A 112184-nucleotide genomic window follows, 5' to 3' on the forward strand; every position below is an offset into this window, starting at 1 on the left:
GCCTTCTCGGAGCGCTGAGCGCCGTCCGTCGAAGAGGCCTGACCGTTGGCCGCGATTTCCACATCGTCGTTCGTGATAACACGCATATGTGTCGCTACCTGTCCGCCCCTCTCATTGCCCATGCAGTCGACATGGTCACCGTCGGGCGCAGCCTCGTCGAGGGGCTGGTGCGCCAGATCGAGCAGCCGGACGCCCCCCGCATGCAGTTGGTCGTGGATGGAGAAGTCGAGTTCATCGCAAACGCGTGACGCACGTGCTTATCGCTCCGCGACGTGGATGCGAAAGCACTTGTACAAACGGGCCAGGCTTTCCCGGCGGCCTGCTCGGTGCTTTGCTTTAGACCGCGAACGGCCGCTGCTCAGCCGAGGGCGGCGGTCAGCGGGTCGTAGGCATAGACCCAGGCGGGATCTTCCGGCTGCTTCAGCCAAGTGTTGGCGTTGGATATGGTCTGCACCCTGGTGGCCCGTTCACGCCGTGTGGCCTCATAAAGCGAGAAGGCGTCACTGTAGTCGGCCATGCCGCTCTCTTCGAGGCAACGTGTGAGGATCGCTGCGTCCTCGATGGCCATACAAGCGCCCTGCGCCATATGCGGACGCATGGGGTGGCACGCGTCGCCCAACATGACGAGACGGCCACGGCTCCAAAGGTTTAAGGGATCGCGGTTCCAGAAGGGCCATTTTGTCACGGTTTCGGTAGCATCGACCAGTGCCTGCACCATCGGATGGGAGCCTCCGAATATGGCTTCCATCTCCTCTCGGGAACTGTCGACGAAACTTGTATCATGCTCCCAGCTGTCCACCGGCACGCCCGTAACATAGTAGTATTCGCTGCCGTCGCCCTTGGTGGCATAGGCCATGATGTGGCGGGAGGCTTCCCACCACCACTTGACGCAGGTCTCGAACGCGAGGCCGGAACCATGCAGCTTGTTCATGTTGACGAGGGCGCGATGGCCGACCCAGCCGGAGAAGCGGGGCTTTTCCGGCCCGAGCAGCATGTCGCGGATCATGGAATTGATGCCGTCGGCGCCGACGACAAGACCGGCAGCAACGCGCCGTCCATTCTCGAATGTGAGCAGCACGTCGGTCTCGCGCTCCTCAATGTTGTTCAGGCGGTGGCCGAAATGAACCCGGTCCTGCGGCAGCGCGTCTATCTGCACGGCATGCATGTCGCCACGATGGATGGTGATGTAGGAGGCGCCGTATTCCCTGCGGCCATAATCGCCGAGGGGAATGCGGGAGAGATAGTCGCCGGTCATGCCGTCACGGGAGAACCAGAAATCCGGATGGGAGCCAATCTGCTCCAGCTTCTTCTCAATGCCGATGCGGCGGAAGATTTTCATCACGTTCGGGCCAATGTGAATGCCGGCGCCCAAACGCGCGAAGGCCGGGGCCTGTTCGAAGCTGTGCACGGAAAAACCGGCGCCGGCGAGCAGGGCCGCTGCCGCAGCACCGCCAAGGCCCGCACCAATAACGGCGATTTCGATCCTATCAATGTTCACGCTCATGGGTTGTCCTCTTTCTATCAGGCGGATTGTTTCAATGCGGATACATGCCGGCCTTGCCGTGGCTGGAATGGACGATCGTCTGGTCGAGGCACAGCGCGGGGGCCGGGCTCCGGCACTACCAGGGTGGCAGATCGGGAGCGAAGCGCTGCCGCAGATAACCGGCGAGAGCCTGCCGTTCAGTGTCTGTGAATTCGCCGTGGAAGGACGGCATGTCGCGCAGGTCGAGCCCCTCCGGCGCCTTCAGGCCCTCGTCCAGAACGGAGAAGAGGGCATCGGGCACCGGCGCGCGCAGTGCGGCAGACCGGCTGATCGGCGCAAGAGCTGCCGTGACCGTTCCGGCAAGCGCGGGCTCATGGCACACGGCGCAGGCGCTTTCGTAGACCCGGCTCGCCCGTGAGGGTGCAAGTTTGGGCTCTGGAACTGACACAGCGACTGCGGGAGCCTCGGGGTCCGTCAATGAGGCCAGATACGTGGCCATGGCGCGGATGTCGACATCGGGCAGGGCAGTAAGGCTGGCGACGACCTCGGCCATCGGGCCGGATGCCGTTGCTGCTTCAGAATGGCCGTGCCGCAGATAGGAAAAGAACGTGTCTTCGTTCCAGCCGCGGGCGGCGGCCTGCGCCCCGGCAAGGGCCGGGGCATACCAGCCCTTGATCATGGTACCGGTCAACTCGGGCATTTCTGCGCCAGCGGTATTGCGCGGGGCATGGCAGGCGGAACAGTGGCCTGCCGCCTCGACCAGATATTTGCCGCGGTTCCATGTCTTGCTGCGGACCGCGTCAGGCGTGAAAGGCCTGGCGTCATGATAAAGCCAGTTCCAGGCGGTGAGGGCCGGGCGCAGGTTGATCGGCGCGACCATCTGTGACCGCAGCGCTTCCTGGCGCACGGGCGTCAGCGTCTGCATGTAGGCGTAAAGCGAGAGCATGTCCTCGCTGCTGATCCGGGCAAAGGAGGTGTAGGGGAAGGCCGGGTAAAGGTTATGGCCATCGCGGCTGATACCATGACGCATCGCACGCTCGAACGCCTCGAAACTCCAGCGGCCAAGACCCGTTTCCGGGTCGGGGGTAATATTGGTCGAATAGACCGTGCCGAAGGGGGTGACCATTGGGCGCCCGCCCGCATTGGGCAGCCCACGGTCGGCGGTGTGACATGTGGCGCAGTTACCGAGGGCAAACACCTGCCGACCACGTTCGAGTGTCGCCTCGGAGAACGTGCCGGGCGCAGGCGTGGTAGAAGGAGCAACGGGCCGATTGAGCGGCAAGGCGACGGTACCAATCACGAGCATGCCGCCAATGACGGTGCCAAGCCCGAGCAGTTTTTTGCGCAGCACGCTCCGGCTCCTGAGAGGGCGAGCGTCCGCGACGGAAAGGGCGGGCCCGGTCCCTGAAGCGGCCAGCGCGGCGCGCATCTTCTCAGGTGTAAATGGTACTTCGCGCATGCGCACGCCCGTTGCGTCGAAAATAGCATTGGCGATGGCCGCCGCACTTGGCACCGCCGCGCTTTCGCCGACCCCGAGCGGAGGATGCTCCGGCCGCGCGATCAGCATGGTCTCGATCTCGGGCACGGCCGGAAAAGTCTGGATCGGATAGGCCGCCCAGCTTTGCGGTGTGGGAGAGATTTCGTTGAAGGTGACTTCCTCAAGCAGCACCCGGCTTGCCGTCTGGATGGCATTGCCATGGATCTGCTGGCGCACGCCGTTCGGATTGATGACGAGGCCCTGATCCTGGCCGATGAAGATACGGGTGAGCGCGACCTCACCGGTTTCCGTGTCCACCGCGACATCGACCACCCAGGCGGCGGAGGCCGCCGCCGTGCCGGGGAAGGTGCCATGCACATAGGTGGCGAAGGCAAAGCCCTGGCCGAAGGCCATGCGGCCTTCGCGGCGCAGGCGCGGGCCGGTGCGCTCGGCCCATCCGGCCTGTTCGGCCGTGCGACGGACAAGGTCGGCCTCCTGCGGATCGTCAAGATGACGCAGCCGGAAGGCAACCGGATCCTCGCCCGCCTCGTAGGCCATTTCATCCACGAAGCTCTCATGGGCAAAGGTGTTGGGCAGGGCGGAGACACCGCGCATCCATGCAGCCCGCACGATTGGCGCCATATCATGCACGGTGATGCGCTTGTTGGGTACACGATAAGGCGGGATAATGGTGCGGTCGCCCATCTCTGAGGGGCGTGTCTCCGGGCTGATACGGCCCGTCAGCAGCAGGGACAGGTTCGGTCCCCGGTTGGACGGATACCAGGTGTCGATAGCATAGGCGTGCAGCGCGCCGGCCTTTAGGCCGCCGTGGACTTCCATGAGCTGCGCCGCCCCTTTGGGCTCCCAAAGGTGCTCCTGCGCGCGGGTGAGCTGGACCCTGACTGGCCGCCCGGTAGCTCGCGACAGAAGCAGTGCGTCGCCGCACACATCATCGGCGCAATTGCGCCCGTAGCAGCCGGCGGCCTGATAACGGCGAATTTCGATCCGCTCGGGCGGCACCCCCACAAGGACAGCCAGATCACCGCGAAGCATGTGCGGGTTTTGCGTGCCAGACCATACGAGCGGCGCACCGCCGTTCCAGTCGGAGACGGCGCAGGAGGGGCCGATGGAGCCGTGTTCGTGATAAGGCCAGACGTAGGTGCGCTGGCGGGCCACGTCGCATTCCGCAACAGCCCGGCCAAAATCGCCGGAACGATCGAGGCTGCGCGGGGTGGAGGGATGATCCTTTAGCGTCTGGCGCAGGTTGGCCATGTCAGGGATTTCAGGCGGCCGGTGCCAATGCGCCGGCAAAGCCTCCGCGATTAGCTGGGCCTGATCGGCCCGTTCTGCCACCACGCCAAGGAAATCGCCGTGGCGAACGACCGCGATGAAACCGGGAAGGCACCGCACGGCGGCCTCGTCGTAACGGATGAGGCTGTGCCCGACGAAGGCTCCGCTGTCGCGTCCGGCATAGGGCGGCCGGATGACGTGGCCATGCACCATACCCGCAATGGCCACATCATGAATGTAGGGATGTGTGCCACGCAGCTTGTCCGAAAGGTCGCGGCGGCCGGTCCTGTGGCCGACGATGCGGTAGTCCGTCGGAAGCTTGACTGGAGTTGTTCGGTCGAGCCTGAGCGAAATCTCCTGTCCGGCAATCAGGTCATCATAACAACAGGACTTGTCTTGCCAGCTGAGGCGACCTTGCTCGATCACGATGCCATCTACCGGAGCATTGAAGCGGCGGGCGGCCTCCGCCACCAGGAAGAGGCGGGCCTGCGCGGCGGCAAGGCGCAGCGGAATGGCAGCGACCTGGATCGTTTCGGACGCGATGGTCGGGCCCTGGTCCGGGGTTGAAGCCGTATCGCCAAGCACCATACGCACCGCGCTCAACGGCACGTCCAGTTCCTCCGCGACAATCTGGGACAGTGCAGTCTCGATACCGGTACCAAGGTCCACGTGGCCGTTGTAACCAGTGGCACCATGCTCGCCCATTCTCAAAAAGACGACCGGACCGGAAGGCAATTCGTCATAGATCGACAGGCTGCCGGGTCGAAGGCTTTCAGTCATGCAGGGCTCCACGCATCAACTCGGCGGCGCGTTCGACAGAAGCGATGATCTCCACATGCGCCCCGCAACGACAGAGGTTGTGACGCAAAGCCAAACGAATATCTTCCCGCGTCGGCGACGGGTTGTTTCGCAGGAGGGCGCTCGCGGTCATCACCATTCCGTTCAGGCAGTATCCGCATTGCGCCCCCTCACATTCGAGAAAGGCCTTCTGGACGACGCAAAGAGCTCCCGTCGGGCGATCGGCAAGGCCTTCGAGCGTGGTAATGTCGTGTCCTGCGGCACGTTTTGCCCGCAGCACGCAGGCCCGTGCCGGCGCACCGTCGATGAGCACCGTGCACGCGCCGCATTGCCCCTTGCCGCAGCCGTATTTTGCCCCCTTGAGGCCGAGCTCATCTCTCAGAACATCGAGAAGTGTACGATCCCCGGGATGCTGAAGCAGGCGTGCTGTCCCGTTTACGGTCAGTTCGAACGTATTCGTCATGGTTCCCTCGGGCTTTCTTTTTGACCCTTGTCAGGAACACAGCACAAAACTTGTTTGTATGCAAATGAGTTTACCCGATGTTGGGTGATTTTTTGCATAATTGGCAGGCAATAAATATCTTTGTAGGATTTTTAAGCAGTTTTGTCCGTCGCCCATCTGTCGCGCGCCAGGCGCCGTTTTATCGCAGAGTCGCGTGCGGATCGGGATTCCGCCTTGACGCTAGACCGCCGGATGTTGCAGTTCGACATTTGTTTCATCAGAAGCTGGAAATCGCCGATGACTGACCGAAGCGAACGTTACGTGCTTGACGACCAGGTCGGCTTCTTGCTGCGTCTCGCCTATCAGAGACATATGGCTCTCTTCATGGAGCGCATGACGGGCGGATTGACACCGACTCAATTCTCGACGCTCTACCGTCTGCGTGAGGCGTCGGAGCCGCTTTCGCAAAATGCCCTCGGCCGTCTCGTCGGGATGGATGCCGCGACCACCAAGGGCGTCGTGTCGCGCCTCCTGGCGAGAGACCTGATCCGTGTGGAGAAGGACGGCGAAGACCGAAGACGCTACACGCTCTTCATCACCGACACCGGCTGTCGGCTGCTCGATGCAGTGCTGCCGGACGTGAAACACAGCAGCGAGGCCACGCTTGCTCCGTTAGCATCCTCGGAAAGAGACCAGCTTCTGCAGTTGCTGAAACGTCTGATATAAAATTATACATATAGATAATAAACAACCCAACCCGTGCCTATAAAAAAGGGGCGCAGGCGCCTGACGAGGACGATCGCGTGGTCGAGCAGAAGCTCAAATCAAAAAGCCGTGGCCCGGGGCGGCCCCCGAAGGCCGGTATTTTGGGGAAGGCCTCGGATCTGCGCGACGGCATTCTGGATCATGCCGAACTGGTGTTTGCGGACGCCGGCTTCGAAGGTGCCAATCTGCGGGAAATCGCTTCCCTTGCGGGCGTCAACCAAGCGCTGATCCGATATTATTTCGGCTCGAAGGCCGATCTCTTCGACGAGTGCTTCAGGAGGCGCGGCGGACTTCTGGCGGGACACAGACATGTCAATCTGGATCGACTCTTAGAGATCACCGAAAATCCGTCGGTCGAGGATCTCATTTATGCCTACCTGAAACCACAGTGGGACATGAAGTACGCGAGCGCCAACGGGGCAGCTTTCGTCGCGATGCAGGCGCGACTGCATGCCGAGCCTGAAGAGCATTCGCTGCGCCTGCGAAGAGAAGTCTACGACGCGTCGGTCAAGCGCTATATTTCGGTCCTCTCACGGGTGTTGCCGCAGGTACCCAAGGACATCGTAAGCGTGCGCATGGCTTTTCTCGTCGGTGCATATCTTTTCATGCTCAATGATTTGGGGCGCATCGGTGATCTTACCGAGGGTCATCTGACGTCCTTCGGAAAGGACGAAATGCTCGACCAGCTCGTCCGTTTTCTCGCAGCCGGGATGCGCGCACCCGTCTAGACAAGACAGAAACCGGCTCGCCGCTGCCTAATCAGTGGGCTCGCCGAAAATTTGTGCTTGTTATTATTCAGATGAATAATTAATGTCCCTCCATCAGATCGGGGGAGCCTAGCATGAAAACCTACCGGATCGGCCAGATCGTCCCGAGCTCCAACGTCACGATGGAGACCGAAATCCCGGCGCTGCTGCGCGCACGGGAGATGGTCGCGCCTGAGCGCTTCACTTTTCATTCCTCACGCATGAGGATGAAGCACGTGACGAAGGAAGAGCTTGCCGCCATGGATGCGGACAGCGACCGCTGTGCACTGGAACTTTCCGACGCGCGGGTCGATGTGATGGGTTATGCCTGTCTGGTCGCGATCATGGCGATGGGGCTCGGATATCATTGCCAAAGCCAGGTGCGCCTGCATGGCATCACAGTCACGAACGGCAATCCGGCGCCGGTCGTGACGTCTGCCGGAGCGCTGGTCGAGGGCCTAAAGGCGATCGGCGCCAAGCGGATCGCACTTGTGGCGCCCTACATGAAGCCGCTCACCGAGTTGGTCGTTTCCTACATTCGCAACGAAGAGATCGAAGTCGCAGACTGGCGCGCGCTGGAGATCCCAGACAACCTGGCCGTGGCCGCCCATGATCCGTTGAACCTGCCGGAGATCGTCAAGGGCATGAGAACCGACGACGTCGATGCGGTGGTACTCTCTGCTTGTGTCCAGATGCCGTCACTGCCGGCCGTTTCCATGGCCGAGGCGATCGCGGGCAAGCCGGTTCTGACGGCGGCCATCGCCACCACTTGGCAGATGCTGCGGGCTCTTGATCTCAATACGCGCGTACCGGGCGGCGGCACGCTGCTGTCGGGCGCATATTAAGGAGGGCGGGCACACATGGCAAAGGGATATCATGTTCGCGCAAATGGAATCCGCCAGCACCTCCTCCATTTCCCGGGGCAGGGGCCGACGATGTTGCTGGTTCCCGGCATCACCTCGCCCGCCGTTACCTGGGGTTTTGTGGCCGAGAGGTTGGCCGCCGCCTTCGACGTCCATGTACTCGACGTACGCGGTCGTGGACTGAGTGAGGCAGGTAACCTTGACTATTCGCTGGATGCCATGGCGGCGGATGTCGTGGCATTGGCGACAACGGCAGGGATCGGCAGACCGATCGTGCTTGGTCATTCAATGGGCGCGCGCACGGCTATCCGCGCGGCCCGTCAGGCTCCCGATGCATTGTCGGGGCTGATCCTTCTTGATCCTCCCGTTTCAGGCCCGGGACGGCGTGCCTATCCGTCCGCCTGGAACTGGTACGAGGATTCCATCCTAATGGCGCAGAAGGGCTGCTCGGGGCAAGACATGCGCCGTTTTTGTCCCAGTTGGACGGATGAGCAGAATGCCCTGCGTGCCGAGTGGCTGCACACGTGCCAGCTCGATGCGATCCGCACGGCCTATGATGGCTTCCATACCGACGATGTCCATGCCGATTTGCCGCATCTGAATCTGCCCATGCGCCTCGTTGTCGCCGGCGGCGCAGCCGTAATCGGCAAGGAGGATATCGATGAAATCAGGGCCCTGGCTCCGACCATCGAGGTCCGGATTGTCGAAAAGGCGGGCCACATGATCCCCTGGGACGATCTCGAGGGATTTCTTGCCGCCACCATGAATTTCCTCCCCTAACGCGACCCGAACCGAAAGGGCCTTGAAATGGACCACGCGAGCTTCACCGAGATTTGCCTGCACCAGCTGAAGATGTCTGGCGTGCGTGAAGGCGAAAAACTCATTGTCCTCACCCAGGGCAGTGACCGTCTGGATTATGCCGACGCTTTCATGGCCGCCGGTCAGCGCCTCGGCGCAAGCATGTATCACATGCGCCTGCCCGGCCCCCTTCCGGTCGGCGGCTGGAATGTCGGCGTCACCGGCCTTGCCGCCATGCCCGATGCGGTCGAAGCGCTGAAGGCCTGCGATATGCTGATCGACTGCATTTTCCTGTTGTTTTCGCCGGAGCAGATGGCAATCCAGGCGGCCGGTACGCGCATCCTGACCGCCGTGGAGCCGCCGGAGCTCTTGGCTCGCATGTTGCCGACGAAGGAGATCCGCGAGAAGGTCGAAATTGCCGGTGCGACGCTCGCCAAGGCCAAGGTCATGCGCATCACGTCGCCGCACGGAACGGACGTCACCTACAAGCTCAATACCTATCCGACGATCACCGAATATGCTTGCACCGACGAACCCGGCCGTTGGGACCACTGGCCGTCCGGCTTCGTCTTTACGGGTGGTGACGACGACGGCGTGGACGGTCAGATTGTCGTGGCACCCGGCGACATTCTCCTGCCGCAGAACATCTATGTACGCGAACCGATCATCTATACCATCGAAAAGGGCTGGGTCACCGACATCCGCGGCGGGCTCGACGCACAACTCGTCAAGTCCTACATGGAAGATTTCAACGATCCGCGCGGCTTGGGCATGAGCCATGTCGGCTGGGGCATGAACCCGCATGCAAAATGGCACAACCTGGTCCCCGGAGCCTTCCCGGGCGGCATGGGCATGGAACCGCGCAGCTTCTATGGCAACGTCATGTTCTCAACAGGTCCCAACAACGAGCTAGGCGGTCCCAACGATACGGCCTGCCACCTCGATATTCCCATGCGCGGGTGCTCGCTTTTCCTCGACGACGAACCGGTCGTCATCGACGGGGACATTGTTGTGAAGGAAATTCAGATGAAGCGGGCCTGACGGCACTCTTTCCAGCGTGAGGGATAGCATATGTCGCAGCAAGAAACCTACAGGACCGCGGGGTTCGGGCAGCCCGTCCCGCGGGGCATCCGCCCGGGGATCGTCGTCGTTGATTTCACCTACGGGTTCACCGACACGACCTACCCCACGGCGGCGGACATGAAGGCCGAGATCGCGGCAACGCGGCGTCTCACCGATCTTGCCAGGGTAAGAGACATTCCGGTGATATACACCACCATAGCCTATCATCGCGGAGAAGTGACGATGCTGCCATGGCTTCGCAAGGCCACCGGGATGGCGGCTCTTATAGAGGGCAGTCGTCTCGTGGAGATCGACGCGGCCACCGGCATCCAGCCCGATGATCCTGTGATCACCAAGAAGGGCGCGTCCGCATTCCATGGGACGGCTCTAGCCGGGCTTCTTACCGGTGCCCGAGTCGATACGTTGGTGGTCGCCGGCGCGACGACTTCTGGCTGCGTGCGAGCAACCGTCGTGGATGCAGTCCAGTCGGGCTTCAATGTTCTGGTACCAGCCGACTGCTGCGCGGATCGGGCTCAGACGCCGCATGAGTCCAATCTTTACGACATGCATCAGAAGTACGCGGACGTTACCGATGCCGACGATATAGAGCGGTGGTTGGTCTCTCTCTGATCATTTCGGGGTGGTTCCCCAGCCTTTTGACAAAGCCTGCCCACTGCGACTTCTACTGCCGGTTTCGCAGTTCGAACCGCTTCAAGGCGGAGGACTAAGCCAGACCAATCGCGCATCGGCGGCTGCGGGCCCGGTCCCGCAACCGGTGAATCCCCGTTTCGCTCCGATCGATCTTTATCGAGGTGACAGTTTCCCGCCGCTATCCTGAGCCATTCGTCGCTTCGCCGGCGCGGACGCTTCGACAGAAACTTGCACGAGCGTTTGGAAGCGACAGAATTTCAAGAGCGAGATCGATCAGGCCATTGTGGTGATTTTGAACTTATTCCTCAATCAGGTAAGGCTAAACGCACAAAAGCAATAAGAACCTTCAAGCGCTTTAACAGCCGCTCCCGAAAGGACAGCACTCGAGTTGGGGACAGAAGGCGGGTCAACGTTCGGGATCAGTAAGGCGAACCGAGGCGTCCCTTTGCAGATCTTCGTGCTCGAGGCTTGAAAGCCTGAGGTCAGCCAATTCGCAACAGTTCAGCCAGCCGCTGACGTCTTGCGGCGCGATGCCAGGATTTCTGCCAATTCGACCGGCCGCAGGCCATGGGCATCGACACCGACGTCATATTGGTACGGAAGCGGTTTGAGCTTGCCATGCGAATGGCCATGAAGGTTGAATGATTTCCTGCCCATCTTGTTCCAGGTCCTGAAGGGATAATGGCAGAGGATCAACAACTGATCGCCGATCGTAAGTTCGACATAGTGCTGCGTGCTTGCCCAGCCGGACGCTTTGATCACTTCCGCCGGATCGCTGTTGCCGATAATCAGATGTTTTTTTCCGTTGAGCACTGACAGCAACTGATCGGCATTCCCTGCGCGTGACGACATGAAATCGCCAAGGTGCCATACCTCGTCGTCTGGCCCGACCGTCGCGTTCCAGTAGCGGATCAGGGTGACGTCGTGGTCGGCCAGGTCAGGGAAAGGCCGCCTGTCGATGCGAAGGATACGCGGATCACCAAAGTGGGTATCGCTGGTAAAGTAGATCATAAGCTGCACCGAAAGATGTGCGGCGAATTCATCGGTTTGTGTATAAATTGCCGAGGATGAAGCCGGCTATGGCCGCAGCCATGACCGACGATGTGTTTCCTTCCTGCGATTTTGTCGAGATCTCCTGCAGGCTGGCCACATGCCTGTTGCCTTCGGACGTCGTTGTTTGCCATCGAACCTCCGCGTGTGAATTCGGCTATTGCATCCTCCAGGACCTAATTGATGCCACGGCGTAAAAGTTCCAGGTCCTGACCGCAGAAGAGCCCCAAGTTGGCAGGCTTTGTCTTACAGTTTGGCGAGCCTGCCATATATTCCATAGGATGAATATCCGGTGGATGCTACCTTGGTACTTAAGGGTTCGGCGGCGCATGCTGCCAATCATCACCTTGCTGTTGATCCTGATTTCCGCTTCGAGTCTCACAGTTTCCGCATTTGCAGCAGAGCGCGTGGCCATTGTTCTGAAGTTAAACGGGGCCGTCGGGCCGGCGACGGCCGACTATGTGAAAAGTGGCCTTCAGCATGCCAGTGAACGGAATGCGAGCCTGATCGTCCTGCAGATGGACACGCCGGGCGGTCTCGACACCTCGATGCGGGACATCATACGCGCGATCATAGCCTCGCCCGTACCCGTGGCTGGTTTCGTGGCGCCGAGCGGCGCACGCGCGGCAAGTGCCGGTACCTATATTCTTTACGCCAGCCACATTGCAGCGATGGCGCCAGGCACCAATCTCGGAGCAGCGACACCGATCGCACTTGGAGGTGGCACTTTCGATGAAGACAGGGAACCCGACAAAGACAATCCGGATGAACCGGGCGGCACGCAACGGCAGTCGCCCCGCAATGCCAGCGAGGCAAAAGCCGTCAATGATGCGGTGGCCTACATCCGCGGCCTTGCGGAATTGCGCAATCGCAATGCGGATTGGGCCGAAAAAGCCGTGCGCGAGGCCGCCAGTCTTTCATCGGCCGCCGCTGCACGCGAGCACGTCATCGATTTCACGGCAGTCACCATCGAGGATCTCCTGAGGCAGGTCCAAGGGCGTACGGTGCGGGTCGGCCAAACCGATGTCCGGCTCGATAGCTCCGGTCTTGTCGTTCAGGAATTCGAACCGGATTGGCGCACGCGCCTGCTTTCGGTGATTACCGATCCGAACATTGCACTCATTCTCCTGATGGTCGGTATATACGGCCTGATCTTCGAATTTCTCGCCCCAGGCACATTGGTTCCCGGCACGATCGGGGGTATCTGCCTGCTGCTCGGACTCTATGCCCTGGCATTGCTGCCTGTGAGTTATGCAGGCGTCGGACTGATCGCCCTTGGCGCGGGGCTGACAGTAGCCGAGGCGCATGCACCTTCTTTTGGCGCCCTCGGCATCAGCGGAGGGATCGCGTTGGTGCTTGGTGCAGCTCTTCTGTTCGATACTGACATCCCGGACCTTGAGGTTTCCTCGTCCATGCTTGCCGCCATCGCCATCGCCTGTCTCGCGCTCAGTCTCATCGTTGCCCGGCTCGCTATCGTTTCGCACCGGCGTAAAGTCAGCACTGGCACCGAGCAGATGGTCGGTATTTCGGGCAAAGTCGAAAGTTGGACGGGCACTTCAGGCTATGTCATCGCACATGGCGAACGCTGGAAGGCAGTTTCGACTGAGCCGCTCGTCGTCGGTGATGGCGTTAAGGTAACCGGCCGAAACGGGTTGACGTTGGAAGTCGCCCGCTATGCGCAGGAGACTTAGTGGGTTTTCAGAAAGCAGGAGGAAACGTCATGGGCATGTTTGCAGAGTTCGCCTTCTATCTTGTGATCATCCTTATTTTGCTGCTCGTGATCGCATCCGCGATCAAAATCCTACGGGAATACGAGCGGGGTGTCGTTTTCACGCTTGGCCGCTTCACCGGCGTCAAGGGTCCTGGATTGATCCTGCTCATCCCCTATGTCCAGCAAATGGTACGCGTCGATCTGCGCACGCGGGTGCTCGATGTGCCGGGTCAGGACGTCATTTCGCATGACAACGTCTCTGTCCGCGTCAGCGCCGTCATCTATTTCAGGGTCATCGACCCAGAGAGATCGACGATACAGGTCGAGGACTTCATGATGGCGACGAGCCAGCTCGCTCAGACGACACTGCGCTCGGTTCTCGGCAAGCACGATCTTGACGAGATGCTGGCGGAACGCGACAAGCTCAACAGCGACATTCAGGAAATCCTGGACGCCCAGACCGATGCATGGGGCATCAAGGTTGCCAATGTCGAGATCAAGCATGTCGACATCAACGAATCCATGATCCGCGCGATCGCCCGGCAGGCGGAAGCCGAGCGCGAGCGGCGCGCCAAGGTCATCAATGCGGAAGGCGAGCAGCAGGCCGCAGCAAAGCTGCTTGAAGCAGCCGAAATACTCGCCAGGCAGCCGGAGGCGATGCAGCTTCGTTATTTGAGCACGTTGAACGTGATCGCCAGCGAGAAGACATCGACAATCATATTTCCTTTTCCGATGGAAATAGGCAATCTGATGCCGTCCAAATCGGACCAATCTTCGCAACGCGGAAGGGGATGAGCAATGGGTTGGTCCTTCAAAATCGGGACGATCGCCGGTACGGCTCTACGCGTGCACGTTACCTTCGCGCTCCTGCTCGTCTGGATCTGGCTGATACATTACCGCGTCGGCGGCACATCGGCGGCGTGGGAGGGCATTGCCTTCATCATGGCCGTGTTTGCCTGCGTCGTGCTGCACGAATTCGGCCATATTGCCGTTGCGCGCTATTTCGGGATCAAGACACCCGATATCACGTTATTGCCGATCGGTGGCGTCGCCCGCCTTGAACGCATGCCAGACGAGCCTCATCAGGAATTACTGATTGCCATCGCCGGTCCGCTGGTCAACGTGGCGATCGCGGGGCTGATCGTTCTCCTGCTCGGCGCGTCGATGGGAATCGAGCAAATGGCCGAGGTCGAGGATCCCGAGGCCGGTTTTCTGGCGAGGCTTGCCGGCGTCAACATCTTCCTCGTGCTCTTCAACATGATCCCCGCCTTTCCGATGGACGGAGGCCGGGTGCTGCGTGCCGCTCTGGCCTCCCGCTTCACCTGGTCGCGTGCTACGCAGATCGCAGCGACGATCGGCCAGGGGCTTGCCTTCGTCTTCGGCTTCGTCGGCCTTTTTTACAATCCGCTGCTGATTTTCATCGCCATCTTCGTCTATCTCGCCGCAGCGGCGGAAGCGCAGAACGCGCAGATCCGCGAGGTTTCCGGCAGCGTTCTGATCAGCGACGTGATGATCACAAAATTCGCAAAGCTCGATCGCTCTGCGAGTATCGACGAGGCGATCGAAATGCTGCTTGCGACAACGCAACGCGAGTTCCCGGTGACCGATTCCGCCGGCCGTTTTGAGGGTCTGCTGACGCGCGACGACATGATCCGCGCCTTGAAGGACAAAGGTCCGGACACGCCGGTCGCAAGCGCGATGCGTACCGACATTCCAAGGATCCATCATCGAAAAAGCCTGGAAAACAGCCTACGATTGATGCAGCAGGGAAATGTGCCGGCCATCGCCGTCGTGGACGGTGCTGATCATCTTGTCGGTCTTTTGACGCATGAAACGATCGGGGAAATGATGATGGTTCGGGCAGCGGCGGCAGATAGCTTTCGCTTTGGCCGCCTTCGCAGGTATCGATCCCCGCAAGTTTGAGTTCGTGCAAAGAAGATGAACCTCCTAACTGCTGTGCTGATTTCGGGTGCATCTGCCGGGACCTTGCCGGGCTTCAATCCGCCAGTGCGATACGTTCGATAGCATACGGTCCGATTTTCAGAAAACTGCCGCTTAAGCCCTTCTGCAGCTGGAACGGGCTGAGATCGATCTGCTGTTCTTCCGCCGTTATGTTGACGAGATGGAGTATCTTTGCGGACGCCGGTTCGGCGATGAAAGCCAGCACCCCCGATGGCGCCGAAGATGCGCACGCCTGCCATTTGCTTCCGGCAAGTGCCGCCAGTGACTTGACCGTATTGAAGACGGGGCGTTTGCCGCCGTCGGCAACCGGCTCGTCTCTACCGGCGATGAGGCCGAAGGACCCGGTGAGGGCCGACAGCGTCAGGCATTCCAGATGAGCACCGAGCAGTTGGATTGCGTAAGCCATGGCAAACGCTTCGCCGAACAACCCATTATGCCGCGGGTCCGTGTTGGCCATCGGAATGCGGCTGCCGGCCGGATTATCCATCGTGCGGCTGCCGTATGGATTCTGCCGCATCGGAATGGTGGATGGGCCGATACGGTAGGGAATGTCGCCGTAGATCGACCGAACGGATCGGGTGATGAAGGGTAGCGCTTCCAGCGTTTGCATGACGCTCAGGTCGTCGGCCGCGTGGACGATGGGATTGGTGCAGTGGGTGATGAAACCCAGCGCAACTGCCGGAACACGCTTGCGGTTGAGTTCGGTGAAATAGCTCAGCATGCCGCCACCGAGCCGGATGCCGGGGAAGGCCGCGCAGGCGGCGGCATAAATATCCTCGAGCGGCGGGCATTCCGGCCATTTGCTGCCGGGCGGCGTCGATTGCCGGTCAACGGAAGGCGAGATTGCAACCGCATCCGGCCGGAACCCGGCCATCTTAATCTGCTGCGCTATGTCGGCCGCTTCGCTGGCGGGCGATTGCTTGCAGGGCAGGGCTATCTCGAGGGTCGACTTGCCGGCATGCAGCTTCGTGACGGCGGCAAAGCCCTGCAGCGCTTCAATGCCGTGTCCGGCAATCGGGTCGAAATGAAAGAGCAGTTCTTGCGGTTTGATCTCCGCAAGGACTTCCCGTGCAGCAAGCGTCGAGGCGGTTTCTTCCGGCGTGACGATCAGACCGATCGAAGGCATGACACCCCGGTTCTGCCCTCTCTCGATCTTTATCGAGCGCCGGTCGTTTCGCGCCCATGAAGTCGCGCCGCCGCGCCTGTCGTCGATCGTCAGCACGATCCGTTGTCTGATCGGTTCGTCGGCTGCAATCTCATAGGGCCAGGGTAGGGCAAGTGGGCGGACATAGGTCTTGTAGGAGGCATCCGACCAATTGCGCTGGTCTTCCATCTCGAATGTATCGCCTTCCATCCGGCATTCCGCCATGACCCTCGGCAGGACGGTATGGGTGATGGCCCGCATGTCCTTGAAGGGCTGCCACGGATCGATGAGATCGGGAAAGCGCGTCTCCTCGCGCTGTCCGTCGACATGTTCGACTGTGACCGGCGTTCCGGCCACGCCGACGATCGGATGAAGGATACAGAAACCGCATCGATTGGTCTCAAACCCTGTCTTTGAGATCGCCTCCGCCTCGAAGACGAGATCATGGCGCGACGCGTAAATGCGGACATCAACGGCGAGTTCCGTCGCCTCTGGCCCGTTGCAGCGGGCCCGATACGCAACAGCGAAGCTGCCGTCCTGCTGCTCGATCTTCAAGTCTTCGATCGTCGGATGGTAGGTGCCCCAGTCGCGGTCGCGCACCAGATAGGAAACCGCCCGAAGCACCTCCACGCCGTCATAGGCGACCGTGCGAAGATTGCCATGCGCAAGGTGGGCCGACAGCTTGCCCGCCGAAAGATGAACCGGTGGCTCCTCCGCCTCGCGCGTGCCGTAGAGCAGGAAGGGCTCCGGTTTCATCGAAGCATCGCTCCGATATCGATGGTTTTGCCCGTCGCGGCACTGTCATAGGCGGCTTCCACCAGAGCGAAGGTCTTCAGATTATCGGCGCCCGAGGTCGAGGGCGCCTCGCCGGCGGCCAGCCGATCCGTCCAGTGCTGCTGAATGGCGAAGACACTTTCCTGGATGTTGTGCCAGGGGCGCGACGCCCAGGACAGCAGCCTGGGCGAGACATCGGTGACTTTCGTGCCCTGGGCGTCAGTCACCTCCAGCCGGTAGCCCTGCGAGAGGCGGATCGTTCCGTGCGACCCGTCCAGCTCGATCAATGTCTCGGGGAAAGGCTCGGTCGCAAGCCTGGTCGCGTAGCTGACGTCGACAACCGACGTTGCCCCACTTTGGTGATCAAGGAGGATAGTTGCAACATCCTCGCCCCTGATGTTCGGATTGACGCGCCTGGTACGCGCGGTCAAAGCCGCGACGTCACCGAGAATGAAGCGAGCAATATCGAGCGTGTGGATTCCGAGGTCTTCGATAATGAAGCGCTCGCCGGCGGCAAGATAGGGCTGGCCGGAAAAGACGTCATAGGCCGAACGGAAGGAGAAACGGCCCCAGAAGGGTTCGCCGATCACGCCCGCATCGAGAGCCCTCCTGACGGCCTGGATCGGTGTCTGCCAGCGGAAATTCTCGTGCACCATGAGCGGCACGCCGGCATCCCGGCATGCCTTCACCATGGCCTTGGCATCCGCCAGCGTCGTGGCGAACGGCTTCTGGCAGATGACGGGTACCTTGTGGCGGGCCGCCATCTCGACCAGCGGGTGATGGCTCTGCACGGTCGTCGCGATGTCGACGAAATCGAAGCCGCCGTCGGCAAAGAGTTGCGAGGCATCGCAGTAGCGGCGCGTGATGCCGAACTGTTCGCCGACGATCTTCAGCCGTTCGGGATCCCGGTCGCAGATTGCTGCGATCCTCGCACCCTTTACATCGTTCCACGCATGCATCTGATTGACCGCGAAAAAGCCGCAACCGATCAGGGCGCCCTTCAATTCCGTCATTCTCAACCTGCCTTTGCCATCTGCATGAGGCTCACGCGCTGCTGCAGGCGGCGCTGCGCCTGATCGACGACGACCGCGATGATGATAACGAGTCCCTTGATGACCATCTGCCAGAAGGAGCTTACGCCCATCATGACAAGGCCGTCGGAGAGAATGCCGATCACGAAGGCGCCGATGATCGTGCCGCCGATCGTGCCGCGGCCGCCTGACATCGAGGTGCCGCCGAGCACGGCTGCGGCAATCGCGTTGAGCTCGAGGTTCGTGCCGGTCGCCGGATGAGAGGCCATTAGCTCCGAGGAGATGACGAGGCCGACCAGTGCTGCGCAAAAGCCGGAGAACATATAGACGAACATCTTCACGCGGTTGACGCGGATGCCTGACATGCGGGCGGCGCGCTCATTTCCGCCGACGGCGAAGATATGCCGGCCGAGCGGCACGTAGCGGGCGAAATAGGCCGCCCCCAGCGCCACGACGATGAGCATCCAGACCGAAACCGGCAGGCCCAGAATACTGCCTGAACCGAGATAGCTGAAGCCCTGATTGCCAAGTTCCTCCTTGCCGGCGAGATTCGGCAGCGTCTGGCCATCTGAATAAAGAAGCGCCATGCCGCGCGCCACATAGAGTGTGCCGAGGGTGGCAATAAACGGCGCAACGTTCAGCCGGGTAATCAGCAGACCGTTGGTGGCGCCGATGACGATGCCGACAGTCATGACGATGATCATCACTTCGAGGATGTTGAAATAGACCGTGTAGCCGAGCGGCAGGTCGATCCCGTAAAGGATCAGGCCGCCCGCCACCATGCCGCACAGGCCGACGATCGAGCCGACCGAAAGGTCGATGCCGCCGGTGATGATAACGAAGGTCATGCCGATCGCCAGAAACGCGTTCTGCGTCGCATGCTTCGACATCAGGATCATGTTCGCCGTCGACAGGAAGTTCGGCGCGAAGATCGAAAAGAAGATGATGACCGCAAACAGCGCGATGAAGGTGCGCAGCTTCATCAATGTAAGCAGGAAGGATCCGCTGTTGGGGTCTTCGGCGGCGGCAATTTGGGTTGCTGTCGTCATCACGCATGGTTCCTTCTGATTTTATGCCCCTCTGCGGAAGCGGCGACAATGGCCTCCTCGGTCGCCTCCTTGCGGTCGAGGATGGTGACGAGACGTCCGTTGCTCATCACTGCGATGCGGTCTGAGAGCGCCATGACTTCTTCGAGATCGGAGGTCGAAAACAGGATTGCGAGCCCTTCGCTGGCGAGCCGCCGCATGGTGCGGAAGACATCGGCTTTGGCACCGACGTCAATGCCGCGCGACGGTTCGTCCATTAACAGGACTTTCGGACCTGTCATCAGCGCCTTGCCGATGACGACCTTCTGCTGGTTGCCGCCGGACATGGAGGTGACTTCGAAATCGGGATTCCTGGCCTTGATCGAAAGATTGCGGATCGCATCCGCAATCGCTTTCTTCTCGCGGCCGAGATCGATGTGGAAGCCGGCTTTGACGAACTGGCCGAGGCTCGCCATGGTCAGGTTGTCGGCGATCGACATGGACTGCACCAGGCCCTCGCGCTGCCGGTCCTCGGGGATCAGGGCCAGTCCAAGCTGGATGCGGCGGGTCGTATCCCGCGCCTTCAGCTCCTTGCCGTTGAGAAAGATCCTGCCGGTGCAGTGTTCGTGGCGGCCCATGATGCATTCGAAGAACTCGCTGCGGCCGGCCCCCATCAGGCCGTAGATGCCGAGGATCTCGCCTTTCCTAATTGAAAGCGATACGTGATCGACGGCAAAGCCGCCATGCAGGCGCGGCAGGCAGATCTCCTCGGTGCGGAGCACTTCTTCGCCTACGGTGTGGCCGATCTGCTTGGCGAAATCCTTGGCATCCGAGCCGATCATCGAGTGTACGATCCAGCGCGTATCGATATCCTTCACCATGGCGTGCCCGGTGATCTGACCGTCCTTTAGCACCGTGATGTAGTCGCCGATGGTCATCAGCTCCTCAAGCCGGTGCGAAATGTAGACGATCGCCACCCCTTGCGCCTTGAGCTCCCGGATCACCCGAAACAGGATGTCGACTTCGGCGGCGCTCAAGGCCGAGGTCGGCTCGTCCATGATCAGGATACGGGTATTGAGCGAGACGGCGCGGGCGATCTCGACGAGTTGCTGCTGGCCGATCGGCAAGTCTTCCGCAAGCGTGCCGGCGGAGATGCCGGCTTCGACCCGGTTCAGGAATTCATTGGCTTTTGCGACCTGCGCCCGATGGTCGATACCGCGGATGCCGCGCGTCAGTTCGCGGGTCGCAAAGATGTTCTCGGCGACCGACAGGTTGCCGAACAGGTTGAGCTCCTGGAAGACGATGCCGATGCCGTGGCGTACGGCATCTGCCGGGCTGTCGAGATGGATGCGCTCCCCGTCCATCCAGATTTCGCCGAGGGTTGGACGCTCGACACCGGCGATGATGCGCATCAGGGTCGATTTGCCAGCGCCATTCTCGCCAACCAGCACGTTTACTGCACCGCGACGAAGCTTCAAATTCGCCTTCTTGACGGCGACAATGCCGGAATAGGCTTTGGTGATGTCGCGAAGCTCAAGAATGACATCGCCATCGTCGATTTCGGACATTGCTCAGCTCCCGATGGTGATTGTAGCAGGCACGAACTGCGGCAGTTGACCGCCGGTGGGCAGCGGATAGGCGCCGACGGCGGCGAGTTTTCTTCCCGTCAGGCCCTGGCGCGGCAGTTTATCGAGCAAGGTACTGTTGACATGGGTGTTGAACGATTTTCCGTATTGCGCCCATTCGATCTGGTTCTTGAACTCGTTGAAATTTACGAAATTCAGGCTGTCACGCAGCGCAGTGCCGCGGATCGCCGGACCGATCGACACTCGCACATCAGCCTTGGAATCGCCGTCGACATCGACGTCGACATAGGCAGCCCGCGATTTTGTCTCCTCGGCGACGATCATGCCGTCCACCTTGGCGGCGAAGGTCCAGGGGGCATTGCCCTGCTTTTCCTTATGGCCATATTTCGCGGCTGCCGCGTCGAGGTCACTCGCTGAAAGGGCCGTGACATCCTGGAAGCTGCCGGCACGCTCGTTGAGATAGGGGATGACCTTTGAATCCCAGATTGCGGCCACCATGCTGTCTGGATCGAAGGCTTGCTTGGCGGCTTGCTGCTGCTCGTCAGCGGTTTTCACGAATTTGCAGGCGGACATCGCCAGCGCACAGGCAAGCAAAATTGTGGCGGCTCGCATCTGCAGCATTAAACGCACTCCATCAATGAATATTGCTGCAGGGCAGGGATGGTGTCCCTGCCCTGCGCATTGAGCCCGGGAGATTATTGGGTCAGGGCGAAGGTCTCGAGCTTGGGGGCGTTGTCGGACGTGATCAGCACGCAGTCCATCAATTGTTTTTCCTCAGCCGGCTTTTTGCCGGTCTTGATGTAGGCGTCGGCCTGGACGACGGCCATCTGGGCCTGGGCATAGGCCGGCTGCATGACAGTCGCCTTGATGCCGCCTGCCTTGATCGAGTCGCGCACGTCGTTCGAGCCGTCGAAGCCGACCACGATCACATCCTTTCGACCGGCAGCCTGCAGAGCGGCGATCGCACCCATGGCCATCGTGTCGTTGCCGGCGATCACGCCCTGGATGTCAGGATTGGCCTGCAGGATGGTTTCCATCTTGGAGTAGCCCTCAGTCTGGCTCCAATTGGCGGACTGCTGGGCAAGCATCTTCATGTCGGGATATTCGTCGATGACGTCGTGATAGCCCTTCGAGCGGATACCGGCGTTGAGGTCGGCTTCGCGCCCGAGAAGCTCAACGTAGTTGCCCTTTTCGCCCATCAGGCGGACGAACTCTTCGGCGCCGAGCTGCGCGCCTTGATAATTGTTGGAGACGATTTGTGAGACGGCGATGCCGGTGGCGTTGATTTCGCGGTCGATCAGGAAAGAAGGAACGCCTGCATCCTTGGCTTTCTGGACTGCAGCGATCGATGCCTCCGAGCCGGCATTGTCGAGGATGATCGCCTTGGCCCCACGGCCGATTGCGGTATCGACTAGCTGCGACTGCTTGTTCGCGTCGTCGTCATGGACGAGAACCAGCGTGTCGTAGCCGAGTTCCTTGGCCTTGGCTTCTGCGCCGACGGCTTCCGCCTTGAAAAACGGATTGTCGTGGGACGGGGTAATGATGGCGATCAAATCAGCGGAATAGGCCGGAATCGCCGCTCCCAATGCGAGGACGCCGGCAAAGGCTGCAAGTGTCAGTCTGCGAGTAAATTTCATGTTATCCTCCCGATTATTAATGAAGCCCTATTTCCCATTAGGGCGGTGAGGGGACGGCTCGCCGTCCCCGGGGTCGATCAAGTGATGCGTCGAATGCTCTCGGCGATCTCCTGAGGTTCGAAGACGTTCTTCCAGTCGTCGCGCATGAGCGCGGGGATGCCGAACTCGATGGCCTTGTTGCAGGCGTCCGAAAACACGCCATCGACTTCCTTGAAAATGACGGCGCCCAGCACGTTCATGTGGCCTAGCAGGAAGTCGCGTGCGGCTTCTGCCGGAACGCCACGGGCGATGCACTCGTCCATCGCCTGGCGCATGACGACGAGCAGAGAGGCGCAGACGGTTTCCGAAAGACCGGGCTCCAGCATTGCCATCTGCTCGACGGTCACGCGATGCGAGCGCATGACCGGCGCCCAGATGACCTTGGCTATCTCCTCGCCGAGCGCATAGGCGCTTTCCGGACCTTGCATGAGGGCGGAGACAATATGCTGCTTGGCGAAAAGACCGCCGAAATGGTCCTTCTTCGCCTTCATGTCGGTCTCGTCGTTGAAGATCGGCGGATGGCAGGGATGGGTGACGAAAAAGGTAAGGTCGTCCCGCCTTGGCAGGTGGCCAGCGAAAGGTGCGGCCGCATCGAGCGCAACGACCATCGTTCCCGGCTTCAGCTTGCCCGCGATACCGGCTGCGACCTTTCCGATCGCCGTATCCGGAACTGCAAGAATGACAACCTCTGCAACATCGAGAGCTTCATCGGCTGAGACGCAATCGACACCGAGGTCGTTTTTCAGGCGTGCCTTGCCCGCGTCGCTAACCTCGACATGACGGACGCCAAAACGCGAATCTTTGAGATTCTTGGCAAGCCGGTATCCCATTTTTCCGCCGGCGCCGAAAAGGGCAATTACAGTCATGTTTTCTCACCTCATGGGATTTTCAGCATTGATATCGCAACTGGTATGATGAGTCAATCACCCTACCACTGCGGCGAGGTGCCCGGCAAAGCTCAGCGCCTCGCCGAGCGTCTTGGTCATCTTGAAGCTGGTCCCGACCCGATAGGTCATCTCAGGCCCCCCTTCCGTCGCGGATCTGAGGGAAGTAGCCGTCACTTCCGACCTGGCCGCCCTTCAGCGCGATCTGCAGTCCGTTGGTCGGCGAATAGCCGCCATGAGCGACGCAGAGCGGCGACCCGGGCGTCTGGGGAAGGGGCAGAAGGGTCGTCAGTGCTTCCACACGCAGCTCCTTGAGTGCGTGGCTGGACGTATCGCCGCCGGCGATGACGGCGCGGGTTAGCCCCTCACTTTCGATGAGGCGGCGCAGGATCGTACCCAGCGCCTGCCCGAGCCGGTGACGGGCGCCGGGGACGCGATCTATATCAGTTCCGCGATCTGCGGACGGACCAAGCGCGGTGTGGAGAAGGACGCTCCGGCCCGCCTTCAATTTTTCGATGCCGGCTGCCACCGCCACTTCGATCGCGCGCTCGGCGCTTTCTCCGGCAAGGGAAAGGGGGTCAAGGTCGATGCCCTCGAAGCCGTCGGAAAGGGCAGTCCGGATTTGCCGTTCGGTGGTGGGAGAGACGCTGCCGGAAACGACGGCGAGACGATCGACCTTGCCCGGCGATGCGAATTCCGTGTTTTCGCCGACCAGGCCTGTTGCCCGCCAGGCGCTCAGCAATGCGTATTCGACGCCGGATGAGCCGGCGACGAAACAGCCGCCTTTGTTCTTGAGACGCCACAGCTGCTCGCCGGCCGCCGCCTGGGATTCTGCGGAGTCGACATCGAGCAGCAGGATGCCGGCGTTTCCGCTCACCAGATCGTCGATCCGCGCGCTCGCATCCGGCGCGGTGATCATCGCAAGGTCCGCAAGCGCGACGGGCAGGCTGGTCTGCCTGCCGAGATGAAGGGCAAGATCGGACTCGCCCATCGGCGTGACGGGGTGCAGGCTCATCACGGGATGCCGGTCGATGCGAAAGACACGGCCCTGATAGGCTGCGAACAGATGGCCGAAGGCGGTATAACGTTTGAGCTGCGGTGCCCCGACGATGAGGGGCGCGAAAGGCTGGGCAAACACCGCCTTACCGATCTCGATCGCCTTACCAATGCTGCCGGTGCGCGGGCTGGAATCGAACGTGGAGCAGACCTTATAATGGCAGATTGCCGCGTTGAGCCCCTTCAACCATTCGAAGGCCGGAGCAAGATGTTGCTGCATCCATTCCGGGCTTTCGCTGCGACTCGTTCCGGCGATGCCGATCGCCAGGCAATCCGAAAAACGCTCGAGCATCTCCGGCCGCGGGATGCCGAGGAACAGCACCGTGGGAATTCCATTCGAGGCAAGGGCTTCCATCACGTCGGTGGAGCCCGTGAAATCATCGCCGTAGTAGCTGACGAGAAGGTCGTTCATTGCCGTCACGCCGCCTTGCCGTTGCTGAACTTGGCGATCGAAGCGGCGAGCTCCGGGTGATCCTTGGCATATTCATCCAGAGGAATGCCGGCGACGGCGGCCTGCCAGGCCTGCTGGACGGCGCGCACGCCCGCCGCTGGTCCGCCCGGATGACTGACGATGCCGCCGCCGCAGAGGTAGAGAAGGTCGGTCGTCTGTCCGGTCCGGCGATAGGTCTCCGGCGCCTGTCCGCCCCATTGACCTGACCCGGCGACGGGAAGCGGACGGTCGGATGGATCGAAAAGCGGCGCGCTGACTGCCTTGAAGGATTCGACGAAACTGTCGTCCGGTTCCCAGTATTTCACCCGGATGCCGTTGATCTGGAACTGGTCAACGCCGAGCAGCCGCCAGAACTGCTGGTAGACCTTGAAATCCATTCCCGCGCCTGGATGGCGGGTGAGGATGTCCCAGCCGTTGCGATGGGCGTGCAGCACGAGCCGCGACCGCTTGCGCAGGAAACTCATGCCGCCGAAACCGATCGAATTGATATTGACGACGGCGCAGTTTCCGCCGGCCCTCAGGACAAGATCGTGGTTGCGCATCATCTCGTCGGGATCGGCATGCGAGATGCCGAAGGCATACATCACCTTCTTGCCGGTCTTCTGTTCGCGATCGAGGATCAGCGGCATGATCGCCGCTATGCGGTCCTTGAGCGGCGAGTAGGCCGGACTCATCAGCTTCTCGTCGTCCTTGATGAAATCGACGCCGGACTCGATAAGTTCACCGGTCAGCTCCGCCGTTTCGTGCGGCCGCAGGCCGAGGGCCGGCTTCACGATCGTGCCGATGATCGGGCGCCCCTCGACGCCAGTCAGGCGCCGGCTGCCGGCAATCCCGAATTGCGGGCCGGGATGCGCATCCTTGAACGCCTCCGGCAACTTCATGCCGACGACGCGGATGCCAGTCATGCCCTTGATCGAATAGACGCCGCCGATGGCAATCGTCATCAGCGCGGAAAGATCGGTGCCGATCGCATCGAGCGGAAAGGCGATATCGACATCGGCGCGCTTTAGCCGCGCTACGCCGGTTGCGACTTCCGGCCAAGTCGGGCGCTCAGCATCCTCCAGCGGCTGTATCGCCAGAACGCGTGCCGCGACGCGCGCCTTAAGTTCCTCCGTCTCACCCGGGACTGGAACGAATGTGCCGGTGGACTGGTCGCTGGCGATCTTGTTCGCCAATGCCTCAATGCTGCCCGGCGTCTCGATGCGGTAGGTGAGGGTGATCATGAATCGCAGTCTCCTTTCCGCCAGCGAGATTATCATGGCGTCAACTCATTTGCTGGTATAATGAGTACTCCGCATTCTGCAACGAAAATCTTCCCGATATGATTTTCACCGGCGTGCTTTGTTGTCGGAGTGTAAAGATGTTAAGGGAGGGGAGATTTGAGTCAGCGAGACGCCATGACCCCAGCAATCGAGCAAATTGTCCGTCGGAAACTCTCTGACGAGGTGTTTGATCGATTGGAGCGGATGATCACGTCGGGCGAGTTGAAGCCGGGCGACGAAATGCCGTCCGAACGCGTGCTCATGGAGCGCTTCGGCGTCGGGCGCCCTGCAATACGCGAAGCGATGCAATCACTTGCCAACAAGGGGCTCGTGAATATCTCCCACGGCGAACGAGCCAAGGTGCTGCAACTGACGGCGCAGTCGATCTTCCGTCAGGTCGATCTGACGGCGAAGATCATGCTGTCCCAGTCAGCCGATTCTCTGGAATACCTGAAGAGCGCCCGGATTTTCTTCGAGCGGGGCATGGCGCGGGAGGCCGCCCAGCGCGCAAGGCAAAATGACATCGACGATCTTCGCGCGATCATCGCCCGCCAGCGCCGCTCGCTAGGACATGCAGAAGACTTCATCGCTGCGGATATGCAATTTCATACGCGGATTGCGCAGATTTCCGGCAATCCGATATTCGCCGCAGTCAGCGAGGCAATGCTCGCATGGCTGAAGGAATATCACACGGAAATGCTCATCTGGACCGGCAAGGAGAAGTTTACGCTGGTAGAGCACGAGGAGATCGTCGAACGGCTCGCAGCCAACGACGCCGATGGCGCCGAGGCGGCAGTCCTGAAGCATCTCGAACGCTCCAGGGCGCTTTACACGAAGTAAAGCACCAAGCGCGGGAAGGGCCGATTGTGCTGACAAAATGCTCTTTCGGCTTCCGCGAAACCTGTTCAATAGCAGGCTATCAATATTCCCGGGTTCCTGCGGTGGTCCAGGCGGGCTTATCCTCAAAGCCCGTATCAAAGGCCGGTTGCCACCTGTCTCGTGCCGAATCGCAGGCTATCCGAAGAGGCGCTCGGCGTTCATGAGCCGTTAATCGTAAATCTGGCATTTGGGTATTCCGCAGGGGTTGGGCTCTAATCTCGACGGAGACAGAATGAAAATGCTAGTCATGTCCACGCTCATCGTCGCTATGGCGGCAACCAGCGTCCTTGCGGTGACAGGCGCTGCGTCAGCACAAGAATGGCGCCGGCGGCCGCACTACGACTATCCGCCTCCGCCACCGCCGCGCAGGCGCCACCATCATGACAATGGCGCAGCTATTGCGGGCGGTTTGGCTGCCGGAGTGATCGGCGGCCTCATCGGCGGAGCGATCGTCAACAACAGCGGGCCGCGTTACATCGATCCACCGGCGCCACCTCCGCCACGCTGTTGGTTCGAGGATCGTCGAGTGCGCAACGCCTACGATGGCGGTTGGCACATGGAGAGCATCCGCGTCTGCCGATAGACAGCCTGCAAGTCACGGAAAAAGGCCGGACGAAACTCGCACCGACCTTCTCCGATTGTCTCCCGGAAGGCATCGTGACGGTGAGCCCGATGCCGTTTACCGAGACCAAGTATCGACACTGGACGCATAACGAAAGCTCCGGCAGGGTCATGTGTGCCTTGACGGGTGTCGTCAACGAGCTCCGGTTTAGTCATCGGCAACGACTTCACGAACAGCCCCGGCCTCTCGCGCACCTCGCCGCACAGGCCTCCCTCGGCCGCATGGTGGAGAACGTGGAGCGTGATCAGTCCGTAAAGCCACTCCTGATGTTGCATTTTGCGCCTTAAAACCCGCTCTCAAAAATCGCTATTGGGAACCGAGGGTAGAGATATCGAGTTAGACAGACCTGGAACGCGCTAACGTGATGCGGTGGGTGTGAAATTCAACCACAGGAGAATTCCAATGATCAGCCAAATAGATCGTGACCCGCGTCACCACACGCAGAAGATGCGGCAACGCTTGCAGGAAATCATGGATCACCTGCGCGAGGACGTCGAGAAGGTTGAGGAGCCGCAGCTGAAAGCCATGTTCGAAACCGCTGCCGAGGTGCTTGGTGGCCTGAAGAAGGCATTCAGCGACTACGAACAGAAGAATGAGAAGGCGTGGCGATGAAGACGGCACGGTCACGCCTTTGCCGCCCGGCGTTCCAGCCGGCATGAACTTCTTAACGGCCGAGCGTGACCGGTATCCATATCTGTTTCCGACTCATCGCGAGCCCTCGAGCAAAGCCCTGGCGAAACCCGATTGGGCGACCTCGATCGTTCCCTCCGGTAGCTTCAGCACGCGGTCGACGGCAATGCCATAGAGCCTGAGGCGGTCATCGAGCATCCGGACAGCCTGCTCGACGTTGCCCTGTCTGCTCAAAAGCAGAGCATTGTGCATCACGTCGCCGAGCGAAAGGCGAAACTGCAGAAGCATTTCTGCGAAGGCTCTCGGATCCGGCGCGTCGAAGACGCCTTCCTCGGTTCCCCGCCGCAGGATATCGGCCAAAAGCGGCGCGACGATGCGGGTGACGGCCTGATCGATCCGGTGGAACAAGACAATATTTTCCGGACGGAAAATGACGTCGAAGATTGCGCGCAGTTGCGGTGCCAGTTCGACCTTTAGACGCCGCGACCCCGCAAAGAGCGTGTTCAGCCGGCCCACGGCGTCGAGCGCAGGGTCGTCGAGGATCGGTTGAAGTTCCTCCAGACTTTCGCGTGCGAGCCGGGCGGCGAAGGCCTCAAGCAGCGCCTCCTTCGAGGAAAAATAATGATAGAAGGCGCCCTTCGACACCCCCGCTTCACGGATGATGTCGTTGACAGTCGTATTTTCGTAGCCATGTGCAAAGAAGAGCCGCTGAGCACAATCCAGCAGTTCGGCGGAGCGGATTTCTGGTTGTTTTTTGACCCGCATCAAGGCGTTCGTTTCTTTCCTTGGGACGATCGTGACTGGCAGAAGATCGATGCGACGTGCACCGATAGCGCTTTTATTATTCCTTTATAGACCGACGGTCGGTCTAATGCTATATCGAACTTCGAAATGAGATCGATGTCGAGGCAGAAAAGCGTGAAACCGCTGCGTATGGTTCCCGTTGTTGCGGTTCTGGCTGCGGTCGCCGGTCTTGCGGCCTGGTATGTGTGGCGGCCCGTTCCGGTATCCGTGGTCGCTCCCTCACGCGGGAATGCGGCCGAAATCGTCTACGCAAGCGGGGTCGTTGAACCCGTCACCTGGGCAAAGGTGACGCCGCTGGTGCGTGAACGGATCGTCGAGCAGTGCAATTGCGAGGGCTCTTCCGTCGAGAAGGGCGACATTCTCGCCCGCCTCGACGACAGCGAGGCGAGAGCGGCGCTTGCCGAGCTCGAGGCACGGCTTTCCCTGGCGGAGCAGGAATTGCGGCGCTACAATCTGATGGTGGAGAAGAACACCGCCGCGCAGCAGTCGGTCGACCGGGCGAGCAGCGAGGTCGACCAGTTGAAAGCTCTGGCGGTTGGTCAAAGGGCGCGGCTCGACAGCTATATCATTCGCGCGCCCATCAATGGTTTCGTGCTTCGTCAGGACGGTGAGGTCGGAGAAGTCGCAGATCTCGGAACAGCCCTCTTCTGGGTAGGGGAGCAGAAACCCCTGCTCGTGGTTGCGGACGTCAATGAGGAAGACATCCCAAGGCTCCGGTTGGGGCAAAAGGCCCTGCTCAAATCCGATGCCTTCAGGGATAGGACTCTCGATGCGACTGTCAGCAACATCACGCCGAAGGGCGATCCGGTGACGAAGACCTATCGCGTAAAGCTGCTGCTGCCGGACGATACGCCGCTCATGATCGGCATGTCGACGGATGTGAACGTCGTCGTCCGCGTGTCGGAAAATACCCTGCTGCTCCCCTCCGTTGCCGCCGAGGCAAACAAGGTCTTCACGATCGAGGAGGATAGGGCGCGGCTTCGAGAGATCAGAACCGGTATCCGCGGCCCGAACGGCATCGAGATACTGTCCGGGCTCGATGAAAAGGCGCATGTGGTCTCGCCTTTTCCGCAGGATATCAAGGATGGTGCCCGCGTTGCGATAACCGGTGCTGTAAAGTGAGGCCAGGATGCGGCTGATCCTCGAAATCGCTTTTACCCATATTGCCGGGCGTGGCCGGCAGACGCTCGTCGCGGTATTTGGCGTCGCCGTCGGCGTCGGCTTTTCCATTGCCATGGCCGCACTCATGCAGGGTGGCCAAGATGATTTCGTGGAACAGCTCGTCAACACCATGCCGCACATTGAGATCACCGACGAGCAGCGAACGGCTCGCCAGCAACCAGCCGAATCCGTGTTCGACACAACGGAGATCTTCGGGCTCAGGCCGCGCGAAGACCGTCGCGGTATCATCAACCCGACAGCGGCACTTTCCTGGCTGGAGGCATGGGTTCCTGGCCGGCTCGCGCCGGACCTGAAGTTGCAGGGTGTCATTCATTACTCCAGCCGCGAAGTCGGGGCATCGGTGATCGGCATCGAGCCGGCTGCCGAACGCGGCGTTTCGCCGATCATCGGCGATTTCGTCGAGGGAAGCTTCGCGGCTCTTTCGGCAGGCGGCAACAATATCGTCATTGGCGATACGATGGCCAACCGCCTGGGTGCCGGCCTGAACGATACGATTACAGCCGTTTCCTCCGAAGGGCTCACCCGCAATTTCAAGATCGTCGGCCTCTTCCATACCGGTACGACAGCCCGTGATGAGGGCGAGGCCTACGTGTTGCTCAAGAATGCGCAGATCCTGAGCGCCCGCGCAAATGCGATCAACGAGATCCGCGTCAAGCTCGCCAATCCCGACGATGCGCCTGCAGCCGCACGACGGATCGAGGCGGAGCTCGGCTACAAGGCGGAAGCCTGGCAGGAGGCCAATGAATCGCTCCTCGAAGCACTCGTGATCCGCAATGTCATTATGTACACCGTGGTTGCGGCAATCATGCTGGTCGCGGGCTTCGGTATCTTCAACATCATCTCGACGATCACCCACGAAAAGGCGCGCGATATTGCCATCATGAAGTCGCTCGGCTTCGGAGAGGCCGATATGCGGCGCCTGTTCCTGCTCGAAGGTGTGGTGATCGGGGCCGCGGGGTCGGCGCTCGGTTGGCTGCTGGGCTTTGCGCTTGTCTATGCCCTGTCGCTGGTACGCTTCGAGCTTGCCGCGACCGGGCAAGAAATGACGCATCTGCCGATCGCCTGGAGTATCCTGCATTATCTGATAGCCTCCGGCTTCGCGCTCGGTTCGGCGGCATTCGCCGGCTATCTTCCCGCCCGGCGCGCAGCGCGTCTCAACCCCGTCGACATCATAAGGGGTGCCACATGAGTGCGCTGATCGAGGCGAAGAAGCTGACGCGCATTCTCAAGGAGACTGTTCCCGTTACGCTGGTCCAGGATATTTCCCTGACGCTTGCCGAGCAGGAATTCGTTGCGATCACCGGCCCGTCCGGTTCCGGAAAATCGTCATTGCTCTATTTGCTGGGGCTGCTCGACGAGCCGACGAGCGGCACGCTTTCGATCGGCGGCAGAGACACGGCACCGATGGACGAACAGGAGCGTGCCGAGACCCGCCTCTCCATGTTGGGTTTCGTCTTCCAGTTCCATTTCCTGCTGCCGGAATTCACGGCTCGCGAGAACATCGAGATCCCGATGCGCAAGCTCGGACGGCTGAACCGGTCCGCCATGCGGAGGCGGGGCGAGGAACTCCTGACGTCGCTCGGCCTGGCCGATCATATGGACAAGAGACCAGATCAGCTCTCGGGCGGGCAACGCCAGCGGGTTGCCGTCGCCCGCGCCCTCGCAAACGACCCACCGATCGTCCTCGCCGACGAACCGACCGGAAGCCTCGACAGCCAGAATTCCGAGCAGGTCTTCTCGATCCTTGAGGCGCTCGTGCGCGAACGCGGCAAGACCGTTGTCGCCGTCACCCATGATCTCGACATGGCTGCTCGTATGGATCGGCGCATCCATCTCATGGACGGCAAGATCGAGGATGGCGCAACGGCAAGCGCCGAATAGTGTGTCGAGCTATTTTCAGCGGATGCTTAACTGTTCTTTCCTGCAATCTTTGCTTGGGGCTGATTGAGGAGTATTATCTAAAGTTAAGATAAGATTGCGAGCGGGATGCGGGCGGAAAACTGCATCCCTTTCCTCATCCCGCTCCATTAAGGGCGAGAAAGCCCATGCTTTCGGGAGGAAGAGATGAAACGCGGAATCCGTGTCAGGGAACAAACGTCGCGTCGCAAATTCCTAAGCGGCGCTGCCATGGCCGGCGCGGCGATGATCGCGGCACCAAACGTCGTCAAGGCGCAGGGGCCGGTCAACATGCGCTGGCAGAGCACTTGGCCCTCCAAGGATATTTTTCACGAATTCGCGCTCGATTTCGCCAAGAAGGTCAACGACATGACCGGTGGGGACCTCAAGATCGAGGTGCTGCCTGCGGGCGCCGTGGTGCCGGCATTCGGTCTGCTCGACGCGGTCTCTCAAGGAACGCTCGACGGCGGTCACGGCGTGCTCGTCTACCATTATGGAAAGCAAACCGCGCTGGCGCTGTGGGGCTCCGGCCCTGGCTTCGCGATGGATGCCAACATGCTGCTCGCATGGCACAAATATGGTGGTGGCAAGGAGCTGCTTGCCAAGCTTTACGAGTCGATCGGCGCGAATGTCGTTTCGTTTCCTTATGGGCCGATGCCGACGCAACCGCTCGGCTGGTTCAAGAAGCCGGTCGCCAAGGTCGAGGATATCCAAGGCCTGAAGTTCCGCACCGTCGGCATTTCCATCGACGTGTTCACCGCTCTCGGTGCAGCGGTCAATGCGCTGCCGGCTGGCGAGATCGTTGCGGCGTTGGATCGTGGCCTGCTTGACGCGGCCGAGTTCAATAATGCCTCGTCCGACCGAGTGCTCGGCTTCCCGGATGTCTCGAAGATCTGCATGCTGCAGGGCTATCACCAGAATGCCGAGCAGTTCGAGATCCTGTTCAACAAGACAAAATATGACGGCCTGCCCGACCAGATGAAGGCGATCATCGCCAATGCGGTCGAGGCGGCGTCTCAGGATATGGCCTGGAAAGCGATCGACCGCTATTCGAAAGACTATGCCGAGATGCAGACGGTCGACAAGGTGAAGTTCTACAAGACGCCGGAGGCGATCCTCAAAAGGCAATTGGAGGTTTACGACGAGGTCGTAAAGAAGAAGGCCGGCGAAAACCCGCTGTTCAAGGAAATCCTCGAATCGCAAATCGCCTTTGCGGAGCGGGCAACGAGATGGGAGCAGGACACTGTCGTCGGCCGGCGGCTGGTCTTTGATCATTACTTCGGGAAGGACGGCGTGGCGAAGGAACTCTGACGCGTGAATTCGGGCATCGCCGGGCAGAAGACCCGGTGATGCTTGCGGTGAAGATAGGCGCTTCCGGAGGCACGCGTGAACGTTCAACATTTTCTGCTCAGGGTGGATGCCATCAGCGTGTGGGTTGGAAAGGCTTCGGCCTGGCTCATCATCGGCCTGATGATGCTCGTTTGCGTCGAGGTCTTCAAGCGCTACATCATGAACATGCCGACGGCGTGGATCTTCGACGCCAGCAACATGTTCTACGGCACGCTCTTCATGCTCGCTGGAGCCTATGCGCTGGCACAGAATGCCCATGTGCGCGGCGATTTTCTCTACAGCTCGCTAAAGCCCCGGACCCAGGCTGCACTCGATCTCGTCCTGTACATCGTCTTCTTCCTGCCGGGCGTCGCCGCTCTCGTTTATGCGGGTTATGACTACGCCGCACTTTCCTGGCGGATCGGCGAGCATTCGACCGTGACGGCGGAAGGGCCGCCGATCTATTACTTCAAGACCGTCATTCCGGTGGCCGGTGCGCTCGTCATGCTGCAAGGTCTTGCCGAGATCGCGCGCTGCATCGTCTGCCTGAGGACCGGAGCATGGCCGGCCCGGCTCAAGGATGTAGAGGAAATCGATGTTGTTGCCGAGCAGCTTGCGCAGAGCGAACACGTAGATGCGGAGACGCGCCAGGCGGCGATCGAGCGCGCCCAGAACATCGACCGCGCGGCGCGGCAACGGGGGCTTGGGGGAGACAGCGAGACATGAGCGATCCGTTCCTCGGAATGACGATGCTGATGCTCATCGTGATCGTCATCATGATGGGGTTCCCGACGGCTTTCACGCTGATGGGCCTCGGAATGCTCTTCGGCTTCTACGCCTTCTATAATCCGGCCGAGCACTGGATCGACAATCGCGTCTTCGACCTGATGGTTCAGCGCACATACGGCGCAATGACCAACGACGTGCTGATCTCCATCCCGCTCTTCGTACTCATGGGCTATGTGATGGAGCGGGGAGCGCTGGTCGACAAAATGTTCTACAGCATCCAGCTTTCGTTCCGGCGGGTGCCGGCGTCGCTTGCCGTGGCGACACTGATCGTTTGCACCTTCTGGGGGATTGCGAGCGGCCTCGTCGGCGCCGTTGTCGTGCTGATGGGGGTGATCGCCATGAACCCGATGCTGCGGGCAGGCTACGACGTGAAACTCGCGTCCGGCGTCATCACCGCTGGCGGCACACTGGGCATTCTCATCCCGCCCTCGGTGATGATCATCGTCTATGCGGCGGTCGCGGGGCAATCCGTGGTCAAGCTCTATGCCGCCGCGATGTTTCCCGGCTTCTTCCTCGCGTTCCTCTATCTGGCCTATATTCTAGGCTGGGCGACGATCAACCCGAAGATCGCGCCGTCCCTGCCCGAGGAGCAGACACGGGTTCCGGTTGCAGGCTGGATGCGCAGTCTTCAGGCGGCCTACTCGCAAAACATGCTGGTCGGACTTCTGCGCGCATTGGTGTCGCCGTCGAAGGCGATGACGATGGAGACGGATGAGGGACGGCTTACTTACTGGAAGCTCCTCAAGAACTTCGGCGCAGCGCTCGTGCCCTTTTCCTTGACAGCATTCATGTTGCTCCTGGTGTGGTGGTACGTCGTCATCTATCAGCAGGCGTCCTCTGAGGCGGAGGCCCCGGAAGGGCTGGAGCAACTCGGCGCGCCTACTGCGGATGCGGGGCAGGCGGTGGCCAATGGCCCGACGACGAGCTTTTACGTGTCGTTCGCGCTCGTCGCCGCAATCGCTGCAGCGGTACTTGTCCGCTACTATCGCAACATGGGTGCTGAGAGGCTTCAGGTCGTGAAACTTCTGGTTTCCTCCGTCATGCCGCTTGCGATTCTCACCGTCGTCGTGCTCGCCGTCATTCTGTTCGGGATCACGACTGCGACGGAGTCCGCCGCAGTCGGTGCGGCTGGCGCCTTCCTGCTGGCGCTCCAGGCGCGAACGCTCAACTGGAAGCGCACCAAGGAAGCGGTGTTCCTGACTGCGAAGACGACGGCGATGGTGTGCTGGCTCTTTGTCGGCTCGGCGCTCTTCTCCGCCGTTTTCGCCATTCTCGGCGGTCAAGCGCTGATCGAAGAATGGGTGCTGGCGCTTAGTCTGACGCCGGTGCAGTTCATGATCCTGTCTCAGGCAATCATCTTCATTCTCGGCTGGCCGCTTGAATGGACGGAGATCATCATCATCTTCGTGCCGATCTTTCTGCCGATGCTGCGGCATTTCGATATCGACCCGATCCTTTGGGGCGTCCTCGTCTTCGTCAATCTGCAAGCAGCGTTCCTGTCGCCGCCGGTGGCGATGTCGGCTTATTATCTCAAGGGGGTCTCACCGCCGCACGTCACCCTCAACCAGATCTTTGCGGGGATGATGCCCTACATGCTGATCGTTATCCTCTGCATGATCATCATGTATATTTGGCCGGGCATGATCCTCTGGCTTCCGAACTATCTGTACGGCTAAAACAATTGGCCCGCCGCTCGGCAGCAGCGGGCTTTTGCAATATCAGGCTCCGCGTCTGCGCTTAAGCGTGAGCTTGGGGATGGTGAACATCCCAGACTGCCCATAGCGATACGGCGGCGATGAGCACTCCCATAACGACGGCCGTCCACATCGCGCTCGCATTGGCCGCAAAACCGAGCAGCCAGGGAGACACGACCATCCAGAGGCCGATCACCAGATTTGCCCATTCCTCCCATTCAGCGAATACCGAAAGCGCTGCGACCGTCAGCGCGCCGAGGATAACTGCGGCGATCCATGCGTTCCAGCTCGGCATGGTTTCAGCTGAAAAGCCGATGACCCACGGCGAGATGAACAAGCATACCGCCAGGACCAGATTCGCCCAATCCTGACTCTTCTTTCCTTCCATCCAAGTGTTTGCCATGACAACCTCCACTATGAGGCTCCACCAGCCCCATCTCGCGTGAACCTCACGCTTAAGTATATAAGTAATTTCTCAAATACTTAGTTCAAGAGGTCGCGCGGAAGACGCTCCAGCCATGAGTCAGAATTACAGCCACATAAACAGATCGTTTCAAAACGAACGGGATTGCGTCGCTGGCAGGTTTTGCAGCGCAGGCGAACTTGCATTTTCTTTCACGCATTTCAGATTCAAAAAGAGGTATTGACGGAGGTGGTCATGACGGATGATCGCAAGGCAACACTCGTGCACATATCGGGAAGGGTGCAGGGCGTTAGCTTCCGCATCTGGACGAAGGCCCAGGCACAGGGGCTCGGCCTGACCGGTTGGGTGCGCAACGAGTACGACGGCACTGTGACCGCTTTGATCTCCGGGCCGGATGCGGCGATCGGAGAGATGTTAAGGCAGTTTTGGAACGGCCCGATCGGCGCGTCGGTTTCCAGCGTCATGACAGAGCCGGCTTCTCCGGACGAGGCGCCATCGGACTTCCGGATTACACACTGACGCTGGGCTGGCTCCGGACGGGCACGTTGCCATCGCCGGATGTTGATGCCGGTTCACCCAGACTGCCGTTATCGCGTGGCGCACCTCCTGCGCCACGCCGATGGATAGCATACTGAGCCAGATGCCGGCGGGTCCGGAACCGGCTAGTGCTTTGCCGAATGCTGCTTGGCAATCGTGAGAATATAGTCATCAGCGATATCGGCGATCGCCATGGCGATCTCCGCTGGTGTAAACTCAACCAGCCTCTCGCTGAAAATGATCTGGTGAACGGCTTCTTCGATCTTCTGCCGGCAGGCAAAAAGACGATCGGCATGATTGACCTGTATAAAAGGTAACTCCATGGCACTCATAGCTCCGATCTTTTGGCGGCAGTCATTGCACGCCTTGTAGCTGGACATTAACGATACAGTGCTTGCTATGTGTCGACGCATCGGTTGGCGATGACGAAACCGTCAATAACTTCATCCAATTGCCTCGACTGAGCAGCAGGATAAGCTGACGCAACGGCTGGTCGCGCGTCGGCCGTTGGCCGCAACGCTCCAAACATTGACGCTGGAAACATAGTTGCAAAAGCCGAGTTCGTGCGTGAAATCGGCGTGACACAATCTTAAATAGCATGCAGTATTGTTGCGCGTAGAAATAAAGCCATCCTGAGACCTGCCGCGCGCAATTATCTCGGCAGCCCGATATCGGGACTGAAACAGGCAACACTTGCAGCAAAAAACATAACAAAGATCTGTGAAGGAAAAGCAAGAATATCGTGCAAAATAAATTCGCCTTTAGTTGCATTTTCCCCGAAATGCACCATGATGCACTTAACATGCGCCATGAGGGGCACCATGAAGGCCAAATCACCAAATGCCATTGATGTATATGTGGGTGGCCGCGTCCGGCTCCGGCGCAAGGTTCTTGGCTTGAGCCAAGGTAGTTTAGCGGAAGCCTTGGGTATTACGTTTCAGCAGATACAAAAATACGAGAAAGGCGCGAACCGAATAGGTGCCAGCAGACTCCAGCGGATAGCGGAGATTCTTTGTGTCCCCGTCGGTTTCTTTTTCGAGAACGATGCGGCCGTCTCAGCCGATATCGACGCAAGGCGTGAGACGAATGAGGTCGCGCTGTTCATAACGTCGAAGGAAGGTCTGGCGCTCAGCAAGGCATTCCTTGCGATCGAGGACGCTAACATCCGTCAAAAATTGCTTGCCCTTACCAGAAGCCTTGGCTCTACAAGCGTGGTCGAGAACGATGGCGACGGTTCCAATCAGGTAGAAACCACGTGAGGATAGTCTGTGCTGTATCTGCAGACATTTGGTGATCTGCGACTGACCGACGCGAACGGCAATTCTATTCGATACCCGGCCAAGGGCCTGGTGATGGTCGCCTATTTGTTCACCCGAAAGACCCGCGAGCTAAGCCGTCACGAGGTGGCGGAGTTTCTGTGGACCGAAGCAGAAACTGAGCTGTCGGGGCTTAATCTGCGCAAGCTGATTTCACGCATTCGCCAGATAGACGAGAGCACGAACGAGCCGCTACTTCATATCGCGGCCAGTTCGATCCGGCTCCGCACGGAGGCCGTTGCCGTCGATCTCCAGGCTCTCGATAGCGCCAAGCCTCCGTTGGAACAATTGAGGGCGATCAGCGGGCTGCTTCAGCGGGATTTTATGGGAAGCGTAAAGCCTGCAACCAGATCGATCGACAGCTGGATTACGGGAGAGCGCCGGAACCATCGATTGAAGCTACGGGAAGCGCTCTTCGGCGCCTTGCCGCATGCGCAAAGCAACGACGACTTCCGGGCGATATCCGGCGCCGGCCTTTATCTCCTTGAGAAGGACCCGGACGATGAAGAAATCAGGGAAATGCTTCGCCGGCTACCTGGAGCCAGTTTGGCTGACGGGGACAGGAGTGAAAGGGTAAGCGGGCCAAAGATCCACGCTCTGCCATTGAGCGAGCAAGACAAGCTTGTTCGCTTGGAGCCTGGCAAATCTTCGCCTTCGGTCCTTCCTCGAGTTGTGCTGCTTCCGCCAATCCCCCAGGGGCATGTCGCCGGGCTCGCCATTGCCAACGCCTTGATCGAAGACGTCACCATCGAGCTTTGCGCGCTTCGCAATATCTCTATCGTCGCACCGCACACGGCCGAGCAGATTCGCCGCGATTCCGACAAAGCCCAGGTCGTTGCCCGGCATTCGATCTCCTATCTCCTTGAAACGCGGCTTTCGGTTGAAGGCCTTTATGCCCAGCTTATCTATTTTCCCACCGACGAGGTCATCTGGGCAACGCGCTTTACGATGACATCGGATGCCTTGCCGACGCAAAGGCGGCTCATCGCGCAGCGGCTGACCTCTTCGCTGGTGCAAGAGCTGGCGAAGAACGAGCAGGCCAGATTGAACATTGAGGCCGATCCGCAGGCATACCATTCCTATCTCGTCGGCGCGAGCTTGGTGGGCAAGCTGACGTTGCCTCATATCCGCAGGGCACGCACGGCGTTCAAGGAGGCCCTTCGGCACAATCCCAACTTCTCGCCCGCATTTGCTGCTCTTGCCCGCACTTATACGAGTGAGTGGCTCGTGACCGCGCAGGGGAACGAGGAACTGCTGCGTCTGGCGGAAACGAATGCGGTCAAGGCCATAGAGGGGGATTCGGAATTCGCCGGCGGACATCGAGAATTGGGGGTCGCCAAGCTTTATCTCGGTGACGTTGACCACAGCGTTTCCGCCCTCAGCTTGGCGGAGGAATTGAGCCCCCATTTTGCCGACGTCATATACAGCCACGCTGACACGCTCGTGCACGCGTCGCGTCCTGATGAGGCATTGTCGAAAATAACGAGAGCGATCTCGCTCAATCCTATATCGCCCGATGCCTACTTTTGGTGCGCAGCGGGAGCGAGTTACTTCCTTGAGCAATATGAAGACGCAATCGGTTATGTGGAGCTGATGAAGGACAAAGCGCCGGCTCACCGGATTGCTGCGGCAAGCTGTGCGATGATGGGTGACCGAAAGCGAGCGCAGTTTTACCGACAGCGTGCAGCAATGCTGAATCCTGTGTTTGACGTGGAGAAATGGCTCTCTGTCGTTCCTTTCAAGGAACAGTGGCAGAAGGACCTTTATCGTGAAGGCCTTTTGAAAGCTGGATTTTAGAAATAAACCTAAGGAGAAAAATTCATGGAAATAACTGAAAAAGCTGTCGTTTTTGCTGTTACGGGAGAAGCGGATCTCTGGATTGCCGATCTCGACAACGGCACGGTAAAGCGGCTCGGCGCGCCGACCGGCGAATTGGCGCAAGTTGCCGATCTGCGGAAGAATGGCGGAACCTTCGTCAAAAAGGTGGATTTTGCCATCGCCGTTTCGTCGGCGGCGGCAGTCTTTTCCGGTCACGTCGACGGTTGAGATGCTGCCCTGACAGCTTTTCAAGCCGTTTCACATTCCGATCGGGCCATCTCGCCGTCGGAGACGCTCACTCGCGTCGAGCCGTTTCTGGCTGATTTCGGCATTACCCGTGTCGCACGTCACACGGGTCTCGATCGCATCGGAATACCGGTCTGGTGTGCCTATACGCCCAATGCGCGCTCGATCGTCGTCGCTCAAGGCAAGGGCCTGAGCGACGACGATGCGAAGGTGTCGGCCGTCATGGAGGGCTTGGAACGGGCCATTGCCGGCAATCCTTCCGTCGATACTGTCCAAACAAGCGCGCGTCGCCTTCAGGAATCCGGCTACAGATTCGAGAAGCTGAACTGCCTCATCGGTCTCCACCAGAACGATATCGGCGACGACGAAGAGATTGAGTGGGCGCTTGGCAGGGAACTCCTGTCAGGGACGGAGATCTATGTCCCTTTCGAGGCCGCGGTCCTCGACCGGACACGCGATTGCCGCTTCTGGATGTCTTCCGATGGCTTGGCGTCCGGAAACACGCTCAAGGAGGCAATGCTACATGGCATTCTCGAGCGCATCGAACGGGACGCCCATGTCCTTTGGCAGGTAGGCAATGACAGAGACCGCTATTTGCGCTGCATCGATCCACGCGGTTTCCAGGATCCTGCGCTGGATCAGTTGATCGAAAAGATCGAAACGGCCGGGCTGGTACTTCGGCTTTTTGACATGACGAGCGATATCGCCATTCCATGTTTCACCGCAATTTTGGGGCCCCATGGTGTCCGTGACGACGCAAATGTCCGGTTTGTCGAAGTGACCGCCGGAAGCGGGGCTCACCCATCGCCCGTTCGGGCAGCCATACGGGCTCTAACAGAAGCGGCTCAATCCCGATTGACCTATATCAGCGGTGCACGGGACGACATATCGCCCGAGACGTTTCTTAAACCTCTCCCATTGCAGACGCGCCGTGCCTTCCAGGCTGTTCCGGCGACGCCGGCAACGATCGCGCCAACGCAGCCGCAATCTCTGTCTCAACATCTCGACCACACGCTGAATGCCTTGCGGGAAAGGCAGATAGATAACGTCATTGTCTTGGCGCTCAGCGACCCTGCGCTTCCCTTCAGCGTCGCGAAAATCTTCATCCCCGCGCTTGAAAATCCGGACGGTGGCGGCCGCGCACGCCGCTTTGGAAACCGGGCAGTTTCAAAGGCAATCATGTCATGAAGATCGTCTTCGTCGGTCCGAGCCTTCCAGACGCCGCATCCTTCGCTGGAGATGGGGTCCTCATCTACCCCCCGGCAGTTCAGGGCGATGTTCTTGCGGCCGTGCGTCGTGGTGCCGGCGTCATTGGAATAATTGATGGCGGCTTCGAGTATACGGCGCCGGTATGGCATAAGGAGATACTTTCAGCGCTTTCACAGAACGTGGCCGTGCTGGGTGCGGCCAGTATGGGAGCACTGCGCGCTGCGGAATGCCAAGTCTTTGGAATGATTGGCAGCGGCCGTATCTTCCATGAATACGAAAGCGGCGCGACTGTCGACGATGCGGATGTCGCTCTGCTGCACGGCCCCATGGAATACGGATACAAGCCTTTGACCGTGCCGCTCGTCAATGTCAGGGCAACCCTCGATAAACTTGAAAACCAGAAGCAGCTTGCACACGATCTGCGGGTAAGACTCGAGGACAGCGCAGCTCGAATCTTCTTCAAGGAGCGGACATGGCAATCGCTAGTCGCCCATTGTGATGCAGTCAGCCCGCAGGAGCGGCGGGATCTCATTTCACTGCTTGTCTCAAATGCTGTCGATCAAAAACGAATGGACGCTCTGGCTCTTCTCGAAGCCGTTCGCGCGACGAGCAACGCCGATATGCATCGAGAGAATTCCTGGCAGATGAACGAGACATTTGTTTCGCTAGTTTAAGAGGAACACAGCATCAAATCAATTCAGGCACTAGTTGTGTCACGCGCTTTTCACGGGCTCTTTGCAGCTGTCCCCAATATGTTCGCCTTGGAATGGGAGACCGAGATGAGCATCACCTCTGCAAGCAAACCTGCCGGCTTTAGCCACAGCGCAAGATCCGTTGATGAATTGGATGAGCTTATCGGGATCGCCCGAATGATCACGTACGCAAAATCCGCGGCACAAGATATCGAGCTCGTCAGTGCGACGCATTGGCTCGAGCTTGCACTGAAGGCAATCGCTCACGAGATCGGGGATGCTGCGGACACAGGATTGCTCGATCTGACACTGTCCACGGACGCTATAAATCTGCGAAAGCATTAAAGCTGACCTCCTTATAGATCGGCAAGAATTCGCTTGCTGGATGACAAAGTCTTCCGATCGGAAATGATTTTACGTGCTGAGCCGGCGGCCTGGCCGCTGCGACAATTTTCATCATCCGGCGTCACCGCCGGGGCGAGATAGGCTTCTCCTCTGCCGCTTCGTGCGGCGAAGATGGGTTGCGATGGAAGAAGCGTCCGAAACGGGCGATTATGTCATGAAGCCGGCGGGAGTTCGCCGGACTTGGTGGGTCGAGCGAGGCATTGAATGCCACCGGCCGCATCTGGTCCTGAAGGTCCTCAGATACCACACTACATCTTTGGGAGTAGTTGTCTCAATTCAAACGATCCCCATATGCTCCTTCGACCTTATACGTTGGGGGCATATGACCAGAAAACGGTAAGGTTAGGGCTCTCACCTTGTTGGCAGCCGGGGAGAGCTCTCACTTGCCTCAATTGCAACCGGGCGCCTAGGGCATGAGGCAGTCCCACCGGGCTTGACTAAGTGCTTCTTGGCCGTCGTATCGGCGGCCCCTGTTTTCTCTAGAGTCGATGCCTGCGTGCAGACGGATCGGGTCTGTCGCCGATCTTGTATCGTTCGAATGGCTTAGTGACTTCGACCTTACCCTACTCATAGGTGTTCCTTTCCATTGCCTCGGTATTCGATGATACTCGCGCCGAGCAGATCGCCGGGGTAATGAATGGACGAGTTCGGGCCTGTTACCGTCAAAAACGTCCCCTATTCGGATTTGGAGACGCTATCCAGGTCCGTGAAGAAGTACGGTGGCATTTTCATACTCAAGGCGCCAAGCGGCGGCCCGGGAACGCCTGCGGTGGATGCTCACTGCTGGTTCCCGTCACTGGAAGACTGCATCCAATTCAAGCTTCAATGGATAAATCCCGATGATGACTAATAATGCGCGGGGCTTTCCTTGGGCAAATGCCGCCGAAGCGCGCCCTTCGGAACATGGTTATTCCGCACGACAGGCGCAATTTGCCATTGAGCTCTCGCAAAGGCTGTTTTTCTTGCGGCTCGAGCGCCGGCCTTCCTCGGTTTCAGACGGCCGATCTTCAGGTACTTTCTTGAACACCTCCGGGCTCGAACACCTAGCTGCCCTAGAGCACTTGCCCTGCTACCTGTCGGTTGCATCATCATTGCAGTTAGCCAGGCCGTTTGAGATAAACGCGAAGCCTCCTCGACGGCTCATATCCATTGCCCGTGTAGTAATTCGCGATGCGGCCGCTCTGCTGGGATACAAGCCAGATCTGCAGATAACCCATATTCCTGGCTTCGATTTCGAGGCGGCTCAGCAGGCTCGACCCAATTCCTTTTCTCTGATGGTTGGGTAATACGGCTATCTCAGCAAGATGCAGGCCGCGGCCGATCACTGATGTGTGGGGAAGGGCAAAGGCAAAGCCGATAGGCTCCTCGGCCTCGAATGCTGCCAAGCCAAGGCAGCCGGGCGTTGTTGCGAGTTCATTCAGACGCGAGGCCGCGTTCTCGAGCGACCATTCTTCATGCCAAGGAGGCTCGGCGTAAGCCTGCACGATAATCACCGCACTGCGGGCTGCCTCGACAGGGGTTATTCTTCTGAATTCGATTGGCATTCACACCTGCTAATAAAATCCTTGCTTTGTTCGACCGGCCTCTGCTCCAAGCACCTCGGCTCCAACAGAATCTTATTTCCGCGGCGTCGCCCAAACCGGGCGAGGACACCTGCATCGGCGGGCCTATTTTCGTTGGACTTGCTCCACGGCACCGCGGAAGCAACTAAGCACGGGCTGGAGCAAAGATGTCGTGACTTTATCGTGACACGCGTTTTGCGTGAATCGGCGGCGGCCAGAAGCGTAAGGATGTGTGAGAAGATTGGAACGCGGTCGTCGCATAGCGGCTGGATCAGATGAGGTGTCCCTCAAGGAATCCTTGAAGCGAAATCACAGCCGGGAAATCCGCGGCGTCCATTGTGCGAGGCAATCGGCAAGCCGTTCCCTGCCAGGGGCGCCGATGCGCCCGCCGAATACCTGGCATTTAAGAGCCGCCGCCGCCGAAGAGATGCATATGGCGTCCTCGACCTGCAATTGCTGTGCAACTGCAAGTGCAAACGCGCCATGGAAGACATCGCCGGCTGCGAGCGTGTCGACTGTTTTGGTAGGCATTGCCGTCATATGCATGACGCAGCCACCGTGATCGTCGTGCCAATAGGCCCCGTTCGCGCCGGCCGTGACGCCGACAAACGTCGCTGGGAAGCGCTGCTTGAGCACCGCAACGGCGGCAGCGCAATCTTCCGTCCTTGCCAGCCGGCTTGCTGCGGGCTCGGAAAAAATGATGTGGCTTGCTGCCGGTGCCAGGAACTCGATAATCCCGTCGGCAGCAACGTCGCCATCCAGGATCGCCGGCCTGCCGAGGCTTCGCGCCGTCTCAAGCACCTTGAGAGCAAGTTCCGGCCACCGAACGTCGACGAGAACAGCGTCAAAGGCGGCGATGTCTGCTGACGAAACGTGTTTGACGGATCGGTGCAGTTCGACATCGTAAAAGGGGACAATAAGACGCTCACCACTGTCGTCGACAAGAATGGTCGAAACTGCAGATCTTGCGCCTTGCACTGTATGCATTCCGCTTGTGTCGATGCCGGCGGCAGAGAGATCGCCGATGATGCGCCTGCCCGTTTCGTCATCACCGACGGCACCCCAGAGGCTTGCTTTCCCACCAAGCCTGCTCACAGCGTAAGCTGCACTCGAGGCCATCCCTTCGGCGATCTGCAGCATCTCATATGGCAGGACCTTGCCTTGTCCCGTCGGCATTTCGCGAACGCGGAACAAAGTATCCAGGACGGCCGCCCCAACGCACAGCACGTGACGCTGTCGGTCGGTTGTCTTTAGAAATCTATCTGTCGTCAAAACCGCGTTGCCCACCACTCAGCTGCCCTTGACGGCACCGGCCGTCAGGCCTGCAACGATCTGCTTTTGGGCAAACATCGTCAGCACGAGCACCGGCAGCGTAACGATCAATGCTGCTGCAGCAAGCGGTCCCCAACTGACCTGCTCGAAGGAGAGCATGTTGTAGACTGCCACCGGCAGCGTGCGGGTTTCACGGCTGGCAAGTACGATGCCGAATACGAAATTGTTCCACGAGAAGATGACAGACAGAATGAAGGCGACGACGATGCCGGGCCTGGCGATCGGCAGAGCGACCAGGCGAAACACCTGCCATGGCGTTGCTCCGTCGATGCTTGCCGCCTCTTCGAGCTCCATCGGCGTCGTTTCGAAATAGCCAATCATGATCCAGACGACGACTGGCACGGTCACCACCAGATGAATGATGATCTGCGGCCAGAGTGTGCCGAGCAGATTGAGCCATTGGAACAGCAAGAAGAGAGGGATCAGAAAGGAAAGCCCCGGTGTCATCCGCGCGATCATAATGACCATTGCTGAACGCTCTGCCTTGAGCCGGGCGATACCATATCCCGCCGGCACGCCAATCAAAAGCGCCAGCAATGTTGCCGCCCCGGTCACGAGGATGGAATTCCAGAAATACAGGAAGAAATTGTTTTCCTCGAAGACCTTGATGTAGTTCGACCAGGCAAAGCGCTCGGGAATGAAGATCGGCGGGTAAGCGCCATTGTCGATCTCGTATTTCAGGGATAGCGAGATCATCCATAGGAAAAAGAGGATGACGGGCGAAACCATCACCAGGGCGGCAAAGAGAAGACCGATGCGGTCGAGCGTCTTGCGCTTCATCAGCGTGCCTCCGTATCCGACCAGTTCGCTCGCGCGCGCACCATCATCAGAACGAAGGAGAGCGCGACGATGACGACAAAGAAGACGACGGCCATCGCCGATCCGTAGCCGATGTCGTAGTAGGAAAAGGCGGTATTGTAGAGATAGATGTTGATTGTCTCCGACGCCGTTCCCGGTCCGCCCTGCGTCATCGCATAGATGATGTCGAAGCTTTTCACCGCATCGATGCTGCGGATAATGACGCCGATCATAAGGAAGGGCGCAATCATGGGCAAAGTGAGATAACGGAACTTCTGCCAGGCATTGGCTCCGTCGATTTCCGCACTTTCATAAGGCTCCCGCGGCAAGGCGGCGAGGCCGCCAAGCACGATCAGCATGATCAGCGGCGTCCACTGCCAGGTCTCCACCAGAACGAGCGACGGAATGACGCTTTTCTGGTTGTAGATCCATTCTTGAGGCCCAATTCCGATCAATGAGAGAAGATAGTTGAGGACGCCGAGCTGCGGATGAAACATCATTGTCCAGACGAGCGCGATGGCGACTGGGGTCGCCATCATCGGCATGACGAATATGCCACGCAGCAGCCCGCGCAGCGGGAAATGCGCGTCGAAGATAAGGGCGGCGAGCGTTCCCAGAAACAGGGGTCCGATCACCGCAAGTGCCGTATAGAGAACGGTATGCCAGAGAGATTCCCAGAAGCGCATGTCGACCGCCAGACGCAGATAATTGTCCCAGCCTGAAAAGACCTGAGCCTGGCCAAGCGTCCAGCTGTTCACGCTCATCCACAGGGTGAAGACCCATGGGAAGACGATCACTGCCGCGATCACGATCAAGGCGGGAACGACGAAGGGCCAGTAGTTCGGAGCAAGCCGGCTAGGCTTGCTCCGTGCACTGGTTGGATTCGCTTTCGCGCCTTCAATGCTTACCGAAGACATCATCCCTCGCTTCGAGCAAGCACGGGCTCGAACTGAGCCGTCGCGGACTTGAGTTCTGCGGCCGGATCTGCCCCGCCGATCATGTTCGTCAGGCCGACACCATAGATGTCCCGGAACTCGGTGACCGGGATGATGACCGGCAGGGCGAGCTGCGAAATCTTGCCGGAGCCGACAACTGCGTCGACCCATGTGCTCGGCATGGTGACGCCTTCGCGGACCTTGGCATCTTCAAGGATGGACTGACGGAACGGAACGCCAGCACCGGCCTGAAGGAGCCGGGCGCCCATGTCATGGGAAATCACCCATTGGCAGAAGAGGTAGGCGGCCTCCTTGTTCTTGCTCGCAGCCGTTACGCCGATGCCGTCGCCAAACGTGGCGGCTGCCTGTGCCTTCGGGCCCTTCGGCATGATCCCGTAGCCGACCTTGCCGACGACGCGGGATTTATCCGGATTCTCGATTGGCGGTGCAAAGCCGACGCCATCGAGCCACATGCCGATCTTGCCCTGCAGGAATGCCGATTGCGCTTCGGCCCAGTTAAACCCGGAAACACCGACGGGGGCTGCTTTTGTCATCAGGCGCTGGTAGAGCGCTGCGGCCTCGACGGCTTCATCGGATGTGGTGCGCAGTTTGCCGTCCGGACCGAGGGGCGTCATGCCGTAACCGAGCATGAGGGCCGTCCAGACCGGGACGTTTGCGTTTTTCAGGCCGCGGGCAACGAAACCATAAGTGCTGCTCGACGCATCGGTCAGCGCCTCGGCGGCGTTTGCCATCTCGTCAAATGTCGTCGGGTAGGAAAGCCCTTTCTTCTCGAAGAGCTCTTTGTTCCAGTAGACAATCCAGTAGTCGACGGAGAAGGGCAGGGAGCGCAGGACCCCGTCGGCACCCTTGGCGAACTGCAGCCCGGCTTCGGCGAAATCGCCTTCGGTCAGAGACGAATCGGTCAGCGACGGATCCTTGAGAAAGCCGCTTATATCGGCAAGCCAACCGCCCTTTTCGAACTGCCGCTTCTGAACATGGTAGCTTAAATGAACGACGTCGAAACTCGGTTTACCCGAACTGAGTTCGATCGTTGTCTTCTGGCGCTGCTGCTGTTCCGGCGTCGCCTCGGCATTGACCTTTATACCGGTCAGTTCCTCGAACTCGGCGAGATATTTGATGATGATCTCGCTGCGCGGGCTCTTGACGAGATTGACTTCCAGCGTCGTGCCGGAAAAGCGCTTCCAATCGACCGCCGCCGATGCCGGCCGCATGCCGATAAGACCTGCGGCGCCGATGGCAGCAGAACCTGCCAGAAAGCGCCGGCGAGTTGGATTCCAAAATGCAGATGACATGCCACTCCTCCTTTTTTGCCAGAGATCTCCTCATCGCCGGCTTGCTTGCTTTACCTATAATCTGAGAGCGCGGTCCCTCGCGTGGTTGATGTGCGCAACGAGCGCGCTGACTGCGTCTTCCGCAGAACGCCGCTCGATGGCTTCCAGAACTTTCAGGTGCTCACCCATGACCGGTCCGACGCGGCCATCGATGCGAAAACGCTCCTGGCTGATGAGGCGCATCTTGATCGAATTCACCCGGTAGACATTCGAAATGATGGTGTTGCCGAGCGCATCGATGAAGGCGTCGTGCATTCCCCAGTCCACGGCCTGGGCGTGGAGCTCCAGTTCATGCGAATTATTGCCGCTGTTGATCGCTTCGGCGATATCCCGATGCCGCTTGAGAAGGCTGGCGATCGTCTCGTCCGAGGCCGAGCGCGTGAAGAGTGCGACCGCTTCCTTTTCCAGGAAGACGCGAAGCTGAAAGGCTTCCCGGATCAGGTTGAGGTCGATATGGGCAATCTGCAGGCCACGCTGCGGCACGGTCTTGATCAGGCCCTCGGCTTCGAGCCTTGGAATGAGTTCACGGATTGCCCCGAGCGTCAGCCCCGTCAATTCAACGAGACGGCGCTGAGAGACAAACTGTCCGGGGCGGACGTCGCGGGCCAGAAGGTGCCGGGTAAAGCTCTCGTAGGCCTTTTCCCGCAACGTCGGCTGTTCGTCCAGTCCATCCATGCGTCCCCCCTCGTACATCGTCGCTAAGCTGCCTTTGTGCGAAACAGGGCGTCAAAGGCAAGCGCAAGCTGATTGCGTCCTTCGCCGGATATTGAAACGAGTGGAGGACGAACCGCAAGCCACATTTCATCATCAGTCAGGCGCGCGACCATTGCCTTTACGGCGGGGGTTACGGGATATTTCAGGAGCTCGACCACAAAATCTTCCACGCGGGGATCATCTTGTCCCTCCTCGGCCATCCGCCTGATCTCAGGCGCAACAAAATTCGCCATGCCGGAGATCGCACCCTGGCCGCCCAGGCGCGTGCCTTTTGCCAGATGGCGCTCGTCACCGATCAGAATGATAAGATCACGATGTGCCGCGAGCAGCTTTTCGGTATAGGGCCAATCGCCCGACGAATCCTTGACGCCTGTCACAATACCGGGAAAGGCCTGACGCAGGCGGCTGATCAGCGCGACGCTAAGCGGCACCATCGTGACGGAGGGGATATTATAGATGATGATGTCGCGGGCCTGGTCTCCGAGAATGCTGAATACGGCCGAAAACCAACGGGAAATGCCTTCGTCGCTGACATTCTTGAAATAGCAGGGTGGAGCCAGGAGAATGTTGCGCACGCCTTTGGACAAGGCATGAGAAGCTTGGGCCGCTGCGTCCTCGGCGGCAGCAACCAGGACGCCGACGACGATTTGAGAGGGCTGGATGCCGGCCTCAATGAAGGCCGCGAGCACGCTTTGGCGCTCGTCGCTGCCGATCGACGATCCTTCGCCCGTCGTCCCGAACAGCGTGACGCTGGAGCAGCCCGCAGCGAGGCTACGCCTCGCCTGCGCGATCATCGCATCCACTGCAATATTAGCCGCACCATCGAAAGGTGTCGCCAGCGCGACCGATAATCCAAAACGCCCCACGAAGCTGCATCCTTAGCCTGACCATTCAGTGACATTTAACTAACATGTCAGTTGTGGCGCGGCAAGCGAATTCCTCAACGCAGAACAGCTTTACCAAGCCTTCTGGTACTTCGCGGTCAGCAAGCGCATCACGCGCGGGGCTATTCCCAGAACCAGGATTTCGACGCTTCTGCCCGTGCCTCCTCCGGCGAGACGCCGATGTCGTTCAATTGCTCGGCTGTTAGATCGAGAAGGTCGCGCCGCGTCCTGCGCTTCTCGAAATAGCGGATTATGGTCGTCTGCCATGCGTAAAGACAGCGATGCGCGACCATCTTGGTTGCTATGGGCGGGCTCCTGGCATCTGCCTGTTTCCCCAGGCTGTTCTCGGCTCTCATGTGGTTGCTCCTGACAATGGCCGAGCTTTGCGCTGGAATAGCCGCTAAAGGAAGCTTATGCTTCTGATGCAATGCATAAGGAATTCTTTGTATGCCGCTCAATCTGGAGCATCTCGCATCGTTCATTGACGTTGTCGATCTCGGAAGTTTCACGGCTGCTGCAGAGAAGGCAGGTCTTACGCAGCCGGCGGTGAGCCTTCAGATCAAGCTCCTTGAGCAACGGCTGGGCGTGAAGCTGATCGAGCGCGTCGGACGGCGCGCACGGCCGACGGCGGCTGGAAGCGGTTTGATTGCCTATGCTCGCCGGATGATGGATGAGTCGCGGGCGGCTGAAGAAGCAATGATGCCGCACCGTGACGGCACCTCAGGCCGGATACGTATCGGGAGCGGAGGCACGGCATCCATCCATCTGCTGCCGAAGGCGATCACGGCTGTAAAGAAGCGGATGCCGGGTCTCGATATCACCGTCCGCATTGGCAACACCGACGACATTTTGCGCGACCTCGAAGCGAACCTGCTCGATCTTGCGGTTGTAACGTTACCCGCTTCCGGTCGTGCTTTCGAGGTCGAGCCGTTTTATCGGGATGAACTGCTCGCCGTTGCTCCAAAGGGGAGCGAATTGCCTGATGGCGGTCCAGATGCCGCGTTCCTGGGGGAGAAGACACTGCTTCTTTACGAAGGCGGCAACACGCGCCGCGCGACGGACGGCTGGATGGCAGCAGCAGGGCACAAGGCACGGCCAGCCATGGAATTCGGAAGCGTGGAAGCGATCAAGGAACTGGTCGCCGCCGGCCTTGGATGGTCGATCCTTCCAGGGCTCGCCCTGAAACGCGATCGCACGGATCGGATCATCACGTCACCTCTAAACCCCAGGCTCGAACGCGAGCTCGGAATGGTTCTGCGTCGGGACAAGCACCTGACGCGCGGCCTCCGGGAGATGATGAAGTGCCTCCTGGACTCCAAGGCATAGTTGAGCAAGCTTCGCAGCTGATACCACCGAGGCTGCGGACTGGGGCGCATCGTTCCGCGCGATATCTCGCGATCGGGCCGAAAGCTACAGGGCTGGTCGTGCTCCATTCGAGGATGCGGCTTCCCGCGATTGAGTAAGCTTCAAATCAATTCATTGTTCAGGAGTTTCATGGTGCGGATTGGAGGGTATAGTCAAAACCCTTATGAGAGTAGAGCAAGTGAAACGCTCAAGCCGCTCGCCGGCCGCAGCAGATCCTATAAGATCTGAAAACGCAGCAAATGGGCGTCGACGAAATGTAAGGTGGATTGGCCAGACAAATGTCCATTGTTCCTCATGAATACGGCCCGCTTATTGGTGCAGGCAAAGAGGCGGAAGTCTATGGGGCCGGAGACTTGGTTCTTAAATTGTACAGGCAGTCTGCTTCCAAAGCGTCTGCATTCCGTGAAGCAGCGGCATTGTCCATAATCGAGGGGTTGGACCTGCCGGCCCCAAAAGTCCAAGGGGTTTGTCAGTTGCACGGCCGTTGGGGTCTCGTGATGACCCGGGCAGAGGGCCAGACATTTGGTGAGACCATAATGTTGCGGCCAGAAGAGTTGGCCAACCGCCTTCACATGTTGGCAAAATTGCAGGCGCAAATCCATGTGCGCAGCGGCAAGGGGCTATCAGGCCTGAAAGCCCGTCTGCGATCAGACATCGAAGGCGGCATGAAACTACCAGGCACGACAAAAAGATCTCTCTTGAACCGGCTTGAAAGGTTGCCGGACGGTGACCGGCTTTGCCATGGAGATTTCCATCCCTGGAACGTACTTGGATCAGTTGACGGAACCATGGTCATTGACTGGTTGGATGCCAGCCGCGGAGAACCCGCAGCCGACGTCTGCAGGACCTATGTCCTTTTGCATCATAAGTTTCCCATGATCGCGGAGGCCTATTTGGAGGTGTACACCGAAGTCAGCGAGTTGGAGAAGCAGGCCGTTCTGGCATGGTTGCCCCTCGTTGCCGCCGCGCGCCTCGCCGAAGGTGTCCCGGACGAAGTGGAAAGCCTCCTGGAATTGGTTGAAGCCGCCGAAGCAAACTAACTTTTTTCAGAACCAAGCAGCTTAATCATCGAAATGCGCCATCGCGCATCAGTGGGCGCCGCTATCCACCACGGTTGGTCCGGAGTACGCTTCGTGGCGCAACGCCAAACCGTCTTTTGAACGCCGTGGAGAAGTTGGCCGGACTGTTGTAGCCGGCAAGCGCACTGGCTTCCTGGATATTCATGGCACCGGTCGTCAAGGCGGCATGAGCGTTGTCCAGACGGCAGTCGGTGATGAGACCGCACTGCCGCAATCGCAAGAATGCTTGAACACCTCTGCCCGCACGCGCGTGGAAGAGCCATTATCGAGGTGGCCAACAGGGATGAGATCGATCATCCCGTCGCGATGCGAAGCTGCCATCGAGATCGAGTGGCTCTGTCCCAGCGAAATCCCTCAAAACTGTCCGACGCAGTTGTACCAAAAGGGTGTTCATCACTTCGGCCGCGCACTGCCCTCGTACATGTACGTCATGGGCTTCGGACCGGGCATGTAACCGGTCTGCAGCCGATCGAGGCGAAAGCCGCCCGCCTCGATCATCGCGCGGATCGGACGGTTGAGGTGGCAGCCACCGCTAATGCGCCGCCAGGCCGGCGTCAGCCAGTTTTGCCATCGGCGCACGCTCTCGTCGGGCGCGAGGCCATGTTCGACGAAGAGCAGTCGGCCGCTCGGACGGAGCACACGCCGCATCTCGGAGAGTGCCGCACCAGCCTTCGGGATCGTGCACAGGGTCCAAGTCGTCACGACAGTGTCAACGCTCTGGTCTTCGAGCGGTATCTCCTCTGCGGAAGCCGCAAGGAAACGGACTGGGAGTTCACGTCGGTATGGCGCCTCGCGGGCCATGTCGATGAGCTGGGCGGCCGGATCGAGGGCCAGGATTTCGTGTACGCCATATCCATAAAAGGGCAGGTTCATGCCCGATCCAACGCCGATCTCGAGAATGCAGCCCTGCGCGCCGCCGATCACACGTTCGCGATAAGGTACCAGGCGTTTGTTGCGCATCGAAAGATGGCATAGCCTCGGCAGGATCACATCATTGTAGAAGCTCATCGCAAACCTCCCCGGCCGTCGTGATGCCTTGCTCTTCCGTTCCCGGCGCGCGACAGTCCTCAGACATCGGCATCCGCCGACCTTGCAAGGGAATGCGCGCGGATCAGGATCTTGTCGAATCCACCTGCACCCGCCGGTGACGGCCGCAGCGGAGGCGCGTGCGTCGGATCTATCCATTGGCTATTGTTAGCTCCTCTGCTTGTCCGGCGGAAGTCCAAGGAAGGAGAGCCGGTCTCCGGGGATGCCGGCGATTGTCTAAGCATCTCGAGACGCCACACTGTCGCCTGGCCGGGCAGGCTTCTTCAACGGATCATGCGTCGGATTCCCTTGGAGGAGAGCCAAGGACTATCCGGGCGTGTCGATCCTCGACCTTGGATTTCAACCGCCATCAGGATAGCGTCGGCCCGAAACAGACAGCGAGGACTGATGGCAGCCAAGACGACCCTCAATGCGAAAAACCTGGAGGCACTTGGCGCACAGCGCCTTGCTGAGCTGCTCCTTGAGATCAGCACTGGCAGTGCAGCCCATAAGCGACGGCTGCGTATGGAACTGGCCGGCAATCACAGTAGCGCAGAGGTCGGACGCGAGGTGCGCAAACGGCTCGCCAGCATTGCACGTGCCCGCACCTTTATCGATTGGCGCAAGGTCAAGGCGCTGAAGACGGATTTGGAGACGCAGAGGAAGACGATAGTCGACATCGTCGCCGCTGACGATCCAAATGAGGCCTTCGAACTCATCTGGCAATTCCTTTCCCTTGCCGATTCAATCTTTGAGAGATCCGACGACGGCAGCGGCTCGCTCATTCAGAGTTTTCATCAGGCTTGCGTTGACGCCGGCATCATAGCCAAGTCGGCGGGTATGGACGCAGGAGTCCTTGCCAGCAAGATCTGCGCAGCGGTGCAGGATAATGGCTACGGCCAGTATGACCGGCTGATCACGGCGATGGCGCCGGCGCTGGGCAAAGATGGGTTGGAACGACTGAAGACCTTGTTGATGCAGTGGTCGAGGGAGCCGCAGGAGAAGCCAGTCCAGCGCGATCGCCAGGTCATCGGCTGGAGCAGCAAAGGGCCGATCTACGAGGACGAGATCTTCGGCGATCACCGGGAACTGACGGTGCGCATCGCCCTCCAGGAAATCGCCGATGCCCTTGGTGACGTTGACGCCTATATCGCCCAGCAGCCGGAGAAGAGCCGTAAAGCGCCAATGGTCGCAGCCGACATTGCCAACCGTCTGCTTTCGGCAGGACGAGCCGAAGAGGCTCTCCAAGCGCTGGATAAGGTCGACACACTGCGCAGGTCCGACGTTCCGTTCGAGTGGCAGCTCGCCTACGTCGAAACGCTGGAGGCCCTGGAACGCGGCGACGAGGCACAAGCTTATCGATTGCAGAGCTTCGAGGGGTCGCTGAACGACGAGCACCTGCGCGCTTATCTACGCCGTCTTCCGGACTTCGATGACATGGAGGCAGAAGAAAAGGCGTTCGCCTATGTCCATGCCTTTCCGGACGCTCACGGGGCTCTCGCGTTTTTCCTTCGCTGGCCAGCGCCCTCCGAGGCGGCAAAGCTGGTCATAAAGCGACGGATGGAGCTCGACGGCGACCTGTACGGGTTGATGACGTCGGCAGCAGGGGTCCTAGCGGAGAAGCATCCGCTCGCGGCAACCGTTGTGCTGCGCTCCATGATCGACTTCACCCTCGATAGCGCACGATCCAGTCGCTACAAGCACGCGGCGCGCCATCTTGCGGAATGTGCATCCCTGGCGCGGTATATTGATGATTTTGGCAGCGCCGGATCCCACGACGCCTATCTTGCAGACTTGAAACATCGACATGGAAAAAAGCATGGCTTCTGGAGCCTGTCGCCCTAAGTCCGTCCGACATGCGAGAGATTGAGCATGAGCAGGATGACAAAACACCTTCCGGCACGCCGATCCGCCTACCTGGGGAACAGGACCGCGCATCTTCGAGGTCTTTCTCGATCAGACCTGCCCATTCTCGGTGAGGGCCTTCAACATATCGGCTTCATGGCGCGCGTCTGCCGGGCCGACCGGATATAGTGCTTTCTTCAAGGGGATGGCTATTTTCGTCCACGGATGTTTCTGGCATCGCCATTCAGGTTGCCGCTGGTGCAGCCCTCCTGCATCAAACCCGGAGTTCTGGACTGTGAAGTTCGACCGGAATGTGGCTCGAGATCAGGAGGTGCTGTCGTGGGCGCGGTCGCGAGCTGTGATTTCGACAGCGATCTTGTTCGCCCGCATTCGCGTCGAGGCCCGAAATCTCGAAGGAGGGTTTCGTCAGCTTAATCCAGCACGCGCTCGGCCTTACTTGTGGAAAATGGAACAAAACGCGAATATGTTCTGGCGCGAACCCTGGCATTGCCTTATCAATCGGGCGCAATGGATGAGGTTCGGATTTGGCCTATCGCTTCCTGCATACTGCGGACATTCACCTCGACTCGCCGTTGAGGACGCTTGCCTTGCGGAATCCCGAACTGTCCGAGTTTATTGGGTTGGCTACCAGACGCGCCTTCGTCCGAGTAATAGACCTCTGCCTTGAAGAGCAGGTTGACGCTCTCATACTTGCCGGCGACCTCTACGACCGGGATCAGACCTCGATGAAGACCGCCCGCTTCCTGGCCGAACAGCTCCAACGCCTGCATACGGCCGGAATCCGCACTTTCATCATTCGTGGCAATCACGACGCCCTGTCTAAAATAACAGCGGAGCTGATAATGCCGGACAGCGTCAAGGTTTTCGGCGCGGCCTCGGAAGTCGTTTCAATCGACCGCGCTCCAGGCGGCTTCCCGGTCGCAATCCACGGCCTCAGTTTCGCCAAGCCACACGCTCCCGAAAGTTTGCTGAAACACTATTCTCTTCCCGTTCCCGACGCGGTCAACATTGGCGTGATGCATACAAGCCTGGGCGGTTCTGAAAAGCATGACCTTTATGCGCCGTGCAGCGTCGCCGACCTTCAGCAGAGTGGTTTCCGCTATTGGGCGCTCGGCCACATTCACAAGCGGTCGATAATCGAGCACCCGTCGTCCACCATAGTCATGCCTGGCATGCCCCAGGGACGCGACATCAACGAGGACGGCCGGAAATCCGTATCCCTTGTCACGGTTAGGGACGACCGCTCGATCTTGATCGAGGAACGGCAAACGAGCGTGGCTCAATTCGATCGGCTGGTCGTCGACGTCTCTAGGGCAGACGACTGGAAGGATCTGATCGGCGACATCGCCTCGAAACTCGAAGAGCTCCGGTCAAATACGGCTTCCGATCATCTTGTTGCCCGCATTCAGATAACCGGCAGGAGCAAACTGGCTTGGCGAATCCGCCGTGACCTGGACCTTCTTCGCACCGAAATGGAAACGCGTGGTTCGATCATCGGGAAGACGTGGATCGACAAGGTGCAGAGCACGTGCTCTGCACCAGAGCAAGCCGGCGTCCAATCTGGAGCACTGGAAGAGCTCGCGACCATCATGGACGGCGAGATCAGTGGCTCGCCAGCCTATCGTAATGAGCTTCGCAACGTCGCCGACGAGCTGCGCGGCCAGCTTCCCGCCGAACTGCGGGACACTTTCGGTGCCGATGAGGAGGCGTTCGAGAGCATTCTGTCGAGCTTCACTCGGGAGGGATCCGCGAACGTGCTTGCGCGCCTCAGGGGCGGCGAGGGAGAATAGATGCGCCTGAACCGTCTCGACCTCAGCCGGTACGGCAAGTTCACCGATAGCGTGATCGACTTTGGCGGGCGGCCTGCGACGTCGCCGGATCTGCACATCATCTACGGCCCCAACGAGGCGGGGAAGTCGACGACCCTAGACGCGATCCTGGACCTGATATTCGGGATTGGCAGCTCCAGCAGATATGGCTTCCTTCATCCCTATGCGACGATGAGGATAGGCGCCAGCATCGAGGTCGCCGGTCAGGACCGTGAATTCGTCCGTATCAAGCGACAGCAGAACAGCCTCCTCGACGGTGAGGATCGGCCTTTGGCCGAGGGCTTGATCAAGGCCGATCTCGGCGGCATCGACCGGGACGCCTTCACGACGATGTTCTCGCTCGACGATGAGACGCTCGAAAACGGAGGCGAGGGCATCCTCGCGAGCAAAGGCGACCTTGGAGAGCTGCTGTTTTCGGCCAGCGCGGGACTTTCCGAGCTGAGCCGGCAACTGTTATCGATTAGAGCCGAAGCAGATGGGTTCTATAAGTATCGTGCGCGCAGCGGCCTTCTGGCCGACCTCAAGTCAAAGCTCGCTGCGCTCAAGGCGGAACGCGAGGCGCTCGACGTCCAGGCGAGCGACCATGAACGTCTGATTGGTGAGCGAGATCGCTTAAGCCGTCTCTACGACGAAGTAATCGCCGAACGGGCGGGAACGCAGCGGCGCATCGATGAAATCAGGCACATCCTTCATGCGATGCCTACGATGGCCAGACTTCTGAGTTCAAGGGAGCGGCTTGCAGCCTTGTTAGAAGTCCCGGAACCGCCGGAAAACTGGAGGCAGGAGCTTCCGGGCCTCAGAAAGGCTGAGATCGAGCACCTCGTCAAGCGGAGGGACATCTCAAGATCGAAATCTCTGGTCGACGACGAGGCGGCCGGCATAGCGCCGGATCCCGTAGCATTACGTTTGGCCTTGCGAATGGACGAGCTTGCGGAGCTTAAGGCTCGCTACACGACGGCGCAGAAAGACATTCCAAAAATTACCGCAAGGGCCGCTGAGCTTTCTATAGAGAGCATTCTTCTGCGGCTCGGGAAACCGGGAGAGGCATCGCCGACTAGGTTGGTGCTGGACGCAGCGACGGTCGGGAAATTGCGAGGGCTCATAGGGGCCAAATCGGGCGTCGATGCGCGGGCGGCGGCGGCAGCCGATGAACTCGCCAAGATCGAACGGCTGCTCGCCGAGGAGCATTCAAGCGCGCCGCAGATCGAGACTATAAGCCCGGACAAGGTGAAGGCCTTCGAATACCTCGCGGCGACGATGAAATCTGTACCGCGGTCGGATGACGTCGTTGCGCTCCGATCGATCGCACGAAGGCGCGACGGGTCCGCCAGCGCTCTTTCCGAAGCGCTGGCGCGACTGCTCCCGTGGCGCGACACTGCCGACCGACTTGCTGCGATGACATGTCCTTCCGCAGGCAGACTGGAAAACTGGAAGGTCCTGTTTAAGCGCGGCGAAGAGCTACTATGGACAGCCCACGGTGAGCTGGAACGGCTCGTGGCCGAGTCCAAACGACTGGACGCCGAGATTGAAGTCGTGCGACGGCAGGTGGGAGAGGTCGATGAAGCGAATGCCGTGTTAGTCCGCGCCGACCGGGAGAGGGCTTGGGCGGCGCACCGGGAAAGGATGGACGCCGGCACCGCCGATTCCTTTGAAGCGGCGATGAGAGCGGACGATCATCTCGCTTCGCAGCGGCTCGCGCACTTTTCCGAGATTGGCAAGCTCAACCAGCTTCTTCAACGGCAAGCTTCGGTCCGCTCGGAGATCGAAACTGGCCGGGACCGTGAGCGGCGGGCGCTCGCGGATATAGAGGAAGTAAAGTCGGCGATATCGGAGCAGGCCCAGAAATTTGCCCCAGGCGTCGCCTTCAGCCTTGATCCATCCGAGCTTGAAGATTGGTTGCGCAGGCGCGAGGAGGCGCTCAAGTCGAGAGACGAATTGTTAAGTGTCGAACAAGAGCTCGGCGATGCTGAAGATCGGGTGAGCCGAGCAAAACGAACGCTGATGGAGGCGATGAGCCGGGTCGGGGTGCCATTTCATCAGGATGCCGAAATCGCCAGCCTTGTCGCAAAAGCTGAAGAGGCGCTCGATGCTTTCCATGCTGCGGTGAGCAGCGCCCAGCAAATACACCGGCTTCAAAAGGAATACGTCGAGCGCCAAGACGCCGCGGAGAGAGCTGCTCGCGCTTCGAGGATCTGGAAAACCGAGTGGGAAGAGGTTTGCGGCGGATGCTGGCTTGGCGAGCTCGGGGCCATTCCCAACACCGGTTCCGTCACGGAAATCCTGTCGACGCTCGAGAATCTCGCCTCGGCGATCGACGCGAGAGAGGGCCTGATCGACCGAATCCAGAAGATGGAAAAGGATAAGGCCCATTTCGAAAAGGAAGTGCTCGAAATCTGCGGGTTGCTTTCGATTGTTCCGGATCGCTCCGCGAACGACCTCGCGCAGGAGATAGCCGAACGGGTCAGGGACGCCGGCTTGAATGAAGAGCGTCGCGAAAAGCTTTACGGCGACCTGGATTCGCTTCGCGTAGATGAGCGGCAACTGCAGTTGTCTGAAGAGATGTTCGATGCACGGCTGAGGGTGATGCTCGACTATTTCGGCGTGACAACGCTTGCCGAGGTCGAATCCCATATGGAGATTGCGAAGCAGCGACGTGAGCTGTCGAATACGATCCTCGACCTGGAGCATGAACTTCTTCAGACGACCGGTGCGCCTGCTATTTCGCTGATCGAGGAGCTGGTGGCCGCGGCCGACAGGCAGGAGCTGGAAAACGAGCTCGCACGACTGACGCCGGTTCTTGAGGATCAAGATGCCAGGTGCCGGGATGTGTTTCATGCTCGATCCAACGCCGAGGATGCGTTAGATGCGATCGGCGGTGATTCAAAGGTCGCCGAAATCGAGGAGCAACGTCGGACCCTGCTGCTCGAGATAGGAGAGAGCGCGAAGCGCTACATGGAGCTTCGGGCAGGCGTCGCCGCCGCGGAGCATGGCTTGAAGATCTACAGGGACCGGCATCGAAGCGGCATGATGGCTCGGGCGTCGGCAGCCTTCAAGACGATAAGCCGCGGCGCCTATCAAGGGGTGGCGGCGCAGCCGGGCAAGGACGGCGAAGTGCTGATCGCGGTCTCGGCGGCCGGCGGCTCCAAAGCCGCCAACGAGCTGTCGAAAGGCGCTCGCTTCCAGTTGTACCTGGCGCTGCGCGTGGCCGGTTATCACGAGTTTGTCGGCAACCGAGGGCCTGTTCCCTTCATAGCCGATGACATCATGGAGACCTTCGACGATTTCCGGGCCGAGGAGGCCTTCAAATTATTCGCGGAGATGGCGCAGCACGGCCAGGTGATCTACCTGACGCACCACCGGCACCTCACCGATATCGCACGTAAGGTTTGCCCCGCTGTTCGGCTGCACGATTTGGATGTGATCGGAGCGCAAAGACAGTTCGACGTTGTCGCTGCGGAATAGCTGGTCAGGGAAACATACGCTACCGAATATCGTGACCCAAGACCAAAGGCGCAAACAGGCGCAGCGCCTGGAGGTCTCAGCGATCTGAAGGGAGACGGCAGGTCGTCGGTCCTTCTGTGCGTTGGCATTGAACGGGATCAAGACTTCCCAGCCGCTCGCTCGCTCCAGCCCAACTGCGCCGCGCTTCTTGTCAGCCAGCACTCGGATGTCGGAAATCGCCTGCGCTCAGGGGAGCCGTTCCGGTCTTTGTTTACGCGGCAACCTCGATAGCTGCCGCCCTTTGCACCTTCCAAATTCCAAGGAAGGATAATTTCATCGATCCTGCAGGACGTCTTCCTGATCGACGATGTCAGGGGTCAAGGCTCATGACCACATTCCCGCCCTCCCTATTAAATTCAAAGGGCCATGAGATATGTTCATGTGTGATCGACCATCCGTCACTCGACCGTTGGCAGCAAACCGTCGAACGGATCCACGCTTCTTCAAGCCCGGCCTTCGAAAAGTGAATGTTTCCTTTGTCCAAGTGAAGCATATATGCAAACGCGACATCCTCGCTCATGACAATATTCAGGTCGCGGGTTTCCAAGCCGATTGGTCCCTCGTATTCATCAAACCACCGCAGAAAATTTCGCCGGACTGCATCGGATCCGATGAAGCCTTGGAGAGGAGGTACACAATCGAAATAAACAATGTTGGGGGAATAGAGCGCCATAAGTCGATCAATGTCCTTTGCCCGGCACGCCTCCTCTCGCCTGTCTAAAAGTGCTCTAATCTCGGACTGTGTTGAAGCCATTGCCTCCTCCATTCTGGGATCCAGCGAGATATCACCCGTCAGCGTGGTGGCCGCTCCCCGGCCGCCTGAATCTCGCAGAGCAACACCAATTGTCGCGATTTTGTTCCTTGCAGTGTGAACGCTCTTGCGACCGCCCGTGCGTACGGTGCCTCCTTCGTTTCGCGTTGCAGAAGCGGCCAAGCGGCCGCCTGACAAGACAAGCGATGTACTCGGCTCACGCTCTCGATGTTCGGCCATTGCGGGGGTCGTCCACAGTCACCGTTGTCATGGCGTCCGTTCCAATGGTCACGCGCTATGCGGCCGACACCGCTGCGCGGGATGTTCGGAGCAAAGCGGAGTTTCACCCAAGGGAAAGCGCTATTGAGCCAGGCGTTGGCGTAGCGCTCGGTATTAACTACTGATCTGTCTTCTGTGCGGATGGCGCGCTGGCTGCGGCGCTGCGGAAATAATGCTCTGCATGCTGGTAGTAGTTTTCGGCTCCGACCCGATCGCCGGACAGGGCTTTTTCGCGGGCAAGAGCGAGATAATGCTCATAACGCTGCTTTGCGTTTTGGACCGTATGGGATGATCCTTGAGAGCCGATGTTTGCAGGTCTTTTTTTCAGACGGATGTTGGGGGATTGCGGATTGTTCATGCGGTGTTTCAAGCCATCAATGTGGCTTGCTCCTTGGTTATGGATATGAGCGAGGCAATGGGAAACCTGAGCGCCGCCGGTCGATCTGGCCGGCGACAATCCCGAAGTTTTCGTGGCAACGCCGGCGATGACCGGTTCCCGTGAACCTTTGCCGGAGGGGCCTTTATCCCGGCCTCGCGAGCGGAAGGGGCAATGGTGCGACTAATGGTTCCAGGTCAAGGACGTACCCATGTAGCTCGTAAGCGACACGCGGCACCTTGCGGCATTCCGGGATTTTGAAATCACGAGCGGCCCCGGGGGATGGTGGTGAATAAATGCCCACACATCAAACAAGTGCCCCTTTGAAGCACCGAAGCCAAACTCTGACATTCAGGTTAACAAATATATAAAACTGCACTGTGGCCATTTCAAGCCGCTGGCCGTCCTTGAACTCGCACCCATGATCGATGAGGCCGTCGTGGGATGTGAACACACGGTTTGACAGCCAGTTGTCACGCCAGCCAGGCCCGATTGACGATCAGAACTCCTGACGCAGTAGCTGACCGCCTAGTGGCCGAACCGCCGCCCAGCTGCTGGTGATTGGGCCGATGGCCACGTTCATTCGTGGTTGACCCAATCACCTGACGCTGGCAGTCAATTCCATATAAGCTAAGAGGATGCTGCAAACGATGGACCGAACTCTCTTCAACAGCCTGTGCAAGGCCGGTAAATTCAAGGAGGCGCTTAGCCTCGCCGTCCAAGGCCGTGAGCACGAAAAATATGCGCCAAGCCGGTTTTCGATGGACAAGAGGACCGGTCTGCCAATCTTCTACCGGGGCAACAAGCGTGTGGAAGCCGATGCGACAGGTGAGTGGCAATTGGCAAAAAATTCGAAACCATAGGGGTAGCTGGTAACGGTGGAGACACCGAGGATCCAGCAAAGGCGTCCATGATTGGTGATGACGACAGACGTCACAAGAGGTGGCTCAGTGTCTCGTATGCGCGAGACATAAAACTTCTCGGTACTCGCATAGCTCATTGAGCAGCGTCTTTTCGACGGCAAGGATTTTAACCTTCTCCGCCTCGCCGACGAGCTGGATGATGTAGCTCTGTTGATCAATGCCCTGCCTATCGATGAACGGGTTCAAGAGGCTTGCGGGATTGCCAAGGTCGGGCAGGGCGCCGATGTCTTCATTCGTGACGTTGGGGGCATAGAACATAAAATGCGGCATGGTCATGGTATGCACGTCCATGTCCGGCGGTCCAACGGTGCGCATGATCGGAGACACCATATAGGAGAGGCCTGGTCCCTCGGGAATGCCGTAGGTTTTGTCGGCATATCGCTTTTCGATTTCGGATTTCAGGGCCGTCGGAGACATCCCTTGAGCGCGGAGTTCGGCCACATCCAAGATGACCTTAAAGTGAGCATTTGTGCCGGCCGCATCGTAGCAAAGCGGAATGTAGATATCGTTTCGAAAGTCGGCGAGTTCCCACGCCGTCCTCTCGACAAGACAGGCCAATCCGCTGCTTCCTTGTTTGGCCAACGCGTATCCCTTGGCGAGATTGAGAACATAGACTGCAGCCTTGCCTCGTAAGGCCGGTGGAAGCGCGCTTAAAGCGTACCGGATTTCGAGGTCGGGTGTCATCTTGTCGAGGGTTGTGTCGTATGCTTGGCTCCTGCCGGGCAGAGCGATGCCGATGCCGAGCGTGATGGGAACGGCAAGCAGCGGCCTTGTGGCTCGCCTGACGATACCGGCTGCCCGTTGAAGGGCCGCAGCAATTGCTCTGGGGGCATTCCTATGTGTATTTGCTTGCCTGATTGAAGACATAGTTTTCCTCCTGCCGGGTTCTGCGATGTTCGAGCATCGCCGGATCGGCCAAACCAAACGATAGTGAGACCGTTGTGCGGACGGAGCCGCGAGCCGCCGGAGCAACCCGGCGGGCCTGGCCATTTTTCACGAGCCCTCAGGCGATGGCTTCTTCGAAATTGTTCAGGATCGCGTTCCATCCGCCGATGTGGCCGAGACGCGCCTCCTCGCTTCGGAACTTGACCTGCCTCAAGGTGATCTCGGTCGTGTTCGCGTCAATGGCGGCGAGGTCTATCGTCACGACGCTGTCGTCAACGGAATAAGGAGATTCCCACGTAAAGGACAGGCGCGAATAGGGATCGATTTCCAGATAGGTGCCCGCGTGCGGTATCTCGCGATCGTTTGCCAGCATGACAATCGAGAACCGACCGCCCTTGACGGCATCCGCGCTCACCCTCGACGGTTCATTGCCGCCTGTCGGCGTGCGCATAAATTTGGCAAGCGTTTCCGCCGAAAGCCATGCGGCGAAGACCTTCTCGCGCGGCGCGGCGATCTTGCGGTTGATAGTCAATTCAAGTTCACTCATGTCCTTCATCCTTTGCATTTAGCATGTCTTCGAGCGCTTGCAGGCGCAGTTCCCAGACGGACTTCAGTTCCGTGAACCAGGCCTCAGTCAACCGCAGGGGTTCAAGTTCCGCAGCAATGAGATGCTCGCGGCCCAAAGTCCGGCGGGTGACCAGTCCCGCCTCCTCAAGAACTTTGATGTGCTTGGAAACGGAGTTCAGGGACATGTCAAAATGAGCAGCAAGCGTCGTCACCCTCAAGGCGCCCTCCTGAACGAGGAGCGTGAGAATCTTGCGCCGCGTGGTGTCCCCTGCGGCCTTGAGAATATGTGACAGAGCGTCTTCGTTCATTTATTCACCCGTATGGTTGAATATAACCATCGGCGAACATTAGTCAACCATTTGGGTGAATGTTTTTTCGAATTTGTTTGGACGCAGGAGATCTCAACTCTTTTTCGGTGAGGCTCTCAGGACGAAGCATTCCGACCGATTCACAGTCGTTTACGCCGTGCCAATGTGGGCTGGGTGCCTGCCACTGCTGCCGGGGCGCCTCCTTTGTCGTCCACCGGCCTCTTCCGCACTCTCCGCCGAGGTTGCGAGACGTTGCGCGTTTTTCACCCGCACCCGACATTGAAGCAGCCCCACGCAAGAGCGGCCGCCATTTTCGCGAGAGATGAAGGCGGCCCTGCTACATACGGAGAGGACACGTCCAACGGGGCTCCGACAGAAAATCTAGGCGAGATCGCCGCCGTCAATCCCGATAACGTGTCCGCTTATATAGGAACTGGCATCACTGGCGAGGAAAACGACCAGGGACGCAACCTCCTCCGGCGTGCCGACGCGCCGCATAGGGTAGGGGCTAACGAGCTGTTCGGTCGTCACTTTCCAGTCGCGCCGCACCCGTTCGAGCATCGGCGTCTCGATCGCTCCGGGCGCGATGGCGTTAATGCGCACGTGCCGCCCGTACTCCTGTGCGGCGGCGCGAGTCATGTGGATGACGGCGGCCTTTGAAGCTCCGTAGGCAACGATGTTCGGAAAGGCGTGCCGGCCGCCGATCGAGGCCATGTTGATCATCACACCTTCGGAACGGACAAGATGCGGCAGCTCGTATTTCATTGCGACGAAGACGCCGCGCATATTCGTCGCGATCTGATCATCGAAGCCGGCAATGTCGGTGTCGGCGATTGGCGCTGGCGGCAGGTCGATGCCAGCATTGTTGAAGGCAATGTCGAGGCGGCCAAAACGCTCCACTGCCTCAGCCACGAAACGCTCGACCTGATGGGCGTCGCGCACGTCCGATTTGATATAGACGACCTCGCCGCCAGTGGCCCGAAGCCGCCCTTCCACTTCGCGCCCGAGTGCCTCCCGCCGGCCGTTGAACGCAACCCTGGCTCCAGCCTTTGCAAGGACGCCGGCGGTTACCGCGCCGATGCCAGACGTTCCGCCGGTAACGATTGCAACCTTGCCCTCAAGGACACCAGGGGCTTGCGCCGATGCCGGTTTAGCGGCGAGCCCCGCGCCAACCGTTACACCAGCAACAAGCATGCCAGTGAGAATGTCCCGGCGCGGCAGAATCATTGTGTCGGATGCAATTGCCTCAGTCATGTTCTGTCTCCTCCACCATCTCGTCTATGGGCAGAGGTTAACCGAGGGAATTCCCTGGAAAAATCCCGATCTTCTTTCAGCATTTAAAAGCCTGGGTTAATAATCGGCGCATGAGCTTGCGACCGGATCCATTCTACGGCCTCTCAGCCTTCCTTGCGGCGGCGCAGGCGGGCAGCTTCACCGCTGCGGCTGCGCGACTGGGTGTGTCGCCAGCTGCCGTGAGCCAGGCGGTGAAGTCCCTCGAAGAAAAGCTCGGGACGCCTTTGTTCATCCGAACGACACGGCGCGTCGGCCTGACTGAGGCCGGCGCGGCTCTGCTGGCGCGCACCGCTCCTGCGGCCGCCGAGATCATCGCCGCTGTCGAGGACGTTGCGTCAGTGCACGAACCGTCGGGATTGTTGCGCCTCACAGTGCCACGCATGGCGGTGCCGCTGGTTATGGAGCCCATCATTCCCGCGCTGAGGCGCGCGTATCCGAGGGTCGCGGTCGAGGTCGCGGTCGAGGATGCGACAGTCGATCTGTCCATACGCAGTTTTGATGCCGGCATCCGCATCGGCGAGTATGTCGAGCGCGATATGATCGCGGTGCGTCTTACCCGCGACATTACCTGGGCGGTGGTGGCAAGCCCCGCTTATCTCGCCGCTCGCGGCCGGCCGGATGCACCACAGGACCTGGCGCGCCATGAGGCAATTCGGTATCGCTTTCCGAATTCGGGCGCGCTCTACAGATGGGAATTCGAACGCGACGGCCGGAGCTTTTCCGTCGATCCGCCGGGTGACCTGATCGTCAATGACGGTGCGCTGCTCGTCACATGGGCGCGGGCCGGCCTTGGCCTCGCCTATGTCGCCGATATCGCCGTAGAAGCTGAATTGCACGCTGGCCAACTTATCCGCGTGCTTGAGCAGTTCCTGCCGACGACGCCTGGTCTTTTTCTTTACTTTCCGCGGCGCGCTCAAGCCCAGCCGAAGCTGCGCGCCTTCATCGACCTGGCAAGGCAGGTTTTGCGGGCAACCCGTTGAACGCGCTGTCATGGTTGGCCTAGCGACGTCATACTGGCGCCGATGTTGGTTGCACCCGATGTTGAGAAAAGACTGCCCATATGGCATGCCCTGTCGAACTTTGGTTAGCGGGGGGAAGCGGAACGCTTCTGCCGCCCTATGCTGTCAGAACGGCGGCCCTGGGTGACTGGCGTAATACTTCCCGACGTTTCCAATTTCCACCCGCGTGTCGGTCCTGGGCAGGCAGTCGGCTTCGGACTCCCAAAATTCCAAGAGGTTGACGTTGGAGGAACCTTCGAGCCGACAGAGGCCCTTCCATGCCCGGCGTCCAGGGCGGGGCAGGGACTGCCGTGGCGCTGGAGCGAAAAGCGTAACGACGACTTTTCGCGCTCCCTGCCGCCCGTTGCGCCGGCGAGGTTCGTGCGGACCCGGGTCTAGAGAAAGCGAAACGCCAAGGGGTCGAGCGGCGGTCTGCCGTGCGGCATCCATCCGGAACAGCCTCACGATCCCGTCGCGCGTGCCATCGTCGGCCGGATCACGCCAGTTTTGCAAGCAGACCTGTGGCCAGGTAGCGGAAGGCCTCGACGGCTTTCGGGAAGACATCTTTAGGATCTTCGCTGGCCGCAATCCAGAGCGCAGCATTGAGCGCGGCGCCATTCAGAAGCCGGGCGGCCGCCTCTGCGTCCACTGGCTTCAAAATTCCCAGTACGATCAACCGCTCCACCGTCTGCTTTGTAGCCTGCAGGCAACTGTTCTGACTAGGCCAATGCGATGGATCTCCGAGGACCGCTGGTCCGTCGAGCAGAACGACACGCTGCACTTCGGGATCGAGCGCCATTTCGATATAAGCCGTGCCCTCCGCCAGCAGCCCTTCCCAGTCGTCTTCAGCTCGGGCACCGATCTCCTGCGCTCGCGACGCCATTTCAGCGTCGATCTGGTTGACCACGGCAGCCATAAGGCCACGCTTGTCGCCGAAGTTGTGGTAAAGCGCCCCCCGCGTCAGGCCGACGTCCGCGGTCAACTCGTCCATTGAGGCGGCAGCGTAGCCCTTTTCGGCAAAGGCCTTTCGCGCGGCCGCAACCAGCTTTGCGCGGGTCTCCTCCATCATCTCGACGCGTCGATTTGCCATCATCGTAACCCCTGCTTTCAGATACGCGGCGTATATATGTTGACATACGCTACGTATGTCTGATACTTGACATACGTAGCGTATATCAACGATGCGACGGCGTGTGAAGCTCCTCGAGCAGCGTTTCGCTCGTCGAGTGCCGCCCAGCAACGATAAAGAGAGATCAAAAGATGACACAGCGCGACGCTATTTTTCCCGCCAACAGACATGCACTCTACGAAGCGCACGGCTATTCAGCCGCGATTCGCTCCGGCGACCTCCTCTTCGTCTCCGGGCAGGTGGGCAGCCGCTCCGATGGGACTCCAGAACCTGATTTCGGGCGTCAGGTCCAACTAGCCTTCGACAACCTTAGGGCAACGCTGAAAGCGGCAGGCTGCACCTTCGACGATATCGTCGATGTGACCACGTTTCATACAGATCCCGAAAACCAGTTCGAGACCATCATGGCCGTCAAGAACCAGATCTTCAGCAGTCCGCCCTATCCCAACTGGACCGCAATCGGTGTGAACTGGCTTGCCGGTTTCGATTTCGAGATCAAGGTCATCGCGCGCATTCCTGAAGAGGTGTAAGTATCTTCGTACCGGAGCGGTTGGCTCCGCTTCGCAGGACGCGCGCGCCAGGCCGACCGGCGCTTTCGCTGGCGGCGGTATTTGGCCGTGTGAGCCGAGCAGAAGCCGCCGGGGTTGCATCCAACTGCACATGATGAAATCAGCCGCCATGCGCCAAGGGTGCGGATGTCTTCCCCCCGAGACAAGCCTGCGACAACAGTTCGAGGCGGCGGCGGACAAAGCGAGTGTTCGCGCAGCCCAGCCGGCGACCATCGGCGCAAAGGCTCGACTGGGTGAGTGCACGATGCCCAATGGGGCGCGCCGATTTCCTCGCACACCGCGTCATATGCTACAACCGACGGTATTGGGCTGGAGGCTTAACGCCTTGGGGCACGGTGGGCATCGGCTGAATGACGTTGGGCGACCGGTTCTGCGGCGTTGTCTTTTGTTGGGTTCTATTGAATCGGTCAGTGGCGGCGTACGCCTCGTCCTCAACAGATTTCCAGTTTCTCAAATACCGTCTGGAAAAATTATGTGTTCCCCAGTCGCGAAACTGCTGAACGTGCTTAAGCTCATGAACCCATAGCCCAGGATCACTTGCTGCAGCTTCGTCTTTGAAAATAACGGTGTCGATCAATGTAACCGCATCTGCGTCGCCATACCGAAAGGCCAGGTTTGCGAGATTCAGTGACTCGCCATCACCAATTTTGAAGGCCACCATGTCGTAGATCTGTTGGTCATAAAAGTTTCCGAGTATTTGACGAAGCGCCGCTGGCATGGGCATCACCCCGGCCGAACGGGCGGAATTCCGCGATACGATAAGCCATTGCTCCAATGCCACTGCACCGATCAAGGCTTGGGCTTCCATCCGAATGCGGCCAAACTCTCTTCCAATATGCGCCATTTCCCAGCCGACGCGGCCAGAAGTGTGCGGCACATTGATAATTGCATTGTCCGCCTGTGGCTGGACATTGCGCATAAATCGCTCGGGATGGCCGACGTCGCCGAGCCGAGCCCACGCGACAGCAAACGACACAGTGAGTAGCAAAACCGTCATTGTCATCATGACGCGAGTTCCCGTGACTTTGTCCCCTCACAGCAGCCCGGCACAATATCACAATCATCTAATGTTATAACTTACGCACTAAAATCTCGTCGCTATGTCAATTTTCACTCAATCACTCGGCCGGTCGCGCCGATTCCGCTGGAGCTTCGTATCCAGATGGCTAGGGCTGCAGGGGCAGTCGTTTCTCGCCTTTCTGCAGTAGGTTTTGGCGGCGTATCCTGTCGCCCGAAGATTGACAGGATGGGCCGATACCGTTGCCATGCACCTGTACTGGCCGAATTCTTTGAACAAGCGAGCGGATGGGTGACTGATACGAAGGCGAGCGTCCCAGCCGCCTTTCGTTAGCCCGAAAGGCGGCTGTCTTCTTTTCAGGCCAGGCAATTTCTTAGCAAATGTCCAGTTTTAGCGGCAACGGGCCTCGTAACGGCGACCATAGCGATCGCGATAGATGCAATAGCCGCGGTGCTCCGTCGAGCGTCCGATCAACGCGCCGACCAGCCCGCCTGCCACAGCACCAACAGCGGCGCCGCCCCAACTATTGGTGACGACACCACCAATTATAGCGCCCGACCCGGCCCCGATCGCAGTTCCTTGTTCCGTCGCCGTGCAGGATGCCAAGGTGGCTACCAACGCACTGGCGAGAACGATATTTTTCATCATATGGTTGTTTCCTAATTTCAATTTTTGCAACAAAGGGGGCAGATCGCCCAGCATCTATGCCCCCAGCATCTAGGGAAGTCCAGAATTCGATTTAATGCGAGCCAGGAGATGGCCAGCGTCCTCACCAATAGGGGCTTTCCCGGTGGCGGACCGGGAAAGCCCCTAACCTTTCGCGCGGTTTACCGAACCGTGCGCGTCAGGCCGGCCACAACATGGATCATGCTTACGGCAAAAAACATTGGACCGAAGCCTGAAGGTGGCTGGACTTTGGTCTTAGCCAATCATTCAATTCCATCAGAAGTGAGCATAGTTCGCGTTCTGCGCCCATGAGAATTGTCTCTCGGCCTTTTTTTGGGAAGGGTTGGCCGTGAGCGAAATCGGCTCTCTCTCATCGCCCATTTAACGGGGCGTGATGATCTGTCTACGGATCATTCACATGGCATGTGATATGCAAACGGATCATTCATGGTTGATCTTGCTCTCGATGTGAGATACCTTTGCGTATCATCCTGACCAATGGTGAATCGTATAGGTATCGCAATGGGTTCGGAATCAGAAACACTGCTTGAAATCGGGAGACTTCTCAGACGAGCGAGGCTTAGCTCTGCTTTGACGCAGGAGCAGGTCGCTGATCTGGCGGGCATATCCCGTCCCCGCTATCGCGACATTGAAACGGGAACCGCCGCGGCACGCGTGACGACGCTTATCAATATCGCGCGCGCGCTCGGTCTGGAAATGATGCTTGTTCCACAAGCCATGATTCCTGCTGTTCAGGCGCTGTTGCGCCCGCATGATGACGACGATCTGCCCGCCTTTGTTTCTCAACCTGACGATGATGATCATGGCTCCAATCTTCCACGCACCTAAGACGATCCCGTCGTTGGACGTACTCCTGAATATGCTGAAGGTCGGTACGATCGTCAGGACGCCAGGTGATTTCAATGCTTTCAACTTTGATGAGGCCTACCGCAAAACGGGTGGGTTTCCGGTTCTTAGCCTGTCGTTCCAAGCGGCGACGGGCGGATTGCGTAAAGATCCCAAGCCGCTGGCCGGCGCTTTGCCAGCCTTCTTCGCGAACCTCCTGCCGGAGGAAAAGCTACGTGAGGCGATGGAAAGGCACCATGAAGGCAATGTGCGGCCAGGCAACGATTTCGATCTGCTAGCTGCTCTTGGCACCGATCTGCCGGGGGCCGTGCGAGTAGTGCCCAGCGACGGCGCGACAGCGGTTCAGCAAGATCCGTTAAAGGAAAAGACCAAAGCTCGTTTCTCACTTGCCGGCGTGCAGATGAAGCTCTCGGTGATGAAGAACACTGGAAAAGGCGGTGGCCTGACCTTGCCGATGGACGACGAGCAGGGCCAATATATTGCCAAGTTTCCTTCGACAGCATTTCCCGGCGTTTCCGAGAACGAATTCGCGAACCTTGCACTGGCCGCCGCGATCGGCATGGAGGTGCCCGAACGCGAGCTTGTCGAGAAGTCCGACTTCGACCGCATTCCCGAGGAATTCAACACGTTGTCGGAGGGCAAGGTCCTTCTCGTCAAACGCTTCGATCGTGAAGCCAAGGGTGGGAGGATTCATATCGAGGATTTCGCTCAGGTCTTCGGTGTCTATCCTTCGCGCAAGTATGAGGGCGCTGCCTATCACGATATCGCCTCGGCCATTAGCGTGGCCGTCTCGCCTGCGATGGCTCTCGAATTCGTCCGCCGACTTGCGCTTACTGTCATCACCGGCAACGGCGACATGCACTTGAAGAACTGGTCGCTGATCTACCCCGGCGAAGGCAACAAGCCGACCCTTGCCCCAATCTACGACGTTCTGTCGACGGTGCCCTATATTCCCGCAGACGCCATGGCGCTTTCGCTCGGAGGGGAGCGGTCGTTCAAGGCTCTAGCCGCACCGCGATGGAAGGCATTTGCCAATCGCGCAAAGCTTCCGGAACCAGCTGTGCTGAAGGCAGTGGTCGAAACCGTCGAACGCGTCAATGAGCACTGGTGGCATCTGCCCGAGCGCGGCGTTATTCCGGAGAAAGTGCTCGAGCGCATAGACATACATGTGAAGGCGCTAACGCCAATATTGAACACCTGCGCCGAGAAGTGAGCCAACCCATTGTTTGGCGAGCGCGCGAATAGCCGCTGTGACCTGGCCCAACGACCCGACATTCCCGATGGAGCATCAATCCCTCCGTGCAGAGCCGGCGATTTGCGGCCGATGACGTTTTTCATCGTCCCAGCCTTGGCTGCGGTTCTGCTACGTAGGTGACGGTACTTTTTACCGCTAATGTGATTGCGGTGGCGGCCCCCCGGCTTCTAACCGCGGGCGGATGAAAGTTCAATGGCAGGTCACCCGGCTTCAGATACCGTACGGTTGCTCGCGACCCATGCTGTCAGCGGCGTCGGGTGCGGTAACAGTGCCGACGATGAGCTAACGTTCGTAGCGCGGACAACGCGTCAACTACTCTGTCCCCTGTGAGCATTAATAATCCACGCGCGCGAGTCAAAGAGTACGCCCTCCATGGTCATATGCGCCTCCAGTAAATCGTGCAGCCGCTGCAATGCCTTGTCGGGTGCCTCATCGGTTTGCGCGAGCGCGTCCTTCACAAGATAGAGGTCGATGAGCGCGTCAAACGCCCTATCGACGTCTGGCCCATAGAAAACCGGTTCTCGCACGTCGGTAAAATCGATCGAAATAAAGCCGGCCGTGCTCAGAAGTTCTGTAGCGATGGTAGGATCGCCAAGTGAAAACGGTGTGAGAACATCTGCGGAAACCGCAGTTCCCGGGGCCAAGGTTCGCCGAATGGCACCAGACCACTCGTTACGCTCCTGGCTCTGCCACACCATCCATACAAGGCGCGCGCCCGGACGCATCGCGCGGGCGACATTGGCAAAGGCCGCCGCCGGATCAGCAAAGAACATGACGCCAAACCGGCTGATGCAGAGGTCGAAGCTGGCAGTGGGAAAGGCGTGGTGCTGGGCATCGCCCTGCTCAAACGCAACATTTCGCAACCCTTCTTCGTCGGAACGTCGCCGCGCAACCTCGAGCATCTCCAAGGACGTATCCACGCCGATCGCGTCGCCTTCCACTGCGACACGGGCGGCTTCACGAGTCGATTGTCCTGCCCCGCAACCGATATCGAGCACGCGGTCACGTACTCCAACGCTCGCGGCGGCGCGCAAATGCCCATTATGCCGCTTTAATTCTGCGTCATAGAAGTTAGCACGATCCAACATCTCCACCCTCGCTTGGTTTTGTCTCGGTCATGTGACGGAAGTTCGCTTTTCGTCGCTTTCGCGACGGCGTCATAGGCTTGCGTCAGTTTTTGCAGCACTGAAAATTCGCTCTTGGGTGAAGCCCCGAGGTGCAGCACGCGCAACTTGTCCATGAATTCTTCCCGTAACTCCGGTCCGCCCTCTTCGAGCAATTGTGCCCAAATGCTGAGCTCCCGGGTCGCGGGCAGATGCCGGCGCCCCATGCGCCTATCGTAGCCATGCCCCCTTCCATCGTCCACGGCACGGCAGACCCAATCTTCCCGCTCAAGCACGGCGAATTACTGGCAGAAGCCGTCGAAGGCGCAGAACTTCTCCGTCTTGAGGGCGGCGGCGATGAAGTTCATCCCGAGGATTGGGATGAAATCACTTCGGCCATCGACCCTCACATCGGTGCATCGCATCCCTCGAAGCTGCCTTAGGCCAAGGGCGCGGATCTCTTCCTTTCCTATTTGTCGGATGAGGGAATAGCACGGCAAGAATTGCACAGCAGAAAAAACTCGAAATGGCACGTTACCATCCCAGCACACGCCGGCAACGTCAAAGGCGAAGCTTCCGCGCTGACGTTTCCTACCATAGGTGCAGGAGGACTCCGGCATAAGCTACGGCACCATGCGCCAGAGAGGCCAGCGAATGCCATCTACCGCCGATCAGCGATTGCCAGCCGCCGCAATCTGAACGGCGGACCTAGCCTCCTCGGCGGAAAGTCGGCCTTCGTGAGCCGCGTTGCAGGTGCGCCACGCGTGACGCCATTTTTCGCTGTTCTGATTGGGCTCGTGAATAAGCCAATTCATAGCCTCCTCAGCCGAACCGACAACTATCCGGATACGGCCGTCGCCCAAGATGAGGGGCTTCTTCCAACGTTGTATCAGCATGATTGCACTCCAAGCTTAGGTCCATCGATCGAGGATCGTTCCCTACGATCACAGATAGGTGCCGCCGCCGCTAGATGCCAGTCCGGACTGCGTAGCGCGGGGCAGCGAATGGACGTTCCATGGCGAGGCGGCGCTCTTGGCCAGGAACAGCCGCAAACCCACCTTACATCTTAAGGGAAGGACACGCCGCCCTGACACTTTCCTCCAGCAGAGGTGGTTTCATTCTCGACAATCTCGCAGATGAGATCAAGCCATGCCACGCGGCACCGTACAAATTTCTGAAACGCCAAGGCCACCAAAACCCGATCGATGGGTAAGTATCCACGGCGAACGTTTGGAGGCGCCTGCACGGTGAAAGCCGACAGGAGCCATTTCAATGGGCGACGCACGTCTCGAAGATGCTCGAGACTGGCGTTTCATCTACTTCTAACCAGGTGCACGGCAGAGGGCGCAGCCAGTGGATCACGGCTCGTCGGCAGTCAGACACTTTCTTCTCACAATTGTGCTGATGAACGCCTCGGCTCTCTCTGCCCGAATGTACGGCGCGAAGATGGTCGAGATGGTCTGTCAGGGTCACTGCCGCGTCGAAGCCTTAGATGGGGATCGCATCCATCGTAGCGGCTCATCGAATGTTGCCCATCTAAACGCTTTACGCGCATGCTTTGTTGATTACAATCAGATGTCGGCCAGGAAAAGCATGAAGCTTCCGGGTTCGGCGAATGGATGGTGGTGCGCCGGTAAAGCACCACGCCCTCGCGCAGGTGGATTCGATCATTTCTCAGGGTCGGCCTTAGATGGGGCTGCTTGCCCGCTCCAGTTCGGTCAGGCGTTCCTTACAGATCGCCGCGATAATCTGGTGCAGGTGCTCCGTCCGTTCAAGCAGCCAGACAAGCGCCTCCTCTGTGATCTCGAAGTGCTTCGAGTAGCGGGCTTTTACATAGGCTTCGTTGAGGATGTTGTACCACGCGATGTAGCGGTGCTGGTCGCGCGGCCATGCGTCGATGAGCCGGCGGTCCTGATCTTCGGCCAGCCCGCGCAGGAATTTCAGATTGTGCGACGGTGGGCTGTAGTTGGTCAGGGTGAGAAGCAGGCAGGAATAGGCAGTCTCGACTGCTTGGTGGAGCAAAAACGCTGATTGGCTTGCCCAATTGGTCGACGCCGCGACACGTGCCAATTTATGGAAGCGCTGAGCATTCTCGTATTGCCTCTCGAAATGCTCCTTCGCCACCCTGTACGCGTCGACCGCCGAGAGCTTCCTAGGTTCGGCCAGCGGCCGGTCGTCGAGTTCGTAGAGCACGATGCCCTCGCGCAGGATGTCGACGAAGAAATACTGGCCGTCGGCCAGGAAGTTGTTCACCTCCCTGGCGCCATGGACGATCAGCCCGACGGGCGTCTTCACATCCTTGTCCCATAGCAGCCGGTCGGTCGCTTTCTCCCAATACTGTGGCTCGGCCAGCTGCTTGGAATTGACGATGACGAGGATATCGTAGTCGGAGCGGTAGCCCTTCATCGTGTGCGGCTCGTCGACCCAGGTGCCGCGGCTATACGAACCGAAAAGCAAAATCTTTAAGATCCGGCCGCGCTTCTTGAAGGCGGCCGACGTGCCTGACAGCGCGTCGGCGAACTCCTCATGGATGATCGCAACGACGCGGGCAAGCTCGCGCTGCTTTTCTTCCGGCAGATGTTCCAACGACGATCGCATGGGTCCATCGATAGGCCAAAGACGATTCGCCGTCCACTACTGGAAACTGTAGGAACCGCCGCGGCCTGCAAGCCGGCGCAACTTCCCACGGCACCATGAGGTGGGGATTATCCGTGGCTTTTTCAGGGGCAGGCTGAAGCCAGGCGGCTAACCCGACGCTAGCGTGAGGCCACCCAGTCGTGCCAATCGTTTTCATCACCATGGAAGACGTTGAGGTCGATCCGGCCATCGACACCGTGCGAGAGGCCAGAGCCCGAATACTGCCAGAAAACCCACTTGCGCTTCGGGTAGACCTTGGAGGGATGAGCGGCCACCGAGCGCAGCCAGAAGGGATAGTCGGGAAACGCGCCCTTCAGGTTGTCGCGATAGAAGTCCGGAGCCGTGTAGATGATCGGCCGCTGGCCATAGTGCCGCTCCAGCTTGTCCATGAAGACCTGCATTTTTTCCAGCACCCGCTCGCGCGAAGGCCGCCGCTTGCAGCTCGATTCACCATTCCATTCGACGTCGATAACCGGCGGAAGAGCGCCCGCTTCCTTCGGAACGTTGCGGATGAACCAGTCGGCCTGTTCGCCGGCCGTCCGGCACCAGTAGAAGAAGTGATAGGCGCCGCGCTTCAAGCCGGCTTCCTTGGCCCTGCGCCAGTTCTTCCTGAACATCGGATCGAGATGGTCGCCGCCGTCCGTCGCCTTGATATAGGCGAAGTTTGCACCCTGCGTTCTGAGTCTTTCCCAGTCGATCTCGCCCTGCCAGCGTGAGATGTCGACGCCATGCACGGCAAGTTTTCTGGGCGAGATGGACCCGAAGTTAATCGGTTTGGCGTCGCGGAAGCCATAGCTGTAAATCTGCGATCGCGTTTGCGGAGCCGCCCTCATCTCGGGCTTGGCCGGCGCCAGCATGGCAATAGGCCGTTCCGACGGAATGGGAGCGCCGACCGTTCTGGCGGCCGGTGCGAATGCTTGCGACTGAGGGACCTGGCCTGCCCAGGCCAATTCTTCCTGCGGCGCGCTGGCTGCCGCTGCCGCTTCGCCGACATTTCCAGACGGTACGAGATTGGATGGTGGGACGACCGAGCTTGTCGTTTCTTGCGACGGTTGTCCCGCCCGGACATTTTCCGGGGGAGGGCCAGATGCACAGCCCGACACAGTCAGGCAGGCAAGAAAGATTGCTGTCACATCCGATAGACGCATAAGAACCCGTACGCAAAACAACTGCCGCCGACGGCAATCCATGCCGTGGGGACCCACTGGCGTGAATGGCTAACGGAAAATTACCAAAAAAGACTGAATCCAATCTTTACCGGCAAGGTTAACGGCGCGACGAATTTCTACAGGGTACGACCGACCGATCTACGCCAGATACTTTTCTGTCAGCCGGGCCCACATGGCGGCCCCAACCGTCAGATTCTCGTCCGCAAAGTCGAATTTCGAGCTGTGCAGGATTTCCGAGTTAAGCCCGTTGCCAAGACGCAGGAAGCAGCCCGGCTTGTGCTCGAGAAAATGGGAAAAATCCTCGCTCCCGGGGATCAATGGGCAGGTCAAAATCTTGTCCGTATCGACAAGCTCCTCCGCAACGGTGCGGGCAAACTCCGTCTCCTTCTCCGAATTGATGACGACGGGGTGCCCGCGCACATAATCGATTTCGAAGCCGGCGCCATAACCCTCGGCCACAGTCGCGGTGAGCTTGCGAATTCTCCCTTCCAGAATGTCTCTTATCGCCGGTTCGAAGGACCGGACGCTGAGCGAAAGCGTTGCGATGTCCGGAATGACGTTCGAGGCTTCGCCGGCATGGATGGAGCCGACGGTGACCACTGCCGTTTGCGTGGGATCAATGCTGCGCGAAACGACCGACTGCAGTGAAACGACGAGATTGCAGGCAATGACGACCGGGTCGACTGTCAGATGCGGCCTGGAGGCATGGCCGCCCTTTCCCTTGATGGTGACTTTTACCGTATCGGCAGCAGCCATCAATGGACCGGAACGCAGGAGCCAGGTGCCCTCTGGCGCGCCGGGGTGATTGTGCAGCCCGAAAATTGCGTCACACGGGAAGCGTTCGAACAATCCGTCGGCGATCATCGCCTGCGCCCCGCTTGCCGTACCGGCTTCCTCGGCGGGCTGGAAAATCAGGTTGACTGTTCCGTCAAAACGGCGCGTGCGCGCCAGATATTCCGCGGCCCCAAGCAGCATCGTCGTGTGGCCGTCGTGACCGCATGCATGCATCTTGCCGGCTGCCCTGCTCGCATAAGGCAGGCCTGTTTCCTCCTGGATCGGAAGGGCATCCATATCGGCGCGGATCGCAATACTGCGCGCGCCGTTGCCCACCTTGAGACGCGCGACGACCCCATGGCCGCCGACATTGCGCAACACGTCGTAGCCCCAGGACTCCAGTTTCTCGGCGACGAAGCGTGCGGTTTCCGCCTCTTCGAACGACAGTTCCGGATTGGCGTGAAGATGCCGGCGCGTCGCTTCAAGCTCTGCCTTGAGCGGCTCGAAGTCGGAGATACGGGCAAAAGCATTGTCGCGTGTCATCAGTTGGTTCCAATAGATAGAATGAACGGGATTGTCGCGCCGCGTTCTACTGGCGCGGGCAGGATGCTGAGCGCTAGGATTGCCGGCTAGATGAAGCGCGCCAGAAAGCTTCTCGTGCGTTGATGCTGGGGATTGCCGAGGACATCTTCGGGCTTGCCGTGTTCGACGACTTTGCCGCCATCCATGAAGATGACCCGATCGGCCGCCTCGCGTGCAAACCCGATCTCGTGTGTCACGACGATCATGGTCAGCCCCTGGCTTGCCAGGTCGCGCATCGTAGAAAGGACCTCGCCGACGAGTTCGGGATCGAGTGCGGAGGTCGGCTCGTCGAACAGCATCAGCTTCGGCTTGATCGCCAGAGCCCGTGCGATCGCCACACGCTGCTGCTGGCCGCCGGAAAGCTGGCGCGGATAACTGCCGGCTTTTTCCGAAAGCCCGACGCGCTCCAGAAGCATCAACGCATTTTCCGTCGCAGCCTTGCGGCTTTCGCCGTGGATGCCGACCGGCGCTTCGATGATGTTTTCGAGCGCGGTCATATGCGGATAGAGGTTGAACTGCTGGAAGACCATGCCGATCTTGCGCCGCTGTGCAGCGATCGCATTGTTGGAGAGTTTTTCAAGGCGGCCGTTTCGCAACCGGTAGCCGATCTGTTCTCCGTCGACCATGATCGAGCCTTGATTGATGGATTCCAGATGATTGATGCAGCGCAGGAAGGTCGATTTGCCCGAGCCGGAGGGCCCGAGGATGACCACGACCTCGCCAGGGGAGACATCGAGATCGATCCCTTTCAGGACCTCTAGATTGTCGAAGGACTTGTGAACATTGCGCGCGTGGACGAGCGGTTCGACAGCTACAACGGCATTCAACGGCTTGCCTCCTGTACGATGACGGGTGAGGGGGCGTCCGGTACGACCGGCGTGCCCGCATGTCCGGCAGGCTTCGCTATGCTGCCGGAACGTCTGTCGCCTCTGCTATAGTAGCGCTCGATATAGCCCTGGCCGATGTTGAGGATCGAGGTGATCAGCAAGTACCAGACCACGGCAACGAGCAGCATCGGAATGATCTCGAACGTGCGGTTGTAGATCGATTGGACCGAATAGAGCAGGTCCGCCATGGCGATGACGCTGACGAGCGAGGTAGCTTTGATCATGCTGATGAGCTGGTTGCCGGTGGGCGGAACGATGGAGCGCATCGCCTGCGGGATTATGATCCTTCGCAGTGCGCGCGCACGCGTCATGCCGAAGGCTTCCGCGGTTTCCGCCTGGCCCCTGTCGACGGAAAGAAGGCCGCCGCGGATGATCTCGGCCATGTAAGCCGCCTCGTTGAGCGCCAGGCCGACGATTGCCGCCGTCATCGGCGTGATGACTGAATTGGTGTCCCAACTGGCCAATGTCGGCCCGAAAGGCACGGTGATCGAAATCGAAGGAAAGAGAGTCGACAGGTTGTACCAGAATATCAGCTGCACCAGGAGCGGTGTGCCGCGGAAGAACCAGATGAAGAGACCGGCAAGGGAATGGGCGAGCCGGTCCGCCGACAACCGCGCAATGGCAAGCAATAGACCGAGCACTATGCCGATCAACATGGCAACGACCGTCAACCCGAGCGAGACGTAAAGGCCGCTGATGACCGTGGGGTCAAAGAAATATTGCGCGACGACGGGCCAGCCGAAATTCTCATTGTTTGCGACGATCCAGCCAAAATCGGCCGCAATCGCCAGGGACAGCGTCCAAAGGACAAGGCGATCGATGCGAAACGGCTTGTGCGCGTTGACGACGTCGCGGGGATCCGCATCGCCCGGAGGCGATGCGCTTTTGTGGTTGCCGGCACTCATTTTGGCAACGTCCCGCCGAGATTGATGCCCGGCTCTTTGATCATGTTGTTCTCAAGGCCCCATTTCTTCATGATTGCCGCATACGTGCCGTTGCCCATGAGAATCTTCATGCCATCGCGCAGCACGGGGCCGAGCGGCGATCCTTTCGGCACGACCGCGCCCTGGTAAAGATTGTCAAAACCGTTCTTCTGGCCGACGCCCGTAAGTTCGAGCTGGCCATTGGCCTGCGACACGAAATAGGTGAGGGGGGCTTGGGAGGAGAAGAATGCGTCCGAGCGCTTGGACCTGACGGCCAGGATCGAGCTTGGCTGATCGGTGAAGGACTGAACCTCGACCGCGTCCTTGCCGTCGGCCTTGCACTTTTCGGCCTGGACCTTGATGACCTTTTCGGCGGATCCACCAGCCATCACGGCAATGCGCTGTCCGCAGGCAGTCTCCAGCGAAGCGATGCCGTTGGGGTTACCCTTGTGCACGGCAAAGACGACGAATTCCTGCACCCAGTCGACGAAATCGTTGGCCTCCTCGCGGCTCTTGAAATCGCCGACAGGGCCGAAGGCGAACTGATAGCGGCCGGAATTGACGCCGGCGAGAAGTGCCGGAAGGCCACCGACGGTGGCGTGCTCGATTGTGACGCCGAGCACCTGGCCGAGCGCGTCCGTGAGGTCGGCGCTGGCGCCCTCCATCTTCGTTCCGGTCACGATCTCGTAGGGAGGAAAGGAGCCGTTGTTGACCGAGATCATCTTGCCGGCGGTCTTGATGTCCTCGGGAAGCTTTGCCCGCAGTTCCTCGTTGACGGTGAGCTTCGGAAGCATTGCATCCTCGGCCAAGGCCATTCCAGAGAGCAGGGCGCTCGCAAGAGCGAAGGCGGTGATGGATTTCAAAGGCATGTTCTTATTCCCCTTTTTGGTTTGTATGGAAACGGATTTACGATCCGGCTGCGGCAAGCTGCGGGCGATCTGAGGACGCCTGCAGCGGAAAAAGCTCTGCCGGCGTGAGCGCTCGCGGCAGGATGCCCTGTTCGTGCAGTTCCCGTGCAAAATCGGAAATCATCGCGCGGTTCGCATCAAGGCCGCTCTCGTCCCAGTCCGGTGGAAGATCTGCCGAAACCTTCAAAAGCTCATCGAAGATCCACGGCGTGGTGTCGGCATATTTGCGACGCCTGACCGTCCAGACGCGCCTGGATTCATCGATCAACGCGCTGAGTTCTTCGGGGAGCCACGGATATTGCGCCGCCGCCGTCGCCTTGATGCCGATGAGATGCATGCCCGGCACGTAGCCGACGTCCTTGAAATACTGGCGTTCGGCACGACGGAAATCTGAAAGCACTTGGCGGAAGGGCGAATCTCTATCGAAAAAGCCCTCGGGCATGAAGGGCGTGAAAACGGCATCCAGTGCCCCCTCCTTCAGAAGGTCGACCATCGGGCGCTCGCCTGGTGCTGCTTCGATGCGTCCCGTGCGGCCAAAGCCGTCGAGACGATCGGTGATGGGATGAGCTTCCGTCAACCTGCCGGCAAACCACATCGCGTCCTCGACGCTAACGCCTTCACGGCGCAAGGCAGCGCGTGTCCAGGTGTTTCCGGAATCGCGCCATCCGGTAACGCCGATCCGCTTTCCGGCAAGCTGGCTCAGCTCCGTAATCGGGCTGTCCTTCGTCGTGATGATGCAGCGATGGCGAAAGCCGCGCATGATGAAGTTCGGAATGCCGATTACCGTATCGTCGCCGTCGGCGCGAAGCTGGGCGTACCGGCTGAAGGACATTTCCGCCGCGTCATGTGCCTCGTCCGTTCCGACATTGGAGATGAGCGTGGCAACCCTGTCGACCTTCACGTCGAGGCGGGGAGAGGAAATGTCTCCCAACACCAGCGGGGTCATGTAGTCCCAGTCGCGCAGGGCCAGCCGTATCGTTACAGTCATGCATTTCGCTCGCAAAAGATGGTTGCTCTTGCTCGTAAATAAATGTTCAATTTGACTCGATCAAATGTTATTACGTTATTGAACATTTAATCTGGTGTAAAAATGAGCGAAACACGAAATGCCGATTGGTTTGCCGAAAAATTGAGCGACAAGACGATCCGCGGAATTGCATTGGAAACCAGCGCCTTGATCCGCGCAGGTGCGCTTCCGGTCGGAACCAAGCTGCCGGCGATCCGCGACCTTGCCTTCGCGCTTGGCGTCAGTCCTGCTACGATCTCCGAGGCCTGGAGCGAGTTGCGCCGCCAGAAGATCATCAGCGGGCGCGGACGCAACGGCACCTGGGTCAGCGGCGACCGGTTCGTTGCCAAGCCCGAGAGGCTTGCAAGTTCCGGCAACTACGGAGAAGGCGTACTCAACCTCACGGCGGCGGTCCCGGATGTAAGGCTGCTTCCACCCCTGGCCGAGGCCCTGGCATACGGCGCGTCTGCGGAAAACCTCAACAGTTACGAACGCAGCCGCATCCTGCCAGAGCTCGAAGCGGCTGTGCGGCGCGACTGGCCCTACGAGCCGGAGGCCTTTCTCGCCACGAACGGTGGATACAACGCAGTCTATACGCTGCTGCATGCTTTGGTTATGCCGGGCGCTTCGGTCGCAATCGAGAATCCGACGGCCATGCGCCTTCTCGATATTCTTGAAGATCTGGGCGTGCGCATCCTGCCCGTTCAGTGCGACAAGGACGGTCCCCTGCCGTCGTCACTCGAGGCGGCCACGAAATATCGCCCCGTCGCATTTCTGTTTCAGCCGCGGCTTCATTCGGTGACAGGCCAAAGCGTCAGCAGGGCGCGTTTGGAAGCTCTGGGAAACATTCTGGCGGGTAGCGATACGCTGATCATCGAAGACGATGGCGTGGCCGACATCTCCGGCGCACCCAAGCATTCCTTGGGCGGGCGTTTTCCCGACCGCGTCATACACATCCTGTCCTACTCAAAGACGCTGGGTCCGGACCTACGTCTTGCCGTATTGTCGAGCTCCAGGGCGATTGTGGAGCAAATTCAATCCTACCGAAGCTTCAGCGCCGGATGGACCAGCCGGATTCTACAGGCCGCAGTCGCGTGGCTGCTCCGCGATCAAATGACGGATGAAATCCTTGACCGCGCACGCAATATCTATCAGCAGCGGCGCGATGAGCTGACGAATGCGCTGCGCGAGCGCGGCGTAGAGGTGGATGATGGCGCCGGCCTTTGCGCCTGGGTTCCAGTCTCATCGGAGCCATTTGCGATGGTCACGTTGGCGGCGAGGGGGATTGCCGTTCACCCTGGCGCAAAGTTCTCGATCCTGCCCAGCAATCATATCAGGGTCGCAACGGGCAACCTTTCGGACCATAGCAGAGAGGTCGCAGACGGCATCGCGCTGGCCTGCACGACCGGCTGATCCTAGATTGCGCCTCCGACAATCTTCTCACCTATAAGCGCTGCCATGGAAGCGTCCGGTTTCAAGGTCGTGAGCTGAAAAGTTGATCGCAAACTCCGACCTTGCACCAAGCTGTTGCAACGAGGTTCTCGTTCACTGGAACGGCGGGCGTCTCCATTGCAGCGGCAGCAGGTGGCTATGGCGGCGAAACACTCGCAATTTGATCCAAATTCGCGATCAACCGAGTAAGCAGGGTGACGAGCTGTTCCGTTTCCGCGCTGGTGAAGCCGTTCAATGCCTCACGATTGCCTTGAAACAAGGCCGCCGTTGCCTCGGGCATGCGTGCTTGCGCGTACTCTGTCAGCACTACGTGGCTGCTTCGACCATCAACCGGATCAGGTGTTCGTTGGATCAAGCCATCCCGCTCCATGCGAGCGAGCATTTGCGCCATCGGTGGCTGCTCCACCTTGGCGAAGCGCGCAAGGTCGCGTTGCGTGCTCGCGTTGCCGTTTTTCAGCGCGACGAGTACCGGTAAATGTCCGACGCCGAAGCCAAGCGGTTTGAGGCGTGACTCGCTCAGGCGGGCGAACCCTCTCGCCGCGAGGCTGATGAGATGCCCCGGTGTGGAAAGCACATCCTCGTCCATTCTATTCGCTCCTTACCTGGTGTTGACTATGGAATATATATGTACGTATATATCTCTAGGCTGGTCAATGTTGGTTACGCGCCGTTCAACGTTCGTTCCAAACCAGATTGAGGAAACGTGATGTCGGAAATCGATACTCAAGTTATCAAGCTCATCTATGATCGCTTCAATGCGCGCGACATCGACGGGATACTTGCCGTGCTTACTGATGATGTTGCTTGGGCCAACGGCATGGAAGGTGGCCATGTTCACGGGCGTGAGGCAGTTCGTGACTATTGGACACGTCAATGGGCTATCGTGAGTCCACATGTAGAGCCGGTGGCATTTCAGCGCATGAAAGATGGTGCATTAGCCGTCGAGGTGATCCAGAACGTATACGATCTCAATGGCCAGCCGCTGGAGGATCAAACCCACGGTCTCAAAGACAAAACACTGCTTCACGTCTTCCATATGAAGGGTGACAGGATCGCACGCTTTGATATCCGGGATGCCAGTTAGGCCGAGGTCCGGCGTCGGCTTCTGTGAAGATGGGGTGGATGCCATGCTCGGAGGTCTTCGTCCGCCCGTCACCTCTGATCGACCAAAGCTTCACCGATGCCATCAACGAGGCACACGTCTCAAAGCCTGCGCCTTCCCTCCCGCGGGAGCGGGTTCCTTCTCTGGCACAAAGCAGGTAGTCGTAGCTTTTGGATGTTGCGCTACATTAATTTGCATCAGCCAACTGCGAGTTCGAATTTCCACTAAGTGGGTCCGAAAGACTGAAGGTGACCCCGGTTGCGGACGCAGTCTCGAAGCCTATCTCATCAAGGGCTGTATGGCAGTCCGAATCTCTGCGCATATGAGGTCCCGCAATGACGCACGAGCCTGGAAAAAGACCATTATTCCGCAAGCTCGACAATCATCTCCTGCACGTGAGTGATCTCGATGCAGCCATAGCTTTTTATGGGGGTCGGCTCGGTCAAGCCCTGGTTTGGCGCGACGATGAAGCCGCCGGCTTTGCGCTCCCGGAAACCGACGCGGAACTGGTTGTCCATCTTCATATCGGTCCCGAGACCGACATCCTGGTCGATGACGTGGACGAGGCGTTTGAGGAGTTCTTGGCCGCGGGCGGAGAGGCTGTGCAACCGCCATTCGAAATCGCGGTCGGACGATGCGCCAGAATCCGCGATCCCTTCGGCAACATAGTTGTGATCTTGGACCAATCGAAAGGGACGTTGGTCACGGACGGGAAGCTGCGTGTCACCGGTGTCAAGCGGGCCAGTAACCACGCGTGAACGTCCACTCGCTGACGTCGTGCTACATTAATTGAGGCAATTTTCTGGTTTGCCATCCGCCCCTGAGCGGACCTCGTCTGGTAACTTTTTGTCAGACCCGGTGCTCCTTCCCCCGCGGTCGGCATTCTCAATCGCAAAGCAGAGCGAACGTTCATTGAACTTCTATGGATTTCTGCACGCTCCGGTCTGAGCGGCGGGGTGACACCTGGCACGAATTACGCTCCAGCCAAAATACCCAAGTATCACCCCGCTGATGGGGTGATAAAAAAGGCACGGGAGCCTGCGATGCAGCGTTTACTTGGACGGCACCATCAAGCTCGTCTGAGAAGGGCCGGCATCAAAGGAGCAGCATAGCGGATCGAGTCTCGTTCGATAGCATCCAGAGAGTTCATCAAGTCGACAAAGTCACATGCCTCGGCCCAGGACATGCCACTCACCTGCACGTCACCAAGCGTGGCGGGTTCCATCGTGAGCCCGTCCACGACAAGCCATTTGTCATCGATTTCATGTCGAAGATTGAAACGTCGCATCGCAAGGTCTCCAAACAGTGACCGCGGTACCATATTTTAGAATGGGTGAATATGAAAAAGTTAACAGCCGCTAACTATAACGGTTAGCTTGCGTGATTGCCGATCCTATATGATCAAACACGCGATCCACGGAGTTTCCTGGCACCCCGTGTGGTGTTGTGCGGTTCGTTGCCGCTGCGGTTGATGAAGCCGCAGGTAGAAATTATTGAGAGGAGAAATGTTCTGGTCAAGTTGAAAAAATCGCAGCGATGCGCTCTAGATCGGTTCGGCTGATTTCCTCAGACACCGGTTCGCTTTTATTGGCGCGAAACCACTCTGCTGCCTCCCGAACGCGTTCGCCGGTCAGGCCATCGTACGCACCAAGTCTGCCGATCCATTCTCTCACGGTCTCACGTTCCATTCGGCCCGCGCTGTAACGGGCGTGAACGGTTTTAGCAGAGGCCACTAGATCGGGAATACTATTCAAGGACGTGCTCCGCTGACTTCAGGCGCCAATGTACTATTTCTGAGGTGCCGGTGGCGCCGCCAGCGTTGAAAAACGTGTAGGTCGTCTCAATCCATCGGGCTAACCGTGCCGATGACGGGTATCATACCGCCGCAGTAAATAGTAGCGCGGCAAGTATTTTGCCGTCATCTTTCGACCTTCCGAAATCGTCTCGCGCCCCAGAGGAAGATGGGCTTCGTAGCCTGCCACGCCACCTATCGATGCGAGTACATTCCATTCTTTCGGCATGGCCCTGTGAATTCTTAAACAACATCAATCCCTTAGATTGAGAAGCTGGCTCCACGCGCCGTGATCCGGACCTTAAAAGAAGCGCCTCCAGTTGGATATCGAAAAGTCGACTGCGTTCCGGACATCGAGGGAACGTCGGCCTCCCGCGGCCCGACTGGATGCCGTCATCATGAGATGTTTGTCGTCGATGACCTACCGCCGGCCCAAGACAGGTTCTGACGGCGATCATGTATTCCTCACCGTCAATTCGGCGCTCCGGACAGCGTGCTATCCTCGCCGCCGCTTGCCGTGAGTTTAGCGCTCCACCGGCTGATCGGAGTTCGTGGTTGGGCGAATGACTGGTTCATAGCGCGATCCGGAAAACTAACCTGTCCTCCGCTTTCTTCACCAAAGCGGAACATCTACCGTTTGACCGATTATTTGCTCAGCGCGTACGCTGTCCAGATAGAACACGCGGGACAATGAGCGCGAGTTGGACGTATGGTTGATGAGCCCGAGATTCCCCTCGAAGGCGGTGCGGACTCGAGAGTCGTTCGAGTCGGTCAGACAGTCCGGCGCGACGGTCGCGCTTGGTCGCCCGCCGTCCTTGATCTGTTGCAACACGTTGAGCGTGAAGGATTTGCCGGGGCCCCACGTGTGCATGGCTTTGACGACCAAGGGCGAGAGGTTCTGACCTACATCGAGGGAGAGGTCGGCCAAGGTGCCGGGTTTATCCCCGACGAAGGCGGCCGCTTCGATGTCCGTCTCCCGGACTATGTCTGGCGCGATGACGTGCTCGTTCATCTTGGCGCGCTCGTACGGGCCTATCACGATGCCGCGGCCGGCTTTCCGTGGGCTGGCCGCGAATGGCGCTTAAAGGCTCGGCAGCCTGTCGAGACGGTTTGTCACAACGATCTCACGCCATGGAATACTGTCTTTCGAGCGGGCCTGCCGGTGGCTTTCATCGATTGGGACGCCGCGGCGCCAGGGCCTCGCGCGTGGGACCTCGGATTCATCGCCTGGCGTTGGGTGCCGTTCTGGCGCGACGCGAAGTGTCGAGCACATGGGCTCCCGACCGGCGTTGCCGAAAAGGCCCGCCGCTTTCGCTTGCTGGTTCACGCGTACGGGCTCGAGCCAGAGATTGGCGTCGTGCACGCGGGAATCGAGCGGGTGCGGCACTTGCAGGAACACATGTTGAAGCTCGTCGCTGACGGTTCTGAGTGGGAGGTGGAACTCGCTCGTCGCGGTGTGCTCGACGAGGCAGCGCTTGAGATCGCCTGGATTGAGGAGCACGCTGCAGCGCTTGCGGGGTCGTGACCTACTGCGATGAAGGTCTCTTCCGGCACATCCAAGACAGCCGCGGACGGCGTCTCTCGACCCGAAACCTTGGCGATGGCCTGGATCGCGTCGATCACGGGCTGGTTGGCCACACGGTTCTCCGCCGACAGGCGCGGAACGGTCTTTCGCTGGTCGTTGTCGCCGAAAAAGCCCGTCTTCTGGTCCATCATTTCGCCCAAGAATCCACGGCCCAGAACCCGAGCGGCCGTTCACTTCGCGAACTAGCCGCTCAGCCAGCCTGTCACCTGTTCCAGGGTCCGCCGTTCCTGGTCCGCCTCCATCGAGAAGGCGGGCCGGACGTCGGCGCCGGGAGCAATCGACCTGACGATGTCGATGCTATCTCCGAGGCCGTATCCTCCGTGCGTTATGAAAGGGTGGATGATCTTTCCGGAAAGGTCATGTCCCCGTAGGAAGGAACGGACGACAGGTGGGGCCGTCATTCCCCAGATCGGGAAGCCAAGATAGATGGTGTCGTATCGTCGCACGTCCGCCACGCTGGTTTTCAGGGGCGGAAGGTATCCGGCCCCCGTCTCTTGGCTGGCCTGGGCGACCGTCTCGACATAGTCCTCGGGGTAGGGGTTGCCGGGATTGATTTCGAACAGCGTCGCACCCCTTGCCCCGCGGATCTGACGCGCAATGAGCTTCGTGTTTCCGGTCCGCGAGAAATAGGCGACCAAGGTTCCGCTGGAGCCGGACCGCGCCTGCGATGCGTTGTTCTCGGCAGGCGCCGCAAGGTCGGCCGCGGCAAGGGACAGAGCTTTCAGGAACTTGCGCCGTGGAATTTGGATCTGCATATGATTGCTCCCTGCGCACCACAGGCTCCGTCAGTCGATCTGGCGTCCCTTGCCGTAGTCTTCGTCGGATACCTTCTCCATCCAGGTGACGGCACTGCCGTTCAAGGATTCGGCGACGGCGAAATGGGTCATCGCCTCGTCTGCCGAGGCGCCGTGCCAGTGTTTGGCCAGAGGCGGAATCCAAACGACGTCGCCGGGGCCGACCTTCTCGATTGGTCCGCCCTCCTCCTGTACCCAGCCCTGGCCGGATATGATGAAGAGGGTCTGTCCCAGCGGATGCGTGTGCCAGGCCGTGCGCGCACCCGCCGAAAAGGAAACGGTCGCCCCACCGATCCGGGCTGGTGCGTCGCCCTGGTAGAAGCCCGAGGTCTCGACTTCTCCAGTAAAGTGCTGCTTCGAAGCCTTCGCGCTGCCTTGGTTGGCCCGCGTGATCTTCAGGTCGCCCGATGCCGCGGATTGCGCGGCGGACCTTTGCAGGGCATTGCCGCGGCTGTCGAATATTCGCTGAAGGACGGGCACGGCCGACATCGCCCTTGGCCAACCGGCATAGAATGCGACATGCGTTACGACCTCGGATGCTTCGGCGCGGGTCAGGCCGTTGTCCATGGCGCGGTTGGTATGGAAAGGGAGCTGCTCGGGCTGACCGATCGCGATCAGGGCCGCCATCGTCACAAGGCTGCGGTCGCGGGCGCTGAGATCCGGCCGCCGCCACAGATCGCCGAACAGGACACGATTGGTGAGGTCCGCGAGCGTCGGAGCCGTAGGTGCCACGTTCGCGTTGACGGCAGCCGCACGTGCCGTCTCGGCAGCGGCTTCCAGTTCGATACGGGCAGCAGCGCTGTTTCCCACCGGAGCGATGTCGCGCTCATCGAACACCTTCTTCGTCTCGGTCACGGCCGATATCGCGTTCGGCCAGCCAGCGTAGAAGGCGAGCTGCGTGATCAGTTCGCCGATCTCGTCCGGCGCGACGTCGTTGTCGAGCGCCCGGCGGACGTGGCTGCCGATCTGCGCTGCCTTGCCGGTCGAGATCAGGGTGGCGACGGTGACAAGACTGCGGTCGCGCGGCGGAAGCTCGCCCCGTTCCCAAACCTCCCCGAAGAGAACGTCGTCGGTGAAATGGCCGAGGCCGGGAGCAACGTCATACACGACCGGCGGAGCGACGCGTGCACGGGGTTCCTGTGCTTCGACGCCCGTCGCGGCGAGAGCGGAGATGGCGACGGTGGCTGCGATCTTGTTCATAGGACACCTCATGTTGTCGTCGAAATTGGGCGGCTGGAGCCGTTCGGATCGAGGATTGCAGACCAACGCTTTCGGCCGGACCTTGTCTGTCAGACGCGAAGAAGCGTCTTGATTGCGCGGCGATCGTCCATCGCGTGGTATCTTTCCGTGACGTCGGCGAGCAGCCGTGCCGCAAGGCCTTCCACGACGAGACCGCCGATGCTCCCAGTCGCGCCAATGACGAGAACTGTAAGGGTGGGTGCCCTCATGAACCATTCCTGCCTGCGCCAACGATCCTCGGTCGGCGAAGGCAAAACTACCAGCCGAGCATTGATCGGATTAGAGGGCGTGTTTGGCATGCGGTCATGAATCCAATTCATGACCGCATGCCAATTGGACGGCCTAATCTGTCCCCGCGACTTCGCCTATCTTTCGGGCATTCAAAAGAAAGGTGTAATCATGGAAAAGCGCATTCTCGGCCAGGGCCTTGAGGTGTCAGCCCTGGGTTTTGGCTGCATGGGCCTGAATTTCAGCTACGGCCATGCCCTCAGCAACGCCGACAGCGTCAAGCTCATCCGCGACGCCGTCGATCATGGCGTAACCTTCTTTGACACGGCCGAGGTCTACGGCCCTTTCACCAACGAAGAGATCGTCGGCGAGGCGCTGCGTCCGGTTCGCGACCAAGTCGTCATCGCCACGAAGTTCGGCTTCAAGATCGAAGACGGCAAGCAGACGGGCCTGGACAGCCGCCCTGAACACATCAAGGAGGTCGCCGAGGCGTCCTTGAAGCGTCTTGGCATCGATGCCATTGACCTTCTCTATCAGCACCGCGTCGATCCCAAGGTTCCGATCGAGGATGTCGCAGGTGCCGTAAGAGACTTGATCGCCGAGGGGAAGGTCAAGCATTTCGGCCTTTCGGAACCCGGCGCGCAAACAGCCCGGCGCGCGCATGCCGTGCAGCCGGTAACGGCGCTGCAGAATGAATACTCACTTTGGACGCGCGGCCCCGAGACGAATGGCATCCTGGAGGCCTGCGAGGAGCTCGGGATCGGTCTCGTTGCCTACAGCCCTCTCGGGAAGGGATTCCTGACGGGGGCGATAGGCAAGGACAGCAAGATCGCCGAGAACGACTTCCGCAAGCTTCTGCCGCGCTTCACGCCCGAAGCCATGGAGAAGAACCAGGCGCTGATCGATCTTATCAAGCGCGTCGGCGAGGCCGGGAACATGACCCCGGCCCAGATCGCGCTTGCGTGGCTCCTCGCGCAGAAGCCGTGGATCGTGCCGATCCCCGGCACCACGAAGCTGCATCGCCTCGAGGAAAATCTCGCCGCCGCAGCCGTCAAGCTGTCGACTGGCGAACTTGCCGAACTCGATGACGCGGCCGCCAAGATACAGGTCGAGGGTGACCGCTATCCCGAGCGGCTGATGAAGATGACGGGTCTCTAAGAGCCGTATGCCAGAGGAGGTTTGACGGCGCCTCGGCCCAATCTCTTTCCAGAAAGACGACAACCATGTCACACGAACTCGCGAACTCTGCCGATTGCCTCGCGGCGCCCGTCGATACGTCCTCCGTCAGCCCGCTTCCGCCCCGCAGGCGCGTCCTTGCCGTGCTCAGCGCCCTTATGGGATTCGCGTCGATCTCGACAGACCTCTACCTTCCGGCCATGCCGGCCATGGGCAGGGATTTCGGAGCGGATCCGGGTTCTATCGAGCTGACCGTGTCCGGATTCCTGATCGGCTTCAGTCTCGGCCAACTCTTCTGGGGGCCTGTCGGCGACAGGTATGGCCGCCGGCTTCCCGTGGCGGTCGGCCTACTCCTATTTGTCATCGGGTCGGCCGGCTGCGCAATGTCGGGATCGGCCGCTGAGATGATCTTATGGCGCGTCGTGCAGGCGATCGGCGCCTGCTCCGGCGTCGTGCTCGCACGTGCGATGGTCCGCGACCTCTACGAGGGAAGCCGGGCCGCGCAGATGCTTTCGATCCTCATCACCATCATGGCCGTGGCTCCGCTTCTCGGGCCGATCGTCGGGGGCCAGATCCTCGCGATAGCCGGATGGCGCTCGATCTTCTGGGTTCTGGTCGCGGTGGGGCTGGCGACCCTGGCCGCTCTCTTTACGGTTCCGGAGACCCTGCCGGCAGAACGGCGGAACAAGAATTCGATCACGGACGCCGTGCTTGGCTACGGCAAGCTGCTCGCTAACCGGCGCCTTCTCGGATTTGCTGCGGCAGGCGGCTTCTTTTATGCCGGCATCTACGCCTACATCGCCGGAACGCCCTTCGCCTACATCGACTACTACCATGTCCCGGCCGGACTATATGGCGTCCTTTTCGCCTTGGGGATTGTCGGGATCATGGTAACGAACATGGTCAACTCGAGGCTTGTGACCAGGCTTGGCAGCACGACCATTCTGCGGTTCGGCACCTTCGGCGCGATGGCGTCCGGCTTTGCGATCCTGGTCGCGGGCGCGACCGGTTGGGGAGGCCTGTGGGCGCTCACAACACTGCTCTTCGTCTTCGTGTCCTGGTCCGGCCTCATCGTGGCCAATTCCATTGGCGGCGCCCTCCAGGACTTCCCCGAACAGGCCGGGGCGGTCTCCGCGCTCGTCGGAGCGATCCACTACGGCTCCGGCATCGCCGGCTCCGCGGCGGTGAGCGCCCTTGCCGACGGCACGCCCTGGGCATTGACGCTCGTAATAGGTGTCGCAGGCATCGGCAGCTTCGGGAGCCTTGTTCTTGTCGCTCCGGGCAGGCGCCTTGACCTTGCGTCATTATGAGATGAAGTTGCGGTAATAAAGCCGCAGCCATTAGGGAGGTTCATGAATGAAGCGCGAGGATCTTGCCGATCTCAGCGCCTTCCTGACCGTCGCCGAGGAACAGAACTTCACGCGCGCGGCGGCGCGCCTGGGGGCGTCACAGTCGGCATTGAGCCATACAATCAGGCGGCTCGAAGCCCGCCTCGGAGTCCGTCTTCTAACCCGGACGACGCGTAGCGTCGCACCGACCGAGGCCGGTGAAAGGCTGCTTGCGACATTGCGGCCGGCGTTGGACAGTATCGGCGCAGAGCTGGCGTCCTTGAGCGAACTTCGCGACAAGCCGGCGGGAACGATACGGATCACGACGTCCGAACACGCCGCGACCACGGTGCTGTGGCCGGCCATTCAAAGGCTCCTTCCTGAGTACCCCGATATCCACGTCGAACTCAGCATCGATTCCAGCTTCACCGATATCGTGGCCGAACGGTTCGACGCCGGTGTCCGCCTGGGCGAAGCCTTGGCAAAGGACATGATCGCGGCCCGCATAGGTCCCGACCTCCGGATGGCCATCGTCGGATCGCCGGAGTACCTCACCGACCATTCGAAACCGACGACGCCGCAGGATCTCGCGTCGCATCGCTGCATCAACCTGCGCATGCTGAGCGGGGGCGGCCTATATGCCTGGGAGCTCGAAAAGGACGGGCGCGAACTTCGCGTGCGTGTCGATGGCCAGCTCGCGTTCAACAACGTGAACATGATCGTCCGGGCGGCCGAGGCTGGATTCGGGCTCGGGTTCGTCATGGAGGATCATGTCATTGACCAGCTTTCCGACGGCCGCCTTGTGAGGGTGCTGGAGGACTGGTGTCCTGCTTTCGCGGGCTATCACCTTTACTATCCTAGCAGACGGCAGCCGTCGGCGGCTTTTTCGGTCTTGGTCGATGCTCTTCGGTATCGTGGCTGACCAGTTCATGTGGTGTCCGCTGCTGTGAAAGGAAGCGGCCCATCTTCCGATGTCGGCCCAGAACCTCCGCGCGTGAGCGTGGAGGACGCGCTGAAATCGGCAGGCGAGGAAGCGGTCTACTACCGCACCCCTTTGACCGGCGCCTCCAACAGCCGTCACGGCCACTTCTGTGGAAGGGTGCTTGATGCGTTGCCGCCCGTGGGGGTCGACCAATTCCGGGCCGCGCTTTCGTTCCGTGCGCCTCAAGCGCGAGCCAAACCATGACCGCGCAACGGCTCTCCTGATCCATGGAAGGGCAGCTGTGACCGCACTGCCCCCGCGGTTGAATTTCACCTGCACGGGGTACCTTATCGGTGGCGGGCGCTCTCCAACAGTGGCACATACTGATCTGTATTCACTCATGGGCAGGCTAGCAACCAGCACATCTCGCTTCGACTTTGATGGCAATCTTTGTCAGAACCTACGCAACAAGTGATCCATGGACATCAATCACGTTAGATACTTCCTCAATTTGGCCGAAACCCTGAACTTCACCGAAGCCGCGCGCAGAAGTGGCGTCTCGCAGCCAAGTCTCACGCGAGCAATCCAGCGTCTCGAGGAAGAATTGGGCAGTCCGCTGATCTATCGCGATGGCAAGGACAGCCGGCTTACGGCGCTCGGCCGGGACGTCCAGGCCGAGTTCATGCGGATTGAACTCGCACTTAGAAACGTGCGCGAGCATTCCGAGAGCACGGTGCTCGGCCGGCGGCGTATTCTCGACATCGCGGTTGCCCCGACCATCGGCCCCGCTGCCTTTGCCGCATTCTTCGATGACGCGCTTGGGGAGCTTTCTTCCATAAAGGTCCATATGCATCAGCTCTTGGCCGGAGAAGGTGCGGACGAAGTGCTTTCGGGCAAATATCACGCTTGCATCTTGCCGCGGGCGCCCCGTCCCAACCCCAAGCTCAACGTCGTGCCGCTGTTTCGGGAGCGATTCCTCCTTGCCTGTGCGGAGAACCATCCGCTGGCGGGCAAAGACGTTGTCAGCACCGAGGCGATTGCAGCCTATCCCTATGTCGACCGGCTGGCCTGCGAGTTCCACACCGAGATCACCGAACACCTGATGGACCATGACGCGGTCATGCAACCGCGCTTCAGTGCGGAGCGCGAGGACTGGGTCCAGCAAATGGTAGCCGAAGGCCGCGCAATCTGCATCATGCCCGAGCGGTCCGTCGTAGTGCAAGGCATAGCGACCCGCCCGGTCGAGGGGATATCGTTGGAGCGCGAACTGGTATTTGTAACGGTCTCCGGTTCCGGCACACCGCTCGAGATCCGCAAGATCGCGCAGATGGCCGCTCGGCACGACTGGGCGTGAGCGGGGCAGAACGGAATTTACGTACGGCTATCGAATCTATGCAGACCCGATATTGGGAATCCCCACGGGCCTTCGCCATATTCAGGCAACAAATCCAAGAACGGAGATAGGGCAATGACCTATACAAAGACCGACGAAGCGGTCAGCAAGCTCACACCCGAACAGTATCGGGTGACCCAACAGAACGGCACCGAACGCCCCTTCACTGGGGAGTATCATGACAACAAGAGACCGGGGATCTATGTCGACATCGTTTCCGGCGAACCGCTGTTTGCCTCCGCCGACAAGTTCGATTCCGGCTGCGGCTGGCCGAGCTTCACCAAGCCGATCGTGCCGGCAAACGTCAAGGAGCTGCGGGATGATTCTCATGGTATGACCCGTACCGAGGTGCGCTCGGCGCATGGCGGCAGCCACCTCGGCCACGTCTTTCCCGACGGTCCTCAAGACCAGGGCGGCCTGCGTTACTGCATCAATTCCGCCGCACTGCGCTTCATTCCGCGTGGGGAAATGGAGGCCGAGGGCTATAGTGCGTATCTCAACCAGGTGGAGGATATCTAAATGACCGAGAAAGCTGTTCTAGCTGGTGGTTGCTTCTGGGGAATGCAGGACTTGATCCGCAGGCTCCCCGGGGTCATTGGGACCCGCGTGGGCTATACCGGCGGCGATGTGGCGAACGCGACCTACCGCAATCACGGTACCCACGCCGAAGGCATCGAGATCATCTTCGATCCCCAGACGATCAGCTACAGGCGGATTCTGGAGTTCTTCTTCCAGATTCACGATCCGACGACAAGAAACCGACAGGGCAACGACGTCGGCGCCTCTTACCGCTCGGCGATCTACTACGTCGACGAGGAGCAGAAGCGAATAGCCGAGGACACCATCGCAGACGTCGACGCTTCGGGCCTGTGGCCGGGCAAGGTGGTGACCGAGGTCGAGCCGGCGGGAGACTTCTGGCAGGCGGAACCGGAGCACCAAGATTACCTCGAGCGCTACCCTAACGGCTACACTTGCCACTTCCCGCGTTCCGGCTGGGTGCTGCCTCGGCGGTCGGCGGCCGAATAACCGGCCGCCTGTCTCTGGCCGGACGGGTTGTCGGCGCATTCGAACCAACTCTGAAAAGCCCGGCGGATGCGCCGGGCGCACGGAATGGGCCCGCTGCGCAGTTTAGACGCCTCTCACCAAGGAGCGCCGGTAGTGCCGGCGCTACACTGACACGGCAGATCCGGGCAAAGATCCGGCTCGGGACGAACATCTACGCAGTCGCTCTCCGTTGCTGATGCCCCACGGATTTGGCGGCAGCGCGCCGCATTGCAGCGGCCCTGGCCGTCGCCAAGGACATTCCTGACGTGCGCGCCGTTGCCACGATCGGTGCGCCGGCCGATGGCGGCCACGTGTTGAAGAATTTCGGGACGAGCCTCGAGGAAATCGAGAAGAGCGGTGTGGCCGAAGTCGATCTCGCCGGGCGCACCGAAGCGGAACGCAGCGGTAGCGGCAGGATTGATCGTTTCGAGCGCGTCATTTCCATCGATGGCGAGGTCTCCGAGGAGACTCGTGGTAAGATTGCCGAATTGCCGACAAATGCCCGGTCCATCGCACGCTCGAAGCTGTGGCGAAGACAAAGACCGTCGTGAAATAGGAAGGTCAGCAAGCGCCTCCTGGGGCGCGCTGATCAATTTTCGTGAAGCCGGAGCTGGCGAAGCGCCCTCGCCAGCATCCAATCTGAGGCGGAAATTATTCACAGCCTATGAAGCCGGCAGTGTCCGGATTGCGCAAAAGCCATTGCGCAACGTCCGTAGACCTTATTGTATCTTGGTCCGGAACCTGCCTTTCGACTGACCGACGAATGACACTATGAAAAGTTGCTGCCTCCCAACCGAAATATCGAAGAGATCGGACGCCGGTTCGCCGACGCAGGCGCCAGTGCATCGAGCTCTATCTCCGGTCTCTGTCGATACGGCACAGATTCCAGGCGGGCTCGTGCTGGTCGGGACAGACAGGCCGTACCTCCCGGCGGACGGGGAAGGTCCGGTCCGCAAGCTCCGGCTCAAGCCGTTCCTGCTCGCGAAGGCAGCCGTTAGCAATTCGCAGTTCGCTGATTTCATTGCGGCCACGGGTTACATCACCGAGGCCGAGCAGCTGGGCTGGTCCTATGTGTTTTACCAGCATGTCGATCCTAAGGTTGCGACGTCAGGCGTCGTCGGCGCTGAATGGTGGCGGCGTGTCGAGGGCGCCTGCTGGCATGCGCCGTTCGGACCTGGTTCCGATGTCGAGGCATTCAAAGATCATCCTGTCGTTCACATCTCATGGCAGGACGCGGTTCAATTTGCCACTTGGGTGGGCGGACGGCTTCCAAGCGAAGCCGAATGGGAACATGCAGCGAAGGGCGGTCTCAGTGGCGCGATTTATCCCTGGGGCGACCGCCACCCGGAAGATGGCTTCACCCCGTGTAATATCTGGCAGGGCCGGTTTCCGGAGTTCGACAGCGGGGTGGACGGTTACAAGGGGCTTGCACCCTCCGTCTCGTTCGAGCCGAACGGATTTGGACTGTACAACATGGCGGGAAACTGCTGGGAATGGACTGCGGACGTGTTTCGCGTGAGGTCCTTGCGCAAAACGTCGCAATCCCTCAACGCCATGGCACGGCAGGAAAGCCGCCGCGCCCTCAAAGGCGGCTCATACCTCTGCCACGCGTCCTACTGCCACCGGTACCGTATCGCTGCTCGCATGGGCAGCACCGGCGATTCGACCACCGGGCATATTGGCTTCCGCGTCGCTTTCGACATTTGATCTGGACTTCGGTTGACTTGGAAGGCTGCATAAGTTAATCCATTAACTTGCCGGTTTCATCGGGCCTTGAGGAGGGTTCCCGTGGAGAATACGCCGGCTTGTCGGATGTCTCTGGGAGAAGACACATGAAACTTGCCAATCGATTGAGCCGTTGCATTGCAGTTGCGCTATGCCTGTATGGCGTTGGAGGCGCTGCGCGGGCCGAAACCCTTAAAGTCTATTGGAACGCCGGCCATGCGTATCAAGCATATGCCGACGTCATCAAGAAATTCGAGGCGGACCACCCCGGCTGGACGGTCGAATGGGGACGCTTCCAATGGCCGGATCTGCGCACCAAGCTGGTGGCCGATCTTTCGGTCGGAAATGCGCCGGACCTCGTTGCCGAGCCTGGCGGCTGGGTGCCGGAATTCGGCTTGCAGGGCATGATTACGCCGCTCAATGACTTTGTCGCAAAAGACGGCAAAGAGATGGGCTATCCGCAGGACTGGCAGGATTTCTCCGTCGAGCGCAACACGATCGACGGCAAGTACTACGGCATTCAGTTGCACCTGACCTGTGCGGCATTGGTCTATAACGTGGACATGTTGAAGGAAGCCGGCTTCGACAAGCCGCCGGCCAATTGGCAAGAATTCCGCGAGGTCGCGATCGCGACCAGCAAGCGCGGCAGGTTCGGCTTTGCTCCCAACCAAGTGGCGACGTACTACACACCATGGATCTACCAGAATGGCGGCGCCTTATACGATGCCGCGGTCAAAAAGGTCGCTTTCGACAGCCCGCAGTCCGCACAGGCAATCCAGTTCGTGGCCGACCTCATTCATAAGGATAAAGCGGCACCCTTGCCAGTGGCCGGAGCCGACTACGAAGGCCCGCAGAAGCTGTTTACAGCCGGCCGGGCGGCGATGATCCTGACCGGCCCATGGGACGTTAGCCCGATCAAGACAGGCAATCCCAAGCTGAACTGGGACGTCGCACCGTCGCTGACGGAAAAGCAGCAGGCGACGATGGCAGGTGGCGTGAGCCTTTTCATCCCCAAGACGGCCAAGCATCCCGCCGAAGCGTGGGACCTACTCAAGAGGTTCGTTGCGCTTGACACCGAACTTGCAGCCTCGTTGCCCAACGGCATGACCATGCCGCGCAAATCCTGGGCAGCCGATCCAAAGGTCAAGGCAGATCCCGTGCTCGGCAAATTCAGCCAATGCCTGCCTTACGCCGTCGATTCAGCCGCCAAGCTTGCGCTCACGGGCAAGAATGCTGTCGTACAGGATCTCTTCAAGACGGCCGTGCAGGACATCCTTTACAACGACAGGCCTGCGCAGGAGGTTCTCTCCGACTATGCGGCACGAGCCAACGCGGCACTCGCCAACAAGTAACGAAGCAGCAGCGGCCGTGCGTTTAGCACCGTCGCTGCCGCCCCCGAGATCAATGTTCTGACGGAGGTCGTCGGCATGAGGCTGCCTAACAGTCGCAAGGCCCGGGAGGCCGGATTCGCCTATATCGTCCTGCTGCCCGCCATCGCATATTTTCTGGTCTATTTCTTCTATCCGATCGTGGTGGAACTCTGGGCCAGTTTCTTTCGAGGTCAGCCGCTCATTGGCCAATCCGAATTTGCAGGCTTTGACAATTATCGTCAGGCCCTGATGGACTCCCGTGTACGCGCCGCCTTCGGCCGCACCGTGGTGTTTGCGACACTCGGAACGGTTTTCACCCTGGTGCCAGCCCTTTGTCTGGCGGCCATTCTCAGCGGCCCGATCAAGGCGGCCACGACGATTCGTGCCATCATCTTCTTTCCGTATATCATCTCGTTCGTGATCGTTGCCCTGATGTGGAAGAGCCTGCTCGATCCCTATACCGGCATACTAAACGCGCTGCTCTCCTATCTGGACCTTCCCACCCAGAATTGGCTGAGCACACCATCGACGGCCCTTCCGACAATCGTCGCGATCACCGTATGGAAGGACATCGGCTACGCGATGCTGATCTACATTGCCGCCATCCAGGGTATTCCCAAGGATCTCTACGAAGCCGCCGAGGTCGATGGCGCCTCGCCCGCGCAACGGTTCAGGCGAATAACAATTCCCTTGCTGATGCCGACCACACTCTTTCTTGCGGTCATCAGCACGATCGGTCACCTTCAAGATCTATCCGCGCCCTATCTGCTGACGGGCGGCGGTCCGGCCGAGGCGACCCGCCTTTACGCATTGCACGTCTACGAGGCTGCGTTCCTGGAGCTCAACATCGGCTACGCGTCGGCGCTCTCGTTCCTGATGTTCGTTGCGATCCTGGTGATAACGTTCCTTCAATTCCGTTTCCTGAACCGGGAGGTGGTCTATTGATGACGGCCCGCTTCTCCCACCGCACGCCCCTTGCCACCTTTGCCGCCTATGGCACGCTCAGCTTCTTCGTCATCCTTGCGCTCTTTCCATTCTTTTACATGATCTCGCTGTCTCTGCAGAGCGACGCCGACCTCTCCAGCGGCGTGCCCGTGCTGGTTCCCTCAGTGCTGCAGTTCTCCAACTACGTGGCGATCTGGGAAAAGGCACCGTTTGCCCGGTTCATTCTCAACAGTTTCATCGTCGCCGGCGGCATAACTGCGCTCCACCTCTTCTTCGACCCGCTCGTCGGCTATGTATTTGCAAAGCTGGAGTTTTTTGGAAAGCGGGCTATGTTTGCCGCGCTGCTCTCCACGCTGATGCTGCCATTCTTTATCCGAATGATCCCGCTTTACATCCTGACCGCAAAAATGGGCTGGTTGAACACCTACCAGGGCCTCATCATGCCGTTCGCCATGAGCGCTTACGGAATTTTCCTGATGCGCCAGTTTATCCGTCCGATTCCGGACGACCTGCTTGATGCCGCGCGTCTCGACGGGGCGTCGGAATGGCGCATCTATCGATCGGTTGTCTTGCCGCAGCTTGGCCCGCCGATGGCAACGCTTGGCTTGCTGACCTTCGTGTTCCAGTTCAACGAATTCCTGTGGCCCCTGGTGGTCGTAAGCTCCGTCGAGATGCGGCCGATTACGACAGGGCTGACTTTGTTCAATTCGGAGTTCTTCACGCAATGGAATTTGACGGCAACGGGCGGGGTGATCCTGTTTCTCCCGAGCTTCCTGCTGTTTGTCTTCATGCAACGCTATTTCGTGCAGTCGGTGATGACGTCCGGAATGAAATGAGCCATGGAAAGGTAGAGAATGAGTGCTTCTCCCAATGTCATCGTCTTTTTTACCGACCAGCAACGCTGGGATACGGTCGGGCTTCACGGTCACCCGTTGAAGCTGACGCCGAATTTCGACCGCCTTGCCGAAGCCGGGATGTTCGTGCCGAATTCCTTCACCTGCCAGCCGGTGTGCGGACCCGCGCGCTCGGCGCTGCAGACCGGCCTTTATCCTACGACGACAGGATGCTACCGCAACAGCATCCCCTTGCCGAGCGGCCAAAAGACGCTCGCGCACTGGTTCCGGGAAGGAGGCTACGAGACCGGCTATATCGGCAAATGGCATCTTTCAGGCAGTGAGCCGGTTCCTGCATCTGAACGCGGCGGCTACGAGTATTGGCTGGCGTCCAACATTTTGGAATTCACGTCATATGCCTACGATACAGCGGTGTTCGATGGCGAAGGCGAGCGCGTCAAGCTTCCCGGCTACCGTGTCGACGCCCTGACCGACGCGGCGATCCGGTTTGTGGCGGCAGACCATGAAAAACCATACTTTCTTTTCCTATCCTTCATCGAGCCGCACCATCAGAACGAGTTCGACAACTATCCTGCGCCTGTCGGCTACGAGGAGCGGATTCGAAAACAAATGGAATTGCCGCCTGATCTTGCGGCCCTTGGCGGATCCTCGGATGAGCACTATCCGGGCTATCTCGGAATGATCCAGCGCCTGGACGAGGCGCTTGGGCGACTGACCGATGCACTGACGAGCCTCGGCCAGCTCGACAACACGATCATTCTCTTCACCTCGGACCACGGCTGCCATTTCAAGACCCGCAACAACGAATACAAGCGTTCTTGCCACGAGGCGTCGATACGCGTGCCGACCTTCTTTCACGGTCCCGGATTCATGGGAGGTGGAAACCATCAGGGCCTGGTCAGCCTGATCGATCTACCGCCGACGCTTCTTGCTGCTGCCGGATTGAAGGTGCCTGCTGCGATGCAGGGAAGGTCGATCCTCGATGAACGGCCCGGTGGCGAAGAAGACGTGCTTGTGCAGGTCAGCGAACATCATGTGGGTAGGGCACTGCGGACGCGAAGATGGAAATATGAAGTCACAGCACCAGATCTCAGCGGTTGGGACGACATGGACAGCGCCAACTATGTCGAGACCCATCTCTATGACCTAGAAAACGACCCTTACGAGTTGGAGAATCTCTGTGGCCGGGATGGCTATGAGGATATAAGAAGGCGGCTGCGCGAGCGGCTGTTGGAGCGGATAGTCGCCGCCGGCGAGAAATGCCCGAGGATTACGGCGACCTGAATGAGCAGTCAAGATATACATGACGGGGAACGGCCGGCGACGAGAAGCGAGCGATCCGTAACCGTTGCCGACGTTGCTCGGCTTGCCGACGTATCCACCGCCGCTGTCTCCTTCTATTTCAGCAACCGCCAGGAACATCTGAAGCGCGTTGGGACGGAAGCACGCGAGCGCATCCGTGCCGCAGTCGAGGAACTGGGCTACGTCCAGAACAAAACCGCTCGCCACTTGCGTCGCCAACAGAGCGAACGCATTTGCATCGTCCTGCCGAAGCTTGGCATACCCTATGCCGACAAGATGGTTCACGATCTCGGATCGGTGGCTGTGCAGCAGGGGTTGCTGCCGATTGTGTTAACTGGCTCCACGATCGGTGCAGTCCAGAAAATCCTGGGCGAGGTTGAAGCAGGTCTGGCCGATGGCGTAATCGCTGAAGCCGGTTTCCTCACCGAGGAGCAGGTCGGGCAGGTATTTGCGCACTTCAACCGACCCTGTCTTGTCATCCATCCCACAGCACGACCTCGATCCTATTCTGTCCTTAACAACGGTCTGATCGACGCGCTTGAGTGTGCGTTCGATGATCTTCTGCACAAGGGACATCGCGATTTCGTCTACATTCAAAATGCCGAAATGCCGCATAATCCGCGAATTTCTGCGCTGAAGGCGCGTGCGGTGACTGCTGGTCTGTCTGTGCTGATCACCACAATGGCGGGAGCGGATGCTCGTGAGGCTACTGCTGGGTGCGCGCGACAGATCGCTGAAATGGCAAAGCGGCCGACAGCGATCCTGCTTGACTCCGACTATACGGCCGTGACGCTGATCGAGGAGTTTTCCCGCCTCGGCATTCGAGTGCCAAGCGACATTGCCGTCCTAGGCTGCGGCAACGCCGAGGAAGGCTTTTACTGCAATCCCCGCTTGACGACGATCGGTCCGGAATGGCTTTCGCTACTTGAAGCTGGCCAGCATCTCATCGAGAGTCTCGCCGCCCAGAAGCCCGTTGAGGCGAAGGCATTCTATACGCCCTGGAGGTTCATTCCGCGAGAGAGCGCGTGACAGCGGTGTTTTGGGGGATGCCGCGCCGCGAACTACGGATCGCCACTGCGTGATCCTACCGAATAATCGCCGCCCTCACGGAGAGCGGCGATAAGTATCTTCTTGGACGTTAGGCCGGAAGTTGGAAGATCCAGTTTGCAATCAGCACAATCGCCAGACCGCCTGCAAGGGCGACATAGGGCAGAATGCCGGCCTTTTTCGTGCCAAGATCCTGGCCTGTCAGGCCCAGATCGTCCATCGCTCCTGCAGGGAATTTTCCGCCGTCCCGCACATAATGGCGATAGGCAAAGACCGGGAGGATGACGGCGGCGAAGGCGAAGCCGACCCAAAGTGCGTTGGCATAGCCCCAGACCTTAGCGCCGGCACCCAGGAAGAGGGCGTTGACGAAGGCGAGAACCGTGTTGAGGCCCATCAGCCAGCTCGGCGCCTTCCAGGGACGTTCGACATGGCCGGAATCCATGCGATGTCCTGTTCCTGTTCCAAAACGTTTTGGCTTGATCTCCAAAACGTTTTGGTTCATATTGACGCTGTATCTGGGAGGATACAGCAGTGTCTAATCTGAAACAGCTGGCCCAGTCGCTCGGCCTGTCGATCACCACGGTATCGCGTGCACTCGACGGCTATCCGGACGTATCGCCGGCAACCCGCGAACGCGTGCGGGAAGCGGCAGCGCTTACCGGGTATCGTCCCAATGCCTCTGCACGACGCCTGCGCAAACAGCGCGCTGAACTTGTCGCCGTCACACTCCCGAGTGATCCGGGGCACATCGGCCCGCCGCACTTTCTCGATATGCTCTCCGGCTGCGCCGAACATCTGGCCACAGCCGGCCTCAATCTTGTGATTGCCCCCGTGCCGCGGGGCGAGAGCGAGCTCGACATGTGCCGCCGTTTCGTCGACGGGCAAAGGGTTGACGCCATGCTGCTCGTGCGCACGAAGCGCAGGGACGAGCGCGTGGAATTCCTGCAGGCGCGGAGCATTCCGTTCGTCACCAACGGCCGGACCGAGTCTGTCGTGCCGCATCCCTATCTCGACGGCGACGGTTTTGCCGGATTTCAAGCGGCAAGCCTTCGTTTTCATGCCGAGGGTCATCGCCGGATCGCTCATATCGCCGGCCCGCAGGACTATTACTTTGCCCATGTCCGCCGCATGGGCTGGCAGGCAGCCATGGAAGAAAGCGGCCTTTCAACGGAACTTTGCGCCGAAGGCGCCCCGACCGAGCAGGGCGGATACCTGGCGGCGCTGGAATTGCTGCGCCATCCCCGTCGGCCAACCGCGATCGTCTGCGCGACAGATGAAATGGCGATCGGTGCTTTGCGGGCGCTTCGCGAAATTAAGGGCGGGGAGACGATCAGCATCGTCGGCCACGACGATCTGCCAACGGGCGCTTTTGCCAGCCCGCCGCTCTCCACTATGCGCATGGCAGGCGAGAACCTGGGCCGCAGCTTTGCCTCGCTGCTGCTTCGCGCCATTGCAGGCGAGCCTTCGGAAGAACTTCAGGAACTGCACCCGATCGAGTTCGTCGACCGCGAGAGCCATCGGCGTGCGCCGCCAAATGCATAGAGAAGAACCAAAGAGGAGGAGAAAATGAAACATCTAGCGTCACTTGGAATTCTGGCATCGACCGTCCTTTTGGCCGCAACGCCGGTGCTTGCCGACACTGTATTCTTGTCCACGCAGCTTCGCCCGATCGCAGAAGCGACCGTGGTTCGCGAAGAGTTGCTCAAGGGCGTTCAGAACCCGGTCGACTACGTGGTCGAGGAGCCGCCGCAATTTGCCGTCCGCATGGAGGCCGAGCGCCAGGCCGGAGCGCACACGATCAGCCTGGTCGGCGCTTTGCATGGCGAACTGTCGCCGCTTGCCGACAAGGACGGACTTGAGCCGCTCGACGATGTCGCCAAGGCGCTCGCCTCGAAAGGCATGCCGCAGCCTCTGCTCGATCTCGGCAAGCTCGGCAAGTCCAGCCAGCAATATATCCCTTGGATGCAGGCGACCTATGTCATGGCCGCCAGGAAGGATGCCCTGCAATACCTTCCCCAGGGCGCTGATGTGAACAAGCTCACCTACGATCAACTGATCGAATGGGGCAAGAAGATGCAGGAAGCAACCGGCCAGCCGCAGATCGGCTTTCCAGCCGGGCCAAAGGGACTGATGTCCCGCTTCTTCCAGGGCTACTTCTATCCGTCTTTCACGGGCGGCGTGGTGCGGCCGTTCCAAAATGCCGATGCTGCAGCCGGCTGGGAAAAGCTGAAGGAGCTCTGGGCGGTCGTCAATCCGAACTCCACCAATTACGACTTCATGCAGGAGCCGCTGCTTGCCGGCGAAGTCATGGTCGCCTGGGATCACGTTGCCCGCCTCAAGGAGGCGATTTCCTCCGAGCCTGACCAGTATGTCGTCTTCCCGGCACCAGCTGGACCGAAAGGCCGTGGCTACATGCCGGTTGTCGCCGGTCTCGCCGTTCCGAAAGGCGCGCCCGACAAGGCTGGCGCATTCGCCGTCATCGAACACCTGACGACGCTCGACACCCAATTGCTCACCGCGCAGAAGGTCGGCTTCTTCCCGACGCTCGATGCCAAGCTGCCCACCGACATCGATCCCGGCGTCGGCCTGCTGGCGGCTGCCGTCAACGCGACCCAGAGCTCGCCGGACGCGCTGATCTCGCTGCTTCCGGTCGGCCTTGGCGACAAGGGCGGCGAGTTCAACAAGGTCTATATGGACAGCTTTCAGCGCATCATCCTGCAGAACGAAGCCGTCGGCGACGTCCTGAAGGCGCAAGGAGCAACGCTTGCGAAGCTGATGAGCGACACCAAAGCCCCGTGCTGGGCGCCGGACGCCAAGAGCGACGGAGCCTGCCCTGTCGAATGAGCCTCTGGCCCGGACGCCCTGTGTCCGGGCCTCTTCCTGCAAAGTCGCGAGGCGAAAGCCAATGCCGAACAACCGCCCCTGGATCCCCTATCTGCTGATCTTGCCCTCGGTGGCGTTCCTGGCGCTGCTCTTCGTCGTGCCGCTCGTGCAGACGATCTGGCTTGCCGTCTCCGACAATGGCATGCCGTCGCCTGCCAATGTCCAGCGTATGATGGGCGACCTCAATTTCACGCGCTCGGTTCAAAACACGTTTCTTCTGACGCTTGCCGTTGTGCCGGTGCAGATCGTCATTGCGCTCGCCATGGGGACGATGGTCGCGAAAGTGGCGGCCGGTCGGGAAACGATCCTATGGATCTGGACCATTCCGCTTGGCATTTCCGATCTTGCCGCCGGTCTCGTCTGGCTGTCGATCCTGCAAAACAGCGGCTATCTCAATTCGTTCCTCTACGGCCTCGGCATTATCGAACGGCAGGCGAGCTGGCTTTCCTACCAGACGCCTTTCGCACTTTTTCTCGGCATAGCCGCCGCAGAGATATGGCGGGGAACGGCGATTGTGATGGTCATCATCGTTGCCGGCCTCAATCAGGTGCCGAAGGAATACCGGGAAGCGGCAGAGATCTTCGGCGCGGGTCCCTGGACGCGCTTTTACCGCATCACCCTGCCACTCATCCGGCCCGCGCTGCAGTCAGCGCTCATCCTGCGTACCGTATTGGCCTTCGAGGTATTCGCCGTCGTCTATGCCCTTGGCGGCCGCAATTTTCCGGTGCTGGTTGGCGAGGCCTACAACTGGCAGAACCAGAACCAGAACTATGGCGTTGCCGCAGCTTACGCGGTTCTCATCATGCTGATCTCGCTTGCAGCCACCATGTTCTATCTGAAGGCGATCAGGGTCGATCCGGAGCGTCTTCCATGAGCACGACGACCGGCACCGCAAGCTTCGTCTCGTCCCGCCGCATTCTGCTGTGGAGCGGGGTCGCCGTCCTCTGTGCCTGGGTTCTGGTGCCGATCTATCTGATCGCGCTCGGCGCCTTCGGCGGACGCAGCGCCGTCTACCTCTGGCCGAAGACCGGCCTGCCGACCGGCCTTTCCTTCGAGCCCTTCCTGCTTTTCCTGAGGACGGAAGGAGTTCTCGGCTCCTTCCTGAACTCTCTTGGAGCCGCGGCGATCACGGTTGCCCTTTCCCTGCTTCTCGGAGCGCCCGCAGGCTATGCGCTGGCACGCTATAATTTTCACGGCAAGGATTCCTTCCGGCTCATGGTTCTTTTGACCCGCGCCTTTCCTTTGGCAATCCTTGCGCTTCCGCTCACCGTTTCCTTCATCCGTCTCGGCCTCTACGACACGGTCACTGGCGTCGGTCTCGTCCATACCGTCCTTGCCCTGCCTTTCGCGGTTCTTGTGACACAAGGCATCTTTCTCGGCGTTCCGAGAGAGCTCGAGGAAGCGGCATGGGTCTTCGGCTGCTCGCGTATCCAGGCGTTCTTCAAGATTGTCGCTCCCCTTGCCCTTCCGGGTATCGCAGCGACCGCCGTCTTTGCCTTCGTCATCTCCTGGAATGAGGTCTTTGCCGCTTCCGTGCTCACCGTCCGAAACCGGACGCTGACGGCTTACCTGCTGACCGTGTTGGCGGAAAGCCCGATGCATTACCGCTTTGCAGGCGGCCTCATGCTCATCCTGCCATCCGTGGTCTTCATCTTCGCGGTCAGGCGCTACCTCTTCGCGATCTGGGGCATTTCATCCAAGTAACGGGAACAGTTTCATGGCCAACATCGTAATCGACGGCATCCGGAAGAATTTCGGCGCGTTCCAGGCACTGAAGGAGGTCTCGCTGACGGTCAACGACGGCGAGTTCGTTTCACTTCTCGGCCCCTCCGGCTGCGGAAAGACGACGCTCCTGCGCATCATTGCCGGTCTTGAATCCGAAAGTGCCGGCGACATTCGGATCGGCGATCGCTCGGTGGTCGGGCTTCAGCCGAGGGACCGCGGCCTTGCCATGGTTTTCCAGAACTATGCCGTCTTCCCGCATATGACCGTCTTTGAGAATGTCGCCTTCGGCCTCAGGATGCAGAAGGCCGAAGAGGGGCGTGTCAGGCAGCAGGTCGAAAAAGCGGCAGCTCTCCTCCATATCGAGCCATATCTCGACCGCTATCCGAACAAGCTGTCGGGCGGCCAGCGCCAGCGCGTGGCCGTTGCGCGGGCGCTTGCCGTCGAGCCGAAGGTTCTGTTGATGGACGAGCCGCTTTCCAATCTCGATGCGCTGCTGCGCCTGGAAATGCGCACGGAGCTGAAGACCGTTCTCCAATCTTCCGGCACGACGACGATCTATGTGACGCACGACCAGACCGAGGCGATGGGCCTTTCGGACCGGATCGCCGTCATGCACGACGGCGAGATCGAGCAGGTTGGCCATCCCGTCGACATCTACAATCATCCCGCCACGCGGTTCGTCGGGGGCTTCATCGGCAATCCGCCGATGAATTTCATCCGCATGCCGGTGACGGACGGGCACGTGATCGCGGGCAGCGAGCGCTTCTCGGTGCCGCCGGAATCCGGGCGCGAGATCGTCCTCGGGATGCGCGGCGAAGCCGTCGTGCTTGCGCCGTCGTCAGAAGGATTTCAAATGCGCGTCCGCGTCGCCGAGCCGATGGGTTCGCATCTACTTTTGACAGGATTGATCGAGAACCAGCCCGTTCGCGTCATCCTGCCGGCTGCCGAAAAGGTCGCGAGCGGCGACGTCATCGGCCTGAAACTCGATCCCGCGCGCATCTCTTGGCTCGCCCCCGATAGCGGCAAGGCCTATCTGGCGACCGCTGCCTGACGAATATCTGGAGTAAATGGCATGACGAAATACATCGATGAAGCCAAGGCGATTTTGGCGGCGAACGATCGTGGTGGCTACACCGTTCCGACCGACCGGCTTTATCCCTTTCAGTGGAACTGGGATTCGGCCTTCGTAGCCATGGGGTTTGCCGCCTACGACATCGATCGCGCCTATCGTGAGCTCGAACGCCTGGCCGAGGGACAATGGGCCGACGGCATGATCCCGCATATCGTATTTCATCAGCCGAGCGACAGCTATTTCCCAGGGCCTGACGTCTGGCGCACGGACCATGTCATCCCAACCTCCGGTATCACGCAGCCGCCGGTCTTCGCGATGGCTCTTCGCCAGATTTACGAAACGGCGGTCGCAACGGGCTCCGTCGCAGAGGAGAGAACCCTGGCGCTCTACGAAACTGCCCTGAAGTGGCACCGGTGGTGGTACCGTGCGCGTGATCCGGAAGGCACCGGTCTTGTCGCTCTATTGCATCCCTGGGAAAGCGGCAGCGACAACTCACCCGCCTGGGATATCGCGCTTGCCCGCGTGCCGACCGTCACACAAACCGTAGTCGTTCGAAAGGACACAGGCCATGTGGACCCAGCGATGCGCCCCCGCGACGAGGACTATAACCGATTCATCCACCTTCTTGACACCTATGCGGACTGCGGATGGGATCCGGCTAGGCAATGGCAAAGAGCCGAGTTCAAGATCGCGGATGTCCAGACCAGCGCGATCCTCCTCAAGGCCGGCGAAGACCTGCAATATCTTGCCGGCGTGCTCGGGCGCGGAGACGAAGGCGACGAGATCGCAGCGCTGAACGAGCGCACGCGGCAGGCCCTGAAGGCGCAGTGGCGTCCTCATTTTTCGCGTTTCGTCTCGCGCGATCTGCTTGCCAGCCAGGATGTCGTCGCAGCCACGCAGGCCGGCTTCATTCCTCTTCTTGCGCTCGATCTTGATGAGGCGACAGCCGAAGCTGCAGGGGCGGAAATGCGAAAATGGTGCAAGGGTATGCAAGTCGCCTTCCCGACGACCGAGCCCGGATCCGCAAGTTTTGAGGCCAAGCGCTATTGGCGCGGCCCCGCCTGGGCGATCATCAACTGGCTCCTGATCAAGGGATTACATCGTAACGGCCAGGCAGGATTTGCAGAAGAATTGCGCCGCTCGACGATCAGCGCGATCGAGAAGGAAGGCTTTGCCGAGTATTTCGACCCGAAAACCGGCGAAGGATGCGGTGGGCTCGGATTCTCCTGGACGGCAGCGGCTTACATCGCGCTTGAAAGGGCGGACAGTTCCGCAATTGTATAGGAGCCACCACCACCAACTCCGAAATCCGGTGCCCGGTTGGAGGGGCTTAACGCGGCCGGGCGCTAATTGCTTCCAAGCTAGAGTTTAACGCGATTCTCCCCGAGTGCACGACTATGCCGCCCTATGCCACCGTTGTTGAGGGAGCGACGGGCCCGCCAGTCTGCGACGCCTATTCGATGACGTGCTGTGGTGCCGACGTCGCAGTTGAAGGGAACGCGGCTGTTCTTGCCAATTTTTGCCATTGCTGGATCCTCCGTATGAGCACGTTAACATCTTCCCCGCAGTGAAGGAGGGGATTTTCAGGGGCGGCTTTAGGCCGCCCTTTCGAGTCCTCGGCTCCCGCCGGAAGTCTCCGACGCCGCCGATGGCCGTGTTCCGGCCAGGAGTATGTTGACCGCCGCGTTGACGTCGGCGTGGTCTGCGTGTCCGCAGGAGAGGCAGAGGAACTTCGCTTGGTTTTCGCGGTTTGCCTTGTCCCTCGACCCACACTTTGAGCAGGTCACGGACGTGTATCTCGGATCGACCTTCACGACGGTTCCGCCGAGGAAGGCCAGCTTGTAAGTCAGCAACAGCTCGAAGCGGTACCACGCCGCCGCGAGGATCGAGCGATTGAGGCCAGCCTTCCGGGCGACGTTCTTGCCCGGCTCTTCGACGGTCCCTTTCGCCGAGGCGCTCATGTTCCTGATCTTCAGGTCCTCGAGGACGGCCGTCCCGAAGCGCTTCGCGATGCGCGTCGTCGTCACGTGTTGCCAGTGCAGCCGTTGGCGCGCCGCCTTCGCCGCGATGCGCGCGGCGTGGCGTCTCGCCTTGGCCTGGCGCTTCGAACGGCTCTTGCGCCGTGCGGCTGTCCGCTGCCACTGCTTGTGGCGGTCGTCGAGGTTGGACGGCGGCATCGCGTGCATCTCGCCGGTGGAGAGCGCCAAGGTGTTGACGATGCCGCGGTCGATGCCGACGGGCGGATTGTCGTTTTCCGGCGTCTCGTGTTCGAACGCGCAGGAAAAGGCGATGTGCCATCCGTTGGCCGCGCGCACGACCGTGACGTTGCCGACCGCGCCCCGGATCGGGCGGGTGTAGCGGAACTTGACGGCGCCGATTTTCGGGAGCCGCACCCGCGCCCACTTCGCGTTCAGCACCTCGATGGCGCCGACGCGGCTCGACGGGAAGCGCAACGCGTCGTTGACGAACTTGCGCCGCGGCTTCGGGTAGCCCGCCCGTCCGGCAAAGAAATTCCGGAACGCCTGGTCGAGGTCACGCAGCGCCTGTTGCTGCGCGTCGATCGGGCATTGTGCCACCCACGGCACCTCGGCGCGGATCGCCGTCAGCTCGCGCGCCTGGGACGGGTAGGAG

At 59.7% G+C, this 112184-nt stretch carries 110 protein-coding genes and 4 pseudogenes (2 of these 114 running past the window's edge); 62 read left to right on the forward strand and 52 right to left on the reverse strand.

Translation table 11 applies throughout. The features are described 5' to 3' along the window. Positions 1–248, forward strand: partial view of a LacI family DNA-binding transcriptional regulator gene (locus N2599_RS21375; RefSeq protein WP_037142650.1) — the end only. 772 nt of this gene lie to the left of the window's left edge; 248 of the gene's 1020 nt are visible here — the last part of the coding sequence; its start codon lies off the left edge, out of view; it ends in the stop codon at positions 246–248. A 110-nt stretch (positions 249–358) separates the two neighbouring features. Here N2599_RS21375 and N2599_RS21380 read toward each other — a convergent pair whose 3' ends face one another. The 3 genes from N2599_RS21380 to N2599_RS21390 form a co-directional block, all read right to left on the reverse strand. Then, positions 359–1504, reverse strand: coding sequence for an FAD-dependent monooxygenase (locus tag N2599_RS21380; protein WP_037142647.1), 1146 nt, complete (start codon positions 1502–1504; stop codon positions 359–361). Between the two features lie 115 nt (positions 1505–1619). Beyond that, entirely contained in the window at positions 1620–5030 is a 3411-nt protein-coding gene (locus tag N2599_RS21385) for a molybdopterin cofactor-binding domain-containing protein (protein WP_027511426.1), read from the reverse strand. Then, a complete protein-coding gene (locus N2599_RS21390; RefSeq protein WP_027511425.1) occupies positions 5023–5511 on the reverse strand; it encodes a (2Fe-2S)-binding protein in 489 nt (162 codons plus the stop codon). Before N2599_RS21390 ends, N2599_RS21385 begins: the two co-directional genes overlap by 8 nt. A gap of 276 nt (positions 5512–5787) precedes the next feature. Here N2599_RS21390 and N2599_RS21395 point away from each other — a divergent pair, with 276 nt between their 5' ends. The 6 genes from N2599_RS21395 to N2599_RS21420 all read left to right on the forward strand — a co-directional run bounded on the left by N2599_RS21395 (position 5788) and on the right by N2599_RS21420 (position 10354). Further along, positions 5788–6216, forward strand: a complete 429-nt coding sequence (locus N2599_RS21395; protein ID WP_027511424.1) for a MarR family winged helix-turn-helix transcriptional regulator — start codon at positions 5788–5790, stop codon at positions 6214–6216. Positions 6217–6293: 77 nt separating this feature from the next. Next, the gene (locus tag N2599_RS21400; RefSeq protein WP_027511423.1) at positions 6294–6983 is read left to right on the forward strand and encodes a TetR/AcrR family transcriptional regulator; all 690 of its coding nucleotides are present in this window, start codon (positions 6294–6296) and stop codon (positions 6981–6983) included. A 113-nt stretch (positions 6984–7096) separates the two neighbouring features. After that, the gene (locus N2599_RS21405; protein WP_027511422.1) at positions 7097–7846 is read left to right on the forward strand and encodes a maleate cis-trans isomerase family protein; all 750 of its coding nucleotides are present in this window, start codon (positions 7097–7099) and stop codon (positions 7844–7846) included. A gap of 15 nt (positions 7847–7861) precedes the next feature. Continuing rightward, on the forward strand, positions 7862–8644 hold the full coding sequence (locus N2599_RS21410) for an alpha/beta fold hydrolase (RefSeq protein ID WP_027511421.1): 783 nt from the start codon (positions 7862–7864) through the stop codon (positions 8642–8644). A 27-nt stretch (positions 8645–8671) separates the two neighbouring features. Continuing rightward, positions 8672–9703 (forward strand): 2,5-dihydroxypyridine 5,6-dioxygenase NicX family protein, encoded by a 1032-nt coding sequence (locus tag N2599_RS21415; RefSeq protein WP_027511420.1) that lies wholly within the window; start codon positions 8672–8674, stop codon positions 9701–9703. Positions 9704–9733: 30 nt separating this feature from the next. Further along, positions 9734–10354: an isochorismatase family protein gene (locus N2599_RS21420; protein WP_027511419.1), complete on the forward strand. Its 621-nt coding sequence runs from the start codon at positions 9734–9736 to the stop codon at positions 10352–10354. Positions 10355–10876: 522 nt separating this feature from the next. Here N2599_RS21420 and N2599_RS21425 read toward each other — a convergent pair. Further along, on the reverse strand, positions 10877–11386 hold the full coding sequence (locus tag N2599_RS21425) for a hydrolase (protein WP_027511418.1): 510 nt from the start codon (positions 11384–11386) through the stop codon (positions 10877–10879). Between the two features lie 368 nt (positions 11387–11754). Between N2599_RS21425 and N2599_RS21430 the strand changes: the two genes are divergently transcribed. Genes N2599_RS21430 through N2599_RS21440 form a run of 3 tightly spaced genes read left to right on the forward strand, consistent with a single transcriptional unit; the run spans position 11755 to position 15059 of the window. Further along, positions 11755–13116: an NfeD family protein gene (locus N2599_RS21430; protein ID WP_027511417.1), complete on the forward strand. Its 1362-nt coding sequence runs from the start codon at positions 11755–11757 to the stop codon at positions 13114–13116. A 29-nt stretch (positions 13117–13145) separates the two neighbouring features. Beyond that, positions 13146–13931 (forward strand): slipin family protein, encoded by a 786-nt coding sequence (locus N2599_RS21435; RefSeq protein ID WP_027511416.1) that lies wholly within the window; start codon positions 13146–13148, stop codon positions 13929–13931. A 3-nt stretch (positions 13932–13934) separates the two neighbouring features. Then, positions 13935–15059, forward strand: coding sequence for a site-2 protease family protein (locus tag N2599_RS21440; RefSeq protein ID WP_027511415.1), 1125 nt, complete (start codon positions 13935–13937; stop codon positions 15057–15059). A gap of 73 nt (positions 15060–15132) precedes the next feature. On the opposite strand, the gene apnL is transcribed toward N2599_RS21440, so the two are convergent. The 9 genes from apnL to oiaX form a co-directional block, all read right to left on the reverse strand. After that, positions 15133–16998 (reverse strand): D-apionate lactonase, encoded by a 1866-nt coding sequence (gene apnL / locus N2599_RS21445; protein WP_027511414.1) that lies wholly within the window; start codon positions 16996–16998, stop codon positions 15133–15135. Then, positions 16995–18029: a Gfo/Idh/MocA family protein gene (locus N2599_RS21450; RefSeq protein ID WP_027511413.1), complete on the reverse strand. Its 1035-nt coding sequence runs from the start codon at positions 18027–18029 to the stop codon at positions 16995–16997. The genes apnL and N2599_RS21450 overlap by 4 nt, the downstream gene beginning before the upstream one ends. Positions 18030–18031: 2 nt before the next feature. Next, complete coding sequence (locus tag N2599_RS21455; protein ID WP_027511412.1) at positions 18032–19096, reverse strand: ABC transporter permease; 1065 nt, start codon at positions 19094–19096, stop codon at positions 18032–18034. Further along, on the reverse strand, positions 19096–20640 hold the full coding sequence (locus N2599_RS21460; RefSeq protein ID WP_027511411.1) for a sugar ABC transporter ATP-binding protein: 1545 nt from the start codon (positions 20638–20640) through the stop codon (positions 19096–19098). Before N2599_RS21460 ends, N2599_RS21455 begins: the two co-directional genes overlap by 1 nt. A gap of 3 nt (positions 20641–20643) precedes the next feature. Next, a complete protein-coding gene (locus tag N2599_RS21465; RefSeq protein WP_027511410.1) occupies positions 20644–21279 on the reverse strand; it encodes a DUF2291 family protein in 636 nt (211 codons plus the stop codon). A gap of 74 nt (positions 21280–21353) precedes the next feature. Further along, positions 21354–22295: a D-ribose ABC transporter substrate-binding protein gene (locus N2599_RS21470; protein WP_027511409.1), complete on the reverse strand. Its 942-nt coding sequence runs from the start codon at positions 22293–22295 to the stop codon at positions 21354–21356. A gap of 77 nt (positions 22296–22372) precedes the next feature. After that, entirely contained in the window at positions 22373–23200 is an 828-nt protein-coding gene (locus N2599_RS21475; RefSeq protein ID WP_027511408.1) for a phosphogluconate dehydrogenase C-terminal domain-containing protein, read from the reverse strand. A gap of 151 nt (positions 23201–23351) precedes the next feature. Further along, the gene (locus tag N2599_RS21480; protein WP_027511407.1) at positions 23352–24686 is read right to left on the reverse strand and encodes a four-carbon acid sugar kinase family protein; all 1335 of its coding nucleotides are present in this window, start codon (positions 24684–24686) and stop codon (positions 23352–23354) included. Between the two features lie 5 nt (positions 24687–24691). Further along, on the reverse strand, positions 24692–25948 hold the full coding sequence (gene oiaX, locus N2599_RS21485; protein WP_037142642.1) for a 3-oxo-isoapionate-4-phosphate decarboxylase OiaX: 1257 nt from the start codon (positions 25946–25948) through the stop codon (positions 24692–24694). A gap of 174 nt (positions 25949–26122) precedes the next feature. On the opposite strand from oiaX, the gene N2599_RS21490 reads away from it, so the two are divergent. The 3 genes from N2599_RS21490 to N2599_RS21500 all read left to right on the forward strand — a co-directional run bounded on the left by N2599_RS21490 (position 26123) and on the right by N2599_RS21500 (position 28100). Then, positions 26123–26827, forward strand: coding sequence for a transcriptional regulator NanR (locus N2599_RS21490; protein ID WP_027511405.1), 705 nt, complete (start codon positions 26123–26125; stop codon positions 26825–26827). 271 nt (positions 26828–27098) lie between these two features. Beyond that, positions 27099–27449, forward strand: a complete 351-nt coding sequence (locus N2599_RS21495; protein WP_027511404.1) for a hypothetical protein — start codon at positions 27099–27101, stop codon at positions 27447–27449. A 441-nt stretch (positions 27450–27890) separates the two neighbouring features. Beyond that, positions 27891–28100, forward strand: coding sequence for a hypothetical protein (locus tag N2599_RS21500; protein ID WP_027511402.1), 210 nt, complete (start codon positions 27891–27893; stop codon positions 28098–28100). Positions 28101–28193: 93 nt separating this feature from the next. Here the strand turns inward: N2599_RS21500 and N2599_RS21505 are convergent, their stop codons facing one another. Then, positions 28194–28883, reverse strand: a complete 690-nt coding sequence (locus N2599_RS21505; protein ID WP_244914701.1) for a TetR/AcrR family transcriptional regulator — start codon at positions 28881–28883, stop codon at positions 28194–28196. A gap of 126 nt (positions 28884–29009) precedes the next feature. Here N2599_RS21505 and N2599_RS21510 point away from each other — a divergent pair, with 126 nt between their 5' ends. From N2599_RS21510 to N2599_RS21535, 6 genes are all read left to right on the forward strand, one after another. After that, positions 29010–30044, forward strand: coding sequence for an efflux RND transporter periplasmic adaptor subunit (locus N2599_RS21510; RefSeq protein ID WP_027511400.1), 1035 nt, complete (start codon positions 29010–29012; stop codon positions 30042–30044). A 7-nt stretch (positions 30045–30051) separates the two neighbouring features. After that, positions 30052–31293, forward strand: coding sequence for an ABC transporter permease (locus tag N2599_RS21515; protein WP_027511399.1), 1242 nt, complete (start codon positions 30052–30054; stop codon positions 31291–31293). Beyond that, a complete protein-coding gene (locus N2599_RS21520; RefSeq protein ID WP_027511398.1) occupies positions 31290–31985 on the forward strand; it encodes an ABC transporter ATP-binding protein in 696 nt (231 codons plus the stop codon). The genes N2599_RS21515 and N2599_RS21520 overlap by 4 nt, the downstream gene beginning before the upstream one ends. Before the next feature lie 183 nt (positions 31986–32168). Then, positions 32169–33311 (forward strand): TRAP transporter substrate-binding protein, encoded by a 1143-nt coding sequence (locus N2599_RS21525; RefSeq protein ID WP_027511397.1) that lies wholly within the window; start codon positions 32169–32171, stop codon positions 33309–33311. Between the two features lie 75 nt (positions 33312–33386). Then, entirely contained in the window at positions 33387–34055 is a 669-nt protein-coding gene (locus N2599_RS21530; RefSeq protein WP_027511396.1) for a TRAP transporter small permease subunit, read from the forward strand. After that, positions 34052–35794 carry a TRAP transporter large permease gene (locus tag N2599_RS21535; RefSeq protein ID WP_027511395.1) on the forward strand — a complete coding sequence of 581 codons (1743 nt, stop codon included), beginning with the start codon at positions 34052–34054 and terminating at the stop codon, positions 35792–35794. The genes N2599_RS21530 and N2599_RS21535 overlap by 4 nt, the downstream gene beginning before the upstream one ends. Before the next feature lie 61 nt (positions 35795–35855). Here the strand turns inward: N2599_RS21535 and N2599_RS21540 are convergent, their stop codons facing one another. Beyond that, positions 35856–36215, reverse strand: a complete 360-nt coding sequence (locus N2599_RS21540) for an SPW repeat protein (RefSeq protein WP_027511394.1) — start codon at positions 36213–36215, stop codon at positions 35856–35858. Positions 36216–36470: 255 nt separating this feature from the next. Here N2599_RS21540 and N2599_RS21545 point away from each other — a divergent pair, with 255 nt between their 5' ends. Next, positions 36471–36755 carry an acylphosphatase gene (locus N2599_RS21545; RefSeq protein ID WP_027511393.1) on the forward strand — a complete coding sequence of 95 codons (285 nt, stop codon included), beginning with the start codon at positions 36471–36473 and terminating at the stop codon, positions 36753–36755. 143 nt (positions 36756–36898) lie between these two features. Here the strand turns inward: N2599_RS21545 and N2599_RS21550 are convergent, their stop codons facing one another. After that, on the reverse strand, positions 36899–37153 hold the full coding sequence (locus tag N2599_RS21550; protein ID WP_311319506.1) for a hypothetical protein: 255 nt from the start codon (positions 37151–37153) through the stop codon (positions 36899–36901). Between the two features lie 441 nt (positions 37154–37594). Between N2599_RS21550 and N2599_RS21555 the strand changes: the two genes are divergently transcribed. The 6 genes from N2599_RS21555 (at position 37595) to N2599_RS21580 (ending at position 42399) form a co-directional block, all read left to right on the forward strand. After that, the gene (locus tag N2599_RS21555; protein WP_027511391.1) at positions 37595–38032 is read left to right on the forward strand and encodes a helix-turn-helix domain-containing protein; all 438 of its coding nucleotides are present in this window, start codon (positions 37595–37597) and stop codon (positions 38030–38032) included. Between the two features lie 9 nt (positions 38033–38041). Continuing rightward, positions 38042–39886: a peptide antibiotic resistance protein gene (locus tag N2599_RS21560; protein ID WP_027511390.1), complete on the forward strand. Its 1845-nt coding sequence runs from the start codon at positions 38042–38044 to the stop codon at positions 39884–39886. Between the two features lie 24 nt (positions 39887–39910). Continuing rightward, on the forward strand, positions 39911–40135 hold the full coding sequence (locus N2599_RS21565) for a hypothetical protein (protein WP_027511389.1): 225 nt from the start codon (positions 39911–39913) through the stop codon (positions 40133–40135). Positions 40136–40183: 48 nt separating this feature from the next. After that, entirely contained in the window at positions 40184–41341 is a 1158-nt protein-coding gene (locus N2599_RS21570) for a YcaO-like family protein (RefSeq protein WP_027511388.1), read from the forward strand. Continuing rightward, positions 41338–42036 (forward strand): TfuA-like protein, encoded by a 699-nt coding sequence (locus N2599_RS21575; RefSeq protein ID WP_027511387.1) that lies wholly within the window; start codon positions 41338–41340, stop codon positions 42034–42036. The genes N2599_RS21570 and N2599_RS21575 overlap by 4 nt, the downstream gene beginning before the upstream one ends. Before the next feature lie 105 nt (positions 42037–42141). Then, positions 42142–42399, forward strand: coding sequence for a hypothetical protein (locus tag N2599_RS21580; protein WP_027511386.1), 258 nt, complete (start codon positions 42142–42144; stop codon positions 42397–42399). A 1157-nt stretch (positions 42400–43556) separates the two neighbouring features. On the opposite strand, the gene N2599_RS21585 is transcribed toward N2599_RS21580, so the two are convergent. The 8 genes from N2599_RS21585 to N2599_RS21620 form a co-directional block, all read right to left on the reverse strand. After that, positions 43557–44003 (reverse strand): GNAT family N-acetyltransferase, encoded by a 447-nt coding sequence (locus N2599_RS21585; RefSeq protein ID WP_027511384.1) that lies wholly within the window; start codon positions 44001–44003, stop codon positions 43557–43559. A gap of 327 nt (positions 44004–44330) precedes the next feature. Further along, the gene (locus N2599_RS21590; protein ID WP_244914700.1) at positions 44331–45197 is read right to left on the reverse strand and encodes a PfkB family carbohydrate kinase; all 867 of its coding nucleotides are present in this window, start codon (positions 45195–45197) and stop codon (positions 44331–44333) included. Positions 45198–45311: 114 nt separating this feature from the next. After that, a complete protein-coding gene (locus N2599_RS21595; RefSeq protein ID WP_027511382.1) occupies positions 45312–46133 on the reverse strand; it encodes a carbohydrate ABC transporter permease in 822 nt (273 codons plus the stop codon). Beyond that, on the reverse strand, positions 46133–47068 hold the full coding sequence (locus tag N2599_RS21600) for a carbohydrate ABC transporter permease (RefSeq protein WP_027511381.1): 936 nt from the start codon (positions 47066–47068) through the stop codon (positions 46133–46135). Before N2599_RS21600 ends, N2599_RS21595 begins: the two co-directional genes overlap by 1 nt. Beyond that, positions 47068–48399, reverse strand: a complete 1332-nt coding sequence (locus tag N2599_RS21605; RefSeq protein ID WP_027511380.1) for an ABC transporter substrate-binding protein — start codon at positions 48397–48399, stop codon at positions 47068–47070. Before N2599_RS21605 ends, N2599_RS21600 begins: the two co-directional genes overlap by 1 nt. A 54-nt stretch (positions 48400–48453) precedes the next feature. Further along, positions 48454–49113, reverse strand: coding sequence for a GntR family transcriptional regulator (locus tag N2599_RS21610; RefSeq protein ID WP_037142638.1), 660 nt, complete (start codon positions 49111–49113; stop codon positions 48454–48456). 23 nt (positions 49114–49136) lie between these two features. After that, a complete protein-coding gene (locus tag N2599_RS21615; RefSeq protein ID WP_027511378.1) occupies positions 49137–50018 on the reverse strand; it encodes a dihydrodipicolinate synthase family protein in 882 nt (293 codons plus the stop codon). A 140-nt stretch (positions 50019–50158) separates the two neighbouring features. Continuing rightward, a complete protein-coding gene (locus N2599_RS21620) occupies positions 50159–50392 on the reverse strand; it encodes a DUF1127 domain-containing protein (protein WP_037142634.1) in 234 nt (77 codons plus the stop codon). Between the two features lie 91 nt (positions 50393–50483). Between N2599_RS21620 and N2599_RS21625 the strand changes: the two genes are divergently transcribed. Then, positions 50484–51362: a LysR family transcriptional regulator gene (locus N2599_RS21625; protein ID WP_027511376.1), complete on the forward strand. Its 879-nt coding sequence runs from the start codon at positions 50484–50486 to the stop codon at positions 51360–51362. Positions 51363–51679: 317 nt separating this feature from the next. Further along, complete coding sequence (locus N2599_RS21630; protein WP_037142628.1) at positions 51680–52441, forward strand: phosphotransferase family protein; 762 nt, start codon at positions 51680–51682, stop codon at positions 52439–52441. Between the two features lie 61 nt (positions 52442–52502). On the opposite strand, the gene N2599_RS21635 is transcribed toward N2599_RS21630, so the two are convergent. Next, complete coding sequence (locus N2599_RS21635) at positions 52503–52625, reverse strand: helix-turn-helix domain-containing protein (protein ID WP_245209271.1); 123 nt, start codon at positions 52623–52625, stop codon at positions 52503–52505. A gap of 248 nt (positions 52626–52873) precedes the next feature. Beyond that, the gene (locus N2599_RS21640) at positions 52874–53488 is read right to left on the reverse strand and encodes a class I SAM-dependent methyltransferase (RefSeq protein ID WP_027511374.1); all 615 of its coding nucleotides are present in this window, start codon (positions 53486–53488) and stop codon (positions 52874–52876) included. Between the two features lie 426 nt (positions 53489–53914). Here N2599_RS21640 and N2599_RS21645 point away from each other — a divergent pair, with 426 nt between their 5' ends. The 3 genes from N2599_RS21645 (at position 53915) to N2599_RS21660 (ending at position 60663) form a co-directional block, all read left to right on the forward strand. Next, entirely contained in the window at positions 53915–55351 is a 1437-nt protein-coding gene (locus N2599_RS21645) for a DUF6880 family protein (protein WP_027511373.1), read from the forward strand. A gap of 545 nt (positions 55352–55896) precedes the next feature. Continuing rightward, positions 55897–57162 carry a metallophosphoesterase family protein gene (locus tag N2599_RS21655; protein ID WP_027511372.1) on the forward strand — a complete coding sequence of 422 codons (1266 nt, stop codon included), beginning with the start codon at positions 55897–55899 and terminating at the stop codon, positions 57160–57162. Next, entirely contained in the window at positions 57163–60663 is a 3501-nt protein-coding gene (locus N2599_RS21660) for an AAA family ATPase (protein WP_027511371.1), read from the forward strand. 349 nt (positions 60664–61012) lie between these two features. On the opposite strand, the gene N2599_RS21665 is transcribed toward N2599_RS21660, so the two are convergent. Both N2599_RS21665 and N2599_RS21670 read right to left on the reverse strand, forming a co-directional pair. Next, positions 61013–61693, reverse strand: a complete 681-nt coding sequence (locus N2599_RS21665) for a YybH family protein (RefSeq protein WP_244914699.1) — start codon at positions 61691–61693, stop codon at positions 61013–61015. A gap of 157 nt (positions 61694–61850) precedes the next feature. Further along, complete coding sequence (locus N2599_RS21670) at positions 61851–62090, reverse strand: DUF4167 domain-containing protein (protein ID WP_051336676.1); 240 nt, start codon at positions 62088–62090, stop codon at positions 61851–61853. Positions 62091–62758: 668 nt separating this feature from the next. Here N2599_RS21670 and N2599_RS21675 point away from each other — a divergent pair. Further along, a complete protein-coding gene (locus tag N2599_RS21675; RefSeq protein ID WP_027511369.1) occupies positions 62759–62971 on the forward strand; it encodes a hypothetical protein in 213 nt (70 codons plus the stop codon). Between the two features lie 84 nt (positions 62972–63055). On the opposite strand, the gene N2599_RS21680 is transcribed toward N2599_RS21675, so the two are convergent. From N2599_RS21680 to N2599_RS21695, 4 genes are all read right to left on the reverse strand, one after another. After that, positions 63056–63898 carry a hypothetical protein gene (locus N2599_RS21680; protein ID WP_027511368.1) on the reverse strand — a complete coding sequence of 281 codons (843 nt, stop codon included), beginning with the start codon at positions 63896–63898 and terminating at the stop codon, positions 63056–63058. A 136-nt stretch (positions 63899–64034) separates the two neighbouring features. Further along, a complete protein-coding gene (locus N2599_RS21685) occupies positions 64035–64463 on the reverse strand; it encodes an SRPBCC family protein (protein WP_027511367.1) in 429 nt (142 codons plus the stop codon). Continuing rightward, complete coding sequence (locus tag N2599_RS21690) at positions 64456–64791, reverse strand: ArsR/SmtB family transcription factor (RefSeq protein WP_027511366.1); 336 nt, start codon at positions 64789–64791, stop codon at positions 64456–64458. Before N2599_RS21690 ends, N2599_RS21685 begins: the two co-directional genes overlap by 8 nt. Before the next feature lie 381 nt (positions 64792–65172). Further along, a complete protein-coding gene (locus N2599_RS21695) occupies positions 65173–66045 on the reverse strand; it encodes an SDR family NAD(P)-dependent oxidoreductase (RefSeq protein WP_051336675.1) in 873 nt (290 codons plus the stop codon). 110 nt (positions 66046–66155) lie between these two features. Here N2599_RS21695 and N2599_RS21700 point away from each other — a divergent pair, with 110 nt between their 5' ends. After that, entirely contained in the window at positions 66156–67064 is a 909-nt protein-coding gene (locus N2599_RS21700) for a LysR family transcriptional regulator (protein ID WP_037142626.1), read from the forward strand. Between the two features lie 514 nt (positions 67065–67578). Here the strand turns inward: N2599_RS21700 and N2599_RS21705 are convergent. After that, the gene (locus N2599_RS21705) at positions 67579–68172 is read right to left on the reverse strand and encodes a TetR/AcrR family transcriptional regulator (protein ID WP_027511363.1); all 594 of its coding nucleotides are present in this window, start codon (positions 68170–68172) and stop codon (positions 67579–67581) included. Between the two features lie 170 nt (positions 68173–68342). Between N2599_RS21705 and N2599_RS21710 the strand changes: the two genes are divergently transcribed. After that, on the forward strand, positions 68343–68741 hold the full coding sequence (locus tag N2599_RS21710; RefSeq protein WP_027511362.1) for a RidA family protein: 399 nt from the start codon (positions 68343–68345) through the stop codon (positions 68739–68741). 328 nt (positions 68742–69069) lie between these two features. On the opposite strand, the gene N2599_RS21715 is transcribed toward N2599_RS21710, so the two are convergent. Both N2599_RS21715 and N2599_RS21720 read right to left on the reverse strand, forming a co-directional pair. Then, a complete protein-coding gene (locus N2599_RS21715) occupies positions 69070–69786 on the reverse strand; it encodes an eCIS core domain-containing protein (RefSeq protein ID WP_051336674.1) in 717 nt (238 codons plus the stop codon). A gap of 402 nt (positions 69787–70188) precedes the next feature. Beyond that, positions 70189–70446 carry a YMGG-like glycine zipper-containing protein gene (locus N2599_RS21720; protein ID WP_027511361.1) on the reverse strand — a complete coding sequence of 86 codons (258 nt, stop codon included), beginning with the start codon at positions 70444–70446 and terminating at the stop codon, positions 70189–70191. A 540-nt stretch (positions 70447–70986) separates the two neighbouring features. On the opposite strand from N2599_RS21720, the gene N2599_RS21725 reads away from it, so the two are divergent. Further along, positions 70987–71313 (forward strand): helix-turn-helix domain-containing protein, encoded by a 327-nt coding sequence (locus tag N2599_RS21725; RefSeq protein ID WP_027511360.1) that lies wholly within the window; start codon positions 70987–70989, stop codon positions 71311–71313. Beyond that, positions 71288–72544: a type II toxin-antitoxin system HipA family toxin gene (locus N2599_RS21730; RefSeq protein WP_027511359.1), complete on the forward strand. Its 1257-nt coding sequence runs from the start codon at positions 71288–71290 to the stop codon at positions 72542–72544. The genes N2599_RS21725 and N2599_RS21730 overlap by 26 nt, the downstream gene beginning before the upstream one ends. Positions 72545–72894: 350 nt before the next feature. Here N2599_RS21730 and N2599_RS21735 read toward each other — a convergent pair whose 3' ends face one another. Further along, complete coding sequence (locus N2599_RS21735) at positions 72895–73674, reverse strand: class I SAM-dependent methyltransferase (protein WP_027511358.1); 780 nt, start codon at positions 73672–73674, stop codon at positions 72895–72897. A 269-nt stretch (positions 73675–73943) separates the two neighbouring features. On the opposite strand from N2599_RS21735, the pseudogene N2599_RS21745 reads away from it, so the two are divergent. Further along, positions 73944–74132: pseudogene (locus N2599_RS21745) on the forward strand (alpha/beta fold hydrolase); the annotation flags it as partial. A gap of 228 nt (positions 74133–74360) precedes the next feature. On the opposite strand, the gene N2599_RS37635 reads toward N2599_RS21745, so the two are convergent. After that, on the reverse strand, positions 74361–74585 hold the full coding sequence (locus N2599_RS37635; RefSeq protein ID WP_027511356.1) for a DUF982 domain-containing protein: 225 nt from the start codon (positions 74583–74585) through the stop codon (positions 74361–74363). 119 nt (positions 74586–74704) lie between these two features. On the opposite strand from N2599_RS37635, the gene N2599_RS37870 reads away from it, so the two are divergent. Next, positions 74705–74902 carry a transglutaminase-like cysteine peptidase gene (locus N2599_RS37870; RefSeq protein WP_084606538.1) on the forward strand — a complete coding sequence of 66 codons (198 nt, stop codon included), beginning with the start codon at positions 74705–74707 and terminating at the stop codon, positions 74900–74902. Positions 74903–75375: 473 nt separating this feature from the next. On the opposite strand, the gene N2599_RS21755 is transcribed toward N2599_RS37870, so the two are convergent. The 7 genes from N2599_RS21755 to N2599_RS21785 form a co-directional block, all read right to left on the reverse strand. Beyond that, positions 75376–76287, reverse strand: coding sequence for a nucleotidyltransferase and HEPN domain-containing protein (locus N2599_RS21755; RefSeq protein ID WP_100770365.1), 912 nt, complete (start codon positions 76285–76287; stop codon positions 75376–75378). 158 nt (positions 76288–76445) lie between these two features. Further along, entirely contained in the window at positions 76446–77474 is a 1029-nt protein-coding gene (locus N2599_RS21760) for a glycoside hydrolase family 25 protein (RefSeq protein WP_027511354.1), read from the reverse strand. 159 nt (positions 77475–77633) lie between these two features. Further along, the gene (locus N2599_RS21765; protein WP_027511353.1) at positions 77634–78815 is read right to left on the reverse strand and encodes a M20 aminoacylase family protein; all 1182 of its coding nucleotides are present in this window, start codon (positions 78813–78815) and stop codon (positions 77634–77636) included. Positions 78816–78898: 83 nt separating this feature from the next. Beyond that, the gene (locus N2599_RS21770) at positions 78899–79678 is read right to left on the reverse strand and encodes an amino acid ABC transporter ATP-binding protein (protein WP_027511352.1); all 780 of its coding nucleotides are present in this window, start codon (positions 79676–79678) and stop codon (positions 78899–78901) included. Then, positions 79675–80643 (reverse strand): amino acid ABC transporter permease, encoded by a 969-nt coding sequence (locus N2599_RS21775; protein ID WP_027511351.1) that lies wholly within the window; start codon positions 80641–80643, stop codon positions 79675–79677. Before N2599_RS21775 ends, N2599_RS21770 begins: the two co-directional genes overlap by 4 nt. Continuing rightward, positions 80640–81530 carry an ABC transporter substrate-binding protein gene (locus N2599_RS21780; protein ID WP_027511350.1) on the reverse strand — a complete coding sequence of 297 codons (891 nt, stop codon included), beginning with the start codon at positions 81528–81530 and terminating at the stop codon, positions 80640–80642. The genes N2599_RS21775 and N2599_RS21780 overlap by 4 nt, the downstream gene beginning before the upstream one ends. A gap of 37 nt (positions 81531–81567) precedes the next feature. Continuing rightward, entirely contained in the window at positions 81568–82557 is a 990-nt protein-coding gene (locus N2599_RS21785) for a substrate-binding domain-containing protein (RefSeq protein WP_027511349.1), read from the reverse strand. 102 nt (positions 82558–82659) lie between these two features. Here N2599_RS21785 and N2599_RS21790 point away from each other — a divergent pair, with 102 nt between their 5' ends. Then, on the forward strand, positions 82660–83988 hold the full coding sequence (locus tag N2599_RS21790) for an aminotransferase-like domain-containing protein (protein ID WP_027511348.1): 1329 nt from the start codon (positions 82660–82662) through the stop codon (positions 83986–83988). 175 nt (positions 83989–84163) lie between these two features. On the opposite strand, the gene N2599_RS21795 is transcribed toward N2599_RS21790, so the two are convergent. Then, positions 84164–84613, reverse strand: a complete 450-nt coding sequence (locus tag N2599_RS21795; protein ID WP_027511347.1) for a MarR family winged helix-turn-helix transcriptional regulator — start codon at positions 84611–84613, stop codon at positions 84164–84166. A gap of 120 nt (positions 84614–84733) precedes the next feature. Between N2599_RS21795 and N2599_RS21800 the strand changes: the two genes are divergently transcribed. Further along, positions 84734–85111, forward strand: coding sequence for a nuclear transport factor 2 family protein (locus N2599_RS21800; protein ID WP_027511346.1), 378 nt, complete (start codon positions 84734–84736; stop codon positions 85109–85111). A 353-nt stretch (positions 85112–85464) separates the two neighbouring features. Further along, complete coding sequence (locus tag N2599_RS37875) at positions 85465–85887, forward strand: VOC family protein (protein WP_167333922.1); 423 nt, start codon at positions 85465–85467, stop codon at positions 85885–85887. A gap of 311 nt (positions 85888–86198) precedes the next feature. On the opposite strand, the gene N2599_RS21810 is transcribed toward N2599_RS37875, so the two are convergent. Both N2599_RS21810 and N2599_RS21815 read right to left on the reverse strand, forming a co-directional pair. Continuing rightward, positions 86199–86417, reverse strand: a complete 219-nt coding sequence (locus N2599_RS21810) for a hypothetical protein (protein ID WP_027511344.1) — start codon at positions 86415–86417, stop codon at positions 86199–86201. A 226-nt stretch (positions 86418–86643) separates the two neighbouring features. After that, positions 86644–86883 (reverse strand): hypothetical protein, encoded by a 240-nt coding sequence (locus N2599_RS21815; protein WP_084606537.1) that lies wholly within the window; start codon positions 86881–86883, stop codon positions 86644–86646. Between the two features lie 747 nt (positions 86884–87630). On the opposite strand from N2599_RS21815, the gene N2599_RS21820 reads away from it, so the two are divergent. Then, complete coding sequence (locus N2599_RS21820) at positions 87631–88446, forward strand: aminoglycoside phosphotransferase family protein (RefSeq protein ID WP_027511343.1); 816 nt, start codon at positions 87631–87633, stop codon at positions 88444–88446. Between the two features lie 242 nt (positions 88447–88688). Here the strand turns inward: N2599_RS21820 and N2599_RS21825 are convergent, their stop codons facing one another. The 3 genes from N2599_RS21825 to N2599_RS21835 form a co-directional block, all read right to left on the reverse strand. After that, positions 88689–89261, reverse strand: coding sequence for a flavodoxin (locus N2599_RS21825; RefSeq protein ID WP_027511341.1), 573 nt, complete (start codon positions 89259–89261; stop codon positions 88689–88691). Between the two features lie 30 nt (positions 89262–89291). Beyond that, positions 89292–90500 carry a (R)-mandelonitrile lyase gene (locus N2599_RS21830; protein ID WP_027511340.1) on the reverse strand — a complete coding sequence of 403 codons (1209 nt, stop codon included), beginning with the start codon at positions 90498–90500 and terminating at the stop codon, positions 89292–89294. 89 nt (positions 90501–90589) lie between these two features. After that, a complete protein-coding gene (locus N2599_RS21835) occupies positions 90590–90748 on the reverse strand; it encodes a hypothetical protein (protein ID WP_156915306.1) in 159 nt (52 codons plus the stop codon). Positions 90749–90938: 190 nt separating this feature from the next. Between N2599_RS21835 and N2599_RS21840 the strand changes: the two genes are divergently transcribed. The 14 genes and pseudogenes from N2599_RS21840 to N2599_RS21905 all read left to right on the forward strand — a co-directional run bounded on the left by N2599_RS21840 (position 90939) and on the right by N2599_RS21905 (position 103855). Beyond that, on the forward strand, positions 90939–91925 hold the full coding sequence (locus N2599_RS21840; RefSeq protein ID WP_027511338.1) for an aldo/keto reductase: 987 nt from the start codon (positions 90939–90941) through the stop codon (positions 91923–91925). 65 nt (positions 91926–91990) lie between these two features. Continuing rightward, complete coding sequence (locus tag N2599_RS21845; RefSeq protein WP_037142618.1) at positions 91991–93253, forward strand: multidrug effflux MFS transporter; 1263 nt, start codon at positions 91991–91993, stop codon at positions 93251–93253. Positions 93254–93299: 46 nt separating this feature from the next. Beyond that, positions 93300–94193: a LysR family transcriptional regulator gene (locus N2599_RS21850; RefSeq protein WP_027511337.1), complete on the forward strand. Its 894-nt coding sequence runs from the start codon at positions 93300–93302 to the stop codon at positions 94191–94193. Positions 94194–94250: 57 nt separating this feature from the next. Then, positions 94251–94378: pseudogene (locus N2599_RS37880) on the forward strand (NAD-dependent epimerase/dehydratase family protein); the annotation flags it as partial. Between the two features lie 293 nt (positions 94379–94671). Continuing rightward, a complete protein-coding gene (locus tag N2599_RS21860; protein WP_027511336.1) occupies positions 94672–95547 on the forward strand; it encodes a LysR family transcriptional regulator in 876 nt (291 codons plus the stop codon). 114 nt (positions 95548–95661) lie between these two features. Continuing rightward, positions 95662–96105: a peptide-methionine (R)-S-oxide reductase MsrB gene (msrB, locus tag N2599_RS21865; RefSeq protein ID WP_027511335.1), complete on the forward strand. Its 444-nt coding sequence runs from the start codon at positions 95662–95664 to the stop codon at positions 96103–96105. Then, positions 96106–96612 carry a peptide-methionine (S)-S-oxide reductase MsrA gene (gene msrA / locus N2599_RS21870; RefSeq protein WP_027511334.1) on the forward strand — a complete coding sequence of 169 codons (507 nt, stop codon included), beginning with the start codon at positions 96106–96108 and terminating at the stop codon, positions 96610–96612. It begins immediately after the preceding gene. Between the two features lie 248 nt (positions 96613–96860). Next, positions 96861–97186, forward strand: a pseudogene (locus N2599_RS21875) (OsmC family protein); the annotation flags it as partial. Positions 97187–97470: 284 nt separating this feature from the next. Next, positions 97471–98337, forward strand: coding sequence for a formylglycine-generating enzyme family protein (locus N2599_RS21880; RefSeq protein WP_245209269.1), 867 nt, complete (start codon positions 97471–97473; stop codon positions 98335–98337). Positions 98338–98462: 125 nt separating this feature from the next. After that, complete coding sequence (locus tag N2599_RS21885; RefSeq protein ID WP_027511331.1) at positions 98463–99707, forward strand: ABC transporter substrate-binding protein; 1245 nt, start codon at positions 98463–98465, stop codon at positions 99705–99707. A gap of 75 nt (positions 99708–99782) precedes the next feature. Continuing rightward, positions 99783–100670 carry a carbohydrate ABC transporter permease gene (locus tag N2599_RS21890; RefSeq protein WP_027511330.1) on the forward strand — a complete coding sequence of 296 codons (888 nt, stop codon included), beginning with the start codon at positions 99783–99785 and terminating at the stop codon, positions 100668–100670. Next, positions 100670–101506 (forward strand): carbohydrate ABC transporter permease, encoded by an 837-nt coding sequence (locus N2599_RS21895; RefSeq protein WP_027511329.1) that lies wholly within the window; start codon positions 100670–100672, stop codon positions 101504–101506. Before N2599_RS21890 ends, N2599_RS21895 begins: the two co-directional genes overlap by 1 nt. Positions 101507–101524: 18 nt before the next feature. Beyond that, positions 101525–102808: a sulfatase family protein gene (locus N2599_RS21900; RefSeq protein ID WP_027511328.1), complete on the forward strand. Its 1284-nt coding sequence runs from the start codon at positions 101525–101527 to the stop codon at positions 102806–102808. Next, entirely contained in the window at positions 102809–103855 is a 1047-nt protein-coding gene (locus N2599_RS21905) for a LacI family DNA-binding transcriptional regulator (protein ID WP_051336673.1), read from the forward strand. 109 nt (positions 103856–103964) lie between these two features. Here the strand turns inward: N2599_RS21905 and N2599_RS21910 are convergent. Continuing rightward, a pseudogene (locus tag N2599_RS21910) lies at positions 103965–104333 on the reverse strand (amino acid permease); the annotation flags it as partial. 71 nt (positions 104334–104404) lie between these two features. On the opposite strand from N2599_RS21910, the gene N2599_RS21915 reads away from it, so the two are divergent. From N2599_RS21915 to N2599_RS21940, 6 genes are all read left to right on the forward strand, one after another. Further along, the gene (locus N2599_RS21915; RefSeq protein WP_027511325.1) at positions 104405–105415 is read left to right on the forward strand and encodes a LacI family DNA-binding transcriptional regulator; all 1011 of its coding nucleotides are present in this window, start codon (positions 104405–104407) and stop codon (positions 105413–105415) included. Positions 105416–105439: 24 nt separating this feature from the next. After that, entirely contained in the window at positions 105440–106717 is a 1278-nt protein-coding gene (locus N2599_RS21920; protein WP_027511324.1) for an ABC transporter substrate-binding protein, read from the forward strand. Positions 106718–106778: 61 nt separating this feature from the next. Continuing rightward, positions 106779–107630, forward strand: a complete 852-nt coding sequence (locus tag N2599_RS21925; protein WP_027511323.1) for a carbohydrate ABC transporter permease — start codon at positions 106779–106781, stop codon at positions 107628–107630. After that, positions 107627–108460: a carbohydrate ABC transporter permease gene (locus tag N2599_RS21930; RefSeq protein ID WP_027511322.1), complete on the forward strand. Its 834-nt coding sequence runs from the start codon at positions 107627–107629 to the stop codon at positions 108458–108460. The genes N2599_RS21925 and N2599_RS21930 overlap by 4 nt, the downstream gene beginning before the upstream one ends. A gap of 13 nt (positions 108461–108473) precedes the next feature. Further along, on the forward strand, positions 108474–109532 hold the full coding sequence (locus N2599_RS21935; protein WP_027511321.1) for an ABC transporter ATP-binding protein: 1059 nt from the start codon (positions 108474–108476) through the stop codon (positions 109530–109532). A gap of 21 nt (positions 109533–109553) precedes the next feature. Then, a complete protein-coding gene (locus N2599_RS21940) occupies positions 109554–110837 on the forward strand; it encodes an MGH1-like glycoside hydrolase domain-containing protein (protein ID WP_027511320.1) in 1284 nt (427 codons plus the stop codon). A gap of 311 nt (positions 110838–111148) precedes the next feature. Here the strand turns inward: N2599_RS21940 and N2599_RS21945 are convergent, their stop codons facing one another. Beyond that, positions 111149–112184 carry the 3' portion of an RNA-guided endonuclease InsQ/TnpB family protein gene (locus N2599_RS21945; protein ID WP_260308540.1) on the reverse strand. It continues 158 nt past the right edge of the window, so 1036 of the gene's 1194 nt are visible here — the last part of the coding sequence; its start codon lies off the right edge, out of view — the gene reads right to left on this strand; the stop codon is at positions 111149–111151.

This window comes from Rhizobium sullae (assembly GCF_025200715.1).
GTDB classification, from domain to species: Bacteria; Pseudomonadota; Alphaproteobacteria; order Rhizobiales; family Rhizobiaceae; genus Rhizobium; species Rhizobium sullae.

What these genes read in the sequence shown, in the direction of transcription:
- N2599_RS21380 (WP_037142647.1), bottom strand. Translation starts at nt 1,504, where the DNA reads ATGAGCGTGAACATTGATAGGATCGAAATCGCCGTTATTGGTGCGGGC.
- N2599_RS21385 (WP_027511426.1), bottom strand. Translation starts at nt 5,030, where the DNA reads ATGACTGAAAGCCTTCGACCCGGCAGCCTGTCGATCTATGACGAATTG.
- N2599_RS21390 (WP_027511425.1), bottom strand. Translation starts at nt 5,511, where the DNA reads ATGACGAATACGTTCGAACTGACCGTAAACGGGACAGCACGCCTGCTT.
- N2599_RS21395 (WP_027511424.1), top strand. Translation starts at nt 5,788, where the DNA reads ATGACTGACCGAAGCGAACGTTACGTGCTTGACGACCAGGTCGGCTTC.
- N2599_RS21405 (WP_027511422.1), top strand. Translation starts at nt 7,097, where the DNA reads ATGAAAACCTACCGGATCGGCCAGATCGTCCCGAGCTCCAACGTCACG.
- N2599_RS21410 (WP_027511421.1), top strand. Translation starts at nt 7,862, where the DNA reads ATGGCAAAGGGATATCATGTTCGCGCAAATGGAATCCGCCAGCACCTC.
- N2599_RS21415 (WP_027511420.1), top strand. Translation starts at nt 8,672, where the DNA reads ATGGACCACGCGAGCTTCACCGAGATTTGCCTGCACCAGCTGAAGATG.
- N2599_RS21420 (WP_027511419.1), top strand. Translation starts at nt 9,734, where the DNA reads ATGTCGCAGCAAGAAACCTACAGGACCGCGGGGTTCGGGCAGCCCGTC.
- N2599_RS21425 (WP_027511418.1), bottom strand. Translation starts at nt 11,386, where the DNA reads ATGATCTACTTTACCAGCGATACCCACTTTGGTGATCCGCGTATCCTT.
- N2599_RS21430 (WP_027511417.1), top strand. Translation starts at nt 11,755, where the DNA reads ATGCTGCCAATCATCACCTTGCTGTTGATCCTGATTTCCGCTTCGAGT.
- N2599_RS21435 (WP_027511416.1), top strand. Translation starts at nt 13,146, where the DNA reads ATGGGCATGTTTGCAGAGTTCGCCTTCTATCTTGTGATCATCCTTATT.
- N2599_RS21440 (WP_027511415.1), top strand. Translation starts at nt 13,935, where the DNA reads ATGGGTTGGTCCTTCAAAATCGGGACGATCGCCGGTACGGCTCTACGC.
- apnL (WP_027511414.1), bottom strand. Translation starts at nt 16,998, where the DNA reads ATGAAACCGGAGCCCTTCCTGCTCTACGGCACGCGCGAGGCGGAGGAG.
- N2599_RS21450 (WP_027511413.1), bottom strand. Translation starts at nt 18,029, where the DNA reads ATGACGGAATTGAAGGGCGCCCTGATCGGTTGCGGCTTTTTCGCGGTC.
- N2599_RS21455 (WP_027511412.1), bottom strand. Translation starts at nt 19,096, where the DNA reads ATGACGACAGCAACCCAAATTGCCGCCGCCGAAGACCCCAACAGCGGA.
- N2599_RS21460 (WP_027511411.1), bottom strand. Translation starts at nt 20,640, where the DNA reads ATGTCCGAAATCGACGATGGCGATGTCATTCTTGAGCTTCGCGACATC.
- N2599_RS21465 (WP_027511410.1), bottom strand. Translation starts at nt 21,279, where the DNA reads ATGCTGCAGATGCGAGCCGCCACAATTTTGCTTGCCTGTGCGCTGGCG.
- N2599_RS21470 (WP_027511409.1), bottom strand. Translation starts at nt 22,295, where the DNA reads ATGAAATTTACTCGCAGACTGACACTTGCAGCCTTTGCCGGCGTCCTC.
- N2599_RS21475 (WP_027511408.1), bottom strand. Translation starts at nt 23,200, where the DNA reads ATGACTGTAATTGCCCTTTTCGGCGCCGGCGGAAAAATGGGATACCGG.
- N2599_RS21480 (WP_027511407.1), bottom strand. Translation starts at nt 24,686, where the DNA reads ATGAACGACCTTCTCGTCAGCTACTACGGCGATGATTTCACGGGCTCC.
- oiaX (WP_037142642.1), bottom strand. Translation starts at nt 25,948, where the DNA reads ATGATCACCCTCACCTACCGCATCGAGACGCCGGGCAGCATTGAGGCA.
- N2599_RS21490 (WP_027511405.1), top strand. Translation starts at nt 26,123, where the DNA reads ATGACCCCAGCAATCGAGCAAATTGTCCGTCGGAAACTCTCTGACGAG.
- N2599_RS21495 (WP_027511404.1), top strand. Translation starts at nt 27,099, where the DNA reads ATGAAAATGCTAGTCATGTCCACGCTCATCGTCGCTATGGCGGCAACC.
- N2599_RS21500 (WP_027511402.1), top strand. Translation starts at nt 27,891, where the DNA reads ATGATCAGCCAAATAGATCGTGACCCGCGTCACCACACGCAGAAGATG.
- N2599_RS21505 (WP_244914701.1), bottom strand. Translation starts at nt 28,883, where the DNA reads ATGCGGGTCAAAAAACAACCAGAAATCCGCTCCGCCGAACTGCTGGAT.
- N2599_RS21510 (WP_027511400.1), top strand. Translation starts at nt 29,010, where the DNA reads ATGAGATCGATGTCGAGGCAGAAAAGCGTGAAACCGCTGCGTATGGTT.
- N2599_RS21515 (WP_027511399.1), top strand. Translation starts at nt 30,052, where the DNA reads ATGCGGCTGATCCTCGAAATCGCTTTTACCCATATTGCCGGGCGTGGC.
- N2599_RS21520 (WP_027511398.1), top strand. Translation starts at nt 31,290, where the DNA reads ATGAGTGCGCTGATCGAGGCGAAGAAGCTGACGCGCATTCTCAAGGAG.
- N2599_RS21525 (WP_027511397.1), top strand. Translation starts at nt 32,169, where the DNA reads ATGAAACGCGGAATCCGTGTCAGGGAACAAACGTCGCGTCGCAAATTC.
- N2599_RS21535 (WP_027511395.1), top strand. Translation starts at nt 34,052, where the DNA reads ATGAGCGATCCGTTCCTCGGAATGACGATGCTGATGCTCATCGTGATC.
- N2599_RS21540 (WP_027511394.1), bottom strand. Translation starts at nt 36,215, where the DNA reads ATGGCAAACACTTGGATGGAAGGAAAGAAGAGTCAGGATTGGGCGAAT.
- N2599_RS21545 (WP_027511393.1), top strand. Translation starts at nt 36,471, where the DNA reads ATGACGGATGATCGCAAGGCAACACTCGTGCACATATCGGGAAGGGTG.
- N2599_RS21550 (WP_311319506.1), bottom strand. Translation starts at nt 37,153, where the DNA reads ATGTCCAGCTACAAGGCGTGCAATGACTGCCGCCAAAAGATCGGAGCT.
- N2599_RS21555 (WP_027511391.1), top strand. Translation starts at nt 37,595, where the DNA reads ATGAAGGCCAAATCACCAAATGCCATTGATGTATATGTGGGTGGCCGC.
- N2599_RS21565 (WP_027511389.1), top strand. Translation starts at nt 39,911, where the DNA reads ATGGAAATAACTGAAAAAGCTGTCGTTTTTGCTGTTACGGGAGAAGCG.
- N2599_RS21575 (WP_027511387.1), top strand. Translation starts at nt 41,338, where the DNA reads ATGAAGATCGTCTTCGTCGGTCCGAGCCTTCCAGACGCCGCATCCTTC.
- N2599_RS21580 (WP_027511386.1), top strand. Translation starts at nt 42,142, where the DNA reads ATGAGCATCACCTCTGCAAGCAAACCTGCCGGCTTTAGCCACAGCGCA.
- N2599_RS21585 (WP_027511384.1), bottom strand. Translation starts at nt 44,003, where the DNA reads ATGCCAATCGAATTCAGAAGAATAACCCCTGTCGAGGCAGCCCGCAGT.
- N2599_RS21590 (WP_244914700.1), bottom strand. Translation starts at nt 45,197, where the DNA reads ATGCCGACGGGACAAGGCAAGGTCCTGCCATATGAGATGCTGCAGATC.
- N2599_RS21595 (WP_027511382.1), bottom strand. Translation starts at nt 46,133, where the DNA reads ATGAAGCGCAAGACGCTCGACCGCATCGGTCTTCTCTTTGCCGCCCTG.
- N2599_RS21600 (WP_027511381.1), bottom strand. Translation starts at nt 47,068, where the DNA reads ATGTCTTCGGTAAGCATTGAAGGCGCGAAAGCGAATCCAACCAGTGCA.
- N2599_RS21605 (WP_027511380.1), bottom strand. Translation starts at nt 48,399, where the DNA reads ATGTCATCTGCATTTTGGAATCCAACTCGCCGGCGCTTTCTGGCAGGT.
- N2599_RS21610 (WP_037142638.1), bottom strand. Translation starts at nt 49,113, where the DNA reads ATGGATGGACTGGACGAACAGCCGACGTTGCGGGAAAAGGCCTACGAG.
- N2599_RS21620 (WP_037142634.1), bottom strand. Translation starts at nt 50,392, where the DNA reads ATGAGAGCCGAGAACAGCCTGGGGAAACAGGCAGATGCCAGGAGCCCG.
- N2599_RS21625 (WP_027511376.1), top strand. Translation starts at nt 50,484, where the DNA reads ATGCCGCTCAATCTGGAGCATCTCGCATCGTTCATTGACGTTGTCGAT.
- N2599_RS21630 (WP_037142628.1), top strand. Translation starts at nt 51,680, where the DNA reads ATGTCCATTGTTCCTCATGAATACGGCCCGCTTATTGGTGCAGGCAAA.
- N2599_RS21635 (WP_245209271.1), bottom strand. Translation starts at nt 52,625, where the DNA reads ATGAATATCCAGGAAGCCAGTGCGCTTGCCGGCTACAACAGTCCGGCC.
- N2599_RS21640 (WP_027511374.1), bottom strand. Translation starts at nt 53,488, where the DNA reads ATGAGCTTCTACAATGATGTGATCCTGCCGAGGCTATGCCATCTTTCG.
- N2599_RS21645 (WP_027511373.1), top strand. Translation starts at nt 53,915, where the DNA reads ATGGCAGCCAAGACGACCCTCAATGCGAAAAACCTGGAGGCACTTGGC.
- N2599_RS21660 (WP_027511371.1), top strand. Translation starts at nt 57,163, where the DNA reads ATGCGCCTGAACCGTCTCGACCTCAGCCGGTACGGCAAGTTCACCGAT.
- N2599_RS21665 (WP_244914699.1), bottom strand. Translation starts at nt 61,693, where the DNA reads ATGGCCGAACATCGAGAGCGTGAGCCGAGTACATCGCTTGTCTTGTCA.
- N2599_RS21670 (WP_051336676.1), bottom strand. Translation starts at nt 62,090, where the DNA reads ATGAACAATCCGCAATCCCCCAACATCCGTCTGAAAAAAAGACCTGCA.
- N2599_RS21675 (WP_027511369.1), top strand. Translation starts at nt 62,759, where the DNA reads ATGGACCGAACTCTCTTCAACAGCCTGTGCAAGGCCGGTAAATTCAAG.
- N2599_RS21680 (WP_027511368.1), bottom strand. Translation starts at nt 63,898, where the DNA reads ATGTCTTCAATCAGGCAAGCAAATACACATAGGAATGCCCCCAGAGCA.
- N2599_RS21685 (WP_027511367.1), bottom strand. Translation starts at nt 64,463, where the DNA reads ATGAGTGAACTTGAATTGACTATCAACCGCAAGATCGCCGCGCCGCGC.
- N2599_RS21690 (WP_027511366.1), bottom strand. Translation starts at nt 64,791, where the DNA reads ATGAACGAAGACGCTCTGTCACATATTCTCAAGGCCGCAGGGGACACC.
- N2599_RS21695 (WP_051336675.1), bottom strand. Translation starts at nt 66,045, where the DNA reads ATGACTGAGGCAATTGCATCCGACACAATGATTCTGCCGCGCCGGGAC.
- N2599_RS21700 (WP_037142626.1), top strand. Translation starts at nt 66,156, where the DNA reads ATGAGCTTGCGACCGGATCCATTCTACGGCCTCTCAGCCTTCCTTGCG.
- N2599_RS21705 (WP_027511363.1), bottom strand. Translation starts at nt 68,172, where the DNA reads ATGGCAAATCGACGCGTCGAGATGATGGAGGAGACCCGCGCAAAGCTG.
- N2599_RS21710 (WP_027511362.1), top strand. Translation starts at nt 68,343, where the DNA reads ATGACACAGCGCGACGCTATTTTTCCCGCCAACAGACATGCACTCTAC.
- N2599_RS21715 (WP_051336674.1), bottom strand. Translation starts at nt 69,786, where the DNA reads ATGATGACAATGACGGTTTTGCTACTCACTGTGTCGTTTGCTGTCGCG.
- N2599_RS21720 (WP_027511361.1), bottom strand. Translation starts at nt 70,446, where the DNA reads ATGATGAAAAATATCGTTCTCGCCAGTGCGTTGGTAGCCACCTTGGCA.
- N2599_RS21725 (WP_027511360.1), top strand. Translation starts at nt 70,987, where the DNA reads ATGGGTTCGGAATCAGAAACACTGCTTGAAATCGGGAGACTTCTCAGA.
- N2599_RS21730 (WP_027511359.1), top strand. Translation starts at nt 71,288, where the DNA reads ATGGCTCCAATCTTCCACGCACCTAAGACGATCCCGTCGTTGGACGTA.
- N2599_RS21735 (WP_027511358.1), bottom strand. Translation starts at nt 73,674, where the DNA reads ATGTTGGATCGTGCTAACTTCTATGACGCAGAATTAAAGCGGCATAAT.
- N2599_RS37635 (WP_027511356.1), bottom strand. Translation starts at nt 74,585, where the DNA reads ATGCTGATACAACGTTGGAAGAAGCCCCTCATCTTGGGCGACGGCCGT.
- N2599_RS37870 (WP_084606538.1), top strand. Translation starts at nt 74,705, where the DNA reads ATGGCGAGGCGGCGCTCTTGGCCAGGAACAGCCGCAAACCCACCTTAC.
- N2599_RS21755 (WP_100770365.1), bottom strand. Translation starts at nt 76,287, where the DNA reads ATGCGATCGTCGTTGGAACATCTGCCGGAAGAAAAGCAGCGCGAGCTT.
- N2599_RS21760 (WP_027511354.1), bottom strand. Translation starts at nt 77,474, where the DNA reads ATGCGTCTATCGGATGTGACAGCAATCTTTCTTGCCTGCCTGACTGTG.
- N2599_RS21775 (WP_027511351.1), bottom strand. Translation starts at nt 80,643, where the DNA reads ATGAGTGCCGGCAACCACAAAAGCGCATCGCCTCCGGGCGATGCGGAT.
- N2599_RS21780 (WP_027511350.1), bottom strand. Translation starts at nt 81,530, where the DNA reads ATGCCTTTGAAATCCATCACCGCCTTCGCTCTTGCGAGCGCCCTGCTC.
- N2599_RS21785 (WP_027511349.1), bottom strand. Translation starts at nt 82,557, where the DNA reads ATGACTGTAACGATACGGCTGGCCCTGCGCGACTGGGACTACATGACC.
- N2599_RS21790 (WP_027511348.1), top strand. Translation starts at nt 82,660, where the DNA reads ATGAGCGAAACACGAAATGCCGATTGGTTTGCCGAAAAATTGAGCGAC.
- N2599_RS21795 (WP_027511347.1), bottom strand. Translation starts at nt 84,613, where the DNA reads ATGGACGAGGATGTGCTTTCCACACCGGGGCATCTCATCAGCCTCGCG.
- N2599_RS21800 (WP_027511346.1), top strand. Translation starts at nt 84,734, where the DNA reads ATGTCGGAAATCGATACTCAAGTTATCAAGCTCATCTATGATCGCTTC.
- N2599_RS37875 (WP_167333922.1), top strand. Translation starts at nt 85,465, where the DNA reads ATGACGCACGAGCCTGGAAAAAGACCATTATTCCGCAAGCTCGACAAT.
- N2599_RS21810 (WP_027511344.1), bottom strand. Translation starts at nt 86,417, where the DNA reads ATGCGACGTTTCAATCTTCGACATGAAATCGATGACAAATGGCTTGTC.
- N2599_RS21820 (WP_027511343.1), top strand. Translation starts at nt 87,631, where the DNA reads ATGGTTGATGAGCCCGAGATTCCCCTCGAAGGCGGTGCGGACTCGAGA.
- N2599_RS21825 (WP_027511341.1), bottom strand. Translation starts at nt 89,261, where the DNA reads ATGCAGATCCAAATTCCACGGCGCAAGTTCCTGAAAGCTCTGTCCCTT.
- N2599_RS21830 (WP_027511340.1), bottom strand. Translation starts at nt 90,500, where the DNA reads ATGAACAAGATCGCAGCCACCGTCGCCATCTCCGCTCTCGCCGCGACG.
- N2599_RS21835 (WP_156915306.1), bottom strand. Translation starts at nt 90,748, where the DNA reads ATGAGGGCACCCACCCTTACAGTTCTCGTCATTGGCGCGACTGGGAGC.
- N2599_RS21840 (WP_027511338.1), top strand. Translation starts at nt 90,939, where the DNA reads ATGGAAAAGCGCATTCTCGGCCAGGGCCTTGAGGTGTCAGCCCTGGGT.
- N2599_RS21845 (WP_037142618.1), top strand. Translation starts at nt 91,991, where the DNA reads ATGTCACACGAACTCGCGAACTCTGCCGATTGCCTCGCGGCGCCCGTC.
- N2599_RS21850 (WP_027511337.1), top strand. Translation starts at nt 93,300, where the DNA reads ATGAAGCGCGAGGATCTTGCCGATCTCAGCGCCTTCCTGACCGTCGCC.
- N2599_RS21860 (WP_027511336.1), top strand. Translation starts at nt 94,672, where the DNA reads ATGGACATCAATCACGTTAGATACTTCCTCAATTTGGCCGAAACCCTG.
- msrB (WP_027511335.1), top strand. Translation starts at nt 95,662, where the DNA reads ATGACCTATACAAAGACCGACGAAGCGGTCAGCAAGCTCACACCCGAA.
- msrA (WP_027511334.1), top strand. Translation starts at nt 96,106, where the DNA reads ATGACCGAGAAAGCTGTTCTAGCTGGTGGTTGCTTCTGGGGAATGCAG.
- N2599_RS21885 (WP_027511331.1), top strand. Translation starts at nt 98,463, where the DNA reads ATGAAACTTGCCAATCGATTGAGCCGTTGCATTGCAGTTGCGCTATGC.
- N2599_RS21890 (WP_027511330.1), top strand. Translation starts at nt 99,783, where the DNA reads ATGAGGCTGCCTAACAGTCGCAAGGCCCGGGAGGCCGGATTCGCCTAT.
- N2599_RS21895 (WP_027511329.1), top strand. Translation starts at nt 100,670, where the DNA reads ATGACGGCCCGCTTCTCCCACCGCACGCCCCTTGCCACCTTTGCCGCC.
- N2599_RS21900 (WP_027511328.1), top strand. Translation starts at nt 101,525, where the DNA reads ATGAGTGCTTCTCCCAATGTCATCGTCTTTTTTACCGACCAGCAACGC.
- N2599_RS21905 (WP_051336673.1), top strand. Translation starts at nt 102,809, where the DNA reads ATGAGCAGTCAAGATATACATGACGGGGAACGGCCGGCGACGAGAAGC.
- N2599_RS21920 (WP_027511324.1), top strand. Translation starts at nt 105,440, where the DNA reads ATGAAACATCTAGCGTCACTTGGAATTCTGGCATCGACCGTCCTTTTG.
- N2599_RS21925 (WP_027511323.1), top strand. Translation starts at nt 106,779, where the DNA reads ATGCCGAACAACCGCCCCTGGATCCCCTATCTGCTGATCTTGCCCTCG.
- N2599_RS21930 (WP_027511322.1), top strand. Translation starts at nt 107,627, where the DNA reads ATGAGCACGACGACCGGCACCGCAAGCTTCGTCTCGTCCCGCCGCATT.
- N2599_RS21935 (WP_027511321.1), top strand. Translation starts at nt 108,474, where the DNA reads ATGGCCAACATCGTAATCGACGGCATCCGGAAGAATTTCGGCGCGTTC.
- N2599_RS21940 (WP_027511320.1), top strand. Translation starts at nt 109,554, where the DNA reads ATGACGAAATACATCGATGAAGCCAAGGCGATTTTGGCGGCGAACGAT.